Below are 115,343 nucleotides of genomic sequence, written 5' to 3'. Positions count from 1 at the left end.
ATCATGAAGAAGATTTATGGTATGTCTTGATGCAAGCTTGTACAGAAGAGGATTATAACTATATTGAAAAGATATGCTTAGAGTATTGTGATTTATGGGAAAAGTTCTGGGATGCTCAATTAGAGCATTTGGAACCTATGCGGAAACAAATCTTAGCCTAATTGATGGAATAGAAATATTCCGCACAAGAAGAAAATATATTTTAAAAAATTTAGAAATAAAAATATATTTTAAAATTTGATAATTAAATTTTGAATATTTTTTATAACGGTAAAACGAATTCTGTTTAGATAACTATTAAAAAACCCCATAAACTTTTTAGTTTATGGGGTTCGAATTTGGTGGGCCCACCGTGACTTGAACACGGGACCAACGGATTATGAGTCCGCTGCTCTAACCAACTGAGCTATAGGCCCTATAAGCAAGAAAAGCTTTTAATCTCAAGGCCTTTCAGTGCGTGCAATACTAATCAATTTTTTAATCAAACACAAGTCATTTTCTAAATTAGGCCCATGCTAGACTCAAAAAATATTGTGTTATTTTGGTTAAATATTACAAGCGATAGTGATTCTAGCGTATGAGTACTTCATGAGTAAAGTGAACTTAGTTATTTATCGATCAATTAGAACTTATTCCAGTCAGAAGTTTATAGTGATATAGATTTGATTGTCTATCTGGTTCAAATCATTAATTCTTTTAAAATAGGTATTGTTTGAAATTTAACCAATCTGTGGGAGGTTAATTGAATAATACTAAAAAATATAAGCTAGATAAGGTTACTCAGACAAGTAGAGTACAAGCATAATTATATATGTGTGTTTTATGTACAATTTATAAATTTTTGATCAAACATTATTTCAATAAGGACGGTGAGATTATTCTAAATAAACTTAATTTAAGAAATATTTTATCTGTATTAAATGTTTAGAAAAAATATTGCTTCATAAAATTATATTTATAGATTTGATGAATTATTATAATAGTTAATTTTATATCATCTTAATTTGGTTTTTTTAGGATTTATTAAAGCTGTAATAAATATATTTAATATAAATAAGCTTTTTCTAAATGATTAGAGATAGGGTGCCTAATTAATAATATAAAAGTAAGAATAAAAAATGATAATATTTACGAGATTAATTTTATTTTACGATCTACGAAAGAATTTTCTTCAATTCTTGCACGACTAGATATGATCGTAAAATTATACATAAAATATAAAGAGTCAAAGTATTTAAAAATAATGAATCTAATATATATGATGAATAAAGCTTTAAAGATGAAAATGAAAAGTAATGAATAAAAGTGAGCTCATCTTAAAATCAAACGCTTTAACTCATTTGATTAAAAAGTAGGGCTTTTTAGTGGAAAAGTTGGGAATTTTTATCATGGGAATTTCTTTCTTTTTCTACTGTATTTTCTATATAAAACTTAAAACGTGATTGTCTTCACACTAAGTACAATTGATTGTATTTTATTGATTTTATTCTTGACTAAAATGCTAGGTTTTAATAAAGTATAAATGTATTTTTCAAAAATAAAAAACTATTGCTTAGTCCTGAAATACAGTAAGAAGCCTGCTTTTTAAGTGGGCTTTTTGCTTTCTGTAATATTGAGAGAAAAAGGCAGAACAATAAGCTAAATTTTTAAGTATATATAACCAGAAATAAAACTATAAAAAGAGATCATGTGTGCTCAGAATTAAGGCATAAAAAGTTATAAATTTTCTTGAATAATTTGGATGAGCTCTCGAGCCGCTTTAGATAAGGGGCGGTCTTGAAGCCAAATTAAGTAAATGGATAGAGGTAAGTGATTTTTGGTATTTTTAAAATCTAAAAGAACTAAATGACCTTGATCGATTTTTTCTTGTACTAATGATAAAGGGAAATTTCCCCAACCGAGTCCCGCTTCAACCATATTAATTGCTGTTTGTAGACTATTCGTTTTCCAGTACATTGCACCAATAATTGAACGGGAATCTGTCATTTCATGGTCACTACTCGCTACTACAATTTGCCTAATATTGATTAACTCTTCAATAGAAAACGGTTTTGTTTTTTCTTGAAGAAGACTATGACTAGATGAGATCGTGGCAACTACTGTTTCAGTCATTACCAATTGCAGATTTTCACGCATTTTTATATTTAGGTCTGAACCTGCTAAGCAAAGACTAATTTCTTCCGTATAAAGTAAATTGACGATGTCATCTTGAGGGGCCGTAATAACCTCAATATTAAGTAATGGGAATTTATCGGCTAATTTTTTTATTGAATAGAATAATAATTTGGTATTTACATCTGAGACAACGCCAATACGTAATGTAGTTTCAAGTCCTAAAGAAAGCTCATGGGCATGAGTGCTAAATAACCTAAGTTGTTCAGAAATAATTCTCGCTTGAGGTTCCAAAGCCAATGCTATAGCGGTTGGAATGGCCTTGCGAGGAGTACGCTCAAATAAGGTATAGCCCAATTCTGCCTCTAGATTGGCAATGGCCATACTAACGGCTGAAGGTACTCTATTTAGTTTACGAGCGGCCGCAGAGAAAGATCCCGTATCTAATACGGTAATAAAGAGTTCAATATTTTCACTGTTAAAATTCATTTTGATATCAGTCAAACTGAAAGCTATTAACTTTATATATGATTTTAACTGAAATTAAAATATAAAGAATTAAGTAGAGTTTGTTGATTATGCAAGGTGTAAAGCGTCGGATCGTATATGTTTCTTTTTATGAAGTCATTGGAATGATCATTTCATCAGTAGGGTTAGCGATTTTGGCAGGTGATAGTGTTGAACATACGGGGCCACTCTCTGTCATGATTACGACCATCGCTGTAACTTGGAATTTTATCTACAATATTTTATATGAGAAGTGGGAGGCTAGACAAAGCAGTAATATTCGTACAGTTAAGCGTAGAGTGGGACATGCAATTGGTTTTCAGCTTACCTTAGTTTTATTTTTGATTCCTCTTATTGCATGGTGGATGGATATTTCTCTAATTGCTGCTTTGGGGTTAGACGTGGCCTTTATTATCATTATTCCTATTTATACTTTTATATTTAATTGGAGCTTTGATAAGTTATTTGGATTGCCTATTTCGACACAGACTCAGGCACTACAAGAATAGTCGCCAAATCAGATCAATAAGCTATCAAGGTATATGACTTTGATAGCTTATCTAGTTTCATTATTTGACTTGATCAATGACTAACTGTTTTGAAAACTTGAGTTGAGCTTTTTTGGCGAAAATATAATAAATCACTGCGGTAGAGATCAGTCCTACCAGCCATGATAGATCGATTCCTCCTAACATCGCAGCAATTTGTCCTGTATAGAATTTACTATCAATAAATGGGAGTTGTATCAAAATACCTAGAAAGTAGCAGGTAATACCAATACGATTCCAACGGCCATATTTGCCATTTGGATCATAGAGCGCGTCTACATCACATTCTTCTTTAGAGATAAAGTAGTAATCAACAAGATTAATGGCACTCCATGGAATAAAAAAGGTAAGTAAAAACAAAATAAATGCTTTAAAAGCACTTAAGAATGTATGCTCGCCTATAATTGCAATGAAAGTAGAAATTACAACCATAGCAAGGACAATGAGTAATCTTGTTATTTTTGAAATTTGATTTGTCGATTTAAAACTATTCCAAATCGTAGCAACGCACATAAAACTACCGTAAGCATTTAGGGTCGTCAGAGTAACTTTGCCAAAAGCAATACTAAAATATAAAAAGGTCACGACTAGGGCAACTGGATTCATACCAACAACATATTGAACTTCATTTCCAACAAAATTCCCGTTTGCAACCTGAGCAATCAAAACGCCTAAGGTCATGGAAATTTGTGAACCCAATAAAGAGCCTAAGCCAACGGCCCAAAAAACACGAGATGAAGATGTTTTGGTTGGAAGATAACGAGAGTAGTCTGCAACATAAGGTCCGAAAGAGATTTGCCAAGAAGCAGAAAGTGAAACTGCTAACAAAAATGAAGACCAACTGAAATGACGTACTGCTAAGAGTTCAGAGAAATCAGAAAGCGCTAAGATTTGAGTTAGAATAATCACAAAAGCAATCAAACCAATAATACTGGCTACTTTGCCTACCAAATGAATTAAACGATATCCAATGGTTGCGAATATAATAATTAAACATGCGTAAATTAAGATGCCAGTTGTATTGCTGACATGTGCGAGATGTGCAATTGCTTTACCTGCGAGCACCTCACCAGTTGCGGTAAACCCAAGATACATGAGGCAGACGAGTATGATTGGAATACACGCACCATATACTCCAAACTGAACACGACTTGAAATCATTTGGGGCAGGCCTAGTTTTGGACCTTGAGCAGCATGTAGAGCCATGACAGCAGCACCAAAACATTGCCCCACAAATAAACCAATAATCGACCAAAAAACATCACCACCTAGTACAACTGCTAGCGCACCCGTCACAATGGCCGTAATTTGTAAATTAGCACCAAACCAGAGAGTAAATTGAGCAAACACTCCGCCATGTCTTTCATTTTCTGGAATAAAATCAATGCTTCGGTTTTCAATAAAACTACTATTTGGTTTCTCAGCCGATGAGTCCATTACACTCTCCTTGTCCTTTAAGAGTCCACTCTATTTTTATTAAGTCAATATTTGTACAAACAAATATAAACATGTATATACAAGTTATTTAAAAAATAATCAAATATTTTTTGAGTGAATAGAACTTAAAAGCAGTTTAAGTGTTTAATAAATAGTATAAAATTAGTCTGGTTTTGTTTTTAATAGGATTAAATGATAAAAAATAATATATAAAAAAGCCCTCTATTAAGGGCCAGACTTTATACATTAGTGTCTAAGATCGCTTGAAAAAAAGTTGGAAGGTCAGAGAATTGCACAAGTTGGGTTTTATCTTCTTGTTTATAATAATACTGATAGTTTGGAGTTTCTGAATAATTATCTAAATATTGAGTTGCGTCGGTAAATTGTGCTTTTGCAACTGGTTTGTCTTTTTTTAATTTAATAATAACAGGATTTACCGAATTTAATTTTACAGGCACACCATTCTCAAATTTAGCAGTTTCAATCAATAAGGAAATTTTGAAATTTCCAAAATTCACACAAAAATGACCTCCATTTTCCGTTTTAATATCATGGTCAGAAAAAAGATCTTTAAATAAATTCTTTAAAGATTCTCTGTGTTTATCTAAAGCAACCTGAAAGTCATGATCTTGTTGCTCTATTTTTTCTTGCTCTTCTTGTAGCAATTTAGCTTGCTTTTCAATGGTTGTGAAATCCAGCTTCATTTTTAATATCTCCATTGGTTGTTTAAAAACTATATATCGCAATCTTTTATTAATTTTTAAAGAAACATACGTTATTTGTTACAACGGGATAATTAAGATGAGCTTTTGTGATAGATAATAAAAAATGTAAAAAGATATTTAAAAAATAAAAGTTATAAAATTAAAGAGTTTATTAAATAAATAATTTGTCTATTTTGTGTTGGATGGCGCTGCTACTTGATAAATATAAGTTTTTTAATGTAGCAGCATATTTCCTATTTTGTACAATGTTTGCCTATAAGCGGAGTAGCTTTAATTTTTAAAAAACCTCCGCTACTCATTACACCCAGCATGACTAAAGCTGTTCCTAGCAATTGCCACACATTAAGAGATTGCCCAGTAACTAGAGCGATCAGCATACTGAACACGGGGACAAAGTTAAAAAAGACGGAAGCACGGCCAGCTCCTAACTTTTGTATGCCATTGAACCAGAATAAATAAGCAATCATTGTTGAGCAAATAACGACATATCCCATGGCCAGATGTGCATTTACAGGCGCAGAAGTGATGGCTGTAAGAGGGTCTTCAAATATCATACTCAACACGCCAAGTGTTATTGCCCCGAACATCATAGAAAAAGTCGTTGTTTCTAAAGGCGTGGCATTTTTTACATAGCGGCGAGATAGAACGTTTGCTAAGCAAAATCCAAAAGCCCCTAATAATATAAATAGATCTCCAATGTCTATTTTTAGGTGAAGTAAAGTTGTTATATGCCCCTGACTAATGACGAGTAACACACCACTTAGACCGAATAAAACACCTAAAAATTTACTAGAGGTAAGTTTTTCACCATCTAAAACAATTGTCATTAATAGGGTCATCAATGGTGTAGTTGCCATAATTAAAGCACCATTTACGGCAGATGTAGTCTGTAAGCCATAAAAACAACCTATGTTGAATCCCGCAATGGCGATAACCCCAATAATAAGATAGATAAATAAATTCTGACTTAAAGCTGCCCACCTTAGTTTGCCTGTTATTGAAAAGATCAAAAGTAAGCTTAGGCTTGCAATTGAAAACCGTTCAGATGCAGCAGATAGCGGAGGCATATGTTGAATAATATAAGACATTGCATTAAATGCTGATCCCCAAAAAAACATTGTTAATACAACACCAGCATAGGCATAAGCCACCGTTCTGTTCATCGACAGGCTCTCACTAAGAAAGGTTTTATTCTGAGCAATTACATAAAGGTGTACAATTCCATATTAATACACTTCTAATGTGAAAATTTGCACAATGATTGATTGGGAAAATTTACATTACTTTTCAGTTTTTACAGAAGAAAAGTCACTGTCAGCTGCCGCAAGAAAGTTGGGGGTAGACCATGCAACTGTATCCAGAAGAATTGCTCAACTAGAACAAAATTTAAAACTCAAATTAGTTGATCGTAGACCACGCACATACATACTTACCCCAGATGGGGAACGCCTTGCACAAGTGGTTTCTCGTATGATGGAAGAAACTTTTTCTATTGAACGTTTAACTCAGGCTGGTCAGCAAGAAGTGATGGGTAGTGTTTCTATTAGTATGCCTCCCTTAACTGCTGCACATCTCATCATGCCTCATCTGGGGAGATTTTATCGTCATTATCCTCAGTTAAAACTACGTGTGCTTGGTGATGTCCACTATGTTTCTTTACACCATAATGAAGCTGATATTGCGGTAAGATTTGGACGTCCTAAGGATGAGAATTTAGTTGCTCGCAAAGTAGGTGAGATTCCTTTTGGAATATATGCTGCTCCAAATTATTTAGCTTCAACTGATCCTGAAAGTTATGAGTGGATTAGCGTAGAGGTAGGCGGGGTACATGGTCAAAAACAGCAGAAGTTAAAAGAACGATTAGGCAATAAAGAATCTGTAATGGTTACAAACCATCCTGAGTTACAGTGGAGAGCTGCATGTGGGGAATTAGGTTTAGCTGTGTTACCTGATTTTTTAGGAGCACTTAGCAATTTAGTAAGGCTGCAAGATGATTATCCGATGAGTGCTGAAATTTGGTTAGTTACACATGAAGATTTACGGCATAGTCCTGCTATACGAGTAGTAATGGATTTTCTTGTGAGCTGCTTCGAACCGTTCAAAATATAAATCTTAAGAAATAAGAGAACCAGACAATCTATTAGACTAGTAGAGTGGTTTATTGTAAACATCGGGTAGCTGAATTGGTAAGTTTTTGAACTATTTGGAGAAGCTTTATCCCTAATAGATTTATTTCTAACTTAAACTATTCTCTTGTTTATATGTTAATTATCAGGAAAGAAACCCGCGTCTTCACGCGCTTGCATTAAAGCTAAGATAAAGCAAATTAAGAAAAGTAAACCTATAAAAAAAAGAAAAAGATCGATTTTACTAATCGCTAAACCTATACTTGTAGCACCTAGACTTAGTAATAAGATACATAATATTTTCCAAAAAATGAGCATGTTACGTTCTGATAAGAAGTCTAAAATATATTATTTGCAATTGAAGGGTATTTCTAAATTTATTTATGTTTTTTTTATTATAATTTATGTAATTATGCATAATTTAATTTTTTATTATTTTGATATAACATTGTGAAATTTAAATAGATTTAAATATGGTGAACTTCATCAGTGACTTAATTTTTCTTAAAATTAAGTTTTTATTAATTAATAGAATGGTAATTCTTTAGAAACACTATAAAATAGCTTTTATAAATTAAATTTATTTTTTTAATTTATTTAAAACAGTACTTTATAGTGTGTTTTTAAATTTTTGTTAAAAAAAAGACTTGATCTTTAAGCCAAATTTTGAAATTATACCCATGCAAATTGTGATCTATTTCCCACAATTTGTATTTCAGGTTAAGTGGTTGTCACTAATGCTCATTTGCTATTTTTGCTTATGAGCATTTTTTTATGTGATTTATTAATATAACTACAAAGTTTAAAAATACTAATATTTTTGACTTTCCTCAGTAGCCCTAAGCTTTTTTATTTTTAGTCATTTTATAGATAATAGCTAATCATATTGAATGGTCACAGTCGCTGTGGCTTTAACCTCTCCTGCGGTTACATTGGTGGTGGTCTGATAGTAACGTGCAGTTAAAGGAATATCATATTCTATAGTTTGGTTGGAACTCACCATACCTATATTTAGCTTGGTTGCTTTTTGGATCGGCTTATTTGCTCCATTCATATTCCATAATAGTTCAACACCTACACCATTAGCTTTTATTGAATTCGCTGCACTATTGTTAATCACCTGATTATTTGAGGTATCAGAATTATAATCAAAACTTAAGCTAATCATGTTACTTGTGGCTGTACCCGAGTTGTTTTCTCCACCATTACATAAAATTGATAGATTAAAACTCTGTTCTCCTTGAGTTGAACCAATAGTTTTAAAACCAGATTTCATCACTGTTGGAAGTTGGACTGGTGTATCTACACCATTTTGAATTTCACAAGATGAGGACGCAATAAGAATAGGGGCATTACTTAATACGGTTGTTGTTAAAAATGGGCGATTTTGTTGTCCTGATACATAATAAGTGCTGTAACGGCCAGCCACTAATGCACCAGAACCAGTAGTCGCAGCAGTTTTAATAACCTCCATAACAAAATATCCTGGGGAAAGTGTATATGCTTTATTTGGTGTTAATGTGCGTCTATAGGGATAATATCCAGAAAAATCTGAAGCATCGGCAGCTTCACGGTAAAGACGAATACCAATCCCAGGAATATTGGTCGCATAAACATTATTGCCTATTGGACTAATTGGATAATTTAAGGGAAGGGCTGCAATAATTTGATCACTCGCACGATTACACGTTGCAGTTGAATTATTAGGCGAAATTGTAAAAGTATTCTTTTGTAAAATCGTTCCTATTGGATCATTTGGTTTTACTACGATTTTACCTATAGTCATTGGAATATCGACGGTAGTAAATCCTTTACTTAAATTACAATTTGCATTTGTATGGCTATAAGCAAATAGGCTCACTGCCAAAAAGCCAATTTTTTTTAAAATATTATTCATTTACAGACTGCCTTTGTCATAATAATTGGTTGGTTTTTATGTGTTATTTGATCCGCTATATCGTATTCAATTTCGCATTTTTCAGTACTCGTTTCGCCCCATTTCACATATAAACGGTCATGGGTTAAAGATGTTCGTAAATAGATGCGACTGCCTTGTGCAACAATGCCTACCGCTTCGTTATTCTGGTTGTATACCTGTGCGGCAAAAGGTAGATGTGAGCCATCTAACATTGTCGTACTAATAAAAAGTGCATAACCTTTTTTTGTTGAGAATTGAACTTTACTGATCGAGCCAGCATAAGGGGCAATCCGTAAGCTACTTTCAGCAAGTTCAACTTGGGTGGACATGTCTTGTGGGTCAAGACTGATGTCATTCATACGGTAAGGCGTAACATAGGGAATAACGGCATATCCCTTTTTGTTAATACTGAGCCCGGGTGCGTTACCGACTTGTGCTCCAGTAGCATCTGGTGCATAGACCAGAACTATGGTTTGAGCCTGATCTGGCCCAAATAGAATTCCTTGAGAATGTGCAATAACATTGCCACTGAAGTTAAGCATTTCTTGTTGGTATGAATTTGCGTGACTTAATGAAGCACCTAGTGTTGTATAGTTTGTTTTATAGGTACCATTAATATTCAGGTTAGTTTGACCATGAGCCTGAGAAGAAATTGATGCGCCGTAGTTTAAGCGATTTCCTGTAAAGCCACTGAAGCTTAAGGTCTGACTATTCTCATCAATAACACTATTTAAAGTCAGAGAATTTTTCTTAAAATCTAATGGAAAAGATAAAGAAGCAAGGTACTGCGTATCTCGACTTGTGCGAGTGGTTCCTTCATCAATCTCGTTGCTAATTGCAGATAAACTATAAGTTAAATCTTTAAATTGATTGCTATAACCTAATTGAAACTGCTTATTGGTCGTGGGTTGATTCCAATAGTTTATCCATGAACCTACTAAATAAAAATTTCCCCATTGCTTTGTAAGAACTTGATTTAAAGTAATCTGGAATTCACTTTTTTGTTTGCCTACAGAAAAACTATCAATATTTTGTTGTTGTAAATCTTGCATTAAAATTGCATCACGCAATTTAAGGTAGTTTTCTGTTGAATAACGATAAGTCGCTAATGTTAAATTAGTATTTGTTGGGGAAAATAGTCTACTGTAACTTAAACGATAACTTTGTCCTGCCATTTTGGGCTGATGATCAAACTCAGCTTTTGATTGAGAGGCATCAAAAGAGATAGCTCCAATTGGTGTTGAAAAAGCTGTACCTAGTAATAACGAGAGATACTGCTTGGTTGCTTGTACGGCACTGTAAGTTGTGAGGTAATTATTAATTCCTCGGTGATATTTGGCCTGTATTAGCCACGGATTTAGGCTCAGGTTTGAGTCTCGAAATTGCCCTAAAGTGAAAGAATATCGACTCATCTGGGGGCGTAGCATTTCGACGACAGAGGCATAGGGAATAGAGAATTTTTGAATGACTCCATTAGATTCAATTACTGAAACTTGTAGCTCGCCCCCAAATCCGGTTGGGTAAAGATCATTAATTTCAAAGTTTCCGGGGGGTACCGTTGTCTGATAAATTAAATTACCTTGTTGCCTAACCTCGACTTTCGCATTGGTTTTTGCATAACCTCTCACTCTAGGAGCGTAACCGAGCATACTGTTTGGAAGCATTCGGTCATCACTTGAAATATTCATCCCGCGATACGGTAAAGAATCGATAAAATCACTATTAGTAAAATAATCTCCTAAAGTCAGAACACCCTGAATTTTCGGAAATGCTTTTTGTATATATGTATTTGTTGAAGTGTAAGAAGAATTATTAGGCTGAAAATCAGTATTGTCTTGCCATTTCCATTGCCCATTATGGCGAAATTGCCAACTCGCTAAATTTGCTCCAAGATTAGCTCCCATAAATGCATAAGTGATTTCATTGTGTTCATTAACTATTCGATAAGCAGTCGTGTTATATGTCAAAAAAGCTGCATTAATCCCTCTATCCCAAAGATGTGGATCGATATAGCCCTGTGCATTTTTTTCTAATGTGGCTTGTGGTATAGAAATATCAATTCTTAAACGGGAGCTATCAAATAAATAAAAAGCATTATCTAGCCAAGTGCCTAGTGCATCGCAAGAAAGAGACGATGCATGAGAATGTTGGCTAAGCACATCAGCTTTTACGCCATATTCTAGTAACATGGCTTCTGTGAAACAGGTTTCGGCATTTACATTAGGAATGCGAGCATTAAAACGCATGCGTCGCTTACCTAGCCATTGGCCGTTAATATAGACATCTAAGCTATATTCACCAGGTAATATAGGATTTCCGTATTTGAAACGACCAATATCAATTTTTTGCGCATTACCTACTAAAAAATTGCTATCAAACTCTGCTTTTGAGAAACTTGAAACATCAGTATTATTTGTGGCATATGCAACCAAAGGCATGAATACCGCCATACTTGAGGTCAAATAATAAATAAAAGGGCTTTTTAAACATATATAAGGTATAAACCATTTAGACATAGTTTTAGAGCCTATTCATGATAGGTATTTAGGTTTTCTTAAGTAATACAGTAAGGTTAGAACTTTATTGGGTGCTCAACTCGACCACCATAATCATTGATATATACAAAGCTCATCTCTGCTACATTTTTATTTTTAAGTTTTATTTTATCTTCAGAAAAAGGGGCAACCATTAAACCTTGTTGTAACAAGTCTGCTTTATGGTTTTCAGTTCCTTGAAAAATGGAAGTGATAGTGAGGAAAAAGGGGGTTGGATTCTTCACTACTAGATATTGATCATTTATTTTCCATTGAACTTTTTCACTTAGCTGTTCAATATTTTCTTTTAGATCTATAGGGCGATAAAAGAATTTAATTCGTGAGCGAACAGCGAGCTGTAAAAAATTATTAGAAATTGGGGGGCTTTGGTCTTGTTGAGTTTTTCCTTCGGGCTTAGGAGGTATATCTAAAACATTAAGCCAAAAAATTGATTCTTGTTGCTGACTTAATTGAGAAGCATTAGGTAGAGCTGTAATTCTTAAAGTTTGCCCCTTAGTCGCTTCTACTCGTGAAATCGGTGGCGTAATAATGAAGGGCACATTTGCTTGATCAGGAGTCAACTTTGCATTTCCATCATCGATCCAAGCTTGAACGAGAGAGGGAGCTGTACCATTATTACTCAGTTGTAATGTGATCTCACGTGCATTTGAAGGATAAATGACACGAGTTCCATGTAAAACAATTTCAGTATGACCTGTGGTAGATAGTGCTACCTGTAGGCAAACTAATCCCCAAAAAAACTTACGACCACGAAAAAGCATGAGTCATATTCTCAATAATGCATAATAGATAGGAGATAGCTTCTATCTAGAAATAGAAGCTTCAATTTTAATTTTATTGATAAATAATGGTGTATTTTACTTGCGAGGTTACCGTACCAGCAGTAGAAGCACCTGTAGCATAATATTCAGCATAATAGTTAAGGTCAGCATTCCCACCAGCTGAAACGTTCACCCACTCTGAGTTAGTCTGAGCTCCATTCGTACCAGTAGCAAGTACAGGGATTACCGCATTATTACTACCGAGCAACTGGATATTCACATTTGTTGCCCCGCCTGAGGTTGCTTGGTTTAATAAACGACCCGTATTAAAATCAACGGTAGCACCAGGTTCAAAATAAGTTGCTACTTTGCCAGCAGAAGCGCAGTTCGTTAGATTAATCTGAAATGGGGTACGACCCGCTACGTCACCTGCATTTTTTAAAGTTTGAGATGAAACTGTAGGCAGATTGATTGTTAGGTTTTTATCTCCAGTATCAATAGTACAAGTATTATCTGTGACAAGACCATTAATAGTGATTGTGCCATCTGCAGCTTGTGCATTTGTTATATTTAAGAGAGAAACCGCTGCCATAAAAATAAATTTTTTCATAAAATCCCCAGAATAGCCTTTTAAAATAAAATCCATTACTTTTTAGCAAGTTTATTCTGCTTAAGTAAGGCGAAGAAAATATATCACTTTTCAACTAAAAAACAAGAAAAACATTATATTTATATATATTTTGATCAGTTATTTTTTATTAATAAAATATTTGAAGATGTATTTTATCGTTTGGTAAAATATATTGGAAATTCATTCTTTAAATAAAATAAAAAACATGTAATATTTAAGTAATTGTATTTTATTAAATTAATCCAACTTTAAAACATTTAAGCTGAAATTTTTCTATTTTTCAATATAACTAATTGTTTTTAAACATTAAAAATAATTGTGCGTATCTTATTAAATATATTTTTTTTTTAAGAATTTTTTAAGATTCAATTCCTACTGTTTTAGTTGTAATTCAATAAAAGATAATCTGGAGTTCCGTTCCATGAATAGTATCAAGTATAGCTATAAACCTAATTACTTTTTCTTTGCTCATAAACTCGTTCTGTTTTTGAAAGATTATCTCATTAAGCACCCAACGGAGCAGCAGACATCGTTTAACTTACAAACGATTTATGACATCTTTAGTCACGATCTTGCTTCGAGTACAACTAATCTCGAAGGTATCTTAAATATTGCAGATGAATACGTCTTTGAAACAGAAGAGGGTTTACTTCCACTGATCAGTAAGCATTCTGTTAACCTTAAGAATCATGTGCTTTCTTTGGAATTCTCACCACAAGCTTTGACAAGCTTGTTGTCGGGTCGTTCTTTAGTGAACCCTAAAGCAGCTTAGTTTGTCTTTTAAGGTAGAGTTAACTCATATAAAATTCATAAAATTTATTTTTAAGAGTGATTTATGAGTAAAGACTTTAAAGCCTTAACTTATATTGCAGATGAGAATTTAGCAGATACAGTGACTTGGCTTTTACATCATCAGGATGTTTTTGATTCCTTTAATTTTGATGTGTTGAGCCAAGAGTTGTCTGTAACGCATGCAGCAGGAAAAGACATTATTCGAGTAGGGACATTTCTTAATGCCACTTATGGAATTTTAGTTACTTCTGTTTAAATAAAAAGCCCTGAATAATCAGGGCTTTTTTATTTTACTGCCTTGAGTTATGCGCTCATAGCATTTACTGATAAATCAGCAACTGTTGGTTTTGGTTTTTCTGCAGTTAAGCCAAGTTTATTAAACAACGCTTGGTCTTTACCTTCCCCTGCATTTGGTGTGGTGAGTAATTTGTCACCAGAGAATAATGAGTTTGCACCTGCCATAAATGCTAATGCTTGATCTGAATCACTTAATGATTCACGACCAGCAGATAAACGAATATAGCTATGTGGCATAATAATGCGCGCAACTGCAATAGTGCGGATCCATTCAATTACATCAAGCTTTTCAACATCTGCTAACGGTGTTCCTTCAATTGGAACAAGCATGTTAATTGGTACAGATTCAGGATGAATTGGTAGCGTAGCTAATTCATGTAATAAACCAACACGGTCATCACGACTTTCGCCTAAACCTACAATGCCGCCACTACAAACTTTCATACCAGCTTGGCGAACATAATCTAGGGTATTTAAACGATCATCAAAAGTACGTGTGCTAATGATGTGAGAGTAGTACTCACGAGATGTATCTAGGTTGTGATTGTAATAATCTAAACCAGCAACTTGTAGGCGCTCTGCTTGAGATTGGTTAAGCATTCCTAAAGTCATGCAAGTTTCCAAACCTAAAGCTTTTACTTCACGTACCATTTCTAAAACATAAGGCATATCACGCTCATGTGGGTTACGCCAAGCAGCACCCATACAAAAACGTGAAGAACCTGAATCTTTTGCAGCTTTTGCTTCGCTAATCACTTTTTCTACAGCAATACGTTTTTCTGCTTCTAATTTTGATTCGTAATGTGCCGATTGTGAGCAGTATTTGCAATCTTCAGGGCATTTACCCGTTTTAATAGATAAAAGGGTGCTGACCTGAATCGCATTGGCAGTGAAGTGCTCGCGATGTACTTGCTGAGCCTTGAAAACTAAATCCAAAAAGGGTTGTTCATATAAAGCTTGGATTTCTTCACGATTCCAATCATTACGTAGAGTCATTGTCATATCCATGATGATGGCATTAATTCACTACACATAATCATACAGAATTCGTATTAAAGCTATAGGGCAAAAAACATCATTTTTTTAATTTGATAGCTGAAGTTGATTAAGTTGCTGTTCAATTGCCCAATCAATATGCACATTGACAATCTCATCATGCAAAACTTTGCCTTTGTGTAGCTGATCTACAATTTCTTTTGAATAAGGAGCATTTCCTAAACCGATAGCAATATTACGTTTAAATGATTGATAACCTGTCCGGCGGATAGGGCTACCTTCTGTATTGGCTAAAAAAGTGGCTTCATCCCACTGCCAGATATCCAGTAGACTAATATTGTCTAATCCATTTCTAGGATTGAAATCGCTAATGGACGCAGTTTTGGCAAAACTATTCCATGGACAAATTAATTGGCAATCATCACAACCAAAAATTCGATTACCAATACCCGCACGTAATTCTTCAGCAATAATTCCTTTGTATTCGATAGTTAAATAAGCAATGCAACGCCTTGCATCTAGCATATAAGGCTCGACAATCGCTTGCGTCGGACAAATATCAATACAAGCATTACAAGAACCACAATGTGCTGTTGCAGGTTCATCGAAAGGTAAATCGAGTGATGTAAAGAGCTCGCCTAATACAAAAAAAGAACCTGATTTTTTGTGAATGAGCAAAGTATGTTTACCTGTCCAACCCATTCCTGCACTTTCAGCCAACGATTTTTCAAAAATAGGCGCCGAATCGGCAAAAGGACGAGATTCAAAATCGCCGACTTTTTCACGAATTCGTGTTGCTAAAGTTTTCAATCTGCCACGCATGACTTTATGGTAATCACGGCCACGTGCATAACGAGCAATAATCGCAGAGTTTGGTTCGAAAGGTACATATCGAGGTTTTGGAGATTCGACCAGATAGTTCATACGCACACAAATAATACTTTTTGTGCCGGGAACTAATAATGTAGGGTCGGCTCGTTTTTCTAGATTTTCTTCTAAATAGGTCATGTCTGCATGATAACCACGTTCAAGATATTCTAAAAAACGTGGCATTTGCTCTTGAGCATCTGGTTTTGCAATGACACAATCAGCAAAACCTAAGTCTAATGCTTGAGCTTTGATCCATGCTTTTAATTCATGAGGATCAAGTTGTTGCACTGCAATGCGTGATGTATCGGAAGATGTCATAAACCAAAATGCAAGAGGATAATAATATGCAGGCGGTAGTTTACCATAGCGATGATATTAGAGCATGGGAGCAACGTTGGTTTGCTGCTCAAAACTCTTCATTAGGTTTAATGCAACAAGCAGCTTGGTCAATCGCTCAGCAGTTTATTGAGCTTTTTAAAGATCGTACTATTAATGAGATTGCTGTTTGGTGCGGACAAGGTAATAACGCAGGTGATGGCTACTTTATAGCAAGTTATCTAAAACAAGCTGGATTTCACGTTGAAATATTTGCGGCTCAATTGGGTGAGTCAAACGATTTACATTGTGCAGCGCAATTTGCTATAGAAAAGAAAGTTCCGATTCATCAAAATTTTAATGTTAAAAGAACTTTTGATTGTCATATTGATGCTCTATTTGGCATAGGCTTAAATCGCGAATTAAACTCTAATTGGCAACAGATTATTCAACAATTTAATGAGCAAACTGGCTTAAAAATTTCGATTGATATACCGAGTGGCTTACATGCAAATACAGGTTGTGCCTTACCTTGTGCAATACGAGCTGATCATACATTTACAGTTTTAGGACTTAAAGCCGGATTATTTACAGGTCAAGGTAAAGAATATACTGGCGAGCTTCATTTAATTGATTTAATTCCTATCGACCAAGAACTGAAACCATTAGCTTATTTAGCACCCACAAGTATTAAACTTCCTAAACGTATGGCATTTGGTCATAAAGGGAGTTATGGGCATGTTTTAGTGGTTGGTGGACATGAGCAAATGGGTGGCGCTGTCATTATGGCTGCTGAAGCTGCTTTTCATGCAGGTGCAGGTAAAGTCACAGTAGTTTGTCATCAAAAGCATCATCAAGCTATTTTGTCGCGGGCTCCTAATATTATGCTTCGTGATATTAACGGTTTAGATGAAAAGTCGATTCAAGATATTTTATCTCAGGTTGATGCTGTATGTTTTGGAATGGGGTTAGGACGTGATAATTGGGCAAAGCAAATTTATCAACAATGGTTTAATTTGTTAAATCAGAGTACACACCTAGAAACTGTTTTAGATGCAGATGCTTTATGGTTTCTAGCTAAACAGCCTCAGAAATTGAATGCGCATTTATATTTAACACCTCATCCAGGAGAGGCTGCTACCTTACTTGGTTGTTCTACAGCGCAAATTGAAAATGACCGAATTGCTGCAATTTATGCCTTGCAACATAAATATGCAGGTCAGTGGGTGCTGAAAGGAGCGGGTAGCTTAATTTTAGAGGATGACTTGTATGTTTGTACCGAAGGTAATGCTGGTATGGGAACTGGTGGAATGGGAGATGTATTAGCTGGAATGATTGCAAGCTTAAAAGCCCAGTTCCACAAAGGTATTGCATTACATGAAATTGTTACCCTGCATGCTCAGGCAGGAGATCAACTTGCAAAACAAGGTATGCGAGGTTTACAGGCTTATCAAATGAATGAAGCAATTACTCAAGTAGTGAACTCATAAAGCTTTAACGTCTACGACTACTAGAGCGGCTTCGTCCACGTGCCATTCCACCTAAGGCATTAAGGACAGACAGTTTGCTCATGCTTCCAGATGCATGAGCATGGCAAATTGCTGCTGCTAGTGCATCGGCTGCATCAGATTGAGGTTTAACGGTTAGGTTAAGTAATCGCATGACCATCATTTGTACTTGTTCTTTATCCGCAGCGCCATAACCCACTACGGACTGTTTAATTTGACGAGCGGTATATTCTGCAACTTGTAAATCTAAATTGACCAAAGCGGCTATTGCCGCGCCACGTGCTTGTCCAAGTTTTAAAGCAGAGTCTGGGTTCTGAGCCATAAAGACTTGCTCGACGGCAGCTTCAGTTGGACCATGAAATTTAACAATACGTTCAATTCCAGCAAAGATGCGTTTTAAGCGTTCAGGCATTTCTTTTGTTTCTGTTCGGATAGTGCCTGCATCGATAAAACGTAGTTTACTACCATCTTTTTCAATGATTCCATAACCTGTTAAGCGTGAACCAGGATCAATCCCAATAATCAAAGACATGCGAAGGCTTACATAAATAATTTAAAGGTATTGTTACATACCAAAATATGATCTGCATGAGTTATTTAAGCAAGTCACTTATGAGTGGTTATTTTTCGTTTTTTAATTAGCTTCTATTTTGGTTACTACAAAGAATAGTTTCCAATATTTCCCAAACAATGAAATTCTTTAATAATTGACAATATTCTAGTTTGGTGGAATATTTGTCTAGAATTTTAGAAATGGAATTTGTGAGTGTATGGAAGATATTAACATTCGCATTGCACAGCAAGTACGTGAACTGCGTTTGGCTCGTGGATATACGCTTGATGTTCTTGCTACACGATGTCAGGTAAGCCGTTCTGCAATTTCTTTAATCGAAAGAGGTGAAGCGAGCCCAACCGCGGTTGTCCTTGAAAAGCTAGCAAACGGTTTAGATGTACCTTTGACTCAACTGTTTGCTAGCCAACAAGGTAATCAATCACCGCAACCCATCGTTCTGCGTAGTCAACAATCAGAATGGAAAGACCCAGAAACAGGCTATATTCGCCGTCAGGTTTCACCGCCAAATTGGAAATCACCATTTCAGATTGTTGAAATTGAGTTTCCAGCTCAGTCACGAATTACTTATGAAATTAGTGAAACCACAAAGGTAGTACAACAGCAACTTTGGGTAGTTGAAGGGGAAATTGATATTCAATTAGGTGAATCTTCTTATGCTTTAAGCACAGGAGATTGTTTGGCAATGCAACTAAACCAGCCCGTTATATACAGTAATAATTCATCTCAAGTCGCACGCTATATTTTAGTCGTCTCTAGTCAACTCGTCTCTGCCCTTAAGGAATCTTTATGACCTTTTCCCTCAATTCCAATTTTCGTTTAATTGATTGTAATGAAGCAGAACATTCAGGGGCTATATTAGAGATTCTGAATGAAGCAATTATCAATTCTACCGCTCTATATGACTATTTGCCGCGCTCAGAAGAGTCGATGAAAAACTGGTTCTCAGTTAAAAGACAAAATGATTTTCCTGTGATTGGTATTGTTGATGAGACAGACAAGCTATTGGGTTTTGCGAGCTGGGGAACCTTTAGGGCTTTTCCTGCCTATAAATATACCGTTGAACATAGTATTTATATTCATTATGAACATCGTGGTTGTGGACTAAGCAAAATTTTAATGCAAGAGTTGATTCAACGTGCTCAAGATGCCGAGCTACATGTGTTGATTGGCTGTATTGATGCGACCAATCAGGCAAGCATTGGTTTACATGAAAAAATGGGCTTTATCCATGCAGGTACTTTTAAACAAGTCGGTTTTAAGTTTGGACAATGGCTAGATGCTGCTTTTTATCAATTAAATTTAAATACACCACAGCAGCCAGTTGATGGGTAAATAATAAAGCTTTCAAATTTCAAGTTTAAAAAAAATAGCTCAGTTTATAATGTGAGATATAAACTGGGCTATAGTGCTCAACTCATAAGATACCTAGTTGTTCTAAACCTTTATAAGTAATTTCTTTGCGAATAGAGCTAGGAGTTCCTTTTTTCATTTCTAGATTAAGTGAGAATGCCACAATTTCTCCTTGTGGTTGAACGACCCAGCCAGTTAACCAACCACTTGTGGTTTAACATCCCATCCCCAGCCGCTTTTGGCATAAATTTTACTTCCATTTTTTTCCTCTATGAACACCATTGATTGAACTTGTTCTTGTACATTTTTACTAAATGGAAGTGTTTTATGGGCCAATTGATAAGCAAACTGGGCTTCTTGTTGAGGCGTAATTTTTAGAGGGTCAACAAGCCAAAAATTATCTACTTTTGAACCAATATCCGCATTACCGAAACCAATTCGTTTTACCTCTTTGGACATAAGATCAAGGCCAATTCTTCGGGCTAATTCTTGATAAACTGGAATCGCAGAAGCTTTCATGGCATCGCCCAGTGTCATGTCTTTTTCCCAATCAGGAAATAAACGTTTTTGCCGATCCCATTTAAACACTTCAGTTGTCGTTACCTTGTGATTCTCAAGTCCAATCAATGCATTTAACATTTTAAAGGTAGAAGCGGGAACATATTCGGTTGATGCTCTTTTAAGATCATTACCATAAATTTCTTCTGAATTTTGATTAGCAGAAATAGAGTGTATTTGATGCTGTTTTACCGTATTAGAAGAACAGGCAGATAAAAATAGAGTAGTTGTTGCCACGATAAGGACTGTTTTATACATAATTTTGACTAAGTTTAATTTGAAGTGATATTAATTAATTTAACTTGAATAGAACTGTTTTTAGATAGATAAGATGTAAGTTATTTAGGAAGGTCTATATGTCAGTATAGCTTTTACAGCGTAAACAAAGGAATACTCCTAACTTTGCTAAGTAAATAAGACTTTATTTGACTAAATACGTTCTTTTTGAAGGGATTCTCGCTCAAATAGAAGAAAAAAATTCAAATCTGCTTGAAGTCGCACTTGATAAAGTTGATACAGCACTCATTATTAATGAAGCATGTTTGTTTTTATCGAGTTAAAATCAAATGTACTCCAGTATTGCAGACTCTTACCAATGCGATAGTTTTTGTTAATTTTTTAGAAATTAGACGGAACAATCAGTGTTAAGAGAAATACTTAATCCTTATTGGAAACTTAAGTAAGGTTAAGTCAAATAAAACTGCAATGAATTTTCTTTTTGAGATAGATAAAGTTTTACATGAATTTACTTCTTATTGTGGTTCTGGGCGCGATTGTTGAAATTGCCGTATGGATTGGCGTAGCACAGTTCATCAGTGGCTGGTATGTGTTCTTTTGGTTCATTATTGCTTTCTTTATTGGTTTGGGGCTTATTCGCAGAAGTACTGCCGGTATTATGCCTCAATTACAGCAAATGCAGATGACAGGCCAGCTAGGTAGTGATCCAACAGTAACTAAAAAACTTGCTTATGCTTTCGCAGGTTTCTTATTAATGTTGCCAGGCCTTGTATCTGATGTTTTGGCTATTTTAATTTTGATTCCTGGTGTTCAAACCGCATTTCGTAATATAGCGATGAGAACTCTTGCAAAACGCCAACAAGCTATGATGAATAAAATGATGGGTGGTATGGGCGGTAATGCTTCAGGACAACAAAACCCATTTGCTGATTTAATGCGTCAAATGCAAGATATGCAGAATCAGCAGGGAGGGGGTCAAGGCCAATACCATGATTCAAACATTATTGATGGTGAAGCGCGAGATGTTACTCCAGACCACAAAAAAATAGAACATAAAAATAAAGATTAATTAAGTGTGTTATGAAAAAGCTTAAACTTCATGGGTTTAAGCTTTTTTTATGTTTAAATTATTATTTATTCTGGCCAACCGAAGTAGATGAATCAATATCTTCCATTTCTAATTTAGTTTCTTCTTGAGGCTTTGACTGCGGTTGATATTTATTTGAAGGTAGAGCAGTTTGCTTGTTTTCAGATTGTTGATAACCTCGACTACGGTTGGCTCTTTCGCGAAAGCCACCCTTATTAATGAGCTTTGTATGTGACATGCATTTGCCTAAAATGTGAGATTATTCATTTATTTTAACAAATTCGGCAAAATATCAAAATAAGAAAAATAGTGCAAAAAAAATAATATTTAACTTATCTTCTTGTATTTTAAAAATATTTTTAAATTGACTCAATTGTTCATTCAGATTGAATTATCTTTTCATTTCACATAGGATAAATATAAAGGATGTATAAATTAAAAATGCAGCAAACCTATTAAAACAACAACGGTTGAAATGAGGGAAGGAGGGTTACCTATGCTATATCAATACCATTGTGCGTGTTGTGACAAAGTTGTGGCATCAACTGATAAATCATGTCCATATTGTGGTTCGCAACATATTCGAAGCCCGTATGGTCTGTGGATGTTCTGTGTGATGGCTTGTCTAGCGGTTGTTGTCGTATTTAAAGTTGTCCATATTTATGTCCAGAACCATCAAGATACTCCGAAGCAGCCAACATTACTTGATGTATTAAATCAAGATGATAAAACGACAAGACAGTAAATTTTGATCATAGATAAAAATGATATGGCATCAAGGATGGTTGCTAGAAGAGTAAACCCTACATATTATGAAATTTGAATTATAAAAAAGCCCGCTCATTGGCGGGCTTTTTTATGACTTTATATTAGAGGCCAGCAGCATCTTTAAGGGCTTCAACTTTATCAGTTTTTTCCCATGTAAATGCAGTGTCTGATCCTTCGCGACCAAAGTGGCCATAAGCCGCAGTTTGTTTATACATTGGCTGAATAAGATCCAGCATACGAGTAATACCAAACGGTCTTAAGTCGAAATGATCACGTACAAGTTGAATAATCAACTCATCAGAAACTTTTGCTGTACCAAATGTATTAATTGAAATTGAAGTAGGTTCTGCTACACCAATTGCGTAACTCACTTGAATTTCACATTTGTCAGCAAGGCCTGCTGCTACAATATTCTTTGCAACATAACGACCAGCATATGCAGCAGAACGGTCAACTTTAGATGGATCTTTACCAGAGAAAGCACCACCGCCGTGACGAGCCATACCACCGTATGTATCAACAATAATTTTACGACCTGTTAAACCACAGTCACCCACAGGTCCGCCAATAACGAACATGCCAGTTGGGTTAATATGGAACTTAGTCGCAGCATGGAACATTTCAGCAGGGATGATCGGCTTGATAATCTCTTCAATGATCGCTTCTTTAAGCTGGCTTTGAGTAATTTCAGGATCATGTTGAGTAGACAAAACGACTGCATCTAGACGTACAGGCTTGCCATTTTCATATGCAAAAGTAACTTGGCTTTTTGCATCTGGGCGTAACCATGGAAGTGCGCCTGAGCGACGAAGTTCAGCCTGACGTTCCATTAAACGGTGAGCATAAGAAATCGGAGCAGGCATTAACACATCTGTTTCACGGCTTGCGTAACCGAACATCAAACCTTGGTCACCGGCACCTTGATCTTCAGGTTTTTGACGGTCTACACCTTGTGCAATCTCAGGTGATTGTTTACCAATCATATTGATTACAGCACATGTTGATCCATCAAAGCCAAGATCAGAGTGATGATATCCAATACCGTTAACGGTATTACGAACAACAGCTTCAACATCAATATTAGCAGTCGTTGTTACTTCACCAGCAAGTACAACAGCGCCTGTTTTTACCAGTGTTTCACATGCAACACGTGCGTATGGGTCTTCTTTTAAGATTGCATCCAAAATAGCGTCGCTAATTTGGTCGGCCATTTTATCGGGATGACCTTCGCTTACAGATTCCGAGGTAAAAACAGCGTACTCGCGCATGAAAGTCCTATCTTGGTTATTTCAAAAGACATAATATGTTACATCGACTTGAGCTTGAGGACCAGTTCATACTGACCAAAAAGCATGAATTTGTTTCATTTATACTGTGTTTTAATTGATAAGTGTATTAGTAAAATTGATATAAAGAGTGTTTGTTTAAAATATTGGTATTTCAATAACGTGTTGTTAGTGCATTTTTTAGACATATGACTTAACAAAAAGATTATGTCCTACAAGTCGAATTTTAAAGAAAAGAAACATGATCGATGTAGATAGAATTTTTAAAATATTTTATCTATATATCAAAGTGTAATAGAAGTGTCTGCTCGCATATTTAGGCAGTATTTAAGAAAATGAGCACTGTTTTGTATAACTTAAAGGTCCAAATGTTTTTTGTGTAACCAAGAAACGGTTAAAAATAAAGAAATATACTATGTTGGGGTTTACCCTCAGCCTTTTTTTTAAGACAATATAGCGGCATTGAATTGTTATTCATCTTCTTCTTTTCATCAATCTATTAAAATTGGATTCTGATCTTATGACGACCCCTTTAAACGAACGTCGTATTGCAAATGCAATTCGTGTATTGGCAATGGATGCTGTGCAACAGGCAAACTCAGGGCATCCTGGTGCTCCAATGGGGATGGCAGATATTGCTGACGTCGTCTGGCGCGAGTTTTTAAATCACAACCCAACTAACCCACAATGGGCGAACCGCGACCGCTTCGTTTTATCAAACGGCCATGGTTCAATGTTGCAATACGCTTTGCTTCATTTAACAGGTTATGATCTTTCAATTGAAGATTTAAAACAGTTCCGTCAATTGCATTCTAGAACTCCAGGTCACCCTGAATATGGTTATGCACCAGGTATTGAAACAACGACTGGTCCTTTAGGTCAAGGTATTGCAAACGCTGTTGGTTTTGCTTTAGCAGAAAAGACTTTAGCCGCTCAGTTTAATAAAGATGATTTAAACGTTGTAGACCACTTCACTTACTGTTTCTTGGGTGATGGCTGTTTAATGGAAGGTATTTCTCACGAAGTATGTTCTTTAGCGGGTACATTACAACTTGGTAAATTGATTGCTTATTATGATGACAATGGCATTTCAATTGATGGTGAAGTAGAAGGCTGGTTCAGCGATGATACAGAAGAGCGCTTTAAAGCCTATGGTTGGCAAGTTCTTCGTGTAGATGGACATGATGCTGATGCGATTCGTCAAGCAACAATCGAAGCAAAAGCTGAAACTCAAAAACCAACAATCATTATGTGTAAAACGATTATTGGTTTAGGTTCACCAAATAAGCAAGGTAAAGAAGACTGTCATGGTGCGCCATTAGGTAAAGATGAGATTACTTTAACTCGTGAAGCATTAGGCTGGAAAGAAGAAGCATTTGTTATTCCTGCTGATGTATATGCTGCATGGGATGCGAAAGCAAAAGGTTCTGAATCTGAAGCAGCTTGGGATGCGGTATTTGCACAGTATCAAGCAAAATATCCAACTGAAGCGGCTGAGTTACTTCGTCGTATTAGCGGTGACTTACCAGCAGAATTTGCAGCACAAGCAGATGCATTCATTCGTGAAACAAATGCGAAAGGCGAAACAATCGCAACACGTAAAGCGAGCCAAAACACATTACAAGCTTTTGGTCCTTTATTGCCTGAATTACTAGGTGGTTCTGCTGACTTAGCTGGTTCTAACTTAACGCTTTGGAAAGGTTGTCAAGGCATTCAAGAAAACCCAGCTGGTAACTACGTGTATTATGGCGTACGTGAGTTCGGTATGACTGCAATTGCGAATGGCGTTGCATTGCATGGTGGTTTTGTTCCTTACGTTGCAACATTCCTAATGTTTATGGAATATGCGCGTAATGCAGTACGTATGTCTGCATTGATGAAACAACGTGTAATCCATGTTTATACACATGACTCAATTGGTTTAGGTGAAGATGGTCCAACTCACCAACCAATCGAACAAATTGCTTCTTTACGTGGTACACCGAACCTAAATACATGGCGTCCTGCTGATACTGTAGAAACTGCTACTGCGTGGAAATCTGCTCTAGAGCGTAAAGATGGCCCTACAGCACTTATTTTCTCTCGTCAAAACTTACCATTCCAAACACGTTCTGAAGAACAAATTCAAAATGTTGCAAAAGGTGGTTACGTTCTTGCTCAAGAAAAAGGCGAATTGAAAGCAATTATTATTGCAACTGGTTCTGAAATTTCTTTAGCAATGGAAGCTTATGCTCAACTTGACGGCGTGCGTGTAGTTTCTATGCCATGTGCAGAAGAGTTTATGAAACAAGACGCTGCATATCGTGAAGCTGTATTACCAGCTCATATTCGTGCACGTGTTGCAGTTGAAGCAGCTCATGTTGACTACTGGTGGAAGTTTGTTGGTCTTGATGGCAAAGTGATTGGTATGACAACTTATGGTGAGTCTGCACCAGCGAAAGACTTGTTCCAATTTTTTGGTATTACAACTGAAGCTGTTGTTGCAGCAGTAAAAGAATTAACTGCTTAAATATTGAAGTAGTGTAAAAAAGCGCTCCATAGGGAGCGCTTTTTTATATCTGAAAGGTTAAATGCTAAGTTCGGTTTGAATATTAATTTGAGAAGTGAGTAACTTATGAATGGGGCAGTTCTCGGCAACTTTTAGTAAGCGCTTGTGTTGGTCTTCCGTGAATTCACCTTTCAGCGTGATTTTGCGTTCAATATTATTTTGCCCTTTCTCTGGTTCACCATTTGGGTTTAATGCTAAATCAACTTGAACATGATCAATTTTAATACCTTTAAGATTCGCATACATCTCTAATGTGATGGTGGTACAAGCGCCTAAAGCAGACAGTAAGATTTGAACTGGATTTGGAGCAGTATCTAGACCACCTTTGTCTGTAGGTTCATCAGCAAACCATTGATGACCTGAAGGATCAGTAAGAGTTACTCGATATGGAGTGGAAGTACTTTGTGTTTGAGCAGTATTAGCCATGTTTTACCTTATTATTAATCAAAAATCGAAGTAAAAACGAATTAATTTAAGAGTCCAGACACGGTACGATAGTACCTATACTTTATAATATTGTTTTTAAATAATAACTGTAACGCTTTTATTGTTGCATGGATGAAACATATCGTTTTATAAAGAATAGTGAATTAAATTACTTGATGTATACACTAACGACTATATCAATAAAGGATACGAAAAATGCATCTTAAAACATTAAGCTTCGGTTTGGCAGTAGCATTAGCTAGTTCAGTTACTTTAGCTGCGCCAGTGGACTACAAAATTGATCCTACACATACCGCTACAGTTTTTTCATGGAATCACTTTGGCTTTTCAACGCCAAGTGCTAACTTCTCAGATATCCAAGGTGTAATTAAAGTTGATAATGCTAAACCAGCAAATTCTTCTGTAGATGTAACTATTCCTTTAAGCAGCGTAAATACAAACGTACCTGCTTTAGATAAAGAATTCCAACAAGAAGCTTGGTTTAATGCAGCTAAATACCCAAATATCACTTTCAAAAGTACGAAAGTAGAAACTAAAGATAAAAAGCACTTTAAAATTACTGGTGACTTAACCGTTAAAGGCGTAACTAAACCAGTAGTACTTGATGCCGTGTTAAATAAGCAAGGCGAACACCCAATGGCAAAAGTTCCAGCGATTGGTTTCAATGCTACAACTTCATTCAAGCGTTCTGAATTTGGCCTAGGCAGCTATGTGCCAAACGTGGGTGATAAGATTACTGTAAACATTACGACTGAAGCAAAAGTTGATAAAAAATAAGTTTTAAGTTGTCAAAAAGGCCCTCATATTTGAGGGCTTTTTTATTAAATTGGTTCTTTTTTATCTGGATCTATAAATACTAAAGGGACTGAAGGATCAATATTTCTTTTTTCAGATTTTTCTCTTAAAAATTGGTAAGTAGGAACTTTCATTTTTGCCTGATCACGCAATTTCTTTTTAATATAAAGAACAAGAGCAAAACATGTCGTTGCGACAGTGAGCATCATGCCATTCATATAGCTCATGATTGAGCTTACATACCCAATGGTCGTTAATCGATGCATCATACGTTCAACTTGAGTGCTACTTTCGACTCCGGTAATTGCCCAACTACATAAATGTTCACAGTTATTAATAATCAGATGGTAGTGGTTTTCATGCATACGTGAACGCATGCGGCGCACGATAGCTTTTCCTTTGTAGCGTGGCATTTCATAAGAGCGAACGTGAATTTTTTTGCCATGCGAGAATGCATCTATTGACGTGATTTCAATCGGGCGTTTTTTGATGAAATGCGCTAAGCCTGAATAATGGATAACTCGGCCTCTCCCTGCATATATACCATGATGGCTATAGCCGAGATGTTTTACGATGAGATGAGCCCCTAGAGGGTAGCGCTTATTCGGTTGTTCCATGCTTACGCTGATCCAATAAAGTGTAAATGGCTTTTATTGAAAAGTGCTAACCATTATAACCAATATCAGCAATTTGGAGTGTATTGATTACGTCGAATGAATGAGTTTGATGCATATCCAATCTATTCATATTTCTTGTATATAATTTAGTGACTTAATATGAAGGAAAAATGTCATGTCAGGTGATGTTAAATGAAATGGTTAATGTGGTGCTTAACTATATATGGGCTTTTGGTTCAGCCTGTTTATGCTATAGAACACCAGCAAGTGAAGACAGCAGAAGGCGATGATTATGATGTGGTTTCAATTAGCGATTTAAAACAGTTACGCTTGTTTCTGAAAAATTCTAATCAACAGTATTACAAAAGTTTTAACAATATTCAGGAACATTTAAAGCATTGTGAGCGACTTTCTTTCGCAATGAATGCAGGCATGTTCCATCCAGGATTTTCTCCAGTTGGTCTGTATGTTGAACAAGCTAAAGTGATTCAGCCCTTAAATGAAAATAAAGGATCAGGAAATTTCTTTTTACAGCCGAATGGTGTGCTAGGTTGGAATAAAAAACAGGCCATTATTTTAACAACGCAGCAATATAGTAGACAAAAATTTAACGTTGATTATGCGACACAATCTGGCCCGATGTTAGTTATTGACGGAAAGATTAATTCTCTTTTTTTACAGGACTCTCAATCAAATAAAATTCGTAATGGAGTCGGAATTCGAAATAATAAACTCTACTTTGTAATATCGAAGAACAGCGTGAGTTTTTATAAGTTTGCTCAGTTCTTTCAAAGAAATCTTAAGGTAGAGCAGGCTTTATATCTTGATGGTTCTATTTCTAGTTTATATGTTCAAAAGACAAAGCGTAATGATCAACTATTTGAAATGGGGCCAATTGTTGGGTGGGTCGATCAGACTGATTGTCGATTAAAGTGAAATATAAAAAAAGCCAGTACAAGACTGGCTTTTTTTATTAGTGAATAGATGGTTTTTGAGTGAGTTCATTTAACTCTTTTCGGCTATAACCACGGGAAATAAGAACTTTTTTAATTCCCTTAATGACATCTTCATCTGTTGCTAGTGCAAGCGCACTTAGAAGTTGTTCATTTGTTTTACATGAGCAGTCATTTTCAACACAAGCAGTTTGGTTTTTATGCTCGTTATGCTGTTGATCTGCCAAGAACAGCTTTTGCCAAAAACTCATAGAGCCTTCATATACAACTTAACATAGCTCGAAATATAGCCAATTTAAAATAAAATACAAGCCTCTATAAGTGATAAATTCACCAATTGAACTCAAGAATTTTCGATAGGAATACTCGAGTTAAACGAAATTATGACAGATAGATGACTTGATATTTTTTGAAAAATTAAATAGTTGAATAAAAAAACTTTAAAAAATAATGAGATATAAAACCTCCCTATTTAAAACTTTACAATGAAAGATTTTGTTTAAATTTTCTCGAGTAAGACACCTGATTCAACATGATGGGTATATGGGAACTGATCAAACAATGCAAACTTCGCAATACGGTGAGTTAAACCTAATATTTTTAAGTTTTCATATAGTGTATCTGGGTTGCATGAAATATAAATAATACGCTCAAAGCCCTGTAATAATTTCAAAGTTTCATCATCAATTCCTGCACGCGGAGGATCGACAAATACGGTATCAAAATCATAACTCTGGATATCAATATTTGCTTCTTGTAAGCGTCGGAATTCGCGTTCACCTTGATAAGCTTGAGTAAATTCTTCGGCTGAAAGACGGGCGACTTGAATATTATCAATCTGGTTTTGTTCGATGTTCCATTGAGCAGCGTAAACGGAAGATTTTGCAAGTTCTGTTGCTAGAACACGTTCAAACTTTAAAGAAAGAGGAAGAGTAAAATTACCATTACCACAATAAAGTTCTAATAAGTGTTTTTTCGATCCTTCAGCCGCATCACATGCCCATTGCAGCATTTTTTTGCAAACTTGTGCGTTAGGTTGAGTAAAGCTACTTTCGATTTGTTTGTATTTAAATGAACGATTTAAAAGTTCAAATTCTTCTACGACAAAGTCATCGCCAATAATAATTTTCTGGCCACGACTACGACCCATAATCTTAATGTCTAACTTCTCAGCAAGTGCTTTAGCTGCCTGTTCCCATTCTTCGTCTAGTTTACGGTGATAAATTAAGGTAACTAACATTTCGCCGCTAAGAGTTGCAAGAAAATCAGCTTCAAATATACGGCTAGAAAGCTTGGGTTCCGCTTTAAGTTCTTCTAAAAGTTTTGGCATTAAATCATTAATGCTTTGGTCCGCAATAGGAAACTCATCAATGCGTACAACTGTTTTCTGCTTGTCATCATCATTACGTTCAAACATGGCATAGAACATGTCATTTTCTGTATGCCAGATACGAAACTCAGCACGCATACGGAAGTGTTGTTCAGGTGACTCAAACACTTCTAATGTAGGTGGAGTGAATTCAGAAAATTGGGCAGTAATGCGGTCAATTTTAGTTTGAAGTTGTTGTTGATAAGAAGAGGTCATAGACAAAGAAAATTTAGACAGAATCAAATAGTGAATGGTATCAAAAAAAACGGGGTTACAGGAGCCAATTTTAGCTAGATATCGATAAGGAAGACTAACGTTAAAATTAAGGATGCTTCAAAACACGATTAATAAAATCTGCTTTTATTGCTCTATATTGATCGTGATCTAAATGATTACACTGTAATTTTAATTGATTATATTCATGGACCAGTGCTGAAGAGGTGATAAGCTTATTTTTAAATGTTAAGAAAAATGTGAATACTGAGTCCGTTACTACAATTTGAAATGCCACATCATCGTTATTAAGTGATTCGAGCATACAAAGCTCATGCGTTCTTAGCGTATTTTGCTTTTCAATAAAGTTAAGCGTTTTTAACCTTTCAATTGCAATTTCAAACTGCTCAGGCTTAACTTCAACGTAAATATCCAGATCACTTTTGAAATAGCATTCGGTATTGCAGATGAACCAATATGTTCAATTTTGGCAAATGGTAGAAGTGTGGAAATATCTTTTTGATATGAATTAAAAAGTTGAGCGCATCTTTGTTGATATTGTTCTGGTTCTAAAAAGACCATTATTAGAATCTCGATTTGATAAAATTTATATATTTAAGAATAGATTACTTTATTAAATAAAAAAGCCCAAATACTGAGATTTGGGCTTTTTTAGAAAATGATGGATTAATCAGTCATTGTCATTAAGCTTGCGTTACCACCAGCTGCAGCTGTATTCACACTAATCGCACGTTCAATCACTAAACGCTCAAGCGGAATAGTCTCATTTGGCTCAACATGGGTAATACCAACAATTGCGCCAGAACGAGTCGCAACTTCTTGCTGTAACGAGAAGATTTCTTCACGGTTACCATGGTGTAAAACTGCATCAAAATCATCAGAACTGATATTTTTAACCGTAGTAATTGCAGCAAGAACATCTTTCGGCAAGGTTTGTTTATATTTTGCCAATAATGGACTGTTATGCATTACCGCAGCTTGGCTACCAACTGCAAAAATTGCCAGCAATTGATGCAACTGATTTTGTTCTGTGTCAGCGATTGAAAGAACACGGTGACGCGGCAGAATAATATATTGGTTACTTTCGCCAGTAGGGCCTTGTAACTCATAAAACTTACCAACGCCAAATGGTTCAATTTCGCGATTTGCTTGCGGTAAATGCTGTTTCGCCCAATTTTGTAAGCTCTGATAAACCTCTCGGTTAAAGCCTTCAAAAGCAGTTTGCTCAGTCTTCATGGCAAATGGTGTTGCCAATACTTTATTTGAACAGTGCTGCATTAAGCGATACATGTAAAGTGGACCGCCAGCTTTTGGACCTGTACCAGATAAACCTTCACCACCAAATGGTTGCACACCAACAACAGCACCCACAATATTACGGTTGATATAGAGGTTACCAACTTCAGCATGTTGAATGACGGTTTGGATGGTTTCATCAATACGGGTATGTAGACCCATTGTTAAACCATAACCTTTGGCATTAATACGTGAGATGAGTTGTTCGAGTTCACCATACTTATAAGTAATGATGTGTAGAACTGGACCAAAGACTTCACGTTGTAAGTCATCAAGATTAGGGAGTTCAATTGCTGTTGGTACAACAAAAGTTCCTTTATCTAATTCATCCTGACTTGTGGCACCAAACATCAGCTGATGTACTGGATAGCCTTTAGACTTCATTCTTTGGATGTGTTGGTCAATCGTCTGTTTTGCTTCAACATCAATAACAGGACCAATATCAGTTTTTAAAATCGCAGGGTTACCTACGCTCAACTGTTGCATTGCACCTTTAAGCATTTTAATAACGGTTGCAGCACTGTCTTCTTGCACACATAAAATACGTAAAGCAGAGCAACGTTGACCCGCGCTATCAAAAGCTGAACTTACAACATCAAGTACAACTTGTTCAGTTAATGCTGATGAATCCACAATCATGGCGTTTTGACCGCCAGTCTCTGCAATGAGAGGAATAGATTGACCATTATCAGATAAACGTTTCGCAACAGTTTTCTGTAAAATTTTTGCAACTTCAGTTGAACCAGTAAACATGATGCCATCGATACGACTATCTTGGCTAAGCTGAGCCCCAACTGTTTCACCACGACCGGGAAGTAGCTGTACAGCACCATGTGGAATACCAGCTTCCCATAAAATTTGAACTGCTTGAGCTGCAATTAAAGGCGTTTGTTCAGCAGGTTTAGCAATAACACAGTTACCGCTGCCTAATGCAGCTGCAATTTGACCTGAGAAAATTGCAAGAGGAAAGTTCCATGGGCTAATACAAAGTACAGTACCTAAAGGCTGAATTGTTGTATTTGCAGGAAGGTTCTCAACTTGAGTCGCATAGTAACGTAAGAAATCTACAGCTTCGCGAACTTCTGCAATCGCATTTGCATAAGTTTTACCACTTTCACGGCTTAGAAGAACCATAAGTTCTTGCATACGACCTTCCATGAGGTCTGCTGCGCGTTTTAAGTATTGAGCACGCTGATCTTTAGGTGTATTTGACCATTCAGATTGAGTTTGCTCAGCTGCATTAAGTGCAATTTCAACATGCTTAAGATCAGCTTCTTGCACATGCCCAACAATTTCATCATTTTGTGCTGGGTTTGTAATTGCAACAGAATGACTTTGTTCTAATGAATCGTTATTTGCCAATAATGGATGGCTTTGCCAAATACGATTACTTAGCTGTTGAGCTGTATTATCTAAAGCTTCAAGTGGAGCATCGTTTGCTAAATCATATCCTTTAGAGTTTTTACGGAGTGATCCATACATGTCTAAAGGTAACGGAATTGATGGGTGTTTTAAACCAACCAAGCCTTCGAGTTTAGCTGCATTGCGAATATCGTAAATTGGAGACTGGATAAGATCTTCAACTTTAAGTGTTTTATCGGCAATACGGTTAACGAATGAAGTATTTGCGCCATTTTCAAGTAAACGACGAACTAAATAAGCCAACAAAGTTTCATGGTTACCAACGGGAGCATAAATACGGCATGGCACACCTAATTTATTTTGCTCGCGCGGACCAACAACTTGTTCATAAAGTGGTTCACCCATACCATGTAAACATTGGAACTCATATTGACCAGCATAATATTGGCTTGGATCAGCTAAATGATAGATCGTTGCCAATGTTTGAGCATTATGAGTTGCAAATTGCGGATAGATAAACTCTGGCGCAGCAAGTAATTTTTTAGCACAAGCGATATAAGATAAATCTGTATGTACTTTACGGGTAAAGACAGGGTAGTCGTCCATACCTTCGATTTGAGCTTTCTTAATTTCGCTATCCCAATACGCACCTTTCACAAGGCGGATCATGAGGCGTTTCTGACTACGTTTCGCAAGATCAATAATATAATCAACCACGAAGAAACAGCGTTTTTGGTACGCCTGAATAACGAAGCCAATACCTTTCCAATCCGCAAGTTCTGGTTCGAAGCAAAGACGCTCAAGTAACTCAAGGGAAATTTCTAAACGCTCTGACTCTTCAGCATCGATATTTAAACCAATGTTGTAGTGTTTAGCTAAACGAGCGAGTTCAAATACTTTGCCGTAGAGTTCTTGATGAACACGTTCAATTTGCGCACGTTGATAGCGAGGGTGTAAAGCAGAAAGCTTGATTGAAATACCCGGACCATCATAAACACCTTTACCGTTAGACGCTTTGCCAATTGCATGAATGGCTTGGTTATAATCGTTAAAGTAACGTTCAGCATCATGCTCGGTTAAAGCTGCTTCACCCAACATGTCGTAAGAATAGCGAAAACCTTTGTCTTCCAGCACTTTCGCATGGTCTACAGCTTCTTCAATGGTTTCACCAGTAACAAACTGTTCGCCCATCATACGCATTGCAACGTCAACTGCTTTACGAATAATGCCACGACCACTACGTGCCAACAAACCAGTAAGTACGCTTGAAAGACTAGTTTGCTTTGGGGTTTCCATCAGCTTACCAGTCAGCATAAGGCCCCATGCCGCAGCATTTACAAACATTAAGCTGCTGTGACCAACGTGTTCTTTCCAGTTACCTTGATTAATTTTGTCTCGAATTAACAAGTCACGTGTTGCTGTGTCAGGAATACGAAGCAAAGCTTCAGCAAGACACATGAGCGCCACGCCTTCTTGTGAAGACAGAGAGAATTCTTGTAATAAGCCTTGAACAATACCTGCTTTACCCGAAGAGGTTTTACGTTCACGTAAATTATGGGCAAGATTAAAAGCAAGGTCGTAAATTTTATGATCTAAATCATCAGATACCGCGGCAGCTTGTAATAGCTCTTCTACAGCTTCTGGCTCTGCACGTCGCCAAGCTGTGTTAATGCGTTGTTCAAACTCACTTTTATCGTTGAATTCGGTGATATAGCCTTGGTGAGATTTATCCATTTGATGAAAAGTATCCATTGTATTCATATCTGTTTCCGACAACCGACTCTCGTACAAAGATCTTGAGTAGAGAGGTTTAGATAATTTATCATTACAGAAGAAACACCGAATAACTCACTATATTTATCCCATTTTTTAGAGGAAAATTCAGATGAATGGCCCATTATTAAGCCTTGATCGTACTGATTTAAAAATTTTGGATATTCTTCAAACAGATGGGCGTATTTCGAACAGTAAATTAGCCGAACTCGTGAATTTATCTCCAACTGCTGTGATGGCTCGAGTTCAAAAGCTGACAAAAGATGAATTCATCTTGGGATACGAGGCTAAGCTAAACCCTGTTAATTTAAATGCCAATTTTCTGGTGTTTGTTGAGGTGTTACTGGATAAAACCACACCTAATGTTTTAGATGAGTTTATTGATGCTGTAGTGCACTATCCAGAGATTGTGGAATGCCACATGGTAAGTGGAGGCTTCGACTTTTTAATTAAATTACGAAGTGGCAGTATGGAAGAATTCAGACGAATTGCGGGGCAGGTGTTGTGGCAGTTACCTGGGGTAAAAGAAACTCGGAGTTATCCAGTGATGCAAGTAGTGAAAGATACTTCAAAAATTAAAATCAAAACCAAAAATAAATAAAGGGGCCGAAGCCCCTTTATTTATTTCAATGATTTATACGCTTTCTTTGTAGAGTTTATCTGCTTGTTCAAAGCGTCCAGTTACTGTCGTATTTGGCGCTTTAGTTAAAAGACTCACTACAATGATGCTGATAAATGCAAGGATAAAGCCCGGAATGATTTCGTAAACACCTGTGCTTGCGAAAAGATTTTTCCAGCCAATAACCACAACCGCCCCAACGATCATACCTGCTAAGGCACCTTGTAAATTCATACGTTTCCAGAACAATGACAAGATGATAAGCGGACCAAACGCTGCACCGAAGCCAGCCCATGCATAAGCAACAAGGCCAAGAACCTTACTATTTGGGTTCCCTGCAAGAGCAATAGCAAGAACAGCAATGACAAGAACCATTACACGGCCAACCCATACAAGTTCTTTTTGAGATGCATTTTTGCGAAGGAAACCTTTGTATAAATCTTCAGTTAAAGCACTTGAACATACCAAAAGTTGACAGCTTAACGTGCTCATCACAGCAGCTAAAATTGCCGCCAAAATGATGCCCACAATCCATGGGTTGAATAAAATTTTAGTCAATTCCATAAATACAGTTTCAGGGTTTTTGCTTACAACTGCTGCTAATTCAGGGTGTTGTTCAAAATAAGCAATACCGAAGAAACCAGCACCTACAGCACCTGCTAAACACAAGATCATCCAAGTCATACCAATACGACGAGCAGCAGGAATAGATTTTACTGAGTCGGCTGCCATGAAACGTACAAGGATGTGGGGTTGACCAAAGTAACCAAGACCCCATGCCATGGAGGATAGAACTGCTACCACACCAAAATCTGAGATGAGATTAAATGCGTGCGGGCGAGCAGTTTCAACAAGGGCAACAAAATGAGTTGTGTCCCCGATCGCAAGGTAAGTCACGATTGGTGTCAAAATCAGGGCAAAAATCATCAATCCAGCTTGGAATGTATCAGTCCAGCTAATTGCTAAGAATCCACCGATACAAACATAACTGATGGTTGCAATAGCACTGAGCCAAATTGCTGTGTTGTAAGACATGCCGAATAGATTTTCAAATAGACGGGCACCCGCTACCATGCCTGAAGCACAGTAAATAGCGAAGAAAACCAAGATGATAACAGCCGAGAAAATACGAAGTACTTTTTTCTGGTCATCAAAACGGCTTGTAAAATAATCTGGCAAAGTTAATGCATTGTTTTGAATTTCAGTATGAACGCGTAATCGACCAGCAACCAGTAGCCAGTTAAGCCAAGCACCGATTATAAGACCAACTGCAATCCACGCTTCAGATAGACCAGAAAGATAGATAGCTCCTGGTAAACCCATGAGTAGCCAACCACTCATGTCTGATGCGCCTGCGGATAACGCAGTAACGAAACTGCCTAAACTACGACCACCGAGAATATAATCTGAGAAGTCGCTTGTAGCACGGTAGGCAAATAAGCCAATAAGTACCATTGCTACGATGTACACCATAAACATGATGAGGGTGGGATCAAAATAACTCATGATGGATGTGTGTCCTTATATCCATAATCCGTGATTGTAACCTAATCCAGGTCGCTGTTTTCTTGTACGGCATTCAAGAGGTTGAGATTCAACCACAAAAGAATTTTTTTGCTCTGTTATTTTTGTATTGTAGTTTTTATAACTTTATGTAACTAAAGATAATTGAGATTACAAATTATAAAAATATATTAATAATCATAATCTTAGAATATTTTTAATATTTCTTTTTTTAAAATTATATGAAGAAAAATAAGTTTTTCAAAAAAATAACCCTATTTTTAGTTACAAAGCGGTTAGAGGGTAAAGTTTTATTGAGCGAAATTAGAACAATGTTAGAAAATTTTATCTAAAAAAAAGTAATTTTTATTCAAATTAAATTTATTTGGTCCTTAAAAATAGCACTTAAAGAGTTAAATTTTCAAAAAGTTCATGCATTCCTTGAGTCGCTGACATCTTTAACAATTCGTATTGTTGAGGAAGACGCACATGATCTGCTTTGGGGTCTATATAGTAAGCTTTACATTGAGCTGTAATCTCATGCACTAAACCTGCAACAGGATATACGCTTAATGTCGACCCGATTACAATAAAAATATCTGCACTTTGCACTAATCTAATTGCTTCTTCATAAGCTGGTACAGCTTCACCAAACCAAACAACATGTGGTCGAAGGGGATAACCATCTGGGCACAGGTCATGTTCTAAGTCTAATTTCCAACCGTTAATGTCATAAAACTGAGTTGTAAATTGTGCATTTGGGCCAGAACTTTTTGCTAAACGAATATTTCCATGCAAGTGTAAAACTTTGGAACTTCCTGCACGCTCATGTAAATCATCAATGTTTTGAGTAATAACCTGAACGTCAAAATAATCTTGTAACTTAGCAATATATTGATGAGCTTCGTTTGGTTTGGCTTCTAAAATATTTTTACGTCGTTCATTATAAAAGCGTTGAACTAAAGCAGGATTCTTTTGCCATGCTTCAGGTGTGGCAACTTGTTGGATATCGTAATTTTCCCATAGACCATTACTGTCACGAAAAGTGCTAATTCCACTTTCGGCACTCATACCCGCGCCAGAGAATACAACAAGTTTTGTCATATAGGTCACCGAATCAGATAACTGATTTTAAATTAACTGCATAAACAAAGAAAAAAACCAGTCTAAATCTAAACTGGTTTTTATTAAATCTTGAAAACTATACCTATCTTATAGGCCAGCTTCATATTCTGCATTTGTTAAAAGTTTTTCAACATCTGCAATATTGTCTGGTTTGATTTTATAAATCCAGCCTTTGCCGTATGGATCATCATTTACAAAATCAGGATCATCTTCAAGGTCAGTATTTACTTCTACTACAGTGCCTGAAACAGGAGCATGGATGTCTGAAGCAGTTTTCACTGATTCAACAACTCCAGCTTGTTCGCCAGCTGTAACTTGACTACCAACTTCAGGAGTTTCGACGTACACCAAATCGCCAAGTTCATCTTGTGCGTGGTCAGTAATCCCTGTAATAACAAGATCACCTTCAATTTTTACCCACTCATGTGTACGTGCATACTTCAGTTCCGAAGGATGATTCATGGTAACTCCTTAAGCTTGTGTCCAATAGTTTTAAACATTATAAGTATGGGTCTTTACGCCAGTTGCTTGGGCTACGGCCGCTCCAGCGTTTAAAAGCTCGGCTAAAATTTGCAACGTCCGAATAGCCAAGTTCATCTGCAATTTGTTCAAGACTATAATCTGTACGGGAAAGCAGAGATGTCGCATGTCGATAACGCACTTCATCAACCAAAGTTGAAAAGGAAGTTCCTTCTGCTGCTAATTGACGCTTGAGTGTGCGATCTGACATATGTAGATATTCTGCTACATTTTCTATGCTTAAGTAATGTTGTTCAGAATTACTTAAAATGTCACGAACTCGCATTGCTAAACGGCGGCGCTCACCTAAAGCAGAAAGTTCAGCTTCACATTGGTTAATGGCAACTTGACTTGCGATAGGGTCAGCATTAACCAATTTAAGCCCTAAATACTTTTTATCAAAACTGGAAATCAAATGTGGTTGGTTAAAGCGAATTGTACTGCTCAGTTTATTTCTATATTTTTCAAAACCTTCGGGCTCTGGAAAATCTAAATCTACATCACCAGCTAAATCTTCAATACCAGTCATCGCTTTCGCCATGCTCATGATACCAATGGTTAAACCTAAAACGATTTCTGTACGCAACGGTTCAAGTTCGATATCACACTGTAATTGTAAAGTCGCTTTGGGCCCAAAAGTTGAGAAATATAATTGTAAAAAAGGTAAGCGTAGCTGAATAAAGCGAGCTGCGAGAGCAATTGCTTCAGTAATGTCCTTGGCTGTCATAATTGCATAGCCAATGAAACCATGAATTGAAATACGCATTTGAGTACCAAGATGGTAACCCAAAGTAGTTTCACCAGTTAAATTAAGAGCGTGTTTCACCAGTTCATTTGCTACTGGTGTAGAAATACGATAGTCAGGATCAGCCAGTTGCTCGCTGGTAAGATGAAATGGAGCAAATAATGTTTCGTCGTTGTATCCCCAACGTGAAACGACATCTAATAGCAATAAGCCATAGACACCCGGAATACCTTGATCTTGACGAGCTGAGGTAATTTTCATATGCGTTCCATTGCTCTCATCAATTTTTCACATGCATTTCTTACACATCTTGTCATGAAATATAATCTGAGTTTATAAAAACTGTTAGACAATCATATCAACCATTTTTAAACATTTTTTTTAAAGACAACAATTTTTGTTGTTGAAATAAGTAAAACATCCCCATGTTGATTTAAGGCTTGCGTAACGTAACTTACCATACCACGATCTAATTTTGTTTTGGATGGGGTTATAGCTGAAATTTCAGCTTCAACATGAATTCTGTCACCTGGTCGGGTGGGGCGTGGCCACCGCAGGCTAGATTCTGAACCTATCAAACCACCATGAATAGGCATGCATTCTGTCCATAAACGCATAGTGATGGCAGAGGTGTGCCAACCACTGGCAGCAATCCCCTGAAAAATAGGATCATGCTTAGCTTGTTCTTCATCTGTATGAAACGGTTGAGGGTCATAGGAATTTGCAAATTTTTTGATTTCATCTAAGGTGATTTCATATTCACGACTAATGAAGCGATCACCAATTTTCAAATCTTCTAAATAAAGCATTAATCTTGACCCTGTAAAACTTTTTGTTCAAACAGGAAGCCGCCTGTTTGGCGTTTCCATAATTGTGCATATATTCCATTTTGAGCAATTAACTCTTCATGCGTTCCTTGTTCAGCAATTCGACCTTCATCAAGAACAATTAAACGGTCCATTTGTGCAATAGTAGATAATCGGTGTGCAATTGCAATAACCGTTTTATCAACCATAAGGTCATTTAAACTGGATTGAATCGCTGCTTCAACTTCTGAATCTAATGCACTTGTCGCTTCATCTAAAATGAGAATAGGGGCATCTTTTAAGAATACACGTGCGATAGCAATACGTTGTCTTTGACCGCCAGACAGTTTTACACCACGTTCACCGACTTGGGCGTGATATCCATTACGACCTTTTAAATCAACCAATTGAGGTATAAATTCGGCTGCTTTTGCTTTATTTACAGCATTTTCCATGTCTGCATCAGATGCATTTGGACGGCCATATTTAATATTTTCGGCAACTGAACGATGTAATAAAGACGTATCTTGAGTAACTAAAGCAATATTTGCTCTCAAACTATCTTGAGTTACATCTTCAATATTTTGCCCATCAATTAAAATTGCACCGTCTTTGAGATGATAAAAATGTAAAAGCAGTTGAATAAGCGTTGATTTACCTGCTCCAGAGCGCCCAACAATACCGATCTTTTCACCTGCTTTAATATGCAAGTTGAAGTGATCAATGACATTTTTATTGTTATAAGCAAAGCTTACATCTTTAAATACAATCTCGCCTTGAGGAACTTTAAGTGTTTTTGCCTCTGCCTTGTCTTGAATATTGATTTTTTTACCTAATGTTTGCATACCATCTTGAATGGTTCCAACATTTTCAAATAATGCAGACATATGCCACATCATAAATTCAGCCATACTATTAAGTTTTAAAATCATCGCAGTCGTCGCTGCAATTACACCTAATGCTGCTAAACCTTGAGTCCATAGCCAAACTGAAGTACCAATAACGCCAATAAACAAAACGGCTGATAACATGTTGATACTTATTTCAAAAAGAGTGCCTAAGCGCATCTGAGCATAGACTGTTGTCATAAACTCTTTCATTGATGCTTTTGCATATTGGCTTTCACGTCCCGCATGAGCAAACAATTTAACAGTTTGAATATTGGTATAAGCATCGGTAATGCGACCAGTCATAACTGCTCTGGCGTCGGCTTGTTGCTGTGAAACTTTACTTAAACGGGGAATAAAGAACCATGCACTTATTAGAAATAAAGTTAACCAAACTAAAAGTGGTATTAACAAAATAGGGGAAATAGCCCCAAGAACAATGCTAACGGTAATAAAGTAAATAGCAACATAAGCCAACATGTCGCCTAAAATAATCCAGAATTCACGGATAGCCAGGGCAGTTTGCATCACTTTTGCAGAAAGTCTTCCAGCAAAGTCATTATGGAAAAAATCTAAGCTTTGTTTTAATAAAAGATTATGAAAACGCCAACGCAAACGCATTGGAAAAGTACTATATAAAATCTGGTGTTTAACAATAGATTGAATATTTACGAAAAAGATATTAGCAAATAAAACACCAATTAAAAGCAGTAGATCAGTTGCATGTTGACTGAAAAAACTTTCAGGATGACTTTTACTTAACCAATCTACGAGTTGTCCAATCTTTGAAAAAAGTAAAGCTTCAAAGCTCGCAGCACCTGCTGTAAAAAGAATAAGTAAGAATAAGTAAGGGCGTAAGCCTTCCGTCGCTTGCCAGACAAATGGAAAAAAACGAGTTGGTAAAGGTTCATCCAGACCTTTTGTTGGGTAGGGGTCTACAAGTTTTTCAAACCACTTCAGCATGAATTACTACCTTTAAGACAAAAGCCACTTAATTAAGTCTTTGCAATTAAATTTACAAAAAAGTCAGTTAGATCAATATCACTTAGGTTTTCGATCTTTGGAGTATGTGCAAATACACATGAACTGATTACGTTGTACGTCATTTGTTAGTACATGACGTAAAATTTGGATACCTGAAGAAATCTTCAAGAATGTCGCGAGGACTTAAAAAATTATGATTTATTATATCGGGATTAATAGATAAAGTGGTGAAGGAATTTATTCTTTAAGTATTTTTTCTGAGTATTTTGAACATTTGTTAAATTAATACTTTTAAAGCAATTCGAAAAAGGCCTTTAGATTTACATCATAAAGGCCCTTGTGTGTATTACCACATTAAATCATCAGGAATAACATACGCTGCATAAGGATCTTCTTCATTTGTGGTCTGTTCATTGGACTCAGCATTACTCAATAGAATAAAACCTTTCATTTTTTGATCAATTTTTTCAGCTAATGGTTTAGGTAAGTATGCATATTGATTTTGATCTTTAGCAATGAGCAAACTGCCTGAAACAAGTGCATTATATATTTGCTGAGAAATATATACCTTCTTGATCTTACCCTCATCAATAAATTGATAAACACTATCACCATCAGTATTTGAAATTTTATGATGTTTAATCATTTGAATGATAGATGCTTTGAGGGCTTTCTCCTCAAGTTGTTGCTGTTTTTCTAAGTTTAAAGCCTGATCTTTAGCTAACTTTTCTTGTTGAGCTTTTTCAATATTCGCTTTAATTTCAGGCTCATCGCTTTGCCCAATACGTTGTTCGTGATGAGCTTGTTTTGTTAGTTTTTTTGCTTTTTTATTATCCACTAACCCAGCTTTTAGTAGCTGTGCTTGTAAGGCATTTTTAACCATGACTTAATCCTTATGTGAAGTTGAAGGGCTGTAGAAGTAAACTACCCAGTAAGAAATACTTAAGACTAAGCTTAAAGTTGCTGGCAATAAAAATGCTTGTAACTTTAGATACGGATGTACCAACGCTGCGAGAATTCCCCCAAGCAGAAAACCCGTAAAAATAAGTAAGTGTAAAACAATACGTCGGTTTTCTACTGGTAAGCCTCTGGCTTTATATCCAAGGGCTAAACCAATATCTGTTAAAACACCAGATAGATGGGTAGTTCGAATAATTGTGCCTTTATAATGGCTCACCATTGCATTTTGTAGGCCCATCGCTGTACAAGCCCATAATAATCCATAGCGTGGAAAATAAGGAAGTAATAGCCAACAAAGAAAAATGAATAAGGCAACAAGACTCAAAGGTAGGCCATAGCGACGACCTAATCGAAAGTGGCTGCTGCCTAAAATAAAACCACTATAAAATGAACCGCAAACATAACAGATAATTACCAGAAGCAAGAAGATAATATGTTCTGGTTGCCACTCTACCAAACTCATAGCTAGCATACTAACGTTGCCAGTCATATGTGAAATAGATTGATGTAAAAGAGTAATTAACCCTAATACATTAATCATTCCGGCATTGAATGCCAGTAAAAAGGCTCCGAGTTGGAACCAGTTTGGTAGACGTTGAAATGGCATTTTTTTAAGAAGCTTGTTTAGAGCGAATATCTACAGCTGCGGTAAATAAAACATCCGTAGAAGAGTTAAGCGCTGTTTCTGTAGAGTCTTGCAATACACTAATGATCATACCAATAGCTACCACTTGCATAGCAATTTCAGTTGAAATACCAAATAAACTACATGCTACTGGAATCAAAAGTAAAGAACCACCAGCTACACCAGAAGCACCACATGCTGAAACTGTAGCAACAACTGATAAAATAAGCATTGTTGCAAAATCAACATGAATTCCAAGCGTATGTACAGTTGCTAATGTGAGTACAGTAATTGTTACTGCTGCACCAGCCATATTGATGGTCGCTCCTAATGGGATAGACACACTTGCTGTAGATGGATTAACACCTAAGCGTTCTGCCAAATCTAGGTTAACTGGAATGTTGGCTGCTGAACTTCGCGTGAAGAAAGCCGTAATCCCACTTTCTTTAAGACATTTAAACACGAGAGGATATGGATTCCCACGTATAGTAAGTGCAACAAGGATTGGATTAATAACTAAAGCAACAAAGAACATCGTACCTAACAGTACTATTAATAATTGCGCATAACTTTCAAGGGTTGCGAGGCCAGCGTCAGCAAAAGTTACTGCAACCAAACCGAAAATACCGACAGGTGCAAAAGCAATTACTTTATGAATAATAGCGCTGACAGCATGTGCAACATCTTGCATTACTTCTTTTGTGGTGTCAGAGCTATGGCGCATCGCTAAACCTAAGCCAATTGCCCAAGCTAAAATACCGATAAAGTTTGCTTCACTAATTGCTTGAACAGGGTTAGCAATAAAGCTTAAAAGCAGATTTTTTAAAATATCCGCTAAACTTCCTGGTGCTTGCAAATCATTGTGCGAAACAGTGTTAAGGAACAATGTACTAGGAAAAGAAAGACTAACAATCACAGCTGTGAAAGCAGCAAGCAACATACCAATTACGTATAAAATTATGATTGGACGTAAATTTGCACTATGGCCTACTTGAAAGTTGGCGATAGAAGAAAGTACCAATACAAAAACTAAAATAGGCGCAACAGATTTTAATGCTTTAATAAAAAGCTCACCAAACAAACTTAAATATGGCGTAACGTCTGGAAATAATAATGCAACGCCAATACCTAAAATAATGGCGAAAATAATCTTGGCTACCAAGCTTAATCGAGAAAGGAATTCAAGCATATAAAGACCTTATTAACCTATTCATGGCTAAAGGTTGAACAAGCGGGGTATTTTATACTTAAGTGATGTGAATCTTAAGCTTTATTATGCTAATTAGAGTTTTTTATAATAGTTGGTAATATTAAGTTATTGTTTTAATTTTGTTTATTATTTAAGTTTGAGTTTTTTTATTAGTGGTTTTGCTTGTTAATTGTTCGTTAAGAAGATGAGTTATATCAAAAAGCTGTGAAGTACTGCATGAACTACAGAGAAATGAATTGATCACAGATGAAATGGTGTCGGTGTCACTTTGGAAAAGCTACGCGAATTTTCAAAACTTTGTGCTTGGACTAGACGCTAAGCTTTCAAGCTGAAAAATCGCATATTTCAGGAAGTTACTAATATTATTATAAATTATAATTTAAAGATATTATTTACTTGCACAGTACAGTTGATGAAGCGTATTTAAAATTGAATGCATATTATCGTCCTTAATAGAATAAAAAATTTGCTTACCATCACGACGAGTTGATACAACATCACTTTTACGTAACATCATAAGCTGTTGTGAAAGAGTGGGCTGTGTAATTTGGGTCTTCTCTTCAATTTGTGAGACATTTAGCTCCTCGTAAGCTAAGTGACATAAAATTAATAAACGATCTGTATTAGCCAAAGATTTTAGAATTCCAACGACTGAATCAGCCGCATTTTTCATTTCTTCAATTTGGAGTCCATCTTTCATACTTTATACCTATATCAATATAGCGGGCATAGTATAGATTGATCTTGAGGAAATGAATGTAGCAAAACTAATCAATCCAATTGTTTTTGTTGAAAAGCAATATAAGGGGAACTGATAAATAAGTAGTATTTTTAATTAAAAACAGTTGTTTGTATTTCTTTTGTGTCTAAAGTGTTGCATTGTGTTATAAGTGTAATTGTTAAGTATAAGTGAATTGAAGTTAATAGGAAATCAGCGTTATTTCACTTCGATAAATAGTTAAATCTAATTTATCTTTGAAAGAAGTATAAAAAAAGATTGAGTTTTTATTTTTTAAATATATAATCTGTTTTGTACAGACAGGTCTGTATATTTTGGTTTAGTAGGGTCGAAAAAAACGTCTAATTATGAACCAAAATGACTTTCAGACGCAGCGTGATAGAGAAGAAGAATATTAATATAAGAAGAAGAATCTCACGCTTTATTTTTAAGCAGCTCTTTCAAAATCGATTAATTTTTCAACTCGATTCCAATAATCATAAATTTTTATTGAACCATGTTCGACCTGAGCTTGAATTGTCATACCTTCCAATATATTAACGAGTAATAAAGATAAGGGGCGTGGTTCTTTTACATCATATTGGTTAAGAAGATTTTGCATGAGCTGAGTCAACCAAGCTTTATACAAAGTGGCAGGTTGATGTGTTGAAGGATACTGTTTTAAAACCTCTTCCAAAGCTTTTTGAAACATACAACCATTAAAATCTTCACTATTAAACCAGTCGGAATACCATAAAAATACTGCTTTAATTCTCGCAAGAGGGTCTAACTCATCATGTTTTGATAAGGCCGAGGTAAGAGAGTTCTGTAAAAGCGTATTTCGTAGAAGTAGGCATTCTTCAATTAATTTTTCTTTTGATGGAAAATGCTTGTAAAAAGTCATTTTTGCAACGCCAGATTCATTAATGATGCGATCCACACCTATAGAATTATAGCTATACGAGTTAAAAAGTCTTAATGCGGTGTTAATAATGTCATCTTTCTTCGACATATTTTTTTAGCCTCTCACAAATGAATTGCTATTCGCTTGAACTGTGATCTGTATTAATGAGAATCTGGATTTTTAATTTTACAAGGTATTGTTTGTTATTGATAGAAAAAAGATATTATTTTTTAAACTTTATCGTTTAAATTTTAAGGAAAAAGTAAGTAAGAGATATGTCATTTCTTAATAATTAGGCTTTTCTGTTTTTTAGTCTCATTTCAAGTTTGCTTTAGGTTTAAAACATTAGCCACACACTATTTGATAGTTTGTAGGCGAATTTAACGAATAATGATTCAGTGTATTTTGAGTTCGGTTGCTAATTTGAAAAGTAGACTTTTTCACTTTCATGAAAAAATCTACTTTTATTAATGCATTTACTCTGCAGGAGGCAAAAGCATAAGAATAGATTCATTTAATAAGTGAGCAACATTCTCTAGTATTTCATCATCATTAAATTGGCTATCGAATGGCAGGCTCTCTCCATTGGCAATCGATTTTAATTTTTGCCCAAAAGACTCAGCTATAAATAGGGCTTCGCCATTTCCCCAAAAGTTTAGGGTACCGTTTTGTTCTGTATAAAGTAGTCGAGAGGCTGGCTCTAAAAGAATTTCGTATCCTTCGGGTAAAATTTCTTTTAAGTCATCGGCTTCGATTTCATCAGCTTCTGGAATATTATCCGGATATTTAGGTTCACTCATATAAGACATGATAGCGGCATCAAGTGCTGCTGAATCTTGTAATTGAGCCAATACTAAGTCTTTTAGGTGACCCAGTTCAGTTGAGTTGATTTCACCAATTTGACTCATCTGTTTACGTGCGATGTCTACAACAGGATTTTGCAATAAAGTATTAGCTGAAAATTGATCACTAATACGTTCCATCATCCCTGCAACGTTTGGCATGCGAAAGCCAAATGAGAACGTTAAGCAATCATCTTCCGCAACGCCATAATGAGCCATTCCTGGTGGAACATAGAGTAAATCGCCAGGCGCTAAAACCTCATCAAATTGCACGTCTATTTCTGGTAAAAGCTTTAATGGTTGATTTAGTACAAATGCAGTATTTGCGTCGCACATTTGTCCTAACTGCCAGCGACGATGTCCATGCCCTTGAACTAAAAACACATCATAAAAATCAAAATGTTTTCCTACGGAACCGCCTTTAGGCGCGTAGGACACCATAATATCGTCGCGGCGCCATTGAGGAATAAAGGGAAATTTTTTCCAAAGTTCAGAAAGATCAAAAGAGTAGTGATCTACCGCTTGTACTAGAAGCGTCCATAATTTTGGTAGCTTTTGAAAATCACCCTTGGTTAAAGGGGAAGACTTGACATGCCATTCGTTTGGATTTTTATCTTTTTGACGAATGAGTCGGGCACTTGCATGTTCCTCTAAGGCAAGTTGTTGAACATCATTTGGCTCTAAAAGACCTACAATTTCGGGAAGTCCATTACGTACAAGTAAAGGTTTTTTCTGCCAATACTCTGCTAAAAATTGTTCGGCAGTAATACCGCCTAAAACTGTTAAAGGTTGTGTCATGAAAATAACCTATTAATAAAAATATCTAAAATTAAGGAATTTGTAGACCAAGCTGCCTTAAAGTATGGCAAAGCTGAATCATTGGTAAACCCATGAGTGTGGTCTGGTCTTGACCTGTCATTTTTTCGAACAGACTAATTCCTAAACTTTCACACTTAAAGCTACCAGCACAATGTAATGGTTGATCTAATGCAACGTATCGTTCAATTTCGGCTTGATTCAACGTTCGGAATTTAACTTGGTAGTGTTCAACAAGCGTTTGCTCAAAATTCCGTTCAAGCCATTGCACACTCAGTGCAGTACTAAAAAAGACAGTTCGGCCTGAGTTTTCTGCTAATTGTACTTTGGCATTTTCAGTGGTCATCGGTTTACCAATAAAGTCACTTGGGGCATGTTCTCGCCATGCGACTTGATCGGAACCAATAATAATTGCATGTGGGTTTTGTGTGGCAATTACTTGGGCTTTTGTGAAAGCTAACCTTTTCGCAAGTTCATCCGCATGGATCTCATCCCGAGGGCTTTCATCAATATCTGGACTTACACAGACATAATTAATACCTAAGCGATCCATTAAGGCTTTGCGTGTTTGACTACTTGATGCCAAAATAATTTGTGGCTGTACCATTACACTGCAAATTCCATTAAAACATCTAAAGGCACATAGCTTAATACAGCTTGATGACATGCATGTATTTTGATGGGAGGTGCTTGACCCGCTTGATAAGCTTCTACCCAACGAGTTACACAGATACACCAGAAATCACCAGGCTTTAGGCCGGGGAAATCTACTTCTGGTAAAGGGGTAATAAGATCATTACCAATTTTTTGTGAAAAATTTAAAAAATCAGAGGTCATTTGTGCACATACGGTATGCTGACCAAGGTCTGTTACTGCTGTGTGGCAGAAACCATTTCTAAAATAGCCTGTAATAGGGTCGAAACAACAACTTGCTAAAGGTTCCCCTAAAACATTTAAACGATTGATTTGTGGATCTGGATGAATAGACATAATGGATGAAATATCAAATGACTATCTCTATCATAATCAAAACTCAGGCTTTCTACAGCTTTTATGCAAAAAAACTAACCTTTTTTGATGTAATCATTTAAAATTGGGGCGTTTTTAAAATCATAAAGAGAGCTTTACATGAATTTTCAGCGTATGACTGACCTTAACTTAACAGGTAAACGTGTCCTTATTCGTGAAGATTTAAACGTTCCTGTCAAAAATGGTGTGATTACTAGCGATGCTCGCTTGCGCGCGGCATTACCGACTATTAAAGCTGCATTAGAAAAAGGCGCAGCTGTGATGGTATTTTCGCATCTAGGTCGTCCTGTTGAAGGTGAACCAAAGCCGGAACAATCACTTGCGCCAGTAGCTGCTTATTTAACAGAAGTATTGGGTCAAGAAGTTAAATTGTTAACAGATTACCTAGATGGCGTAGAAGTTAAAGCTGGTCAAGTTGTATTGCTTGAAAATGTGCGCTTTAACCATGGTGAAAAGAAAAATAATCCAGAACTTTCACAAAAGTATGCTGCATTATGTGATGTATTTGTGATGGATGCATTTGGTACTGCTCACCGTGCAGAGGCATCTACTGAAGGTGTGGCTCGTTTTGCACCAGTTGCGGCAGCTGGTCCTTTATTGGCAGCTGAATTAGATGCACTAGGCCGTGCAATGCAAACGCCTGAAAAACCTATGGTTGCAATTGTTGCAGGTTCTAAAGTTTCAACTAAACTTGATGTTCTAAACTCACTTTCTAGTATTTGTGATCAACTGATTGTTGGCGGTGGTATTGCAAATACATTCTTGGCAGCGGCTGGGTTTAATGTTGGTAAATCATTATATGAAGCTGACTTGGTTGAAACTGCAAAACAAATTGCAGCGAAAGTAAGTGTTCCACTTCCTACAGATGTTGTAGTTGCTGATGCTTCACAAATTAATTTTGAAGATTTCTTAGGTTCTTTGGCAGCAGCACAAGCAGTTGTGAAGAAAGTAGAAGATGTAACATCAAACGATATGATTTTGGATGTTGGTCCGGAAACAGCTAAAGCATTTTCAAATATTTTAACGACTTCAAAAACGATTCTTTGGAATGGTCCTGTAGGCGTATTTGAAGTTGATCAGTTTGGTGAAGGTACTAAAGCACTTTCTCTTGCTGTTGCCCAATCTGCTGGTTTCTCTATTGCGGGTGGCGGAGATACTTTAGCTGCGATTGATAAATATAACGTTGCTGATCAAATTGGTTATATTTCTACAGGTGGCGGCGCATTCCTTGAGTTTGTTGAAGGGAAGACTTTGCCAGCAGTCGCTGTTTTACTTGAGCGTGCTTAATATTGTTATCTAAAAATAAGAAGGGATTGGGTTACCAGTCCCTTTTTTCATGGATAGGTCATCAAACTGTCATATATCTGCAATAAAATAGCGGGCATTAAATCACCAACTGTGGACAATAGTGATGAATTTAAAGCTTACATTTGCTGCTCTGTTAATTGTACCGATGATGTTGACTGCTTGTGCTAAGAAAGATGAAGCACCTCAGGCTGGACAAGAATCGGCGGCAGCTTCTACTGCTATTTCTGAAAAAGTAACACCTGAGCAACAAGCAGCAATTGATGCGATTGATAAGCCAGTTTTAGATGAAAAGAATACTGATGTGGTTGAAGGTAGTGCACCAACTGAGGTTACTGCTTCAGAAACACATTAATTTGTTGTTTTTTGTTAAAAAATCCCTGCATATGCGGGGATTTTTTTTGAAATACTGTGATTTGTTGCTGAATTGAAATAAATGAAAGGGTAGAATAAGGCCCACTACCTGGGAGGATATTATGGCACTCATTTCAATGCGCCAGCTCTTGGATCACGCTGCTGAACATAACTACGGCGTACCAGCATTTAACGTAAATAATTTAGAACAAATGCGCGCAATCATGCTTGCCGCGGATGCAACCAATTCACCTGTAATTGTTCAAGCATCAGCTGGAGCTCGCAAATATGCAGGCGCTCCATTCTTACGCCATCTTATTTTGGCTGCAATTGAAGAATGGCCACATATTCCAGTGGTAATGCACCAAGACCATGGTACAAGCCCTGATATCTGTCAGCGTTCAATTCAGCTTGGCTTTAGCTCAGTAATGATGGACGGTTCATTAGGTGTAGATGGTAAAACACCTACATCTTACGAATACAATGTTGATGTAACGCGTAATGTTGTTGCTTTAGCACATGCATGTGGTGTTTCTGTCGAAGGTGAAATTGGCTGTTTAGGTAGCCTTGAAACTGGTATGGCTGGTGAAGAAGATGGTGTTGGTGCAGAAGGTGTGCTTGACCATTCACAACTTTTAACTTCTGTTGAAGAAGCGACTCAGTTCGTTGCTGATACAAATGTTGATGCACTAGCAATTGCAGTTGGTACTTCACATGGTGCGTATAAATTTACGCGCCCACCTACAGGCGATATCTTGGCAATTGACCGCATTAAAGAAATTCATGCAGCATTACCAAATACTCACCTTGTAATGCATGGTTCGAGTTCTGTTCCGCAAGAATGGTTAAAGGTAATCAATGAGTTCGGTGGCAATATTGGCGAAACTTATGGTGTACCTGTTGAGCAGCTTGTAGAAGCAATCAAACACGGTGTACGTAAAATCAATATTGATACTGATTTACGCTTAGCTTCAACCGGTGCGATTCGTCAGTTTATGGCTGAGAACCCATCTGAGTTTGATCCACGCAAATACTTTGCTAAAACAGTTGATACAATGAAGCAAATTTGTATCGATCGTTATGAAGCTTTTGGTACGGCAGGTAATGCTGACAAGATCCGTCCAATTTCTTTAGAGAAAATGGTTGATCGTTATAAATAATTCCCGTTAGGGTTTGATTTATAGAAACCGGTTATTCATATAACCGGTTTTTTTATTAGCTAATTTTTATTTATAAAAAAACCTGTAATAAACACAGGTTTTGATAAAGAGAAATTAACTTACTTCTGCAAGTTCTTTTTGTCGAGGCTTGGGTCTTTAATTTCTACATAAGCATTCGCACGTACTTCACGTAACCAGCTATCAATTTCGGTGTTAAATTGACGCTCTCCTAAAATTTGACGTGCCATACGTTCCTGATATTCATGGGTCATATCTTTTTCACGTTTTTCAGTTACTTGTAAGATATGCCAACCGAATTGGGTCTGGAAAGGTTGACTGATTTCACCTACAGGAATTTCCTGCATTTTTTTGTCAAATTCAGGCACCATCATGCCTGGTGTAACCCAGCCTAAGCTGCCGCCATCACGTGCCGAGCCTGTATCGTTTGAATAAGTTGCAGCAAGTGTGGCGAAATCTTCACCAGCCTTTAATCGTTTGTAAATGCTATCAATAATTTGTTTCGCATTTTCAGGGCTTACTACCTCAGAAGGTTGAATAAGAATATGGCGAGTTTGAAATTGAGGTACTAAAGCTTTTTGTTCATTTTGCTTACGTTCTAAGAGTTTTAGAACATGTACACCATCACGTACAGAGATTAAATCAGTTGTTTGACCATCTTGCAGTGGCGTGATACGAGCAGCAAGTTCGGCTGGGATGTCAGAAAGAGGACGGAATCCCATATCAGCACCTTCAACTTTTACAGTCGAAGTTGAAAGCTTTTTGAGGGCATTTAAATCATTGCTCTGAGCAAGTTTTGAGCGAACTTGTTGAGCCACTGATTGAACTTCCTGTGGATTATCACCAGCAATACGCACATGAAGTACGTGTGCTTGGTTTCCTAGAGCTGCTTGTCCCTGAGGTGATTTTAAGAAGTTCTCTACATCTTGATCACTAATTTTAATACGAGACATGACTTGTTGCTGGCGCAAACGATTAATCGCTAAATCTTCAGCGATTCGACCGCGTAAATTTTCATAAGTCCCGGGTGCCATAGCATCTAACTTCTGCTGGAAGGCTTCTAAATTTTTAGATCCAGATTGACTTGCTACTTTTAATACAGCTTCATTCAAGCTTTTTTCATCAGGTTTGATACCATATTTTTTAACTTGTTCAAGTTGTGCCTGACGCAAGATGAGTTGATCTAACACCTGAAATTGTAAATATTGCTGAGGCGGAACCTCTTTTTTTTGTGCTTGTAGTTCGTGAGCGGCTTCAGTCATCCCTTGTTGAAGATCGCTTTTTAAAATTACGCTATTGTCCACAATTGCCACAACTTCATCAGCTGGTTGGGCAAAACTATGCATTGATGAAGAGATTAGGGCAGCAAGGGTCGTTGCTTTAAAAAACTGTTTAAGATGCTTTGTCTTCATTAACGTTGTGTCCAAGATTGATTAATTTTGTTAAAACCTAAAACGCGATTTTCAAGTAAAGATGCGAGTTTATTGTTTAAACCACCTAAACCTTTTAGTGTAATTTCGGCCATAATCGCACGTTTTTCACTAACGTTTGGAGATTTTGGATCATCTAGATCGTTGTAGTACGAACGGCCATAGACCGAGATACCCCAACAACATGATTCATAATTAACACCGAGTAAAATTTCACGGGCGACATCATTGTCCATGTCATATTGTACGTGGCCCATAATACGCCAATTGTCTTTAATTGGTTGTATAAACGATGCAACAACTTGATCGTAAGTATCTTGACGGCCAGGAATATCTTTGCGGTAGAAGTAGCCTAAGTTATATAGATTTCCTTTATCTCCAGTATAATAAACTTGGAAATCACGCTGAGCGTTATCACCATTAGACATCCATGCTGAGTTGGCTGCGATAGTGAAATTTTGGTTTAACTGGCTTGTTAAACTGACAACTGGACCGGTGTTACGTTCGGTATCAATCTCATCTTGTTCGTTTAAAGTAACACGGCGATCTTCAAAGTAATAGCTTTGGCCTACACTTGCACGTAAACGTTCTAAGCCTACTGTGTCAAAAAGGCTATAACTTACACCAAGTGATAAGAAGTTGTTGTCTTCAAGGCGGTCATGACCATAGAAGCGGTATGGGTTAAATAATTGATCATAATTAACCGACGCTGACGTTGAGTCGAAGTTTGGATAACCGTTCTGATTTTTGTAAGGAGCATAAGCATAAAATGCGCGAGGGGTAATTGTCTGAAGATATTTACCTTCTCGTTCAAAAGTCAGCCCACTATCCAAAGTAAACTGAGGTACAACTACTGATTTAGATTCTGAGCTGGCATCTAGACCTTGTGAGGCGATACTATCTTTGTCATAGAATGTTTGAATAGAACGTACAGACACTTCAGGAATAACAAATGCTGCTGGTGTGCGGTAGTTATAGCGCGTTGCGAATTGGTTGTAAATACGAGTACCACTGCTTTCTTGAGCAGAGCCGTCATCAATTGACTTTTTGAAATATGCCGTATCGTTATTAAATTCGTATTGTAAACCTAGCGGGTTACCAGTGACATAATTTAATAAGAACTGTGGTAAACGGGCATAAGGTTTATTTGCATCAGAAATGAGAGGATCAAGTGTCTGGAAATCTTCAACTTTAAGCTGAGCTTTTAGGCCTGGAATACCATGCTGATAGTTTAATTCCCATGCTCTTCGTAGATTTACATCAGTTTTAGAGTTAGGGCTGTTATCTAAATCAGCAAAATAATCTTTATCCGATGCATAGCGATATTCAAGGTTAGTAGACCACTGATCGTTAATATCCCAGTTATGAAGGAAATTGAAATTTTTACGATCTTTGTCATCATATTTTTTATCAGATGGAAGTAAGCCACCCCATATTTGACCTGAACCGAAGCCATCAGTTAAATATCGGAACGAACCTTGTAACATTGCACCACGGTCGGCTAAATAACGTGGAGTGATCGTTGCATCATAATTAGGTGCAAGGTTTAAATATACAGGTACTGAAAGTTCAACACCGCCATCGTTTGAGAATCCAAACTGAGGAGTAAGAATACCTGTGGTTCGTCGGTCATCAATTGGGAAATTGAAATACGGAACGGCTATGACAGGAACATCTTTAACATAGATTTTTGTTCCGCGTGTAACACCACGACCAGTTTCCTGATTTAGCTCAATTTTGTTAGCTTGGATTTTCCATGCAGGTTTTTGGCCTGGTGGACAAGTGGTATATGTAGCATCGTTTAGAACCATCACATTTGGCGATGTTTTTTCGATTTTGCCTGCATGACCGTGGGCATGTTGCTGTTCAGAAATATAAAAACTATTGTCTAAATTGCCAGTTTGAGTTTTTAAATTGTAATCAATCTCATCACTTTGAGAGAGCAAGCCCCCTTGAGCAAGTTGTACTCGGCCTTGTGCATGGGCAAAGGTTTGGGTCTTATCAATCGTAACCTTGTCAGCGCGAACTGTGCGTCCTTCCTGATCAATAACGACGTCGCCTTCTAATACTGAGTCACCAGCAGGATTATAATGCCCATAATTAGCCGTAACGACAGAAGTCGTTTTATCGGCAGTTAGGGCTTTGGTCTCAGGGTTAATCGGTGTAACCCATGTACCCTGGCAAAATGCCGAGCTTAAATATTTATTGTTACGAAGCTGTGCCTCAGGTGCAGATTTATCAACATAATACTGTTGAAAGAATTCTTGACCTGGGTAGGCTTCTTTGATGCTCGCTTTAAGTTGATTATTGTCTATATTGGAGACAACATCAGCTGACTCAGCATAACTTGATTGTATGGAGCCACATAAGAGCGTAAAAATAGCTGTCGCTAAGGGATTAAATTTAAACTGATGCTTCATTGTCTCATTAACCAAGTATGCTAATTCACAATTAATTATTGTCGCATCATAGAGAAAAAGTTTATAAGTGGCTACACTTAACCCTTCAAAAATCTCAGCTTGTTTTAGATTTTATTGCAAATGAATACACAACGTGAACAATTGATATATACATGGCTTACATCTGTTCTTGAAAATGATCAATTTAAGATCGCTTTTTTGGCAGGTGATGCAAGCTTCCGCCGTTATGCGCGTATCCAGTTACAAAATAAAACGTATATGCTCATGGATGCCCCTCCAGAAAAAGAAGACTGTGTTCCGTTTGTGACCATTGACGAATTTTTTGCAGGCCATGATGTACGCGTACCGCAGATCGTCGCGAAAGATTTAGCTCAGGGTTTTCTGTTATTGGAAGATTTTGGTGATGTGCTGTTATCGACATTATTGAATGATGAAACAGTCGATAAATATTATGAGCAAAGCTTTAAACAGCTGATTCACTTGCAGTCTGTGAATGGTCAGGAGCAGTTTCCTGCATACTCTTATGAGAAATTGTTGACTGAAATGAGGCTATTAACTGACTGGATGCTGCCATCTTTGCAAATTACTCCAAACGCAAAGCAGCAACAGGTAATTGATGAGGCTTTTGATTTGTTGGCAAAAACTGCATTGGCTCAGCCGCAAGTGATTGTACATCGTGATTTTCACAGTCGTAATTTGATGAAAATTGCAGATGAATCAGAGCTTGGAGTAATTGATTTTCAGGATGCCGTGATTGGTGCTGATACTTATGACCTAATCTCGATTACTCGTGATGCTTATGTTCAGTGGAATGCAGAGCGTGTATATCAATGGTTTAGAGTCTTTTATGACTTACTACCTGAGTCTGCTATGCAGAACCGCAGTTTTGAACAGTTTAAGCGTGATGCAGATTTAATGGCCATTCAGCGCCATATTAAAATTTTGGGCATTTTTGTACGTCTGTTTGAACGTGATGGTAAGTCTGGATACTTAAAAGACTTGCCGCGAGTCATGTGGTATTTACTCGAAGAAAGTCGTGGTTATGCTGAACTAGATGAATTTATGTTATTCATAAATGACATAGTTATGCCTAAGTTTATCGCGAAATATGGTAACTACGAGGTAGTAGCATAATGAAGGCAATGATTCTTGCCGCTGGCTTGGGTAATCGGATGCGTCCACTCACGCTATATACACCAAAGCCTCTGCTTGAGGTAGGCGGTAAGCCGCTTATTGTATGGCATATTGAAAAACTTAAGAAAATTGGTGTGACCGAAATCATCATCAATTCTGCATGGTTGGCCGATAAACTCATCAGCAGCTTAGGCGATGGTTCTCAATTTGGTGTGGATATCCGTTGGACACGAGAGGATGAAGGGCTGGATACAGCTGGTGGAATTATTAACGCTTTGCCACTACTTGGAACAGATCCGTTTATTCTGGTGAATGGAGATGTGTGGACCACAATGGATTTTGAAGGTCTACGCCATATTCAGCTAAATGATGATTTAGCACATCTTGTGTTGGTTGATAATCCTAAACAGCACCCTGAAGGTGACTTTACATTATTGGATGGAAGCGTTTTTACATTCGATCAAGATGTGACGGGTGAGAACCTCACTTTTAGTGGTGTGTCTATTATCCATCCTAAGCTTTTTGATGGATTGGAACCTGGTAAACGTCCTTTAGCTCCACTGTTGAAACAAGCAATGCACAATCAAAAAATATCTGGTGAAAAGCTTAAAGGTGCATGGGTAGATGTGGGAACGCCTGAGCGTTTAATGGAGCTAGATTTGCAAATTCGTGAAGGCTTCTACGATTAAGTGTGTAATCCCTAATCGTTAACTAGTGTTCCACGATGCATAAATGGGTATACTTTGTTTTAAATTTTACTTAGATGTTATCTGTTTATGCATCCGTTTTTTCAAGAGTTACAACAGGGTAGTCAAAAATTAGGTTTATCGCTTAGCGATGAAGCTTTGGCATTATTGTTAAAGTATCAAGATGCTTTGGTACTTTGGAATAAAGCATATAATCTGACAGCAATTCGTGATCCGAAAGAAATGTTAGTGAAGCATTTGTTGGATAGTCTAAGTATTTTAAATGACTTACCTGAAGGTAGACTGCTTGATGTGGGTACAGGCGGTGGTATGCCTGGCATGATTGTTGCTCTTTGTCAGCCACAACGCCAATGTGTTCTTTTAGATTCTAATGGTAAAAAAATTCGTTTTTTGAAGCAATTTATTGCTGATCTTAAATTAAGTAACGTTGTGGCAGTACAAACACGTGTTGAGAATCAAGATACAATTGATGAGCTTGGCCAGTTTGACGTCATAACAAGTCGAGCTTTTGCTTCTTTAACGGACTTTGTAGATGCGGCTCAGCCATACCTTCATCAGAGCAGTATAATTGCAGCGATGAAAGGTATAGTGCCAGTTGACGAAATTGAGCAGCTCAAGCAGGACTTTTCATGTAAAGTGATTGAACTGCGCGTACCAAGACTTGATGAACAACGTCATTTACTTTTACTTCAACGTATCTAAATAAAAAAGTATTAAGGTTACCATGGCTCAAATTATTGCGATTGCAAACCAAAAGGGTGGTGTTGGTAAAACAACGACTGCAGTAAATCTTGCAGCGTCTCTAGCTGTATTAAAAAAACGTGTATTACTTGTAGATATGGACTCACAAGGTAATGCTACGATGGGGTCTGGTATTCAAAAGAATGAGCTTTTGTATTCAATTACAGATGTTCTTCTTGGCGAAGTTCCAATTGAAACTGCCATTCAAAAAGCAGAAGTTGGATATAAAGTTCTAGGCTCTAATCGTGAGCTTTCAGGTGTAGAGCTCGCTATTGCAGAGCAGGAAGGTCGTGAATTCATTCTAAAGAATGCTTTGAATGAAATCAGAAACTCATTTGACTATATCATTGTGGATTGTGCTCCAAGTTTGAGTTTGATTACTGTAAATGCTTTGGCTGCTGTGGATAGTGTAATTATTCCAATGCAATGCGAATATTATGCATTAGAGGGTTTAGCTGATTTAACCCAGACCATTGATCGTATTCAAAAAGCACTCAATCCTGATTTAGAAATTATTGGTGTATTACGTACGATGTACGATGCACGAAATGCTTTAACACGTGATGTTTCTGCAGAGCTAGAGCAGTATTTCGGCAAAAAACTTTATGATACTGTTGTTCCACGTAATGTTCGCTTAGCAGAAGCGCCAGCACACGGGTTGCCTGTTATCTATTTCGAAAAAAGTTCTAAAGGTGCGGTTGCATACTTAAATCTTGCAGCTGAGATGTTAAAGAGAAGTAAAGTGAAGAAAGGAAGTAAAGTATGAGCATCAAAAAACGCGGGTTGGCTAAAGGACGTGGTTTAGATGCATTACTTGGTTCAATTCAAAAAGAAAAATTACAACTTGAAGCGCAGGCGTTAGACCACGGACAGTTAAAGCAAGTTGATGTGAATTTACTGAAACGTGGTGAATATCAACCACGTCGTTTTATTCATGAGCATGATTTACAAGAGTTGGCATCTTCTATTGAAAAACATGGGGTGATGCAGCCTATTGTCATCCGTCCAGTTGATGATGAAGCTCATCCATTTGAAATCATTGCGGGTGAACGTCGTTGGCGCGCAGCACAAATTGCGGGCTTAACTGAAATTCCAGCAATTGTTCGTGATTTAAATGATCAGGTTGCAATTGCATTAGCGTTAATTGAAAACATTCAGCGCCAAGATTTAAATCCAATTGATCAAGCAATAGCTTTACAGCGTTTTCATGATGAATTTGGTCTAAGTCATCAGGAAATTGCCGACACGGTAGGTAAAGCACGTACTACTGTCAGCAATCTATTGCGGTTATTGAGTTTGGCTGATGATATTAAAGATTTCATGCAGCAAGGCCAGCTTGATATGGGGCATGCTCGAGCAATTTTGACCTTGAAAGGTAAAGATCAATTAGAAGTTGCTAAAATTGTAATCGAGAAAGGATTGTCCGTTCGTCAAACAGAGCAATTGGTGCGTGACAGAAGTGAGCCTAAGCAGGAAAAGGAAAAAGCGCCTGTAGCACCAGATATTGAGCAATTGACACAAAAATTATCAGAGCGTTTTGGCGCTAATGTAAAAATTGATCATAACCAAAAAGGTAAGGGTAAGCTTGTTATTCATTATCATACCTTAGATGAGTTAGATGGCATTTTAAATATTTGTTTGCCAGAATAATTTGTAGTTGGGTCATGTATTTCTAATTTTATATTCTTGGGGAAGAAAATATGTGGGAACTTGTGAGAGCGGGTGGCTGGTTGATGCTGCCTTTAATTCTATGCTCGATTTTAACTGTTGCGATCAGTATTGAGCGTTTTGTTCGGTTAAGACGTTCACAAGTTCTACCCGAAGCATTAAGCGGTAAGGGGGCTTTATGCGCTGAAGATATCGTTGAAAGTTTAGAGCAAAATGTAGAAGTGCAAAGTAGCGCATTGGGACATATTCTAAAAGCAGGTTTTGAGCATCGCGAGCATGGTGAGCAATTTGCTCGTGCACAAATGGAAGTGGCAGCTTCTCAAGAAATTTCTTATTTGGAAAAAAATATTAATTTTCTGGGCACTCTAAGTGCTGTAGCGCCGCTGCTTGGGTTGCTTGGTACTGTAGTGGGAATTATTGAGTCATTTCTCGTTATTGACTTTGGATCGGCTGGTAGTCCAAGTTTAATGATCCCTGGTATCTCTAAAGCATTAATTACCACAGCTGTTGGAATGTTAATTGCAATTCCAGCTTTAATTGCCTATCGCTATTTTCAAAGAGTAGTGCAAGATTATATTGCTGAATTAGAACAGCAATCGACCCTATTTCATGCCTCATTGTTCTATAAACGTTCTTCTTCTGCAGCTGAACACCGCCGTGTTGGTTAAGGTGAAAGCCAGATGAAATTTAAACGTTCTCAGGTTGAAGACATTCATATCAATTTAACGCCTATGATTGACTGTTTGCTGTTTATTTTGGTTTTTTTATTGCTATCGACCACTTTTAATCAGCCAAGTCGCATCAATTTAACATTACCAGATGCACAAGGTGTTCCACCAAAACAGTACGATCATAAAATTGAAGTCGTGGTAGACTCTGCTGGTCATTATGCTGTGAATGGTCAAGCACTTTCGTCTAAAGAAGTCGCTGATCTGAGTACTGCGATTAAGCAAGTTGCTCAAGAGCACCGTGATTTTATGTTCATCATTGCTGCGGATGCCAAAGCATCTCATCAGGATGTAATTCGCGTTATGGATGTAGCAGGACAACTCGGTTTTGTTAACATCAATATTAGTACCAAAGTTCCTTCTAGAGGTTTTTCTGAGTGAATCAAGATTTTAAGGTTTATACGCGTCTCATTGCCTATTTAAAACCTTATTGGGGCGTGGCCTTATTAGTACTTATCGGGTTCGGTATTAACTCAGCAACAGAAGTTTCCGTTGCTAAATTGATTAAATTTATTATTGATGCAATTCAAAACAGCAGTAGAGCAGATTTGGATTGGTTCCCGTTATTAATTATTTTATTAGTATTCTTCCGTGGTTTAGGCCTATTTATGGGTGGCTACTATACTGCGGTAATTTCACGCAGTTTGGTTTTTAGTATTCGTCAGGAAGTTTATGCGAAACTTTTAAGACTACCAGCTCAATATTATTTAGATAATTCATCTGGTCATATTACTGCCAAAATTATGTATAACGTTGAACAGCTCACAGCGGCTTCTTCTGAATCGCTGAAGACTATTGTTCGAGATGGTATGGTGACTTTAGGCTTACTTGGATATCTGTTTTATACCAATTGGCGCCTTACCTTATGCATTATTGTATTTTTACCACTGATTGGCATATTAGTACGTAAAGCTTCAAAACGTATGCGCAAGCTTTCATTACAAGTTCAAGATACGATGGGAGATGTGAATCATGTTGTCCAAGAAAGTATTAATGGTAATGCAGTAGTTAAAACTTTTGCCGGAGAGGAATCTGAACAGAAACGCTTCTATACGTCATCAGAAGAGAACTTAAAGCGTGGGCTAAAAATGGTGATTGTACAAAACCTGAATAGTCCAGTTGTTCAGGTGGTAATGGCTTGTGCGATGGCGCTTATTGTGTGGTTAGCTTTACGGCCTCAGATTTTAGGTAATACGAGTGCGGGTGAGTTTGTTGCTTATATTACAGCAGCGGGGCTTCTTTCAAAACCAGTTAAAAGCTTGACTGATGTTAATGAAAAACTACAACGTGGTTTAGCAGCAGCTCATTCTGTTTTTGAACTGCTAGATTTACCTGAAGAGCAAAACAATGGCCAATTGAAACCTAAATTAAATGGGGCAATCCGTTTTGATCATGTGACATTAAATTATGCTGATAGTGTAGCAGCCATTAAAGATTTTTCTTTAGATATTCGTCCAGGTCAAACTGTGGCATTGGTTGGTCGTTCAGGTGCGGGTAAAAGTTCATTAGTCAACATGTTGGTACGTTTTCAAGAAGTATCGAGTGGGCAAATTTATTTAGATGATTTGCCAATTAATGACATTGAACTTTCTTGTCTACGCACGCAAATTGCAATGGTAAATCAACAAGTTATATTATTTAACCGTACTGTTCGGGAAAATATCGCATATGGTCAGCTGGAAGGTGCATCAGATGAAAAAATCTATGCAGCGGCAAAAGCAGCATATGCACATGACTTCATTATGAATTTACCAAACGGTTATGACACTGTTTTAGGTGCACAAGGTCTAAACCTATCAGGTGGTCAGCGTCAGCGAATTGCAATTGCTCGAGCAATTTTAAAGAATGCTCCAATTCTAATTTTAGATGAGGCTACAAGTGCTCTCGATAATGAATCGGAACATTTTATTCAGCAAGCATTTGATGGAGCGATGCAAGATCGCACAACGATCGTTATTGCACACCGTTTGTCAACGATTGAAAATGCTGATCTTATTGTAGTGATGGATCAAGGGCAAATTGTTGAGCAAGGTACACATCAAGAACTTCTTGAAAAACACGGTGCTTATTATCAATTACATCAGCGTAATTTTGAGGATAACTAAGCATGTCATTGGCCCAGCTGATCCAGAATGCATGGAATAAGCAATCGCGTTGGTTGATTGCTTTACGTCCATTATCTTGTTTGTATCGTGCTGGGTTTCTATTAAATCGTAATATTTATACTACTGGTTTAAAGAAAGTCTATAAAGCACCTGTACCTGTCATGGTGATTGGTAATATTACCGTGGGCGGGAGTGGGAAAACTCCATTATTAATACAACTGGTGGATTATCTACAACAGCATAATGTCAAAGTTGGGGTAATTAGCCGGGGCTATGGTGGAGCTGGTCCTTTTCCTATGTTGGTTACTTCGGGTGCTCAAGCGGCTCAGGTTGGAGATGAGCCAGCCTTAATTGTTCAATCGACAAGTGTTCCAATGGCAGTGGGTCCTAATAGACAAGCGGCAATCGAGTTATTATTAGCATCGACAAAACTAGATTTAATTATTAGTGATGATGGATTGCAACATTGGGCATTGAGACGACAAATCGAATGGATTGTACTCGACCAAAATCGTGGTTTAGGAAATAAAAAACTATTACCTGAAGGATATTTGAGAGAGCCAGTTGAACGTTTAGAAACTGGAACAGTAATTGAACATGCATATAAACCAACTACAGAATTAAATATGCATCTTGAGACTGGACAGCCATATTTACTCAATCCTTCGTCAATAGCTGAACATGGTTTTAATCCTCAACGTAATTATCATGCTGTAGTGGGTATTGGCTTTCCACAGCGTTTTTATCAAACGCTTAAAGATTTAGGCCTAAAACAATTTCAAGAACATGCGTTTCGTGATCATCATGATTACTCAATCAATGATTTAATTTTTAATGATGAACTGCCACTGATTACAACTGAAAAAGATGCAGTTAAATTATTGCCATTGCTTGAAAAACATCCGGAATTTAAACAGCCTATTTGGGTTGTTCCTGTTAAAGCTATCCTGTCTGTAGAGTGTTATCAGGTTTTAAAGCAGCAACTGCAACAACTTGATATCCAATTATCTTAGGAAGAAAAAATGAAACACATCGTCATTCCAGCACGCTTCGCAAGTTCGCGTTTGCCAGGTAAACCATTGTTGCTTATTCATGACCGTCCTATGATTTTACGTGTAGTGGATCAAGCCAAAAAAGTCGAAGGCTTTGATGATTTATGCGTGGCGACAGATGATGAGCGTATTGCTGAGATTTGCCGTGCAGATGGTGTAGATGTTGTTCTCACGAGTCCTGATCATCCATCAGGAACAGACCGATTAAGCGAAGTTGCGCGTATTAAAGGTTGGGATGCTAATGACATTATTGTAAATGTTCAGGGAGATGAACCTTTATTACCAGCCCAACTTGTTCAACAAGTTGCAAAACTTTTGGTTGATAAACCAAATTGTTCAATGTCGACATTGTGCGAGTCTATTCATACCGTAGATGAATTTCAGCGCGATAGCATTGTAAAAGTAGTCATGTCTAAACAAAATGAAGCTTTATATTTTAGCCGAGCAACTATTCCTTATGATCGGGATGGGGCTAAGCATGATGAACCGACTTTACATACACAAGCATTTCGTCATTTGGGTTTATATGCGTATCGAGTGAGCTTATTGCAAGAATATGTGACCTGGGATATGGGTAAGCTTGAAAAATTAGAAAGTCTTGAACAATTACGTGTTTTAGAAAATGGACATCGTATTGCGATTGCTGTCGCCGAAGCAAATTTACCACCTGGTGTGGACACTCAAGCTGATCTTGATCGCTTAAATAATATGCCTGTCGAATCTTTTGAATAAGCGTTAATTTTTAATGAATCCGAATGTAACTTCAAAGGTTTATCCTTGGCAGAAAATAACATGGGATACCTTAACAACAAGGTTTCCCAATATTGGACATGGCCTATTATTCTATGGCAAGGAAGGCTGTGGGAAACATGCTTTTGCTAAGCATTTTTTGGCGTGGGTGCTTTGTCTCAATAAACAGCCTCATGGGGCTTGTGGTGAGTGTAGTAGCTGCCAATGGTTAAAATCGGATACTCATCCAAATTATGTCCATATCACAACAGACGAAGAAAATAAAAAGCAGAATGCAAAAATAAAAATCGAAAAGATTCGAGATTTACTGCCTTTCGTGCAACAAACAGGAGAAGGTTGGCGAGTTATTCTTATTGAGCCTGCTGAAGCTCTTAACTTGGCATCCTCAAATGCGTTATTAAAAACTTTAGAAGAACCCGGCGAACGTGTTGTTTTAATTTTATTGGCTGATCACTACCTTAAATTACCAGCCACTATTCGTAGTCGATTGCAGCATTTTGCTTTAGATCGCATTTCATATGAACAGGCTACTTCATATTTGAATGAGCATTTATCTGAAATTGCAGAAGTACAACCTGATTTATTACTTGGTCTATCTAATGATATGCCTTTACAAGCAATAGAAATTGCAAAAAGTGATTGGTTTGCTAAACGACAGACTTTCTTAAATGATTGGCTAAAAATTGTAGCTCAAAAAAATATGCCTTTATTTTTCTCAGGAAAATGGCAAAAAGAATTAAGTTTTAGCGATTTTATCGTACTTTTTGAGTACTTGTTGGGGGATTTGATTTGTGTCAAGCTAAATCAACCACAGAAAAATACAGATTTAGATTTTGATCAATTAAGTCCATATTATGACTTAGAAAGCTTATTTAATATTTATAGTGAACTACAACAAGCAAAAAAACTTGTTGAGCAAAATGTACAAAGTCAACTTATTATAGATCAATTGTTTATAACGTTAATGAATATTTAAGGGGGAAGATTATGCAGCCACAAATGGGGGGGATTATTCAGGTAAATATTCCTGATAGAGCTACTTTGCAAGCAAGCTATATGGGATATGTGCAAGATGGAGGCCTATTTGTACCATCAAAACAAAAGGTAAAGATGGGACAAGAAATTTTCATTTTAGCTACTTTGCCTGAGCAGTCTCAAAAAATTCCTCTCACTGGTAAGGTGATTTGGATATCGCACAAGCAAAGTGGATTTAAACCTCAAGGTTTTGCTATTCAATTAAGTGGAGATAAGGGAATTTACTATAAAGCTGAGGCAGAAAGAGTTTTGGCTGGTAGTATGTCTCTAGATCGTCCAAGTTATACCATGTAATCAAATAGGATAGAAAAGTGTTTGTTGATACGCATTGCCATTTAACGATGTTAGATTTAACGCCTTATAACGGTGATCTGGATCTTGCGCTCGCAGCAGCGCGAGCAGAAGGTGTGTCTAAATTTATGGCAATATCCGTTGATCTTGATGACCACATTGCACTAGCAGAAATTGCAAAGAGACATGAAGACGTTGGTTATACGGTAGGGGTCCATCCTTGTGAGGATGTCGATACAATGGCACGTGCAACGACCGAGCACTTGATTGAATTGGCTCAGTCGGAAAAAGTATGGGCTTTAGGTGAAACTGGACTGGACTATTATCACAGTACAGATTTTATTGAAGAGCAAAAAGCATGTTTTGCAAGACATATCCAAGCTTCGAAAATTGTAAAAAAACCAGTTGTCGTTCATACGCGTTCAGCAAAGCATGATACGGTAGATATTATCCGTGCTGAACACTCCACCCATGGAATTTTGCATTGTTTTACCGAAGATTGGGAAACAGCAAAGGCTGTGCTGGATTGTGGTTATTACATTTCTTTTTCAGGTATTGTGTCATTTAAAAATGCACAAGACTTGCGTGATGTAGCTAAACAAGTTCCATTAGATCGACTTTTAATTGAAACAGATAGCCCTTATTTAGCACCTGTGCCATATCGCGGTAAAACAAATGAGCCAAAATATGTGCCTTATGTAGCCAAAGCGCTCAGCGATGTATATGATAAATCGGTTGAGGAAATTGCCATGATCACCTCACAAAATTTTGAGAACTTGCTAAAAGCGATTTAAGTTATAGAAACTATATAAGAGAGTAATTGCGTGAAGATGGATCGTCAGGCTCAGTTCCGAGCAAGAGAAGTATTAATATTTCAGGTTGCTGAGCAATTATTGCTAGAAAATGGCGAAGCTGGAATGACACTTGATGTCTTGGCTGCTGAGCTTGATTTAGCAAAAGGTACTTTGTACAAACACTTTCAAAGTAAAGATGAGTTGTACATGCTATTGATTATCCGTAATGAACGTATGTTACTCGAAATGGTTCAAGATACTGAAAAGGCCTTTCCAGAACATTTGGCCTTTTTTATGCTGCATCATTTACATCATCCTGAACGGACAGTTTTATTTCATCAAATTGAGGAAAAACTTTCGATTACAGCTCAAGGGGTACACCACCTTTTTAATGAGCTTTATCAAGTGCGTAAACAGCGGTTACGAATTATCATTCGCATGACAGATCACTATTTAGAATCAATTCAAAGCAATATGACAACTCGAGATTATCTGGCATCTATTTGGTCGTTAACTCATGGTGCAGCAGCTATTCTCAACTCAAGTTTTTACCAACGGTATTTAGGTTCAAGGGACACGTTAAGAGTGGCTTATATTGATCAGGCATTAGCCTTACCTAAACACGCTGTCGAACAATATGCTTAAATAGGTCGATATGAAATCTCAATCACCGCCTAAATCACAAAAAGGTTTTACCCTCATTGAAGTGATGGTGGTGATTGTTATTATGACGATTATGACCTCTCTTGTTGTACTCAATATAGGTGGGGTTGACCAAAAGAAAGCGATGCAAGCAAGAGAGTTATTTTTGCTTGATGCACATAAAATTGGTAAAGAGTCACTTGATCAATCTCGTGTTTTAGCTTTATCTACGCTCAGTGAGACTGACGTTTCTCCATTTTCCTATGAGCTCTATGAATACCACGATCAGAGTAAATTACAGGTACAAGATTTAAAAAATCGTTGGCAAAAATATCCAGAATTTACTACGCGCCAATTACCTAAACATGTATCGTTTACAGTACAACCTCTAGATGGTCAAACCTATTCAAAAGCTACGAATACAGATTTAGTTGGAGGGCAGGCTCCCCAATTAATCTGGTTTGGAAATGGTGAAGCTAAAACAGTTAAAATACAGTTTTACTTTGAACAAAAACCAATTGGTTCAGAAATACAAATTGATCATTTGGGTAAAATAAATGAAATCTAAAGGCTTTACTCTATTAGAAGTAATGGTAGCTTTAGCCATTTTTGCAGTAGCTGCTGTCGCGTTAACTAAAGTGGCCATGCAATATACCCAATCTACCTCAAATGCAATTCTTAGAACAAAAGCTCAGTTTGTGGCAATGAATGAAGTCGCCTTAATGGAGATAAATCAAGAGTGGCTTCAAGGCACTCAAAGTAAGCAGGTTACTTCTCAAGGTGAAACTTGGCAGATTGATAAATCTGCTGAGTCCACAGTTAGTCCCAATGTTCAGAAAGTAGACTTGCAAATTAGCTTATATGATTCTGATAAAGGGAAAGTTCAAAATGGTATTACCCATTTGGTATTTTTTAATTATCCAATGAAAGCAAAATAATGATAAGAAATAAATGTTTTCGCTCGATAAGTCCAGCTTCACGTCTTGCGGCACAATCGGAGCAAATGATGAAGGGTTACTCCGAGCAAAGCTCTTCGTCTTGCGCTCAGACAAAGCTTCGCTTTAAAGACTCTCACACTCGAAACACAGTTTCTCGTCTTACGGCACGATCGAGCAGTGCTCGATTAACTCGTGCCTCAGGATTTACTTTAGTTGAGCTATTAGTCGCAATTGCAATTTTTGCTGTTCTTTCTTTGTTAGGTTGGAAGATTTTTGATTATTTATTAAAAGTCCGTGATCGTAATGCTCAACATGAAGTGCAGCTATTTGAATTACAAGATGCGTATCAACAAATTTTGCGAGATACTTTGCAAATTATACCTTTATCGGCAAATCAAGGTGGACAGCTCCATCCAGCATTAGAGCTTGATAACCAAGTTCTTCGCTTTAGTAAGGCTGGGGTTACGGATCCCTTAAAGCAAGGCTTATCACCTTTTGAGCGTATTGAATATAAATATGATCCTGATCAAAAAAAGCTTTATCGTCTTAAATATAGCAATTTAAATACTTCAAATAGAGAGCAGCCCTTATCTAGTACCTTGTTGAATCAGGTCGAACAATTTCAAATTATCGTGTTGACGCCCCAAGAAGTGACAAAGTGGCCAGAAATTAATATTGATCCCACAAAACCTGAAGAATTTAGAAAGTTGCCAAAAGGAATAAAAATACAACTCACAATTGCCAGTGTCAGTTATGAGTGGATTTATAGCTTAAATCAAGGGAATTTATCGCTCTTAAAGCAAGGGGGGCAATAAATGTTACTCTATAAAAAAAATCAGCAAGGTATCGCGTTACTCACAATTTTAATTATGGTTGCATTGGCTACAATTTTAGCTGCTTCTATTGCAAAGCATCAAAGCAATACGATGGAAAATACTGGCTATTTAATGCGTCAAAATCAGTCGCTACTTTATGCTAAAAGTGCAGAAGCTTTTTTTTCTGAGTTATTAATTCAAGATTCAAACAATGCTGGCGGCGTTGATCATTTAAAAGAAACGTGGGCACAGCCGATGCCACCTTTTCCGATAGAAGATGGATTGGTGTCAGGACGTTTACTAGATGAGTCAGGCAAATTTAACCTAAACAATTTGACGACGAATGACGGTAAGGTAAATGAAGGTGCTAAAAAATGGTTTGAGCGATTACTTATACGTGTTGGCTTACCAGCTGAACTAAGTCAAGCTGTTATCGATTGGCAAGATCCAGATGACGAGCCATCGGGCCCTATGGGAGCAGAAAGCAGTTATTACGAAGGCCTTGATCCTAGCTATTTAGCGTCAAATGCTAAATTTCATCGTATTGAAGAGTTAAAATTAGTAAGAGGTTTTGATGGTAAGAAATATGACTTAATTGCTCCCTATATTTCTGCCTTGCCCGAAAATACAAAAGTGAATATTAATACGGCCCCAGCATTAGTCTTAGCGAGTATGGATCAAAAATTAGATTTAGGGGCGATAGAAAAAGAACTTCAGACGCGCCAACAAAATTTAAAATTCTTTCAAAATGTTGATGAATTATGGCAACTGAATGCTTTTTCAACAGTTGATACTCAAAATAGAACTGAGGTGAATAGTCTGTTAGGTGTAAAGTCGAGTTTTTTTCAAGCACAAATTGAGGTTGTGCTAAATAATCGGAAAAGACAATTTACAAGCGCACTAATGCGTAATGATAAGCAGGTTTATGTTTATTCTAGAAATATGTCACCATTTAACTAGTTGAAAAGTTTTGATTTATTTGTTTTGAGTATATTATTGGAAAGTCATGGTTAGAAACTTCTCTCATGGCTATATAGAATAAAGATAAATTTTCTATATATTTATCTTCAATATTTCTTCACAAGTCTTATCATACTTTTCGCTAATTGTTTCTAATTGAAAAGTGGTGCGAAGTTTTCGTCTTTTGCTTTATAATAATGTTCCTAGAAGGAATGATCGATTTGGCACATGTTAATTCGTAAGTTATTTAAGTTTGAAAATGCACATGTTGTACGTAACTGTACATCGGATCGTTGTAAGCGATCAATTCATGGACATAGCTATAAAGTCGAATTATTGCTTAAAGCTTCGAAATTAGATCATGGACAAATGGTTTATGATTTTGGGCTTTTAAAAGGGGTAATAAAAGACCTTATCGATAGCTTTGATCATGCAATCTGTTTTTGGGAAAAAGATGATTCTCAATATATTGATGCTTGTCAGACTTTTAGTGCTCGTTGGATTTCTTTACCTGTTTCGCCATCGGCTGAACAATTCTCTCGTATTTTCTTTTATCTAGCTCAGCAAGTTTTGCAATCAACAATTACTCAAAATGGGGAAGGTGATGTTGAGGTTTATTCAGTTATTGTCCATGAGACCGATACTGGATATGCTCAAAGCTTTATTGAAGATATTCAAAATGAACAAATGGGGATTTTAAGTCTTGATGGAATTGTTTTTTCAGAACAAATTCAGATAGAGTGGGCAAATCCACAAATGTATGAAGACTTGAAAAAAGGGATGAAATTTAATAATCCTCAAGTTGATTTGCAAGTCGAAGTGTAAATCGAATTACTGTATTTGTAGAATTGAAAATTGATCTAGGATGACATTAATGCAATTAACTGAGCAACAGCAAGATAAACTCAGTAAAGTTCAATTAGAAGAAAGCTGGAAAATATCTTTAGCGCCTTTTTTGTTAAGCCCTCAAATGGATAATTTGCGCGATTTCTTATTTCAAGAGAAACAAGCACAAAAAATAATATATCCGCCGAGTAAACAAATCTTTAGTGCTCTAAATACGACACCATTGGCTGATGTGAAGGTCGTTATTCTTGGACAAGATCCATATCATGGACCAAACCAAGCAAATGGATTAAGTTTCTCTGTTCAAAAAGGTATTGCATTACCACCATCTTTACGTAATATTTTTCATGAATTGCATACAGATTTGGGTATTCCAGCCCCTCGCCATGGTGACTTAACGAAATGGGCTAATCAAGGGGTGCTTTTACTGAACAGCGTGCTTACCGTTGAGGCTGGACAGCCGACTTCACATCAAAAGCAAGGTTGGGAAGCATTTACGGATGAAGTCATTGATGTCCTGAATGAGCAAAGAGAACATGTAGTATTTATTTTGTGGGGTGCTTACGCACAGCGCAAAGGACAACGTATAAATAGAGATAAACACTTGGTTTTAACCGCTGCACATCCATCGCCTCTTGCTGCAAACAGAGGTGGTTTTTTTGGATGCAAAGTGTTCTCAAAAACAAATCAATATTTGAAACAACATGGCATTGAGCCCATAGACTGGCAATTGGACGCATGATGAACTCTCCCAATCTAAATAACTATCACCCGGACTTGGTGGTTGAAGAAGCAAAAAACGGCTGGCGTATAGTACGATTGAATCGTCCTAAATCATTGCATGCTTTAGATGAATCAATCGTAACGGCATTATTACGTGTATTTGAAGATTTTCGTGATGATGAGAGCGTTAAAGCAATTTGGTTAGATTCAACTACACCAAAAGCTTTTTGTGCAGGTGGCGACGTTAGAAAATTGCGTCAACTTGTTATAAATCAAGAAGTGGATACTGCGAATAAGTTTTTTCAGCAAGAATATGCTTTAGACTTACTCTTACATAATTATGCTAAACCTGTGGTTGTTTGGGGCGAAGGCTACGTTATGGGCGGTGGTTTGGGCCTGTTTATGGCAGCACCATTCCGTCTAGTAACCCCATATTCTCGTTTAGCAATGCCTGAGATTAATATTGGTTTATATCCAGATGTCGGGGCGAGCCGTTTCCTGGCAGATCGTGGTCCAGTAGGTTTGTTTACAGGTTTAACTGGTTCAATCATGACGGCTGCTGGAGCATATAGCATCGGCTGGGCAACACATATTTGTGAAGCGCAGCGTGATAATGTTTTGCAGAAAGTTTTAAATATTAATTGGGCTCATTATCCTGCTGGGGATTTCCGCGCAATTGATGATACTTTAAATAGTTTGCATCGTCCGGTTGCGGCAGGTCCATTACAAAACTCGTTAGACGTGATTCATAGTGTTTGCCGCGGCTTTAATTTTGAGCAAGATTATCAAGCTATTGTGAGTTTGCGTGATGCGAGCAGTGATTGGTTGCGTCAAGCGAGTGAGAACTTACAGAAAGGATCTCCTAGTACTGCTGCTATTACTTGGTTGTTGTGGCAATGGGGTAAACAAATACATTCTTGGGACGAAGTGTTTGATCTTGAAGCTCAGATTTCTGAGTGGAAAATTCGTCATCCAGACTTTGTAGAAGGTGTCCGTGCACGCTTGGTTGATAAAGATCTATCACCAGAATGGAAACCATGTGAAGACTTAAGCCTAAGAGGTATATTGGCTGACTGTCCACCAATCACGTCAATAGATAGTTGGAATGCGTTACTTAGACAACACGGTGTGATCACCTAAAATACATGACTGAATATAGTGATGAATATTGGATGCAGCTTGCTTACGAGCAAGCTGAATTAGCCGCACAGCAGGGTGAAATCCCGGTTGGTGCGGTTGTAGTGAGCCAAAATCGAGTGATTGGATCTGGTTGTAATGCTCCAATTAGTTTGTTAGATCCAACTGCACATGCAGAAATTCAAGCTATTCGTGCAGCATGCTTATCATTAGAAAATTATCGATTACCCGAAGATGCCACTTTATATGTCACTCTTGAGCCATGCACCATGTGTGTAGGCGCATTAGTACATGCAAGAATCAAACATGTGGTTTTTGGTACGACAGAACCTAAATCTGGTTCATTGGTAAGTGCTCGTCAATTACTACAACATGGTTATTACAATCACAGATTTACCTTTGAACAAGGTTGTTTACAAGAAAAATGTGCCCAACAACTCAGTCATTTTTTTAAACAAAGACGCGAGCAAAAGAAACAAGAAAAACAACAGAAAACGTCCCTAAATGATTAAAAAGTAACACAAGCTTATGGCAAACTAACGCGATTTTACTGCCATGATTCTATTTAATAAGGAATATCAATGCGTAATGTAATTACCGTAAAAAAAGAATTTAATGCTCCTATTAGTGATGTATTTAACTTGCTCTCTAAACATGCAACTTACAATACTGCTTTTGCACCTTTACAAGTTGTACGGGTGAAAGACTCGGCAGATTTTAAAAGACCTGATGGTTTGGGCTCGGTTCGTCGTATGGGATTTGGCCCAATCAAGCCGCTTAAAGAAGAAATTACATTGCTTGAAGAAAATAAAAGCATTGAATATAAATTAATAGACAATCCTTTGATTAAACATCATTTAGGTCGAATCGAGTTTTCTGAAATTACCCCATATATAACTTTAGTTACATACCGCATCGAGCTAACGGCAAAAGCTCCTGTGGTAAGTAAATTAATCCTTGCACAGCTAAAACTAGCCATTACACTAGGCTTTTCGAGATTAGCTAAAGCAATTGCTTCTTAGTGAGAGTTCAATGACAGTTCAAATTATTACTATTGATGGTCCGAGTGGTTCGGGTAAAGGAACATTGGCTGCAAAACTTGCAGCACATTATCAATATCATTTACTCGATTCTGGTGCCTTATATCGTTTATTAGGGTTGTCATTACATAAACACGATTTATTAGAGAAATTAGACAGTCAGCTCGATGAATGCATTCAATACGCACGTCAACTGGATATTAAATTTGAAACTTCCGCAGCAGGCATTCTAGTTTTTCTAGATGGCGAAGATGTATCCCAAACAATTCGTACAGAACGCGTTGGTGAATATGCATCGAAAGTTGCAGCAATTCCAGAGCTTAGACAGGCATTATTTGAGCGACAAAGAGCTTTCGCACAAAATCCTGGCTTAGTTGCAGATGGGCGTGATATGGCAACAGCTATTTTCCCAGAAGCAAATGCAAAAATTTATCTAACGGCTTCAGCTGAGTCGCGTGCCGAGCGAAGAGTAAAACAGTTGCAGGGCATGGGCCTAGATGCTAAAATAAACGACATTTTAGCTAATATACAGGCGCGCGACAAAAGAGATATGGAGCGGGAAGTTGCTCCACTCAAGCCAGCCAAAGACGCTTATATCATTGATAGTTCGGAATTAACGATCGATCAGGTATTTAAGTTAATGGTTGAGTATGTCAATAGCCGTACCATTTAGCAAATAGAATTATCAGTTGACGCATAGCTTGATCAGTCTATAAAGACTATGTTGATACTTAACTAAACCGGCCTTGTCTGATCCAAGACCGCGGAATTTATCAGGTATATCATGACCGAATCTTTTGCAGCCCTCTTTGAAGAAAGTGAATTAAACCTCAACGTTGAAAAGGGTGCAGTCATCCAAGGTGTTGTTGTAAACATCGATAGCGACTGGGTAACTGTTGACACTGGCCTAAAGTCTGAAGGCATTGTTGACCGTGCTGAATTTTTAAATGAACAACGTGAACTTGAAGTTCAGGTTGGTGATACTGTTGACGTAGTTGTTGAAGCTCTTGACAACGGTATGGGTCAAACAGTTTTATCACGTGAAAAAGCTAAGCGTGCTGAAACTTGGACTAAACTTGAAAAAATCTTTGAAGATGGCGAAATCGTTACTGGTGTTATCTCTGGTAAAGTTAAAGGCGGTTTCACTGTTGACATCGGTCCTGTTCGTGCATTCTTACCAGGTTCATTAGTTGACACTCGTCCTATCCGTGACACTACTCACCTTGAAGGTAAAGAGTTAGAGTTTAAAGTAATCAAACTTGATGCTAAACGTAATAACGTTGTTGTATCTCGTCGTGCTGTTATGGAAGCAGAATCTTCTGCTGACCGTGAAGCATTACTTGCTCAACTTGAAGAAGGTCAAACAGTTACAGGTACAATCAAGAACCTTACTGATTACGGTGCATTCGTTGATCTTGGCGGTATTGATGGTCTTCTCCATATCACAGATATGGCTTGGAAACGTATCAAGCACCCTTCAGAAGTTGTTGAAGTTGGTCAAGAAGTTACTGTTAAAGTACTTAAATTTGACCGTGAGCGTAACCGCGTATCTTTAGGCCTTAAGCAATTAGGCGAAGATCCATGGTTAGCGATCATGAGCCGTTACCCTAAAGGTTCTATCGTTAAAGCTCGTGTAACTAACTTAACTGACTACGGTTGTTTCGCTGAAATCGCTGAAGGCGTTGAAGGTTTAGTTCACGTTTCTGAAATGGACCACACTAACAAAAACATCCACCCATCTAAAGTTGTTCAGATTGGTGATGAAGTTGATGTTATGGTTCTTGAAGTTGACGAAGAACGTCGTCGTATCAGCCTTGGTATCAAACAAACTCGTGCTAACCCATGGGAAGAGTTTGCTAAAGCTCATGAGAAAGGCGAAAAAGTATCTGGTACTATCAAGTCTATCACTGACTTTGGTATCTTCATTGGCTTGAACGGCGGTATCGACGGTTTAGTACACTTGTCTGATATTTCTTGGAATGAGCAAGGCGAAGAAGCTATTCGTCGTTACAAGAAAGGTGACACTGTTGAAGCTGTTATCTTGTCTGTAGACGCTGAAGGTAACCGTATCAGCCTTGGTATCAAGCAATTGAACAGCGATCCGTTCAATGATTTCTTAGCTGCTAACGAACGCGGTGCTTTAGTTAAAGGTACTGTAACTGCAGTTGATGCTCGTGGCGCAACTGTTAAGTTAGCTGACGAAGTAGAAGCTACTCTTAAAGCTTCTGAAATCAACCGTGACCGCGTTGAAGATGCAACTAAGTTCTTAGAAGTTGGTCAAGAAGTTGAAGCGAAAATCATCAACGTTGATCGTAAATCTCGCTCTATCAACTTGTCTGTTAAAGCAAAAGACGAAGCTGAAGAGAAAGAAGCAGTTGCTACTTTACGTACAGCAACAACAAGTCAAGAAAATGGTCCTAAGACTATTGGTGACTTGATTAAAGCACAAATGAAGTAATAGGTTAACAAAGTACAGTTTCATGTAACGGAATTGTACTTTTTATACAAATTACTGTAAACGGTAGCCTAGTATTCAACATACTGCGCTACCGTTTTGTATTTAAACAGGTTATTATCAGACGACATAGAGTAGCAATAAATAACGAGGTCGTAGATGACTACTGAAGCTCTTAATAAGTCTGATTTGATTGAACGCATTGCGCTAAAAAACCCACACTTAGCTGAACCTTTGGTGGAAGAAGCGGTTAAAATTATGATTGATCAAATGATAGAAGCACTATCAACTGATAATCGAATTGAAATCCGTGGTTTTGGTAGCTTTGCTTTACACCACCGTGACCCAAGAGTTGGTCGCAATCCTAAAACAGGAAGATCAGTAGAAGTAGCAGCTAAAGCTGTTCCACATTTCAAACCCGGTAAAGCACTGCGTGATGCAGTCAATGAGTCCGGGAAATAAATAAAAAATTTATAAGCGGGGTGCCTATGCGTTATATTTTAATTGCATTGCTCATTGTTGTATTTGGTTATTCTTTAGCACTAGTATTGCAAAATCCAACAGAGCTTTCTGTTGATTTGTTATTTACCCAAGTTCCAGCTATGCGATTAGGCTTATTATTGCTACTCACATTAGTACTTGGAACGGTAGTTGGTCTTTTGTTAGGTGTGCAAGTTTTCAGAGTGTTTCAAAAAAGCTGGGAAATTAAACGTCTTCGTAAAGATATCGACTATTTGAGAAAAGAACAGATTCAAACTGCTCAATTTGCAGCAGCAGAAGCTGCTGCAAATGTAAGACATGAAAAAACCGTTTTAGATGCTTATCCCCAAGATAAAAATTCTACTCCGTTATAATTCGAACACTACTCTTTATTCACGAGTAAAGAGTAGTATATTTCTTAATTTATTCGCATTTTCTTCTTTTTATTTTTCTAAAAAATAGTCCCCTTGGCATTATTGTCTCTAAATTTAAAAGCCTTCCTTATACATTCCTTTATTACTTGATGACTTGTCTATTATAATGATGCTGATTTTATGTGATGGAAGAAAGTCTCTTGAGTATCATTGTTGCGTTAGATGCAAAAAGCCAATATGACGCTTTAAAAATTGTTGAACAACTTGATCCTACTTTATGCCGTGTAAAAGTGGGTAAAGAGCTTTTTACTCATGAAGGTCCATCTGTTGTAAAAAAACTTCAAGAACAAAACTTTGAAGTTTTTCTTGATCTTAAATTTCATGATATTCCAAATACTACCGCTCAAGCTGTTTGCGCAGCAGCTGATTTAGGAGTGTGGATGGTCAACGTTCATGCTTCAGGTGGCCGTAAAATGATGGAAACTTGTGTAGAGCGTTTAAAAGCAGGCAATTATCAAACTCAGTTAATTGCAGTTACTGTGTTGACGTCAATGGGGCGTGAGGATTTAAAAGATATTGGTCTAGATGTTGAACCGGTAGAGCACGTAAAGCGCTTAGCTAAACTCACTAAAGAAAGTGGCTTGGATGGCGTGGTTTGTTCTGCACAAGAAGCTAAAATTCTTCGTGAATTGATTGGACAAGACTTTTCTTTAGTAACACCGGGTATTCGTCCAGAAGGGACAAATGCTGACGACCAAAAACGTATTGTGACCCCGAATCAAGCTATGCTTGATGGTTCTACACATTTGGTCATTGGTCGACCGATTACTAAAGCAGAAAATCCAACAGAAATGTTGAAGTCTATTTTTGCTTCAATTGCTTAAAAATTTAGAAATAAGCTAATTAATAGCGGAGCGAGTAGGCTTAATAATAAGCCGCTCATCATGGCATGTGGTACATAATGTGTGCCACATGACTGCTTTACCATAGCTAATGTAACATCCATTGATGTTGCGCCAGCACTCGAGATAGCAGGGCGTGGAAAGCGCCATCCCATTGTATACATTAAAAATATAGCAACAATTTCTCTAAATAAATCAGTTAATAATGCGATACCACCTAGTTCTGCCGAGCGCAATTGCGTAAATAAGATACCTGACATTGAATACCAACCATAACCTTGTGCTAATGCTAACGTCTCATTCAGTGCAAAATGTTTGTTAAGCAAAAAGTAGTTGATGAAGCCTGCGATACATGACCCTATAAAAGCGGCTAAAGGTACGATCAAGATCTTCCAGCTTAACCATGTACGGTTGAAGTGAGTGAAGGCAAGTTCAATACCAATTAAGAAAATAAATAGTAATAATAAATACCAACTATTAAATGAAATATGTGAATTGAATTGAGTGGCGATAGCTCCTAATAGAATACCGACGCCCAAGGCAAGAAAGGCTTTTGCAATATTCTTTAAAGCATTTACAAAAAGTTGAAGTGAGATTTTTCCTTTCACACTTTGTTTATCAAAAATTGTATAAACCAATAAACATGTAAAAAAAGAACCAAAAGATGTGGTTAGCGCAATAATTATAGCTGGTGGAACTATGGCAGAAGGATTCTCAATTTGATCAAGTGCTAGCGTTAATTCTAAAGCTACACTTGCTAAGAGAATATAAGAAAAATAGGGTAGTATTTTAAAAATAAACTTTTGGATATTTAAAGATAGTTTGGGTGCTAGAAAATAGCCGGAAGCGAGTGCTAAAAAAATTTGAATGATGAGATAAAAAGATTGCATATAATAATAGGTGGATTGTTTTTAACCCACCTATTATGTCTTGAACACTTTAAGCTGCATAGCTCTGTGCGCTTTTATTTAAGAGTAAGTAATCTTTAGGATTAACTTTGCGCGTTTCTAACCAATACTTCCATGTATAGGTTGGCCATAGAGAAAAGTTTTTTCCATCGGCAGATTGATACCAGCTACTACAGCCTCCAGCTTGCCACACAGTCCCTTGAAGCTGAGTTTGAACCCGTTCGTTAAAAGCATCTTGAACTTCTGGTTTGATCTCAATTGCTTTTTGCCCAGACTTTTCTACGAGTTGAATGAGTTGTAAAATGTAATTTACTTGAGATTCAATCATAAAAATAACTGAATTATGACCTAATACTGTATTAGGGCCGACTAATTGGAATAGGTTAGGAAAGTTTTTAGTCATAATGCCATAATAACTTTCTGCACCATCTTTCCATGCTTGTTTTAACTCGATTTGATTGCGTCCAATACAAGTGAAATGTTTCAAGTAAATACGTGGGTCAGTAATAAAACCTGTACCGTAAATTAAGCAATCAATAGACCGTTCTTTACCATCTTTAGTAATGATACTGTTTTCTTTAATTTCTTGAATACCATCCGTTAGTAGCTCAACATTTTTACGGTTAAATGTAGGGAAGTATTTATTTGAAATAAGAATACGTTTACATCCCATCACAAAGTCTGGTGTGAGTTTTTTGGCCACCTCTTTATCTTTCACTTGGAAGCGAATGAAAGCTTCTGCCAACTTTTGACCATATTTCATAATTTGGGGTTGAACAATGGGTACAACGCGCGACTCATTACTCCAATAAAGACGACTACGATGAATTTGACGATAAAGATTAGAAGATTTGAATAATGCTTTACTTAAACCTGAGTATTTGCGCTCATCTCGGGGTATCACCCAAGCAGCAGTCCGTTGAAATACATAGAGCTGCTTAACATCTCTAGCTATTTCCGGAATATATTGAATTGCACTACCACCTGTACCAATCGAAGCGACTGATTTACCGTTTAGGTTATAGTCATGCTCCCACTGTGAAGAGTGAAAAACTTTTCCTTTGAATTTTTCGATGCCTTGAATATGAGGGATTTGTGGGATGTGTAGGGGGCCTGATGCAAAAACTACAAATTGAGCTTCAATCGAAGGCTGATTTTTAAAATCTAAAGTCCACACGTGACGCATCTCATCATATTGGATATGAGTTACATCGTGGTTGAACTTACAGTAATTTTTAATCTTATATTTTTCTGTAATATCTTGAATATATTGAAAAATCTCTGGTGCTTCAGCATAGCGTTTTGACCAGTCAGTTTTGGGAGCAAAAGAGAGGGAGTACATATGAGATTGAACATCACATGCTGCGCCTGGATAGCGATTTTCTCGCCATGTTCCGCCCACATCATTTGATTTTTCTAAAATAACAAAGTCTTGTTGTTGATTTTGCAGTAAACGGATTGCCATTGCTAGGCCACCAAATCCAGCACCAATAATAGCGATTTTAGTTTTTTGAATAGCATCTTGCTTTGCGTTTAACATTGGAAACCCTGCATAAGCTGAAAAGAGGATTGCATGCAAGACTAACGTTTTTTGAGCAGTTTAAACATGATTGGATCGACGTGAAAATTGATAGATTCGGCAATTAATTTTCTTTCTTCTTTATAGTAAAACATTTGAGTCTAGGGAAATTGATAGAAGAATGAAACGGTCGATACTTGGTTTAATGTATTTAATTCAAGGAATGCGCAATGCAGGCATTGATGTCGACTCACGTTTGGCTGGTATAGGAATTAAGGTTGATGCTTTAGATCCGAGCTCCACAATTCATGATCGCCTAGAATGGGATATTCAACAAATTATTAGTGAAAATGTTGAGCCTGAGAAGGGTCTATTTATTGGCCAGCATTACGCTTTAGCTGGTTATGGACCCTTGCTGATGTTGCTTGTAACAAGTAATGATGTGCAAACTGCGTTAAACAAAGGGATCCAATATCAAAAACTTACTCATTTGTTTGGTGCTTTAGGCCTCTACGAAACCGATGAACGTACCATTTTAAATTATTTGCCTGTTGATTTGAAAACCCAAGTGGGACAGTTGCGCGCCCAATGTGAAGTTTCAGGAACTTATAAATTTATTCAAGATATTTATACGATGATGGGATTACAAATGCCCGCTATGCGTATAGAACTTCCATTTGAAAAACCAACTGATTCAGATACTTTATCTCGCTATTTTGCATATTATGGCGATGATGTACATTTTAATGGTAAATATGCGGCATTTAGCCTAAGCAAGGATGTGCTTGAAATCAAAATCCCTTCTGCGGATATCATTACACATCGTATTTATGAATCAAAATGTATTACAGAAATAACAAGATTAAATCAACAAGATCACCAAACTCCACATATCATACAATGTGTGCAAGATTATCTTGAGTTGCAACAAGGAATTATCCCGAGCATGGCGGAAACAGCTTTTGCATTGAAAATGCCTGAAAGGACATTAAGGCATCAACTGCAACAGTTAAATACGAGTTATAAGCAAATTCGTGAACAAATTATCAAGAATAAGGCATTAAAGCTTATGGAATATAGAGAATACTCAATAGAGGTTATTGCCGAATTGCTCGGTTATTCTGAACCAGCGGCATTTAATCATGCATTTAAACGATGGTTTGGACAGAGTCCTCGACAATATGGCAAAGAATCATCGTCGTAATTCTTGATGCTAAAAGCTAATGTGGTTGAACAAAATGTTCGCTATACTCCTATCAGTTAAAATTGAAATAAAACGATATGTTAAATTTAAAATCTTCTCATAGTACTGCATTCTCACCTTCTTCCCCAGCAGAACGCTATGCTGAGGCTTTAGCTTCAGGCCAGTTTATGGCAGATGAAGCGCAAGCACAGGCAGTGCAAGAATTAGACCGTGTATGGAAAGAACTTTTAAACCGTTATAAAGCCTCTAAAAAAGCTTTCCGTCGTTTTCGCCGCCAAACCTCACCTAACGGTGTTTATATGTGGGGTGGAGTAGGGCGTGGAAAAACTTGGCTTATGGATCAATTTTATGAGTCAGTGCCGTTTCGCCGTAAAACACGTATGCATTTTCATCATTTCATGCAACATGTTCATAAAGAGTTAAATAAGCTTTCAGGCCAACGTAATCCACTTGAAATCGTGGCTGACCAAATTTATAAAGATGCAGTCGTTATTTGTTTTGATGAATTTTTTGTATCAAATGTAACTGATGCAATGATTCTAAGTGATTTATTTCAAAAATTATTTGTTCGTGGTGTGACATTAATTGCAACATCAAATATTGCACCAGACGGTTTATATAAAAACGGTATTCATCGTGATCGCTTTTTACCAACAATTGAAATGGTTAAAAAGAATTGCACTGTTTTAAATGTAGATGCAGGTGTAGATTATCGTTTACGTGTATTAAAACAAGCTCAATTATTTAAGTCGCCATTAAGTAATGAAGTCCAAAGTTGGATGTCGGAACGTTTTAGCGCTTTAACGCATACACAAGCTCATTCTCAAGAACCAATTGTAATTAATAATCGTATTGTCGAGACTCTAGGGCATACCGAAGATGTGTTGTGGTGTGAGTTTTCTGAACTTTGCTTTAAACCGCGTAGCCCAGCAGATTTTATTGAAATTGCAAATATCTATAATACGGTTCTGGTAAGTAATGTTCCACATTTAACAGATTTCTTGTCTGAAGGGACACGTCGTTTTATTTATTTAGTCGATGAATTTTATGACCGTGGAGTAAAATTACTTTTAACGTCTCAAGATAGTATTATTGATATTTATCAAGGTGAAAAGTTAGCATTTGAAATTGAGCGTACTCGCTCGCGTTTGTTAGAAATGCAATCAGATGAATATTTGCATTCAGAACACCGTCATATTGATGAAGCTAAAAACACATAAAAAATAGATATGAAAAGCGCTCTATATAGGGCGCTTTTTTTTCAACAAAAATAGATAAATTTAGTGAAATAATGCTTTTTCATGCTGCAAAGTTTGATATAACTAAATACGCTTTAGAAAAATAAGATAGTGAAATTTTTTGTCTGTTAACAAAAAGTCTAGTTTCAGTATCTTTAAATATTGAATAAATTGTTGGGAATCCTAGTTAGAATTTTAATATTTCCTATATAGAAAAATTTATCTTTGTCAATATTTTTGCAAGGGAAAATGCTCACTATTTAGGAATGTGATATTAGTATTCAGCTTAATTTAAATCGGTATACTAGGATTCTCTTGGTATAAAAAGTAGCAACTTCAGGAAAGACAATGACTGCACGTATTCAAAAAGGCAAGTTAGCGATTGCTAAAGAACTTTACGATTTTATCGAAAATGAAGCTTTACCAGGTTCTGGTTTAGATAGTGAAACTTACTGGAAGAACTTTGAGCAAGTTGTTGTCGATCTTAGCCCAAAAAATAAAGCATTATTGGCTAAGCGTGATGAATTACAAGCAAAAATTGATGAATGGCACCGTAACAATAAATTTGAATTAGGTGCTTATAAGGCGTTCTTAACTGAAATTGGTTATTTATTGCCAGAAGTTGAAGACTTTCAAATTACAACTGAAAATGTTGATGAAGAAATCGCATTATTGGCAGGGCCGCAGTTAGTTGTACCTGTACGTAATGCACGTTATAGCTTAAATGCAGCGAATGCTCGTTGGGGCTCTTTATATGATGCACTTTACGGCTTCGATGTAATTTCTGAAGAAGGCGGAGCTGAAAAAGGGAAAGGATATAATCCTGTACGTGGTGCAAAAGTAATTGAGTTTGCTAAAAATTTCTTAAATGAAGTTTTCCCACTCGCAGAAGGCTCACATGCAGATGCGACAAAATATGCAATTGAGCAAAATAAACTTGTTGTGACTTTGAAAGATGGTTCAAAAACAGGTTTAGCTCATGAAGCTCAGTTCGTTGGTTTCAACGGTGAAGAAGCGAATCCTAAAGAAGTTGTTCTTCTAAGTAATGGTCTTCATGTCATTATCGAAATTGATGCATCTAGCCCAATTGGTCAAACTGATTTAGCGGGTGTTAAAGACTTAACATTCGAAGCAGCTGTAACGACCATCCAGGATTTAGAAGATTCTGTTGCGGCAGTAGATGCTGAAGAAAAAGTTGAAGGTTACCGTAACTGGTTAGGTTTAATGAAAGGTACGCTTCAAGAATCTATCGAGAAAAATGGTAAAACGATTGTTCGTGATTTAAATAAAGATCGTGAAATTAAAAACTTAATTGGTGGCACGACAAAACTTCATGGTCGTTCACTTATGTTACTTCGTAACGTAGGTCACTTGATGACTAACCCAGCTATTTTGGTAGATGGTGAAGAGATTTTCGAAGGTATTATGGATGCATTGGTAACACCATTGTTATCAGTTGCAGACATCCGTAGTGAAAACGAAAATAAGAACTCTCGTAAAGGTTCTATGTATATTGTTAAACCAAAAATGCATGGTCCAGAAGAAGTTGCGTTTGCTGTAGAGTTATTTGAACGTGCTGAACAGGCGATTGGATTACCACCTAAATCGTTAAAAATCGGTATTATGGATGAAGAGCGCCGTACATCTGTAAACTTGAAAAACTGTATTGCTGCTGCAAAAGACCGCACGATCTTTATTAATACTGGTTTCATGGACCGTACTGGTGATGAAATTCATACGTCAATGGAAGCTGCGCCAGTTGTGCGTAAAGAGGCTGTAAAAACACAAAAATGGATTGCTGCTTACGAAAACCGTAACGTTGCAATTGGTTTGAAGACTGGTTTACAAGGTAAAGCACAAATTGGTAAAGGCATGTGGCCAAAACCAGATAGCATGAAAGATATGTTGGCAACTAAAGCCGCACATCCAAATGCGGGTGCTTCATGTGCTTGGGTTCCATCTCCAGCAGGTGCAGTGCTTCATGCGATGCATTACCATCAAGTGAATGTTAAAGCACGTCAAGATCAGTTGAAAACTGAAGAAATGTTGTCATTAGATGACTTGTTGACTCCTCCGTTTGCTCCAGAAACAAACTGGTCAGCAGAAGAAATCAACAATGAGCTTGAAAATAACTGCCAAGGTATTTTGGGTTACGTTGTACGTTGGGTTGACTTAGGTGTAGGTTGTTCGAAAGTTCCTGACATTAATAACGTAGGTTTAATGGAAGACCGTGCAACATTACGTATTTCTTCTCAACACGTTGCAAACTGGTTACGTCACGGTATTGTGACTCGTGAACAAGTTGAAGAAGTGCTTAAACGCATGGCAAAAATTGTTGATGAGCAAAACGCGAATGACCCATTGTACAAACCAATAGCTGCTAATTTTGAAACCAACATTGCTTTCCAAGCAGCTTCTGACCTTATCTTCAAAGGTTGTGAACAGCCTTCAGGTTATACTGAGCCGTTACTTCATGCTGCTCGTTTAAAGTTAAAAGGTTATACAGGTGACTAATCTCAGCCTGTCATAAAAAAAGCCTCTTCGGAGGCTTTTTTATTTGGAAGAATAAATCAAATGTATGACTTAATTGTTACTCACAATACCAATTTTGGTGACACCTAAACGCTGCGCTGTAGCCATGACCATAGCTACATTTTTATATTCAGCCATTTGGTCAGGTTTAAGTTTGATCTGGTCTTGATCTTTTTTAGCAACAACACCTTGAAATAAAATCTCTAGTGCTTTGCGGTCAGAAACCTGTTGGTTATTCCAAAACACTTTACCTGCTGCATCAATACGAACATCAATCACTTCAGGTGGCTTTTCATTTGTTGGAGGTGGTGTGCCGTTTGGCAAATTAATATTAATCGCGTTGTTTGGTGCAGGGATGGTAATAATGAACATAATAATAAGTACCAACATGACATCAATAAGAGGTGTCATGTTGACTTCCAACATAACGTCATCATCATTATTTGAACCGACATTCATACCCATAAAATTCTCCTTAAAATATTACTGGGAGGCTGGTGGGGTAGTAACAAAGGCAATTTTGCCAATACCGGCTTGTTTGGTTGTGCTAATCACCTGATCTATTGCCTCAAAATGGGTAAGCTGATCTCCATGAATATGAACTTCTGGCTGAGGCCTCTTTTGTGCAACTGCTTGAAGTTTTGATAGCAATATTTCTTTATTAGGCACATAGCTTTCATTCCAGAAAATATCTCCTTTCTTGTTCACAGAAAGTTGAATATTTTCAGGTGTGGTTGCATATGGAGTATTTTTTTCTTCTGGTAGTTTCACCGGAACCGTATGTGTAACTACTGGAATCGTAATAAGAAAAATAATAAGTAAAACCAACATGACATCAACCAGAGGTGTCGTATTAATTGCACCAATCATTTCGTCGTCATCTTCAGACCCAACACTCATACCCATAATGTTTACTCCTCATTATTTAATGCTGCGGTTAACTGAATTATTGGTATTAATTTCTCCACTTAATAAAACCGCATGTAAATCTGAACCAAACGAACGAACATTTTCCATAACTGCTTTATTCCGGCGAGTCAGCCAGTTGTAACCTAGTACAGCAGGTACTGCGACTGCCAGACCAATAGCTGTCATAATTAAAGCTTCACCGACAGGACCAGCGACTTTATCAATAGATGCCTGACCAGAGATGCCGATGGCTGTTAATGCATGATAAATTCCCCAAACCGTACCAAAAAGACCAACAAATGGTGCCGTAGATCCAACTGTTGCCAAGAAAGCTAAACCACCACCTAAGTGATTTTGTATTTTTTCAATTGCGCGTTGAATTGATATGCTCACCCATGTATTAAAATCTATTCGCTCAAGTAAAGAGCCGCCGTGCGATTTAGTTGAGTTAATGCCTTTTTCTGCGATAAAGCGATATGCGCTACTTTGTTCTAAATTATCAGCTGCATTATCTAGTGAAGTTGCTTCCCAAAAACTTTTCTCTGCTTCTTTACCTTGGCGTTTTACTCTAGCTTGTTGTAAGAATTTAGAGACAATGATGTACCACGTACCAATAGACATCAGTACTAATATAAATAAGGTAGATTTAGCGACTAAATCTCCTTCACGCCAAAGAGCTTCTAGACCATAAGGGTTTTTTACAGTTTCGCTTGTTGCTGGCTTCGGTGGTGGAGTCGGCGTGTTTGTATTTGAAGTTGCTTCAGTGGTTGCTGTTGCAACTGGTGCATTAGTCGTTTCTTCTGCAAAAACTGAGTTTAATGGGAGTAAAGAGCATGCTGCGATTAAACTTGCAGAAGCGAAACGTACTAGTGGTTGAGTTGATTTTTTCATCATATTATCTCCAATATTTTTAATTTCTTACTAATTCAGTTGTTTATTCAATTACGAATGGATATTCAATTTCATACCAGTCTTGCTGAGGCACGCCGTCTTTCATTGCTGGTTTGAACGTACATAAGCTGTAAGCTTTAGTTGCCGCTTTATCTAAGGTTTTGCTGCCACTTGATTTTTTCACTTTGGCATCAATGACTTTGCCAGATGTATCAACCAGAACACGTATACGCACTGTACCTTGTTCTTCATTCATCAGCGCTTCACGTGGATACTCCGGTTTTTCACAGCCTGCCGAACCTTCTGAAACACCACGAGTTGCACCCGCTGGTTTAGGCGCTGGTGCAGCCGCCGCTGGAGCAGGTGCTGCAACTGGACTTGGCGATGGTGCACTAGGTGCAGCCGGCGCGGCTGGAGCAGGAGTCGCAACTTTAGTTGGTTGAGCTACTGGTGTCGTTTTTTGTACCGATGTTGCTACTTTCTCAACTTGCTTAGGCGGCTCAGGGACCTTGGCAACTTTTTCTACCATTTTGGGTGGCTCAGGTGGCTTTTCCTTAGGTTTAGGCTCCTCTGGTTTTGGTGGAGGAGGTGGTTTAATATCCTGAATAATTTGTAATTCCACAGGTTTTTCTGCTGGTTTTTGAATATTGTTTGCTAAACCTGACATCAGAATATAGGCAACAATAAGATGCAGAAAAAGTACTGCGGCAATGCCAATAAGGCGTTTGGCAGATTTATTTTCTATGTCTGTAAAAGTCATGCCCATAGTTACTCCTGAAACTGTAGACAAACAATTTTTTTAAAATGACTGTTTGCTAAGAATGAGTATTTGTTCTGCAAATTAACGGTTGAGCGTTATATTTGCAGAACAACCATTTAGAACTTATATGTACCTCGTACAAAGTAAGTACGTCCTAAAGGATCTGCGTAACGTGGGTCATATCCCATTTGGAAGTTATCAATTACGTTAGAAGCAGGTGGATCTTCATCAAACATATTTTTAATACCTGCTGTTAATTCCAGATTTTTAAAGCCTTTGTAAGTACCTGAAATATTGTAGGTTGTATAATCACTGACTCGATGGTTTTGATCATTTGAGTTTTGATCTTGATAACCGCGTGAGAAGTTTTGTTGTAGGTTTAAAGCCCAGTTTTCATAGTTCCAGTTTAGATTGGCTGTATGTTTCCAGCGTAAAATAATCGATTGATAATCTAAGCCACTATATGATCCTGCAACACCTTTCCAGTCACCACCTGGTTCAGATTGATATTTGTAATCTGTTACATAGGTTCCATCGATATTGAAACCAAATCGACCTGTAGCAGTCATTGGAGAAACCCAACTTAAGCCCACATCAAAACCAGACGTTTTAATGCCACCTAAATTTTGTTGTGTAGTAATAATATAATTGAGTGAACCATCAGCATTACGTACAAACTTATCTGCATATTTCACTGGATCTGCAAAAATAGCAGCTTCCGATAGTGTGGCAATTTGCTTATCTACTTCTATATTGAAGTAATCAAGAGTGAAGGCTAAATTTTTAACAGGTTCAAATACTAAGCCTGCTGTAAAAGATGTTGATTCTTCTGGTTTGAGACTTTTGTTCCCACCATTTTGTCGTTTGAACTGCATATTACAGTCGCGTTCTTGTTTACCACCGGGTTGTACAACTCCACCAGGGCAAAGTGCCGGATCGTCATATGTTCCACCTGTATTTGTTACTGAGTTTGGCCCATCAACTTCCCAAAGTGTAGGTGCTCTGAAACCTGTACTATAGGTTGTACGGAACATTAGTTGTTTAATGGGTTCCCAACGAAGTGCAAACTTCGGATTAAATGTATTACCAAAATCACTGTAGTCGTCATAACGAGCAGCAATTTGAGCTTCTAAAGTTTTATGTAGTGGAATATGAAACTCGGTAAATGCCGACTTAATATTACGATCACCTTTGTTTTCTGGTTCGTTCGGATCATTGCCAGTACTTGGAGCTAGTCGAGCAACATCTGCAATTACTTTTGAAGTCCAATCTTCATAACGATAGCTTGCCCCAACGGCGAATCCGACATCACCTGCTGGCAGTTTAAATATAGGTCGACTTGCAGTGAAATCGACAGTGGTTGTATCTAGGTTGGCTTTTAAATATTTGCCTTTAACGCCTAGTTGATTCCATACACCAGCATCTTCAGAGTTCTGAGGTCCGAATGGATTTAAAGTACCATTGTTTAAAGCTTCTTGAGTTTTGTCATAGTTTAAATAGCCACTTAAGATTGCATCGGAAGCACTACTATGCGCATATGTAACCCCTGAATTAATATCCCAACCATGCGTTTCACCTTCAATACCAGCAAATAATCTATGTGATTGATTAATACTGTTACTTATACGATTGCCAGCTTGTGAACGTAAGTAAAGATCAAGAGGACCTGATGCACCAGCAAGCGCAGGGGTTATGCCATTTCCTGGGTAATATTTACTATTAGGGTCTAGGGTTAAATCAAAAAATACATCTGGTGCGACCGAAGTAGTGACCTCATTTCTTGCATATAAGTATTCGGCAATCGCATTAAAATTATCGCTGAGTTTAAAAGTTGCACGGCCCATTACAGAAATATCTTCTGTCTTTGGAACAATTCCAATGACCGCTTGGCTGTTATATCTACATGTTTTGCCATCAGGACTGCTTACTAAAGGATCAGTACCACAACCTGTGGATGCATAAGGGTTACCTAAACCAGGAACATTGGCAGGGAATGAACCACTACTGGTTTTATTGACCCCTAATTCAGGTAATATCCCTCCGCGTTGACTGACCTTACGATCTTTGGCCAGAACATCATCGCCTTTTCGGTAATCGACAACCCCAAAAACGTTAAAGCCATTTTCCTCTAAGTCACCAAAACCACCAAAGACACTGTAGTCTTGTTGATCTCCACCTTTTTCTTCTGGCTTTTGATATCCAGCAGTTAAGTTAAGACCCGTAAACTGCTTTTTAGTAATGAAGTTAATAACCCCACCGATTGCATCTGTTCCATAAATGGATGAGGCACCATCACGTAAAACTTCAATACGATCTAACATGGCGAGTGGAATAATATTTAAATTTGTCACTCCACTATCGTATGCATTTGCCGCTAATCTACGACCATTCAGTAAAATAAGTGTCTTATTTGCTCCTAAAGCCCTAAGGTTTGCTGCCGACCCCACAGTTTTACTAGTGCCCACATTGTTTGCAGTGACAAAGTTTGATTGGTTTGCACTAATCTTGGCTAAGGCTTCTTCAGTTGTAGTTACCCCTTGTTTTAAAATTTCATCAACTTTTACAACAGTAATGGGTGAAGCACTTTGTGCGGCAACCCCTTTGATTGAAGAACCTGTAACGGCAACTTTTACGACTTTTGCTGGTTTATCATCATTACTTGTTTGTTCCGTTTCTGCTGCTTGTGCCATGGTAAGACACATCATGCTTAAACTAAGGGTGCTTAATTTAAGTATTGTCTTGCCGATCATGGGGGTTACCTGAGATCGAACATTGTATTTTTTTTTCATCGTGGACGTGATCCCTTTTTGTTGTAGTTAGCGATATTGCTGGAATGGTTTTAAGCAAAGCAAGTGCCAACTATATATTTTTCTTTTTTTAGTTTATGCAAAATATTGATAAATATTGATTTTATTATGTTTGAGTACCATGCCTTGGTTTCTTTTGAGATAAAATAAATTTTCCGTTTGGCAAATATTTTCATATTGGCTAAAAGTTTCAAATTTATTTGTATAAAAAATATACATTAATGGACACTTCACATACTTAATAAATAAAAATGTATCGTTTTAGAACTTTCTTATATGTAATGTTATACTATTTGTTATAAAGGGTTTTTATACAATTTTACTTATATATCAAATTATTATGATTGTATTTTTCCTTAAAATAAATGAATCAATATGATTCATAATGAATCATCAATGTATTTTTTTTGTGCATTTAAGATGTTAAATGATTAACATATACAAATATAATATTTGGCAAAAACTTACTTTTATTTATATAGTTCAAACGGATTTAAGTGCCTAATAAAAATGTAAATTTTAAATATCTCTATGTGAATTATTTTTAAATAGAAAATATGGCATGAAATTCGCTTTATATTCAGTAGTTACAAAACTCTGGGTACTTGAATTTATTTTTCCATTTGATCAAATAAAAAGATGATAAAGGAAAGTGAATTCCAATTCCCAAATAGGCCTATCTGCTAAAAAAAGAACTTTTCTTATGCAGATTTAGATGTTACTCAAAAGGTTAATATCTTTTAAAAAAATTAGTTATGTGGATATGAACTTGAAATTAAAATTTTTTAAGCTCGCCATTTTAAGTCTGGCTATTACATCAGTTTCTTGTGCTTTCGGCCAAACGCCTGCACAACCAAACAAAATATTACATGTTGCTTATGAAGCGCCAGATGATGGTTTTGATATGGTCAAAACTACCAATTTTTATAGTGCAAGTATTGCTGAAACAATCTTTGAGCCTTTACTTAAATATGACTATTTAGCCCGTCCTGTACAACTGGTTCCTTATACGACTGAAAGCATGCCTAAGGTTGAACAAGACGGTAAAGTTTATATCTTTAAAATTAAGCCAGGTATTTATTTTACCGATGATCCTGCTTTTAAAGGTAAACGTCGTGAACTTGTAGCTGAAGATTATATTTATTCGATTAAACGTATTTTAGACCCTAAAAATAGAGCACCTTCCGTTTCTTTTCTTGATGGTAAATTAGTAGGAGCTGATGTAGTTGTAGCTCAAGCAAAGAAAACTGGAAAATTTGATTATGCTGCATCAATTGCAGGGCTTAAAGCGATTGACCGATATACTCTACAATTTACGTTGACTCGCCAAGATTTTAATTTTCCTTATATTCTTGCCTATATTACATTTGGGGCAGTCGCTAAAGAGGCTGTTGACTATTACGGTGACCGTATTGGTATGCATCCAGTGGGGACCGGACCCTACATGTTGAGTAAATATGTTCCAAGAAGTAAGGTCGAATTGGTTGCCAATCCTGATTATCGGGGTTTTGTCTGGAACTTTAAGTCAACAGGAACACCGTGGGATAACCAGCTTGTTAAGGAAATGTCTGGAAAGAAAATGCCGCAAGTTGGCAAGGTGGTGGTTAGTATTATTGAAGAGCAACAGTCACGCTGGCTAGCTTTTCAATCGGGTCAATTAGATTTTGACAGACTTACAGCAGATGCCGTTCCTCAAGCTTTAGATGGAAATCAGCTTAAAGCTTCTTTTCAAAAAAAAGGAGTTAAGCACTTCCCATATAAGGAACCCGAAATGACCTACACCATGATGAATATGCGAGATCCGGTGATTGGCGGTTTTAGCCCTGAAAAGATAGCGCTTCGTCGGGCAATTACTTTGGCCTATGACCAAAAAGAAAGCATAAAACAGGCATATAAAGGTCAGGCTGTTAGAGCAGAAATGTTTATACCTGAAGGTGTAAACGGATATAACCCGAAGTATAAAAGTAGCGTAGGATATAATCCGCTGTTAGCAAATAAACTACTTGATTATTATGGTTATAAAAAAGGGGGTGATGGCTATCGGACCTTACCAAATGGCAAACCTTTAGTTTTAAAAATTAATAATGAGAATAGCTCAGCATCAGTTATTCACTCAGAGCTTTGGAAAAAAAATTTAGATGCGATAGGCATTCGTGCTGATTTTAAAGTGAGTAATTTTGCAGATAACTTAAAAGCTGCAACTCAATGTAAATATATGATGTGGAGTGGAGCATGGATTGCTGACTATCCTGAAGGAGATAATTTTGCACAATTACTATATGGTCCAAATGCAGGTCAAGGAAACCATGCGTGTTACCAGTCTAAAACATACGATGCTCTTTATACTCAGGCCATTCATTTACCACCGCAACAACGTCTACCATATTATGAAAAGCTCAATCGCCAGATTGAAGCTGATAATCCGTGGATTATTCATGTAACTCGAATTCGTAATTGGTTGATACGGCCACAAGTTCAGGGTTTTAAACCTCACCCGATGATGAATACAAACTGGCAATATCTTGATATTACTCCTATTAAAAAATAAGTTTAGATAAAGAACATCATGACTGAAAATTTAAAACAAAAGCTCAAGCATTGTAGTATCGGTCTATTATTTGCCAGTATGGCATTAACTAGCTCTAATGCTATTTTTGCCAAAAGCCCAGCCGATCCAAATAAAGTTTTACATTATACGTTCCCAACAGCTGAAACAGGTTTCGACCCAGCTTATATCCATGACTTATATTCGGCACATGTAACCACTTCGATATTTGAAACTTTATATACTTATGATTATTTAGCAAGGCCAGCAAAGCTTATTCCCCAAATCGCAACCGCTATGCCAGAAGTGAGTGCAGATGGTCTGACTTATACTATTCACATTAAAAAAGGCATTTATTTTACACCAGACCCTGTTTTTAAAGGTAAACCTAGAGAGTTAACGGCTTATGATTATGCGTACTCTTTTAAGCGGTTATTGGACCCAAATTTACGTTCGCCAAATAGCTGGTTGTTGGAGAACAAAATTGAAGGTATGGATGCATTAGTACAATCAGCCAGTAAAACAGGAAAGTTTAACTACGATCAAAGTGTGAGCGGTTTACAAACACCTGATAAGTACACCTTGGTTATTCGGTTAGTGAAGCCTGATTATAACTTTCCTTTATTACTAGCACATGACCCTACAGGGGCTGTAGCACGTGAAGTTATCGAAAAATATAAAGATAAATCTGGCTTTGTTATGGGGCATCCAGTAGGGACAGGACCTTATATACTCAGTAAGTGGGTGCCTGCTTCGCGTATTGTTTTAAAAGCGAATCCAGATTATCGCGGTTTTACTTGGAACTTTGTAGCCAGTAGTGCTGAGGATCAAGCAATTGTGAAACGCCTCAAAGGTAAACAAATGCCTCAAATCGGCACAATTGATATTCAGGTAATGGAAGAAAACCAGTCACGATGGTTAGCATTCCAACGTGGTGAAGTTGATATCATTCAACTTGAAGGGCAATTAGTCTCGAAAGCCATTAAAGACGGGAAGTTAAGACCTGAGCTTGCAAAAGAAGGCGTGCACTTATCTCGTATTGTTGATCCGGAAATTAGTTACAACTATTGGAACCTTAAAAATCCAGTCGTAGGTGGAATGAGTAAAGAAAAGATTGCTTTACGCCGTGCAATTGCAATGTCTCGTTCAATAGATCAAGAAATTAAATTAGTACGTAATAGCGATGCAGAGCGTCTACATTTTCCAGTACCACCAGGTGTGGTGGGGGCTGATCCTCAATATAGAAGCAGTACCCCATATTCGGTAAAAGCAGCAAATCTATTATTAGATAAATATAACTACAAAAAAGATGCATCAGGTTGGCGTACGCAACCAAACGGGAAGCCTCTGGTCATTGAATATATGGCGCGTAATGACAGTATTGGACAGCAAAGCGCTGAGCTTTGGAAAAAGAACTTGGACAGTTTGAATATCCGTATGGTGTACAAGCCAATGCTTTTTTCAGATCTCATTCGGGCACAAAAACAGTGTGACGGAATGTTTGGTTCTTCTGCATGGATTGCCGATTATCCGGATGGGGATAATTTTATGCAGAATTTTTATGGTCCCAATACCCATATGACCAACTGGTCTTGCGGTTCAATACCTGAGTTTGATCAATTATACCGTCAGTCTCAACAAATTAAACCTGGCCCAGAACGAGACGTGATTTACCGAAAAATGACACGTTTATTGGAAGTGTATATGCCAGTGCAAGTGTTGTATGCACGTTATCGAAATATGTTGGCTCAACCAAGAATCATTGGATATAAGAAGCATCCGATTTTACATGCTGAATGGATGTACTTCGATATTGATACAAATACGAAATCTAATCATTAAATGAAAAAAAATTGGAGATATGATGAAAAAAAATGCACTGAAAATGACTACTTTATGTATGGTGGCAATAGGCATAAGTCAGTTTGCAGCGGCAGAGACAACACGTCCTACTTTGCCATTACTTAAAGCCCAACAACTTCCAGCATGGTGCGATGCTAATTTAAAAAAGATTCAGCAACAGATTAAAATTTTTGAAAAAACGCCTGTTAAAAATAATACAGCAGCGGCGCCTATATTGGCAAAATGGGATAAAATTTTTGCGCATTTTGAAGATTTCTCAGGTCCGATAAGTCTATATAGTAATGTAGACCCAGATGCAAAGTTACGTAAGGCAGCAGAAGACTGTGAAATCAAAATTAATCAGTTTCACACTGATATATTTCAGAACCCGAAGCTATATAACCTAATCAAAAATACACAAGCAACAGACCCAATTGACCAAAAATACCGCCAAGATATTCTAGATCAGTTTGAAGACACAGGTGTTCAACTTGAACCTGTAAAACGTGCAAGAATGAAGGCTATTCTGGATGAGTTGACTAAACTTGAACAAGAATATGCCCGCAAAATCCGCGATAATCCGGAGAAACTTGAATTTACTCCAGAAGAGATGAAGGGTTTACCCGAAAGTTATATTTCAGCATTAAAGAAAAATGCTAAAGGCAATTATTTATTAGGGTTTGAATATCCTGAATATCGTCCTTTTATGGAATTGGCAGATAATGATGATGCCCGGAAAAGATATCAAATTGCCTTTACTCGACGCGGTACTGAGCAAAATTTAAAACTACTCAAACAAGCAATTGATTTGCGTTATGAGCTTGCTCAGTTATTTGGAAAAGCAAGTTATGCAGATTGGGTTTTAAAAGACCGTATGGCTAAAACGCCTGAGGCTGTAAATCAATTTTTAGCAGAAGTCCAAAAAACAGTAGCACCACTTGAACGCAAAGAAGTAGAAGAACTACGTGCATTTAAAGCGCAAACATTAAAAACGCCGTTAGAAAAAACCGAGATAACCCGTTGGAGTGAAGCTTACTGGAGCGAAAAACTTCGTAAGAATAAATATCAGATTGATCAAGAAAAGCTTCGTGATTACTTCCCAACTTTAGCTGCTCAAAAATGGTTGTTTGCTATTTCATCTGACCTTTATGGTATTGATTTTAAACCTGTCAAAGTTAAAGCATGGCAGAGCGAAGTTGAATATTACGATGTAGTTGATAAAAAGACAGGCAAACTTTTGGGCGGTCTATATATGGATAAATTCCCTCGTGAAGGGAAGTATGGCCATGCCGCGGTTTGGGGAGTATACGGTGGCAGCACTTTAACTAACCGATTGCCAGTTTCAGCATTAGTCACCAACTTTAACCGCAAAGGGTTAAACAGTGATGAGCTAGAAACTTTTGTTCATGAGTTTGGTCATGCTTTACATGGCATTTTATCAAATACACGTTATGCCAGTCAGTCTGGAACATCTGTAGAGCGGGATTTTGTAGAAGCACCGTCTCAAATGTATGAAGAGTGGGCACGCCGTAAAGAAACCTTATCTAAAGTGGCTGATTATTGTGATCCAGCATGTCCACGTGTTGATGACGAATTAATTGCCCGTTTAAAAGCAGTACATAACTATGGACGTGGCTTGCGTTATGCGCGTCAAACTCTTTATGCACAGTACGATATGTCACTTCATACTGCTGATGCTTTAAAAGTAAACCCTTTAGAAAATTGGCAAAAAATGGAAGCTGCTACAGCTTTAGGTTATGTACCAACAACAGAGTTTCCTGGGCAGTTTGGACATTTGATGGGGGGATATCAAGCAGGTTATTACGGCTATATGTGGTCTGAGGTTTTAGCTTTAGACATGCTTTCTGCCTATGGGGACAACCTTAATAACCCACAAGTTGGGCAGCGTTACCGTCAAACGATTTTATCGCAGGGTAGTCAAAAACCAGCAGCTGAATTGGTTAAAGATTTCCTTGGCCGTGAACCTGATAACAAAGCGTTCTTTAATGAAATTACCGGACAACGGGTTAAATAAGGAATTATTACTATGCTGGCATATGTTATTCGGCGTTTATGGCAGATGATTCCAACCATGTTGGGGGTAGTCTTACTTATTTTTATTCTTTTTAACTGGGTCGGTGGAGATCCTGCCTATATTTTAGCAGGTAAGATGTCTAATCCTGAACAGATTGAAAACATTCGTAAACAGCTGGGTGTCGATCAGCCTTATTACGTTCAGCTCTGGATTTTTATTAAGCAGATTCTCACTTTTGACTATGGCGCGAGTTGGAGTACGGGTGAACCTGTTTCCCAAATTATTTTAACTCGATTAGGGCCATCGTTAACGCTTTTAATCCCACTCACTATTTTACAGACGGTTATTTCAATTATTTTGGCATTGGCTGTTGCAGCGGTACGTGGCTCTCTAACCGACCGTATGGTGATGATGCTATGTACCATTGCTATGTCAATTAGTATTTTAGTTTACATCATTGTTTTTCAATATGTTCTGGCTTATCAGCTGAGCTGGTTTCCTGTGCAAGGCTGGAGTGACACCTTTACCGAGAATTTATTTAAATTTGCCTTACTTCCAATTTTAATCATGTTGGTTGTGAGTATTGCACCTACCTTACGTTTGTATCGTAGTTTTGTACTTGATGAAATTAATCAGGATTATGTTCGAACAGCACATGCCAAAGGTGTAGGTGAAAGTCGAATTTTAGGTGTACATGTACTTCGTAATGCTTCAATTCCGATTATTACTGATGTGATGTCAACTTTACCTGCATTACTCATAGGCGCATTTTTAATTGAACGTTTTTTTGGTATTCCGGGTATTGGTCGAGAGGTCATTATTGCAGTTGAGCGAAGTGATTTTCCTGTCATAAAGGCAATTACAGTTTATATCGCAGCTGCAACCATGATTTTTAACCTGATTGCCGATTTGGTCTACAAAGTGGTTGATCCACGTGTACAGTTGAAGTAGGTGGGCTATGCTGAGCGTTTTATCAAAAAGAAAAAAACAAACAAAAGCCGAAGCTCATTCATCTGGCCTGTGGAAACTTGCCATGCGACGTCTTCGGGCCGACAAAATCGCAATGTCATCGCTAGTGATTGTATTGCTTTATTTTATTATCTTGGTTCTATCAATGACGGGTGTGATTGCATCTGATTGGAATAAAGAAGTTGCAGTGAGCTACGCACCTCCCACATTTATAGGTGCAGATAAGACAACAGATGCTGGACAAAATGCAGCGGCGGTTGACGAGGAATTACCCGAAAACCCAGTAGACCCTCTAAAAGATGTAATCCATCAACTCAAGGCTGAAATTAAGCAAGAGAATAGCTCCGGAGGCGCGATTGACTACTATGGCGTAGTTGACCCTTTAGCCGATGATATGAAAGCCATTGATCACCAACTTGGCGGGCATCTTTTAGATCAGCAAACCCAACTGAAAAGCACTCTTGTATTTGGAGCTGATAAGTGGGGGCAAGACGTTTTAAAGAAAACAATTAAAGGTGCTGAAACTTCAATTATTGTTGGGGTGATATCTGCTTTACTTGCGGTAGGTATTGGTACGCTTTTAGGCGCAATTTCAGGATATTTTGGGGGTTGGGTGGATGATATTCTCAACTGGTTTTACAACATTTTTACCTCGATTCCGTATTTGTTATTAGTACTTGCCATTGCTGCCGTACTTCAACAAAAAGGCATTTTATCTATTGTTCTGATCTTAGGTTTAACGGGCTGGACGGGTGTTTATCGGCTAATTCGTGCCGAATATATGAAACATACCGCACGTGAGTATGTGCTGGCTGCTAAAGCAATTGGTGTTGGACACTTCCGCCGTATGTTTATTCATATTTTTCCAAATGTCAGCCATATTGCTTTGGTTCAAATGTCGATTTTGGTAGTGTCTTTTATTAAATCTGAAGTCATTTTGAGTTTCTTGGGTTTTGGTGTACCAGTAGGTGTGGTGTCTTGGGGCAGCATGTTAAATGAAGCACAAAGTGAACTTCTTTTAGGTAAATGGTGGCAGCTAGTCGCAGCCTCTGTCGCAATGGCTGTTTTGGTTACGGCATTCTCAATGTTTACTGATGCACTTCGTGATGCGTTAGACCCAAAGCTAAAATAAGAGGAAGCTCCAAATGATCGAACAAGAAAATAAGAATGCGCCGTTACTGCATGTTAAAAATTTACGAGTAAGTTTTAAAGGTGAAGATAAGCAATATATTGAAACCGTAAAAGGAATTTCTTTTGATATTCCAGCTAATACGACTGTTGCTTTAGTCGGTGAATCGGGTAGTGGTAAATCGGTAACTTCTTTGGCAACTATGGGATTACTGCCTGTAGGTCAGAGTAAAATTGATGATCAAAGTAAAATTATATTTGAAGGCAAAGACTTACTCAGTTTATCTCGTAAAGACATGCGGAAAATCTGTGGTAAAGATATTGCCATGATTTTTCAGGAACCGATGTCATCATTAAACCCTGTTTTTACGGTTGGTAATCAAATTGCAGAAGTGTTGTGTTTGCATATGGGGTTGAGCCGTAAACAGGCTCGACAACGTGTTTTAGAATTACTTAAAGAAGTAGGTATTCCTTCACCTGAAACTAAAATTGATGCTTATCCAAATCAACTTTCGGGTGGTCAACAGCAACGTGTCATGATTGCAATGGCGATTGCGTGTGAGCCTAAACTGCTGATTGCCGATGAGCCGACCACCGCGCTTGATGTCACGATCCAAAAGCAGATTATTGATTTACTCGAATCGTTGCGTAAACGCGGTCAAATGTCGATGCTTTTTATTACTCACGATTTAGCGTTGGTTGGTGAAATTGCAGATCAAGTCATTGTGATGCGTCATGGTGAGATTAGAGAGCAAGGCGCTGCTGAAGAAGTTCTTGAACAACCTAAAGATGTATATACAAGAGCTTTGCTCTATTGCCGCCCGCAAATGTCACAACGACCTTATCGTTTACCAGTGACCAGCGATTTTATGCGTCAAGAAGACAACATATTGGTCGAACAAAGTTTTGATGCTTCACAAATTCCCGAGCGCAAACGTGGCTTAAATGGCGATGAGCAAATTATTTTAGAAGTAAAAGATCTGAAAAAAAGCTTTTATAGTCGTAAAGGGTTATTTGGCAAAGAAGAGTTTCAGGCAGTTAAAGGAGTTTCTTTTAAACTTGCTAAAGGAAAAACTTTAGGTTTAGTCGGTGAATCCGGTTCAGGTAAAACAACCGTTGGGCTACTACTCATGCGGTTACATCAAGCATCTGGCGGACAGGCTTTCATCGAAGGTAAAGATATTCTTTCATTAACTGAAAAAGAGTTTGCTAAATATCAACGGAAAATCCAGATTATTTTTCAAAACCCGTATGCCTCTCTTAATCCACGCTTTACGGTTGGGCAGATTTTATTAGAGCCGATGCAAATCCATAACATTGGTAAAGATGATGCTGAGCGTAAACAAATTGCGCTTGGACTGCTTGAGCGAGTGAATTTACCTGAGCAAGCTTACTATCGTTATCCCCATGAGTTTTCGGGTGGACAACGGCAACGTATTGCGATTGCACGATGTTTAACGCTAAAGCCTGAAATTTTGATTTGTGATGAATCTGTTTCGGCGCTCGATGTTTCAGTTCAAGCGCAGGTACTTAACTTATTACAAGATTTACAAGATGAGTTTGGGCTGAGTTATATCTTTATTTCACATGACTTATCTGTTGTGAAGTATATCTCTGATCAGGTGATGGTCATGAATCATGGGGAGGTTGTTGAAATTGCTAATTCGGATGAACTCTATGCGCATCCTCAACATGATTATACCAAACGACTTTTACAAGCTATTCCTCAAGGGATTCACCACGTTTCATAAGCGTAAAGTTATGTCGTTAAAGGCACTTTCAAGTGCCTTTTTATTTGGTTTATCGCGTAAATGCTTATAAAATAAGAGAGTAAAAATACGGTAGTCCATTCTTGTTATGTGCGCTAACTTTAAACCTTTAACTCTTGCCCAGTTGCAGCAACTTCAGTTGCCTGTGGTCGGCTTTAGCTATGCCGAAGAGGTTTATCCCGCGGGAACAATGCCGCTATTATTCAAATCACCACAAGGTCTTGAATGGCGTGAAGTCATGTTTGGTTTGGTTCCTAAATGGGCCGAAGATACGAACATAGCAAAACATACCTACAATGCCCGTCATGAAACGATTTTCCAAAAACCGAGTTTTCAGGAAGCTGCACTTAAATGCAAGTTTGGTGTGATTCCAGTGACAGAGTTTTATGAAAGTAAATACATAAATGATAAGCCTGAGCGGTGGGGTGTACGCCGTAAAGATGGACAGGCTTTTTTTATTGCAGCAATCTATGAAATTTGCAAAATAAATGAAACGATTGTTCGTTCTGCAAGTATGTTGACCATGGATGCCATAGACCATCCTATGATGAAAGACTTTCATGAACCAGGCGATATCAAAAGATCGGTTATTGTGATTCCACATGACCGATTAGAAGAATGGTTAAGTTTAGAATCGCCCGATATTTCAAGCTTTATCGAAGGTTTTCCAGTTGAAGAGTTTGAATGCTCTCATGTGCCAAAAGAAAAAATTATAAAACCTACGCCACAGTTAAGCATGTTTGATTGAAATTAAAACGAGGTTATTGATATCAAATTTGAATCAATAACCTCTATTGTTTATTCAATATTTTTACTTAATTTCTGCACTTCAGAATCTTGATCCAGATAGCTCAATTCAATAGGTGAAATAACAAAAGTTGTATTGTCTGATGTCTGTTTAAATACAAAGCCATACTCAAAAGACTGGCTACTTTTGCTTGGTAACCAGAATAAATACGGACATCCTGTATAACTACCATCCCAACCCATTTCTCTTGCTAAAGCTAAAGCTGTATCTGATTTTGCAATAATTTCTTTAAGAGATTCTTTATCTCTTGTTGAAACATCACCATCATCATCTGCAAATGTTTGTAAGAACTCATTTAAGGGAGTAAGTTCTTCCCAGTTGCGTTCTATTGTCGAGAAATGATATCCATATAGCATCATGTGCGCTTTCTTCCATCTTGTTATTGTGTGATTGAACATAACAAGAAATACATGAAAATGAAATGGATGAATCTGATTTAAGTTGTTTATTTTTCATAACTTATAGAGTATTTTTTGTACGAAATAAAGGCTTTTTTGACATCATCATTATTCATATTAACTACATAGCATGTATGGAAAATAGCGATTATCTAATCATTAAGATAAATGACTATTCTAGTAAATCAAACTGTTGGCGAATACTGAATTGTTCATAATTCACCTATAATAGAAATGAAACTATGTAGAGCATATTTATGTTTATAACAACTACGCGTCCACAAGATACTTTGATTAATCAGCTTCTTCCGGTTTTGGAACAAGCGAGCCAGATTTTATTACAAGAATATCAAAATTATTCTGCGGGTTATGAGTTTACTATTCACGAAAAACAAGATGATTCACCTGTAACTCAAGCAGATTTAAAAGTGAACCTTTTTTTATTAAAGCACTTGGCAGAGATTACTCCAGACTTGCCAGTTTTGTCTGAAGAAAGCGATTATAGTGCTCGTCATGACTGGTCTACATGTTGGATGTTAGATCCTCTTGACGGGACTAAAGAATTTATACATGAGCGTGATGAATTTACGATAAACCTAAGTTTGATTAAGGGTAAAGAGACAATCTTTTCAGCTATTGCTGTGCCATGTGAACAGGTCGTGTACTTAGGATATCTGCAAGATTTACCTTTTAAATATAGCTTCACTCAAAAACAGTGGTACCAATATCAAATTTCCTCAACTTTGCCAGATACGCCTATACAAATAGGGCTTAGTCATGGCAGTAAAAATCCGAAGTATCAGAAATTTATTCAACCTCTTGAAGAAAAAAATAACATTATTCGACGAGAAGCAGGAAGTGCCTATAAATTTTGTATGATGTTAGAAGGTGAAATAGATATTTACCCGCGATTCCATCCAACTTCTGAATGGGACACCAGTTCTGGTCAAGGTTTGTTAGAAAGTATAGGCGGTGGTTTACTTACTCTTGATGGAAAACCTTTTGAATATAACCAAAGACACACGGTTTTAAATAAGGGCTTTATCGCATTTCGTGATCAGGAAAGCAAAAAAATAGCATTTGAAGCACTAGCCCAATCAGGTGTTATAGATTGAGAGTTATGCCAGACATGTTATAGTGGCAAAGTATTGAAAAAAGATGACAAGATAAAAATGGCACTCGATTTATTGCCTAAAAGTATGTTTGAAGCAATTGATTTATTGCCCGATGCTTCAACTCCTGTGACCTTATTTACGCGCCATTCTCTAAGAGAACTTGTGGATGGGCAGGGCTTAGCTGGATATGATCTCCAACTTACTCCTCAAGGACGTGATCTTGCGCAGGCATGGGGCAACTATTTAATTAAAAATACAGATCGTGTTATTCAGCATTGTATTTCAAGCCCAATACAACGTTGTGTCGATACGGCTGCGCTCATGATTGAAGGGGCTGATGATGTAAGTCCTGAGTTTAATACGCATACGATTGAAATTATTGAGCAAGGACTACTGGTTGAGCCCGGTAGCTTTGTACTAGATATACAACAAGCTGCTCCTTATTTTAAAAAGCAAGGCGCTTTGGGGTTTATTAATAGTTTTGTAAATAATGCCTTACCTGGCATGAAGCATCCAATTACAGGTGTTTTTGATGTACTAGAGCTTATTTACCATACGAATCCTAAAACTCAAGGCGGACTTAGTTTGGCTGTCAGTCATGACACTATTATTGCTGCAATTGTTGCTGTAATTTCTGGTGAAAATAAAATTAAGAAAGAAGATTGGCCTGAAATGATGGAAGGCATATTTGTATGGTTTGAGGGCGAAGAATTTCCAAATTGCAAATTAAAATGGATTTGGAGAGGCAAAACCTATGAGCTGAATGTGGCCAAATTTCGAAAAACGCTATAAGCTCAAAAATGATAGATAATAAAAAAAGCCCAATAGGGCTTTTTTTACATGCTTTAATTAGTTAGCTAACGCTTTAACTTGAGCATTTAAACGGCTCTTATGACGAGCAGCTTTATTTTTGTGGATGATGCCTTTATCAGCCATACGGTCGATTACAGGAACAGCTTTTTGGTAAGCTTCTGTAGCAACAGCATGATCACCACCAGCAATTGCACTTAAAGTGCGTTTGATGTATGTACGAACCATAGAACGCAAGCTTGCGTTGTGTTTACGTGCAGTAACGTTTTGACGCGCACGTTTTTTAGCTTGAGCAGAGTTTGCCACTCTTGCACTCCTTGAAAATAAGTTGGTCTGGGCGGGCTGTGGTCAATCCAGTAAACTGGTGTAACCATCACCAGCCCGTAAACAAGTGCCATATTGTGATGAATAGACACCGTGAAGTCAAGCCTTGAGAACGTTTTAAGCTGTTTTAGGGGCTGTTAAAACGGTAAGAAAAGGTTAAATTTAAAACAAAGCTAGATAGGGATGGATAAAAAATGACAGCAAGTAAGAAAAAAGCGATTGTGCTCGGTGCAACAGGGCTGGTCGGATTAGCACTCGTAGAAAAGCTTCAGCAGGCTCCAGAATTTGAAGCCATTACCGTAGTCGTTAGAAAAGAATCTCAAGTATTTAATACATATGACAAAGTTAATCAGCTCATCATAGAAGATTTCTTAATGTTGAATGATGAAGATGTGAATGGTCATACCCATGCATTTAGCTGTCTGGGAACAACGTTAAAAAATGCGGGCTCAAAACAAGGTTTCTATGCTGTAGATTATGAAATCAATGCTCATTTGGCAGATTTGGTACAAGATAAACATATTCATTTATTGTTAGTGAGTGCACTTGGTGCAAATGCCAGTTCACCAATTTTCTACAATAAAGTGAAGGGACAACTAGAAGATTATATTGAGAGTCTAGAGCTCGAAAAATTATCTATTTTTAGACCATCTTTACTGATTGGTAAACGCAGTGATGTACGGTTTATTGAGGACTTAGGGCAAAGTCTATTTAAATTTATTGAGAATAAATTACAAAAGCCATTCAAATATAAGCCTGTAACTGCGGAGCAATTGGCTCATACGATGGTCGTAGCGGCGCTAACGCAAATTGAAGCCTTTAAACGATATGATAATCTGAGCATACAGAAAACTCGATAAGGGAGAATAAAAGTGTCGACAGTACCATTCGTAACATGTGATTTATTAGATGATAACCCTGAAAAAGACTTACAAGTTGTAATTCCCTCAATGGATGGAAAGTTCTTTCAAAGTTATGGGGCGCGTAAAACTTTTGAGGGGCAGATCGTAACAGTAAAGTGCTTTGAAGATAACTCGCGTGTAAAAGAGTTACTGGCAACAGATGGTACAGATAAAGTATTAGTCGTAGATGGCGGAGCATCTATGCGCTGTGCGCTCATAGGTGACATGATTGCTGAATCGGCCGTTAAAAATAACTGGAATGGTGTCTTAATTTACGGCTGTGTACGAGATGTTGATGCACTTGCAACTTTAGATTTGGGGGTGCATGCATTGGCTGCAATTCCGCAAAAAAGTAATCGTAAAGGCATTGGCGAAGTAGGCACCACTTTGTATTTTGGTGGTGTCACAATTCAATCGGGCGATTTTATCTATGCTGATAATAATGGAATTGTGATTTCAAAAGAAAAATTAGTTTAATCACAATTTATAGAGGATTGCAGGATGGTGAATCATCAAATTAAGGTATTACAGGCAGTTGTATCTGCAATTGCTGAAGGTGGTAGGGGCGTAACAGGCACTGCTTTTCCTCAGCAACCTGTAAAAGCTTTGAAGCTATATGAGTTTGAAGGTTCGCCATTTTGTCGTCGTGTTCGTGAAGTGATTACACTTTTGAATCTGGATGTCGAAATTTATCCATGTCCTAAAGGTGGGTTGAAATATCGTTCTATTGTTAAAGAGACTGGCGGGAAATTACAGTTTCCTTTTTTAATTGATGAAAATACTGGTGATAAGTTATATGAATCACAACAAATTATTCATCATTTATTTAAACACTACGGTAAAACTGGAAAGACGCCTCAGAAATTTTCGAATTATCCGAACATGCCATATGTGGCATTTGCTGGAACCATATTAAATGGTGCTCGGGGTGTTTGGATAAACAAAAAAATTGTTGATAGAGCTGCGCCTGAACAAAAACTTGAGTTATGGAGTTTTGAGGCAAGTCCTTATTCAAGAGTCGTAAGAGGTTTACTCTGTGAGCTTGAGCTTCCATATATTTTGCATAATGTTGCAAAAGAAAGATGGCAAGACCAGGGCCCAGCTATTCTTCGTTTAAAACCGGGTAAATATGTACCTTTAAAAGGTGGAAAAAGAGAAAAAATATTGCTTGTTATGCAAGGTAAAATGCAGGTCCCTTATTTGGTAGATCCGAATACTGGAGTGAAGATGTTTGAGTCTGCTCAAATCGTAAAATATTTAAAGAAGCAATATGGGCGTTAATTAAGATCATTTTTAGTAAGAGTTTAAGGCGCTTAACTTAAACTCTTAACAACATCAGATTTCATTACAAAATGTATGAAAAGAAAATGAATATGCTAAATTAACAGGGTTAAATACCTAAAAAGGCATATTTTATGGAATGTATGAGAATTCAGCCTGTAACAAGCGCTCCTGGTGAAAATGCATTATTTATTGTATTGGGGCTAGCTCAAGGTGATTCTGTAATAGAAAAAGTAAAAGATTTTGCTGCTAATTTTTCAGCATTAACTAGAAGCCTCTCTAATCGTTATCCAGAAAGTAAATTTAATGCGACGTTGGGTTTTAGTTCAAATGCATGGGATATTTTATTTCCAGAGCAAGCGAAGCCTCAAGAATTAGAAACATTTCAAGAAATTAGAGGGCCGAAATACACAGCTGTTTCAACCGCAGGTGATCTATTTTTTCATATTCGTGCCGATCGTCAGGCTTTATGTTACGAGCTAGGTAATATAATTAATCAACAGCTTGGTAAAGTAACGCATCCAATTGATGAAGTTCATGGTTTTCGTTATTTTGACGGACGTGCAATTATTGGCTTTGTAGATGGAACAGAGAATCCGGAACCAGTTATTGCAGCGCAGTGGGCATTAGTGGGTAATGAAGATCCTGATTTTATCGGGGGTAGTTATGCTTTTATTCAAAAATATACACATGACATGGAAAAATGGCGTGGGTTGAGTGATGAAGAGCAAGAAAAAGTGATTGGACGCAAAAAGTTCAATGATGTTGAACTCGGTGATGATGAAAAGCCTTTAACTGCCCATAATGTTGTAAGTAAAGCGCATGATGCAGAAGGCAATGAACTTAAAATTATGCGAGCTAATATGCCTTTTTCAAATCCTTCTAGAAATGAATATGGCACTTTTTTTATTGGCTATTCTCGTAAATTTAGTACAACCCGACAAATGCTTGAAAACATGTTTTTAGGAAATGAGCAGGGTAATCTTGATCGGTTGCTTGATTTTAGTACTGCCCAGACTGGTACCTTATTTTTTGTACCAACTGTCGATTTTCTTGATGATTTAGGCGATGAATAGTCTATAAATTCGAAGGCTTATATGATGGAAGTAACGAGATTGCTTCCATTGCTTAAATTTAAAATTAATATGATGTGATGAAATGTTTAAGAAGATAACTCAGCTTTTTCAAGGCTCAAAAGAAACGCCAGAACAACTTTACTTGCAAGAAAGTCAATTAAAATTTGATTCTGAACGAGGACCTATCATTAACGATGTAGTAATCAATGAGAAATGGTTAGAACATCTGGAATATTTCTCAAATCGTAAATTACAAAATTTTGATAATCTTCAGAAATTATTCCTCATTACTCCACAAATTAATGAAAAGATTGATCTGGAAATCGCAACCCAGCGTTATGTAGAAAGATTGGAAAATACACAAGAAAAGCTACTTGAGCTTAAAGCGATTATACAAATATTAAATCAATATTACGTTTTGTTTTTGCGTGATAAATAATCATAGTTGATTGATTAAAAAATATAAAAAGTAGACCTAACTAGTAGTTTGATTTTCAAAAAAATAACTCAATTCACTAAAAACATCATGCTACTATTAGGCTTATATCTTCTTAGCTGATAAAAGCCATATACATGTTTCAACAAGAAATCTCTCAATTGAATTTACAACAGCTCAAAGCCGGTGAAAAGCGTTGGGTGGGGTCGTTATTAGGTTCATCTGCTGCATTATTATTTAAAGAAATTGCTGTTCAGCATTCTTCTTTACTTGTTGTGGTCGCTAGAAATAACCAACATGTTGCTCAATTAGAAAGTGAACTTGAGTTTTATGGCATAAAACCGACAATTTTCCCTGATTGGGAAATCTTGCCTTATGATCGTTTGTCACCTCATCAAGATATTGTGTCAGAGCGCCTCGCAATTTTATCTAATATGCCTCAGAAGGGGGTGTTGCTCCTTTCAGCAAGCACTTTAGCCCAAAGAGTTGCACCATATTCATGGGTTTTAGGTGAGCATTTTGATATTCGTGTAGGTCAAAAATTTGATTTAGAGCAACAGAAATTACGTTTGGTACAAGCTGGTTATCATTTGGTAGATACTGTTTATGATCACGGTGAGTTTGCTGTGCGTGGCAGTATTATGGATATTTTTGCGTCAGGGCAAGAAGCACCTATCCGTATCGATCTATTTGACGATGAAATTGATACATTAAAATTCTTTGATCCAGAAACGCAAAGAACGACTACAGCTTTAAAAAGTTTTACAGTTTTACCTGCAAAAGAATTTCCGTTAAAAGAAGCACGTTCAATTTTTAGAGATCGGTATTCCGAACTTTTCCCTACAGCAAACCCTAAGAAAAACCCGATTTATCAAGATGTTTTAGAGGGAATTGCTTCACCAGGAATTGAATTTTATTTACCATTGTTTTTTGATAAAGCACAAATGGAATCGCAAAGTACACTTACAACGTACTTTCCAAAGAATTGCATTGTAATTACAACTAATGATGTAGATACTGATTTAACTAACTTTTGGAAAGAAGTTTTTCGTCGTTATGAAGATAGACGTCATAACGTAGATCAGCCAATTCTTCCACCTGAAGAGTTATTTATTGCTCCAAATCATTTGCTCAGTGCTTTAAATCAGTTCCCGCGTATGCTTGTAAGTGCCGAGACTGTTGAAGAAAAAGCTGGTGCATTAAACCTTAAGGTCGAGCAGCCACCAAAGTTAGCGGTCGATCCGAAAAAAGAAAAACCGTTTTCTATCGTTAAAAAATATATTGATGAAGCAAATCATCCCGTTTTATTGGTTGCAGAAAGTGCAGGTCGACGTGAAAGTTTAAGAGATGGTTTGCGTGCCAGTTTAGGAGATATTCCTGGCGTAGACAGTTTTGAACAATTTCAGACGAGCCAGTTTGCAATTGCTATTACAAATGCTCCGCTAGATCGTGGCTTACTTTTAACAGACCAATTGTCGGTTATTTCAGAAAATCAGTTATATGAACATCGGGTAGTTCAGCGACGACGTAAACGTCAGCAAGAAGTTTCAGAAGAGTTCTTAATTCGAAGTTTGACTGAACTCAGTATTGATGCCCCTGTTGTCCATATTGATCATGGTGTGGGACGTTATGCAGGATTAGTGACTTTAGCAATTGAGGGGCAAGATTATGAATTCTTGCAGCTAAATTATGCTGAAGGGTCAAAAGTTTATGTCCCTGTAACTAATTTGCATCTTATTAGCCGCTATAGTGGTGGAGATCCAGATTTAGCTCCACTTCATAAAATTGGAAGTGATGCGTGGAGTAAAGCTAAACGTAAAGCTCTAGAACAAATTCATGATGTTGCAGCCGAATTGTTACATATACAAGCACGTCGTCAATCAAAACCCGGTTTTGGTTTTGAACTCGACCAATCGCTTTATATGCAATTTGCCAGTGGATTTGCTTATGAAGAAACGCTCGATCAGGCAAATGCTATTGAAGCCACCCTTCACGATATGCAACAAGCGAGACCGATGGATCGACTTGTTTGTGGAGATGTAGGTTTCGGTAAAACTGAAGTAGCCATGCGAGCTGCGTTTGTTGCGGTGCAAAATGGCAAACAAGTTGCTGTTTTAGTGCCTACAACTTTACTTGCACAACAACATTATGAATCTTTTAAAGATCGTTTTGCTGATTGGCCGGTGCGTATAGAAGTGTTGTCACGCTTTGGCTCAAATACAACCCATACAAAAAATATTGAAGATTTAATTGCGGGTAAAGTCGATATTGTTGTGGGAACACACAAGCTTTTACAAGAAAGTGTGCAATTTAAAGATTTGGGCCTAATGGTGGTCGATGAAGAACATCGATTTGGTGTGCGTGATAAAGAGCGTATCAAAGCATTGCGTGCAGATGTAGATATGTTGACGCTTACTGCAACACCAATCCCCCGGACTTTAAATATGGCTTTTTCGGGAATGCGTGATTTATCTATCATTGCTACACCTCCAGCCCGTCGTTTAGCGGTTAAAACCTTTGTACAAGAACATACGGAAGCCTCTATTAAAGAAGCTATTTTGCGTGAATTACTACGTGGCGGCCAAGTATACTTCTTACACAACGAAGTCGATACGATTGAAAGGGCTGCTGAAAATATTCGTGTTCTTGTACCTGAAGCTCGTGTGGCAGTCGCTCATGGACAAATGAGAGAACGAGAGCTCGAGCAGGTTATGCAGCAGTTCTATCACAAAGAATTTAATGTATTAGTATGCTCAACCATTATTGAAACTGGTATTGATGTTCCAAGTGCTAATACAATTTTGATAGAAAGGGCCGACAAACTTGGTTTAGCTCAATTACACCAATTACGTGGGCGTGTAGGACGATCACATCACCAAGCCTATGCTTATCTATTAGTTCCTTCTATAAAACACTTGAAAGGTGATGCAGAAAAACGTTTGGACGCAATCCAACGTGCTTCTACTCTGGGTGCTGGCTTTATGTTAGCTACAGAAGATTTAGAAATTCGTGGTGCGGGTGAGCTTTTAGGTGAGCAGCAAAGCGGTTCAATGCAGGCAATTGGATATAGCTTGTATATGGAAATGCTTGAAAAAGCCACTAAGGCAATTCAGCAAGGGAAAACACCGAATTTTGATGCACCATTATCGCTGACTGCGGAAATTAATTTGCATATTCCTGCGCTTATTCCTGATGAGTATCTAGGAGATGTACATCAGCGTTTATTGTTCTATAAACGTATTAGTAATACAGATACCCAAGAAAAGCTCGATAACATCCGTATGGAACTCATTGATCGTTTTGGGGTTCCTCCGCAATCGGTTAAACATTTGTTTAGTGTCCATCAGATTCGCTTGAAAGCTGAACACCTAGGCATCACCAAAATCGATATTAATACTCAAGGTGGCAATATTGAGTTCTCACCAGATACACCTGTTCAAGCGATCAGTATTATTCAGCTCATGCAAAAGCATCCAACCTATTATCGTATGGAAGGTGGACAGCGTTTAAAAGTGATGGTTCAGCTCGAGGAACAGGAAAAGCGCATTCAATTTATTAACGATTTGTTAGCTAAATTATTAAATGAATTACATGCTTAAATAGTGTTTCGAAGTGATTTTTATCCCATACAAATTTTTTGAAAGCTGATCTCAGAATTTTATGCACGATTTCTCCAGTCACAGGAGGAATAAGTGCATAAAATCATTGTTATTTGTAATCAAACCAGCCACTAGCAATACTCACATCAAAACTGATGTGATAGTATTAGCCATTATTGTTTATTGTCATTTATAAAAGATATGTTTAGTTTGCATCCACAACTTGCTCAAGATACTTTTTTTGTAGGCGATTTTCCGCTTTCAACATGTCGTTTAATGAATGATATGCAATTCCCGTGGCTGATTTTAATCCCTCGTGTGCCGGGAATCACAGAATTATATGAATTGAGTCAAGCTGATCAAGAACAGTTTTTACGTGAATCAAGTTGGTTGTCTAGCCAGCTAGCTCGAGTATTCCGTGCTGATAAAATGAACGTTGCAGCTCTAGGTAACATGGTACCTCAGTTGCATTTCCATCATGTCGTGCGTTATCAAAATGATGTTGCATGGCCTAAGCCAGTTTGGGGCACACCTGCAGTTCCATACACAAATGATGTGCTGGCTCATATGCGTCAAACCCTTATGCTTGCTTTACGTGGTCAAGGTGATATGCCTTTTGATTGGCGCATGGATTAATCGATGCAACGCCACATTTATATGAATGTGGCTACATTGAGGTGTGGAGGATAGGGTGCAATTAGAGAGGTTTATCGATAGAGAGCCTAAGCAGTTTGCATATTTTCATCGCTTGATGGGATATTCAATTCTGTCCTTAATTTTAGTGATCTATGCTTTTACCTCACCTAATACAAATTATCAGATCTACATTCCTCCTTTTTTTCTGTTTTTACTTTTTATTAGTTCGAAGTTAGAACATTGGCTTCAATACCAATTTGATAAGAAAACTCAAAAAAGTGTCTTTTTTGCAATTGATGCAATTGTCGTAGCAGTTACCTTGGCGGGTCTGCATCTTAATTTGGTGCCTACATTTATTGCAGTATTTGCATTATTTTATTCTGCAATTAATAGCCGTATTTCTTTCGCAGTCATTTGTTTGACGAGCCTACTAGGCGCGATTATTTTTTATTTAAGTACGTTTTTCTTATTTGGTTTTTATACATATTTTGAACCTACTAGCCAAGAGTTAACTGTAATTACGCTCTTAGGTTTGGTTATGTTTATTACCATTGGGAATTACTACCAACATCGTTGGGTTAAAAAGATCAGTCAGCAGCGTCAACATTATTATGATCAAATGACGCGGTATATTGCTTTTGCTAATCAGTTAAGTCGTTATGCACCACTACAGCTGTGGCAATCTATCATGCGCGGTGAAGCGGAAGCAAAAATTGAATATAAACGAAAAAAAATGACTGTATTTTTTTCTGATATTCAAGGCTTTACAGAGTTATCTGAAACTTTAATTCCAGATGATTTGGCTTTTTTACTTAATGATTATTTAAGCCATATGACTGAAATTGCCAAGCAGTATGAAGCTACCGTCGACAAATTTATGGGGGATGCCATCCTCATATTTTTTGGTGATCCCAATTCTCAGGGTGTAGAGCAAGATGCAAAAGCCTGTGTAGAAATGGCAATCGCTATGCGTCAGCAAATGAAATTACTGCGTGAGCGTTGGAAAAAAATGGGCTACTCAGCCTTACATATTCGCATGGGAATTAGTACTGGTTACTGCCACGTAGGGAATTATGGGGCAACACATCGTATGGCTTATACTATTGTGGGTCGTGATGTGAATTTAGCTGCTCGTTTACAATATGCTGCTGAAATTGATGAAATTTTAATTTCAGATGATACTTATCAATTAATTAAAAGTGATTTTCTTTGTGCTCCAAAAACCCCAATTTACTTAAAAGGTATTCAAGGGGCTGTGAAGACATGGCAAGTAATGGAGAAATACACAGGGAATAAGTCAGATCATCAGCAATGGTTCGACTATGAGTATAAAGGCTTCCATTTAGTACTTAATTTAGAAGAAGTACAAAACTATGAATATCCTGAATTAGTAGAAGTGCTTGAAAAAATGATTCAACGGCTTAAAGTTCAACAAACTTTAATTAATACTCAAGGCATTGCACGGTTAAGACTAGAAGATGAAGTTAAACCTGTTGAAATTGATCAACAAGATCAAGTTTAAAGCTTAAAATGGGAAGCAAAAAAAAAGCTGCTTTTAAAAGCAGCTTTTCTATTTTAATGACTTTCGGAAGCGTGATTGATTGTGTATTTAGGAATCTCAATTTCCAAATCTTCATCAACAATCTTCACTTGGCAAGAGAGACGAGAATCTGGTTCAAGACCCCAAGCTCGATCTAGAAGATCTGCTTCAACATCATCCATTTCTTCTAGGCTGTCAAAACCCTTGCGAACGACTACGTGACAAGTTGTACAAGCACACGACATGTCACAAGCGTGTTCAATTTTAATTCCTCGATCGAGCAAACTTTGACAAAGATTTGCATTTTGTTCGACTTCAAATTCTGCGCCTTCAGGGCAAAATTGAGCATGAGGAAGTACTTTAATACGGGGCATATTGATCACCTATACCTTTAGTTTGAATTTGACCAATCTTCAAGTTTTGTACCTTTTAGGGCGTGGTCAATATGTCGATTCATACGTAGTGCGGCAAAAGCATCACTATGTACTTTAAGTTGTTCTACAGCTTTTTCAATTGCTTGAATATCATTGCCTTCAAGCTGAACTTTTAGCAAATTCTCAGCAGTTTTAAGTGCTTCAAGTTGCTCATTATTAAGTAAATCAGCATCGACTTTGAGAGCTTGTTCTAAAGCTTCGAGTTCACGTTGTGCTTCAACTTTGGTTTCTTTTAAATGACGCAGGTTTTTATCTTCTTCCGCGTGTTGGAATCCTTCAA

At 37.3% G+C, this 115,343-nt stretch carries 112 protein-coding genes, 1 tRNA gene and 2 pseudogenes (2 of these 115 cut by a window edge); 66 read left to right on the top strand and 49 right to left on the bottom strand.

From position 1 onward, the window contains the following. On the top strand, window positions 1–161 hold the end of the coding sequence (locus WA249_RS02550) for a hypothetical protein (protein ID WP_336166337.1). 703 nt of this gene lie to the left of the window's left edge; 161 of the gene's 864 nt are visible here — the last part of the coding sequence; the start codon falls outside the window, past its left edge; its stop codon occupies window positions 159–161. Between the two features lie 178 nt (window positions 162–339). On the opposite strand, the gene WA249_RS02545 is transcribed toward WA249_RS02550, so the two are convergent. Beyond that, window positions 340–416, bottom strand: a tRNA-Ile gene (locus WA249_RS02545). A 1,300-nt stretch (window positions 417–1,716) separates the two neighbouring features. Beyond that, window positions 1,717–2,601, bottom strand: a complete 885-nt coding sequence (locus tag WA249_RS02540) for a LysR family transcriptional regulator (protein ID WP_336166336.1) — start codon at window positions 2,599–2,601, stop codon at window positions 1,717–1,719. 89 nt (window positions 2,602–2,690) lie between these two features. Between WA249_RS02540 and WA249_RS02535 the strand changes: the two genes are divergently transcribed. After that, on the top strand, window positions 2,691–3,128 hold the full coding sequence (locus WA249_RS02535; RefSeq protein ID WP_336166334.1) for a PACE efflux transporter: 438 nt from the start codon (window positions 2,691–2,693) through the stop codon (window positions 3,126–3,128). 60 nt (window positions 3,129–3,188) lie between these two features. Here WA249_RS02535 and WA249_RS02530 read toward each other — a convergent pair whose 3' ends face one another. From WA249_RS02530 to WA249_RS02520, 3 genes are all read right to left on the bottom strand, one after another. Then, window positions 3,189–4,604 (bottom strand): purine-cytosine permease family protein, encoded by a 1,416-nt coding sequence (locus tag WA249_RS02530; protein WP_336166332.1) that lies wholly within the window; start codon window positions 4,602–4,604, stop codon window positions 3,189–3,191. A 239-nt stretch (window positions 4,605–4,843) separates the two neighbouring features. Then, entirely contained in the window at window positions 4,844–5,308 is a 465-nt protein-coding gene (locus tag WA249_RS02525) for a hypothetical protein (protein ID WP_336166330.1), read from the bottom strand. 254 nt (window positions 5,309–5,562) lie between these two features. Continuing rightward, on the bottom strand, window positions 5,563–6,492 hold the full coding sequence (locus WA249_RS02520; protein ID WP_336166329.1) for a DMT family transporter: 930 nt from the start codon (window positions 6,490–6,492) through the stop codon (window positions 5,563–5,565). 94 nt (window positions 6,493–6,586) lie between these two features. On the opposite strand from WA249_RS02520, the gene WA249_RS02515 reads away from it, so the two are divergent. Continuing rightward, window positions 6,587–7,438 (top strand): LysR family transcriptional regulator, encoded by an 852-nt coding sequence (locus tag WA249_RS02515; RefSeq protein ID WP_336166327.1) that lies wholly within the window; start codon window positions 6,587–6,589, stop codon window positions 7,436–7,438. Window positions 7,439–7,593: 155 nt separating this feature from the next. On the opposite strand, the gene WA249_RS02510 is transcribed toward WA249_RS02515, so the two are convergent. From WA249_RS02510 to WA249_RS02490, 5 genes are all read right to left on the bottom strand, one after another. Next, complete coding sequence (locus WA249_RS02510; protein WP_336166326.1) at window positions 7,594–7,773, bottom strand: hypothetical protein; 180 nt, start codon at window positions 7,771–7,773, stop codon at window positions 7,594–7,596. Window positions 7,774–8,332: 559 nt separating this feature from the next. Continuing rightward, window positions 8,333–9,352 carry a fimbrial protein gene (locus WA249_RS02505; protein ID WP_336166324.1) on the bottom strand — a complete coding sequence of 340 codons (1,020 nt, stop codon included), beginning with the start codon at window positions 9,350–9,352 and terminating at the stop codon, window positions 8,333–8,335. Further along, the gene (locus WA249_RS02500) at window positions 9,349–11,805 is read right to left on the bottom strand and encodes a fimbria/pilus outer membrane usher protein (RefSeq protein ID WP_336166454.1); all 2,457 of its coding nucleotides are present in this window, start codon (window positions 11,803–11,805) and stop codon (window positions 9,349–9,351) included. Before WA249_RS02500 ends, WA249_RS02505 begins: the two co-directional genes overlap by 4 nt. A 140-nt stretch (window positions 11,806–11,945) precedes the next feature. Then, window positions 11,946–12,689 (bottom strand): fimbrial biogenesis chaperone, encoded by a 744-nt coding sequence (locus WA249_RS02495; RefSeq protein WP_336166323.1) that lies wholly within the window; start codon window positions 12,687–12,689, stop codon window positions 11,946–11,948. A 73-nt stretch (window positions 12,690–12,762) separates the two neighbouring features. Continuing rightward, entirely contained in the window at window positions 12,763–13,299 is a 537-nt protein-coding gene (locus WA249_RS02490) for a fimbrial protein (RefSeq protein ID WP_442891948.1), read from the bottom strand. A gap of 442 nt (window positions 13,300–13,741) precedes the next feature. Here WA249_RS02490 and WA249_RS02485 point away from each other — a divergent pair, with 442 nt between their 5' ends. Both WA249_RS02485 and WA249_RS02480 read left to right on the top strand, forming a co-directional pair. Further along, the gene (locus WA249_RS02485; protein ID WP_336166320.1) at window positions 13,742–14,092 is read left to right on the top strand and encodes a hypothetical protein; all 351 of its coding nucleotides are present in this window, start codon (window positions 13,742–13,744) and stop codon (window positions 14,090–14,092) included. 63 nt (window positions 14,093–14,155) lie between these two features. Then, window positions 14,156–14,368: a hypothetical protein gene (locus WA249_RS02480; protein WP_336166319.1), complete on the top strand. Its 213-nt coding sequence runs from the start codon at window positions 14,156–14,158 to the stop codon at window positions 14,366–14,368. Window positions 14,369–14,415: 47 nt separating this feature from the next. Here WA249_RS02480 and bioB read toward each other — a convergent pair whose 3' ends face one another. After that, window positions 14,416–15,405: a biotin synthase BioB gene (bioB, locus tag WA249_RS02475; RefSeq protein WP_004642579.1), complete on the bottom strand. Its 990-nt coding sequence runs from the start codon at window positions 15,403–15,405 to the stop codon at window positions 14,416–14,418. Window positions 15,406–15,492: 87 nt separating this feature from the next. Beyond that, window positions 15,493–16,593, bottom strand: coding sequence for a tRNA epoxyqueuosine(34) reductase QueG (gene queG / locus WA249_RS02470; RefSeq protein ID WP_336166317.1), 1,101 nt, complete (start codon window positions 16,591–16,593; stop codon window positions 15,493–15,495). Window positions 16,594–16,619: 26 nt separating this feature from the next. Here queG and WA249_RS02465 point away from each other — a divergent pair, with 26 nt between their 5' ends. Further along, a complete protein-coding gene (locus WA249_RS02465) occupies window positions 16,620–18,080 on the top strand; it encodes an NAD(P)H-hydrate dehydratase (protein ID WP_336166315.1) in 1,461 nt (486 codons plus the stop codon). 4 nt (window positions 18,081–18,084) lie between these two features. Here the strand turns inward: WA249_RS02465 and ruvC are convergent, their stop codons facing one another. Next, a complete protein-coding gene (gene ruvC, locus WA249_RS02460) occupies window positions 18,085–18,630 on the bottom strand; it encodes a crossover junction endodeoxyribonuclease RuvC (protein ID WP_016138349.1) in 546 nt (181 codons plus the stop codon). A gap of 238 nt (window positions 18,631–18,868) precedes the next feature. Between ruvC and WA249_RS02455 the strand changes: the two genes are divergently transcribed. Both WA249_RS02455 and WA249_RS02450 read left to right on the top strand, forming a co-directional pair. Further along, a complete protein-coding gene (locus WA249_RS02455) occupies window positions 18,869–19,462 on the top strand; it encodes a helix-turn-helix domain-containing protein (RefSeq protein ID WP_336166313.1) in 594 nt (197 codons plus the stop codon). Beyond that, entirely contained in the window at window positions 19,459–20,004 is a 546-nt protein-coding gene (locus WA249_RS02450) for a GNAT family N-acetyltransferase (protein ID WP_336166311.1), read from the top strand. Before WA249_RS02455 ends, WA249_RS02450 begins: the two co-directional genes overlap by 4 nt. 82 nt (window positions 20,005–20,086) lie before the next feature. Here WA249_RS02450 and blaOXA read toward each other — a convergent pair. Next, window positions 20,087–20,838: pseudogene (blaOXA, locus tag WA249_RS02445) on the bottom strand (class D beta-lactamase). A gap of 167 nt (window positions 20,839–21,005) precedes the next feature. Between blaOXA and WA249_RS02440 the strand changes: the two are divergent. Next, window positions 21,006–21,140 carry a hypothetical protein gene (locus WA249_RS02440; RefSeq protein WP_336166310.1) on the top strand — a complete coding sequence of 45 codons (135 nt, stop codon included), beginning with the start codon at window positions 21,006–21,008 and terminating at the stop codon, window positions 21,138–21,140. 179 nt (window positions 21,141–21,319) lie between these two features. Next, window positions 21,320–21,886, top strand: coding sequence for an FxsA family protein (locus tag WA249_RS02435; RefSeq protein WP_336166308.1), 567 nt, complete (start codon window positions 21,320–21,322; stop codon window positions 21,884–21,886). A gap of 61 nt (window positions 21,887–21,947) precedes the next feature. Here the strand turns inward: WA249_RS02435 and WA249_RS02430 are convergent, their stop codons facing one another. Continuing rightward, window positions 21,948–22,142 carry a hypothetical protein gene (locus WA249_RS02430; RefSeq protein ID WP_336166306.1) on the bottom strand — a complete coding sequence of 65 codons (195 nt, stop codon included), beginning with the start codon at window positions 22,140–22,142 and terminating at the stop codon, window positions 21,948–21,950. A 258-nt stretch (window positions 22,143–22,400) separates the two neighbouring features. On the opposite strand from WA249_RS02430, the gene WA249_RS02425 reads away from it, so the two are divergent. Then, window positions 22,401–22,649, top strand: a complete 249-nt coding sequence (locus WA249_RS02425) for a hypothetical protein (RefSeq protein WP_336166305.1) — start codon at window positions 22,401–22,403, stop codon at window positions 22,647–22,649. Window positions 22,650–22,773: 124 nt separating this feature from the next. Here the strand turns inward: WA249_RS02425 and metK are convergent, their stop codons facing one another. Next, window positions 22,774–23,940, bottom strand: coding sequence for a methionine adenosyltransferase (gene metK / locus WA249_RS02420; protein WP_016138342.1), 1,167 nt, complete (start codon window positions 23,938–23,940; stop codon window positions 22,774–22,776). A gap of 538 nt (window positions 23,941–24,478) precedes the next feature. Between metK and tkt the strand changes: the two genes are divergently transcribed. Next, on the top strand, window positions 24,479–26,467 hold the full coding sequence (gene tkt / locus WA249_RS02415; protein ID WP_336166303.1) for a transketolase: 1,989 nt from the start codon (window positions 24,479–24,481) through the stop codon (window positions 26,465–26,467). 57 nt (window positions 26,468–26,524) lie between these two features. Here tkt and WA249_RS02410 read toward each other — a convergent pair whose 3' ends face one another. Continuing rightward, window positions 26,525–26,932: an OsmC family protein gene (locus tag WA249_RS02410; RefSeq protein ID WP_336166302.1), complete on the bottom strand. Its 408-nt coding sequence runs from the start codon at window positions 26,930–26,932 to the stop codon at window positions 26,525–26,527. A 216-nt stretch (window positions 26,933–27,148) separates the two neighbouring features. Between WA249_RS02410 and WA249_RS02405 the strand changes: the two genes are divergently transcribed. Next, window positions 27,149–27,730 carry a YceI family protein gene (locus tag WA249_RS02405; protein WP_336166301.1) on the top strand — a complete coding sequence of 194 codons (582 nt, stop codon included), beginning with the start codon at window positions 27,149–27,151 and terminating at the stop codon, window positions 27,728–27,730. A gap of 44 nt (window positions 27,731–27,774) precedes the next feature. On the opposite strand, the gene WA249_RS02400 is transcribed toward WA249_RS02405, so the two are convergent. After that, complete coding sequence (locus WA249_RS02400) at window positions 27,775–28,365, bottom strand: lecithin retinol acyltransferase family protein (protein ID WP_336166300.1); 591 nt, start codon at window positions 28,363–28,365, stop codon at window positions 27,775–27,777. Window positions 28,366–28,557: 192 nt separating this feature from the next. On the opposite strand from WA249_RS02400, the gene WA249_RS02395 reads away from it, so the two are divergent. Then, entirely contained in the window at window positions 28,558–29,301 is a 744-nt protein-coding gene (locus WA249_RS02395; protein ID WP_336166299.1) for a phosphodiester glycosidase family protein, read from the top strand. 37 nt (window positions 29,302–29,338) lie between these two features. Here WA249_RS02395 and WA249_RS02390 read toward each other — a convergent pair whose 3' ends face one another. From WA249_RS02390 to putA, 4 genes and pseudogenes are all read right to left on the bottom strand, one after another. Further along, complete coding sequence (locus WA249_RS02390; protein WP_003651412.1) at window positions 29,339–29,569, bottom strand: hypothetical protein; 231 nt, start codon at window positions 29,567–29,569, stop codon at window positions 29,339–29,341. Window positions 29,570–29,817: 248 nt separating this feature from the next. Continuing rightward, window positions 29,818–30,903: a tRNA (uridine(54)-C5)-methyltransferase TrmA gene (gene trmA / locus WA249_RS02385; protein WP_336166298.1), complete on the bottom strand. Its 1,086-nt coding sequence runs from the start codon at window positions 30,901–30,903 to the stop codon at window positions 29,818–29,820. A gap of 106 nt (window positions 30,904–31,009) precedes the next feature. Beyond that, window positions 31,010–31,482, bottom strand: a pseudogene (locus WA249_RS02380) (GrpB family protein). 105 nt (window positions 31,483–31,587) lie between these two features. Beyond that, entirely contained in the window at window positions 31,588–35,340 is a 3,753-nt protein-coding gene (putA, locus tag WA249_RS02375; RefSeq protein WP_336166297.1) for a trifunctional transcriptional regulator/proline dehydrogenase/L-glutamate gamma-semialdehyde dehydrogenase, read from the bottom strand. Between the two features lie 124 nt (window positions 35,341–35,464). Between putA and WA249_RS02370 the strand changes: the two genes are divergently transcribed. After that, a complete protein-coding gene (locus WA249_RS02370) occupies window positions 35,465–35,953 on the top strand; it encodes an Lrp/AsnC ligand binding domain-containing protein (RefSeq protein ID WP_016138334.1) in 489 nt (162 codons plus the stop codon). A 33-nt stretch (window positions 35,954–35,986) separates the two neighbouring features. On the opposite strand, the gene putP is transcribed toward WA249_RS02370, so the two are convergent. The 14 genes from putP to WA249_RS02300 form a co-directional block, all read right to left on the bottom strand. Beyond that, the gene (gene putP, locus WA249_RS02365; protein WP_336166295.1) at window positions 35,987–37,477 is read right to left on the bottom strand and encodes a sodium/proline symporter PutP; all 1,491 of its coding nucleotides are present in this window, start codon (window positions 37,475–37,477) and stop codon (window positions 35,987–35,989) included. 402 nt (window positions 37,478–37,879) lie between these two features. Next, window positions 37,880–38,587 (bottom strand): SIR2 family NAD-dependent protein deacylase, encoded by a 708-nt coding sequence (locus WA249_RS02360; protein ID WP_336166293.1) that lies wholly within the window; start codon window positions 38,585–38,587, stop codon window positions 37,880–37,882. 99 nt (window positions 38,588–38,686) lie between these two features. Then, window positions 38,687–39,061 carry a glycine cleavage system protein GcvH gene (gcvH, locus tag WA249_RS02355; protein ID WP_003651425.1) on the bottom strand — a complete coding sequence of 125 codons (375 nt, stop codon included), beginning with the start codon at window positions 39,059–39,061 and terminating at the stop codon, window positions 38,687–38,689. Window positions 39,062–39,098: 37 nt separating this feature from the next. Next, window positions 39,099–40,124 carry an AraC family transcriptional regulator gene (locus WA249_RS02350; RefSeq protein WP_336166292.1) on the bottom strand — a complete coding sequence of 342 codons (1,026 nt, stop codon included), beginning with the start codon at window positions 40,122–40,124 and terminating at the stop codon, window positions 39,099–39,101. A gap of 107 nt (window positions 40,125–40,231) precedes the next feature. Further along, window positions 40,232–40,672, bottom strand: coding sequence for a MaoC family dehydratase (locus WA249_RS02345; protein WP_336166289.1), 441 nt, complete (start codon window positions 40,670–40,672; stop codon window positions 40,232–40,234). After that, the gene (locus WA249_RS02340) at window positions 40,672–42,519 is read right to left on the bottom strand and encodes an ABC transporter ATP-binding protein (protein ID WP_336166288.1); all 1,848 of its coding nucleotides are present in this window, start codon (window positions 42,517–42,519) and stop codon (window positions 40,672–40,674) included. The genes WA249_RS02345 and WA249_RS02340 overlap by 1 nt, the downstream gene beginning before the upstream one ends. Window positions 42,520–42,886: 367 nt before the next feature. Further along, entirely contained in the window at window positions 42,887–43,423 is a 537-nt protein-coding gene (locus WA249_RS02335) for a DUF2058 domain-containing protein (protein ID WP_336166287.1), read from the bottom strand. Between the two features lie 3 nt (window positions 43,424–43,426). Beyond that, the gene (locus WA249_RS02330) at window positions 43,427–44,107 is read right to left on the bottom strand and encodes a YoaK family protein (protein WP_016138327.1); all 681 of its coding nucleotides are present in this window, start codon (window positions 44,105–44,107) and stop codon (window positions 43,427–43,429) included. Window positions 44,108–44,111: 4 nt separating this feature from the next. Next, the gene (gene sstT, locus WA249_RS02325) at window positions 44,112–45,314 is read right to left on the bottom strand and encodes a serine/threonine transporter SstT (protein WP_336166285.1); all 1,203 of its coding nucleotides are present in this window, start codon (window positions 45,312–45,314) and stop codon (window positions 44,112–44,114) included. A gap of 409 nt (window positions 45,315–45,723) precedes the next feature. After that, window positions 45,724–46,035, bottom strand: coding sequence for an ArsR/SmtB family transcription factor (locus tag WA249_RS02320; protein WP_002121379.1), 312 nt, complete (start codon window positions 46,033–46,035; stop codon window positions 45,724–45,726). 466 nt (window positions 46,036–46,501) lie between these two features. Continuing rightward, window positions 46,502–47,065 carry a TetR/AcrR family transcriptional regulator gene (locus WA249_RS02315; RefSeq protein ID WP_336166284.1) on the bottom strand — a complete coding sequence of 188 codons (564 nt, stop codon included), beginning with the start codon at window positions 47,063–47,065 and terminating at the stop codon, window positions 46,502–46,504. Window positions 47,066–47,433: 368 nt separating this feature from the next. Then, window positions 47,434–48,597, bottom strand: a complete 1,164-nt coding sequence (locus WA249_RS02310; RefSeq protein ID WP_336166283.1) for a ribosomal protein uL16 3-hydroxylase — start codon at window positions 48,595–48,597, stop codon at window positions 47,434–47,436. A gap of 31 nt (window positions 48,598–48,628) precedes the next feature. Next, window positions 48,629–49,222: a Maf family protein gene (locus WA249_RS02305; protein ID WP_336166282.1), complete on the bottom strand. Its 594-nt coding sequence runs from the start codon at window positions 49,220–49,222 to the stop codon at window positions 48,629–48,631. Further along, complete coding sequence (locus WA249_RS02300) at window positions 49,222–49,605, bottom strand: DUF2237 family protein (RefSeq protein WP_003651438.1); 384 nt, start codon at window positions 49,603–49,605, stop codon at window positions 49,222–49,224. Before WA249_RS02300 ends, WA249_RS02305 begins: the two co-directional genes overlap by 1 nt. 138 nt (window positions 49,606–49,743) lie before the next feature. Between WA249_RS02300 and WA249_RS02295 the strand changes: the two genes are divergently transcribed. The 3 genes from WA249_RS02295 to fba all read left to right on the top strand — a co-directional run bounded on the left by WA249_RS02295 (window position 49,744) and on the right by fba (window position 52,463). After that, window positions 49,744–50,931, top strand: coding sequence for a phosphoglycerate kinase (locus WA249_RS02295; RefSeq protein ID WP_336166281.1), 1,188 nt, complete (start codon window positions 49,744–49,746; stop codon window positions 50,929–50,931). A gap of 124 nt (window positions 50,932–51,055) precedes the next feature. Then, on the top strand, window positions 51,056–51,304 hold the full coding sequence (locus WA249_RS02290; RefSeq protein WP_336166280.1) for a hypothetical protein: 249 nt from the start codon (window positions 51,056–51,058) through the stop codon (window positions 51,302–51,304). 121 nt (window positions 51,305–51,425) lie between these two features. Continuing rightward, window positions 51,426–52,463 carry a class II fructose-bisphosphate aldolase gene (gene fba, locus WA249_RS02285; protein WP_003651441.1) on the top strand — a complete coding sequence of 346 codons (1,038 nt, stop codon included), beginning with the start codon at window positions 51,426–51,428 and terminating at the stop codon, window positions 52,461–52,463. 119 nt (window positions 52,464–52,582) lie between these two features. On the opposite strand, the gene WA249_RS02280 is transcribed toward fba, so the two are convergent. Together WA249_RS02280 and WA249_RS02275 are read right to left on the bottom strand one after the other, a co-directional pair. Continuing rightward, on the bottom strand, window positions 52,583–53,893 hold the full coding sequence (locus WA249_RS02280; protein ID WP_336166278.1) for a peptidylprolyl isomerase: 1,311 nt from the start codon (window positions 53,891–53,893) through the stop codon (window positions 52,583–52,585). Then, on the bottom strand, window positions 53,893–56,331 hold the full coding sequence (locus WA249_RS02275; RefSeq protein ID WP_336166277.1) for an LPS-assembly protein LptD: 2,439 nt from the start codon (window positions 56,329–56,331) through the stop codon (window positions 53,893–53,895). Before WA249_RS02275 ends, WA249_RS02280 begins: the two co-directional genes overlap by 1 nt. A gap of 120 nt (window positions 56,332–56,451) precedes the next feature. Between WA249_RS02275 and WA249_RS02270 the strand changes: the two genes are divergently transcribed. From WA249_RS02270 to pyrF, 28 genes are all read left to right on the top strand, one after another. Continuing rightward, window positions 56,452–57,465 carry an aminoglycoside phosphotransferase family protein gene (locus WA249_RS02270; RefSeq protein ID WP_336166275.1) on the top strand — a complete coding sequence of 338 codons (1,014 nt, stop codon included), beginning with the start codon at window positions 56,452–56,454 and terminating at the stop codon, window positions 57,463–57,465. Next, on the top strand, window positions 57,465–58,154 hold the full coding sequence (gene murU / locus WA249_RS02265; protein WP_336166273.1) for an N-acetylmuramate alpha-1-phosphate uridylyltransferase MurU: 690 nt from the start codon (window positions 57,465–57,467) through the stop codon (window positions 58,152–58,154). The genes WA249_RS02270 and murU overlap by 1 nt, the downstream gene beginning before the upstream one ends. An 87-nt stretch (window positions 58,155–58,241) precedes the next feature. Next, on the top strand, window positions 58,242–58,874 hold the full coding sequence (rsmG, locus tag WA249_RS02260) for a 16S rRNA (guanine(527)-N(7))-methyltransferase RsmG (protein ID WP_336166271.1): 633 nt from the start codon (window positions 58,242–58,244) through the stop codon (window positions 58,872–58,874). 22 nt (window positions 58,875–58,896) lie between these two features. Beyond that, window positions 58,897–59,679 (top strand): ParA family protein, encoded by a 783-nt coding sequence (locus tag WA249_RS02255; RefSeq protein WP_336166270.1) that lies wholly within the window; start codon window positions 58,897–58,899, stop codon window positions 59,677–59,679. Next, on the top strand, window positions 59,676–60,563 hold the full coding sequence (locus WA249_RS02250) for a ParB/RepB/Spo0J family partition protein (RefSeq protein WP_016138313.1): 888 nt from the start codon (window positions 59,676–59,678) through the stop codon (window positions 60,561–60,563). Before WA249_RS02255 ends, WA249_RS02250 begins: the two co-directional genes overlap by 4 nt. A 50-nt stretch (window positions 60,564–60,613) precedes the next feature. Beyond that, a complete protein-coding gene (locus WA249_RS02245; protein WP_336166267.1) occupies window positions 60,614–61,249 on the top strand; it encodes a MotA/TolQ/ExbB proton channel family protein in 636 nt (211 codons plus the stop codon). 12 nt (window positions 61,250–61,261) lie between these two features. Beyond that, the gene (locus tag WA249_RS02240; RefSeq protein ID WP_004642621.1) at window positions 61,262–61,690 is read left to right on the top strand and encodes an ExbD/TolR family protein; all 429 of its coding nucleotides are present in this window, start codon (window positions 61,262–61,264) and stop codon (window positions 61,688–61,690) included. After that, entirely contained in the window at window positions 61,687–63,414 is a 1,728-nt protein-coding gene (msbA, locus tag WA249_RS02235; protein WP_336166265.1) for a lipid A export permease/ATP-binding protein MsbA, read from the top strand. The genes WA249_RS02240 and msbA overlap by 4 nt, the downstream gene beginning before the upstream one ends. A gap of 2 nt (window positions 63,415–63,416) precedes the next feature. Continuing rightward, window positions 63,417–64,427 carry a tetraacyldisaccharide 4'-kinase gene (lpxK, locus tag WA249_RS02230; protein ID WP_336166263.1) on the top strand — a complete coding sequence of 337 codons (1,011 nt, stop codon included), beginning with the start codon at window positions 63,417–63,419 and terminating at the stop codon, window positions 64,425–64,427. 9 nt (window positions 64,428–64,436) lie between these two features. Then, window positions 64,437–65,198: a 3-deoxy-manno-octulosonate cytidylyltransferase gene (kdsB, locus tag WA249_RS02225; protein ID WP_336166261.1), complete on the top strand. Its 762-nt coding sequence runs from the start codon at window positions 64,437–64,439 to the stop codon at window positions 65,196–65,198. A 13-nt stretch (window positions 65,199–65,211) separates the two neighbouring features. Next, window positions 65,212–66,192 carry a DNA polymerase III subunit delta' gene (locus tag WA249_RS02220; protein ID WP_336166259.1) on the top strand — a complete coding sequence of 327 codons (981 nt, stop codon included), beginning with the start codon at window positions 65,212–65,214 and terminating at the stop codon, window positions 66,190–66,192. A gap of 11 nt (window positions 66,193–66,203) precedes the next feature. Next, window positions 66,204–66,545, top strand: coding sequence for a PilZ domain-containing protein (locus tag WA249_RS02215; protein WP_336166257.1), 342 nt, complete (start codon window positions 66,204–66,206; stop codon window positions 66,543–66,545). A 17-nt stretch (window positions 66,546–66,562) separates the two neighbouring features. Continuing rightward, complete coding sequence (locus WA249_RS02210; RefSeq protein WP_309950559.1) at window positions 66,563–67,336, top strand: TatD family hydrolase; 774 nt, start codon at window positions 66,563–66,565, stop codon at window positions 67,334–67,336. A 36-nt stretch (window positions 67,337–67,372) separates the two neighbouring features. Further along, on the top strand, window positions 67,373–67,981 hold the full coding sequence (locus WA249_RS02205) for a TetR/AcrR family transcriptional regulator (RefSeq protein ID WP_336166453.1): 609 nt from the start codon (window positions 67,373–67,375) through the stop codon (window positions 67,979–67,981). 10 nt (window positions 67,982–67,991) lie between these two features. Further along, entirely contained in the window at window positions 67,992–68,546 is a 555-nt protein-coding gene (locus tag WA249_RS02200) for a type II secretion system protein (protein WP_016138304.1), read from the top strand. Beyond that, entirely contained in the window at window positions 68,536–68,916 is a 381-nt protein-coding gene (gene gspI, locus WA249_RS02195; protein WP_004792732.1) for a type II secretion system minor pseudopilin GspI, read from the top strand. Before WA249_RS02200 ends, gspI begins: the two co-directional genes overlap by 11 nt. Further along, entirely contained in the window at window positions 68,916–69,731 is an 816-nt protein-coding gene (gspJ, locus tag WA249_RS02190) for a type II secretion system minor pseudopilin GspJ (RefSeq protein ID WP_336166251.1), read from the top strand. Before gspI ends, gspJ begins: the two co-directional genes overlap by 1 nt. Next, window positions 69,732–70,691, top strand: coding sequence for a type II secretion system minor pseudopilin GspK (gspK, locus tag WA249_RS02185; protein ID WP_336166249.1), 960 nt, complete (start codon window positions 69,732–69,734; stop codon window positions 70,689–70,691). Window positions 70,692–70,919: 228 nt separating this feature from the next. After that, window positions 70,920–71,516, top strand: a complete 597-nt coding sequence (locus tag WA249_RS02180) for a 6-pyruvoyl trahydropterin synthase family protein (protein WP_003651480.1) — start codon at window positions 70,920–70,922, stop codon at window positions 71,514–71,516. 49 nt (window positions 71,517–71,565) lie between these two features. Further along, on the top strand, window positions 71,566–72,279 hold the full coding sequence (gene ung / locus WA249_RS02175) for a uracil-DNA glycosylase (RefSeq protein ID WP_336166248.1): 714 nt from the start codon (window positions 71,566–71,568) through the stop codon (window positions 72,277–72,279). Next, window positions 72,276–73,400 (top strand): enoyl-CoA hydratase/isomerase family protein, encoded by a 1,125-nt coding sequence (locus WA249_RS02170; RefSeq protein WP_336166247.1) that lies wholly within the window; start codon window positions 72,276–72,278, stop codon window positions 73,398–73,400. The genes ung and WA249_RS02170 overlap by 4 nt, the downstream gene beginning before the upstream one ends. A gap of 5 nt (window positions 73,401–73,405) precedes the next feature. Further along, window positions 73,406–73,909 (top strand): tRNA adenosine(34) deaminase TadA, encoded by a 504-nt coding sequence (tadA, locus tag WA249_RS02165; RefSeq protein WP_336166246.1) that lies wholly within the window; start codon window positions 73,406–73,408, stop codon window positions 73,907–73,909. 69 nt (window positions 73,910–73,978) lie between these two features. Next, window positions 73,979–74,419, top strand: a complete 441-nt coding sequence (locus WA249_RS02160) for an SRPBCC family protein (protein WP_336166245.1) — start codon at window positions 73,979–73,981, stop codon at window positions 74,417–74,419. 10 nt (window positions 74,420–74,429) lie between these two features. Continuing rightward, window positions 74,430–75,110, top strand: a complete 681-nt coding sequence (gene cmk, locus WA249_RS02155; RefSeq protein WP_252608350.1) for a (d)CMP kinase — start codon at window positions 74,430–74,432, stop codon at window positions 75,108–75,110. A gap of 111 nt (window positions 75,111–75,221) precedes the next feature. After that, on the top strand, window positions 75,222–76,895 hold the full coding sequence (gene rpsA, locus WA249_RS02150; RefSeq protein ID WP_005041073.1) for a 30S ribosomal protein S1: 1,674 nt from the start codon (window positions 75,222–75,224) through the stop codon (window positions 76,893–76,895). 156 nt (window positions 76,896–77,051) lie between these two features. Then, window positions 77,052–77,354, top strand: coding sequence for an integration host factor subunit beta (locus WA249_RS02145; RefSeq protein ID WP_003651488.1), 303 nt, complete (start codon window positions 77,052–77,054; stop codon window positions 77,352–77,354). Between the two features lie 26 nt (window positions 77,355–77,380). Further along, window positions 77,381–77,746 (top strand): lipopolysaccharide assembly protein LapA domain-containing protein, encoded by a 366-nt coding sequence (locus WA249_RS02140; RefSeq protein WP_336166243.1) that lies wholly within the window; start codon window positions 77,381–77,383, stop codon window positions 77,744–77,746. 185 nt (window positions 77,747–77,931) lie between these two features. Then, window positions 77,932–78,630: an orotidine-5'-phosphate decarboxylase gene (gene pyrF / locus WA249_RS02135; protein WP_336166242.1), complete on the top strand. Its 699-nt coding sequence runs from the start codon at window positions 77,932–77,934 to the stop codon at window positions 78,628–78,630. Here the strand turns inward: pyrF and WA249_RS02130 are convergent. Next, complete coding sequence (locus WA249_RS02130; RefSeq protein ID WP_336166240.1) at window positions 78,627–79,538, bottom strand: lysine exporter LysO family protein; 912 nt, start codon at window positions 79,536–79,538, stop codon at window positions 78,627–78,629. The two genes, pyrF and WA249_RS02130, sit on opposite strands and share 4 nt — an antisense overlap. A gap of 49 nt (window positions 79,539–79,587) precedes the next feature. Continuing rightward, on the bottom strand, window positions 79,588–81,135 hold the full coding sequence (locus tag WA249_RS02125; protein ID WP_336166238.1) for a flavin-containing monooxygenase: 1,548 nt from the start codon (window positions 81,133–81,135) through the stop codon (window positions 79,588–79,590). A gap of 121 nt (window positions 81,136–81,256) precedes the next feature. On the opposite strand from WA249_RS02125, the gene WA249_RS02120 reads away from it, so the two are divergent. The 3 genes from WA249_RS02120 (at window position 81,257) to WA249_RS02110 (ending at window position 86,031) form a co-directional block, all read left to right on the top strand. Then, complete coding sequence (locus WA249_RS02120) at window positions 81,257–82,279, top strand: helix-turn-helix domain-containing protein (protein ID WP_336166236.1); 1,023 nt, start codon at window positions 81,257–81,259, stop codon at window positions 82,277–82,279. A 77-nt stretch (window positions 82,280–82,356) separates the two neighbouring features. Further along, window positions 82,357–83,499: a cell division protein ZapE gene (gene zapE / locus WA249_RS02115; protein ID WP_336166235.1), complete on the top strand. Its 1,143-nt coding sequence runs from the start codon at window positions 82,357–82,359 to the stop codon at window positions 83,497–83,499. Window positions 83,500–83,865: 366 nt separating this feature from the next. Next, window positions 83,866–86,031 (top strand): malate synthase G, encoded by a 2,166-nt coding sequence (locus WA249_RS02110; RefSeq protein WP_336166232.1) that lies wholly within the window; start codon window positions 83,866–83,868, stop codon window positions 86,029–86,031. A 69-nt stretch (window positions 86,032–86,100) separates the two neighbouring features. On the opposite strand, the gene WA249_RS02105 is transcribed toward WA249_RS02110, so the two are convergent. The 5 genes from WA249_RS02105 to WA249_RS02085 all read right to left on the bottom strand — a co-directional run bounded on the left by WA249_RS02105 (window position 86,101) and on the right by WA249_RS02085 (window position 91,398). Beyond that, complete coding sequence (locus WA249_RS02105; RefSeq protein WP_336166231.1) at window positions 86,101–86,514, bottom strand: ExbD/TolR family protein; 414 nt, start codon at window positions 86,512–86,514, stop codon at window positions 86,101–86,103. An 18-nt stretch (window positions 86,515–86,532) separates the two neighbouring features. Continuing rightward, the gene (locus tag WA249_RS02100; protein WP_336166230.1) at window positions 86,533–86,955 is read right to left on the bottom strand and encodes an ExbD/TolR family protein; all 423 of its coding nucleotides are present in this window, start codon (window positions 86,953–86,955) and stop codon (window positions 86,533–86,535) included. Window positions 86,956–86,970: 15 nt separating this feature from the next. After that, window positions 86,971–87,852, bottom strand: a complete 882-nt coding sequence (locus tag WA249_RS02095) for a MotA/TolQ/ExbB proton channel family protein (protein ID WP_336166228.1) — start codon at window positions 87,850–87,852, stop codon at window positions 86,971–86,973. A gap of 40 nt (window positions 87,853–87,892) precedes the next feature. Then, complete coding sequence (locus WA249_RS02090; protein WP_336166226.1) at window positions 87,893–88,615, bottom strand: energy transducer TonB; 723 nt, start codon at window positions 88,613–88,615, stop codon at window positions 87,893–87,895. Between the two features lie 110 nt (window positions 88,616–88,725). After that, on the bottom strand, window positions 88,726–91,398 hold the full coding sequence (locus WA249_RS02085) for a TonB-dependent receptor (RefSeq protein WP_336166224.1): 2,673 nt from the start codon (window positions 91,396–91,398) through the stop codon (window positions 88,726–88,728). Between the two features lie 775 nt (window positions 91,399–92,173). Here WA249_RS02085 and WA249_RS02080 point away from each other — a divergent pair. From WA249_RS02080 to WA249_RS02050, 7 genes are all read left to right on the top strand, one after another. Next, window positions 92,174–93,964 carry an ABC transporter substrate-binding protein gene (locus WA249_RS02080; RefSeq protein ID WP_336166222.1) on the top strand — a complete coding sequence of 597 codons (1,791 nt, stop codon included), beginning with the start codon at window positions 92,174–92,176 and terminating at the stop codon, window positions 93,962–93,964. A 15-nt stretch (window positions 93,965–93,979) separates the two neighbouring features. Next, complete coding sequence (locus tag WA249_RS02075; RefSeq protein WP_336166452.1) at window positions 93,980–95,803, top strand: ABC transporter substrate-binding protein; 1,824 nt, start codon at window positions 93,980–93,982, stop codon at window positions 95,801–95,803. 22 nt (window positions 95,804–95,825) lie between these two features. After that, complete coding sequence (locus WA249_RS02070; RefSeq protein ID WP_336166221.1) at window positions 95,826–97,838, top strand: M3 family metallopeptidase; 2,013 nt, start codon at window positions 95,826–95,828, stop codon at window positions 97,836–97,838. A gap of 12 nt (window positions 97,839–97,850) precedes the next feature. Then, a complete protein-coding gene (locus WA249_RS02065; protein WP_336166219.1) occupies window positions 97,851–98,789 on the top strand; it encodes an ABC transporter permease in 939 nt (312 codons plus the stop codon). Between the two features lie 7 nt (window positions 98,790–98,796). Next, on the top strand, window positions 98,797–99,939 hold the full coding sequence (locus WA249_RS02060; RefSeq protein ID WP_336166217.1) for an ABC transporter permease: 1,143 nt from the start codon (window positions 98,797–98,799) through the stop codon (window positions 99,937–99,939). 13 nt (window positions 99,940–99,952) lie between these two features. Next, a complete protein-coding gene (locus WA249_RS02055; protein WP_336166215.1) occupies window positions 99,953–101,686 on the top strand; it encodes an ABC transporter ATP-binding protein in 1,734 nt (577 codons plus the stop codon). Between the two features lie 106 nt (window positions 101,687–101,792). Then, the gene (locus tag WA249_RS02050; protein ID WP_336166214.1) at window positions 101,793–102,452 is read left to right on the top strand and encodes an SOS response-associated peptidase family protein; all 660 of its coding nucleotides are present in this window, start codon (window positions 101,793–101,795) and stop codon (window positions 102,450–102,452) included. A 50-nt stretch (window positions 102,453–102,502) separates the two neighbouring features. Here WA249_RS02050 and WA249_RS02045 read toward each other — a convergent pair whose 3' ends face one another. Further along, entirely contained in the window at window positions 102,503–102,871 is a 369-nt protein-coding gene (locus WA249_RS02045; RefSeq protein ID WP_016138275.1) for a hypothetical protein, read from the bottom strand. A gap of 296 nt (window positions 102,872–103,167) precedes the next feature. On the opposite strand from WA249_RS02045, the gene WA249_RS02040 reads away from it, so the two are divergent. After that, window positions 103,168–104,025, top strand: coding sequence for a 3'(2'),5'-bisphosphate nucleotidase CysQ family protein (locus tag WA249_RS02040; RefSeq protein WP_336166211.1), 858 nt, complete (start codon window positions 103,168–103,170; stop codon window positions 104,023–104,025). Window positions 104,026–104,082: 57 nt separating this feature from the next. Beyond that, complete coding sequence (locus WA249_RS02035; protein ID WP_336166210.1) at window positions 104,083–104,817, top strand: histidine phosphatase family protein; 735 nt, start codon at window positions 104,083–104,085, stop codon at window positions 104,815–104,817. 57 nt (window positions 104,818–104,874) lie between these two features. Here the strand turns inward: WA249_RS02035 and rpsT are convergent, their stop codons facing one another. Further along, window positions 104,875–105,141, bottom strand: coding sequence for a 30S ribosomal protein S20 (gene rpsT / locus WA249_RS02030; RefSeq protein ID WP_003651535.1), 267 nt, complete (start codon window positions 105,139–105,141; stop codon window positions 104,875–104,877). Between the two features lie 212 nt (window positions 105,142–105,353). On the opposite strand from rpsT, the gene WA249_RS02025 reads away from it, so the two are divergent. The 8 genes from WA249_RS02025 to WA249_RS01990 all read left to right on the top strand — a co-directional run bounded on the left by WA249_RS02025 (window position 105,354) and on the right by WA249_RS01990 (window position 114,611). After that, window positions 105,354–106,019, top strand: coding sequence for an NAD(P)H-binding protein (locus tag WA249_RS02025; protein ID WP_336166208.1), 666 nt, complete (start codon window positions 105,354–105,356; stop codon window positions 106,017–106,019). A 12-nt stretch (window positions 106,020–106,031) separates the two neighbouring features. After that, the gene (gene rraA / locus WA249_RS02020) at window positions 106,032–106,538 is read left to right on the top strand and encodes a ribonuclease E activity regulator RraA (RefSeq protein ID WP_336166206.1); all 507 of its coding nucleotides are present in this window, start codon (window positions 106,032–106,034) and stop codon (window positions 106,536–106,538) included. A gap of 24 nt (window positions 106,539–106,562) precedes the next feature. Beyond that, window positions 106,563–107,342 (top strand): glutathione S-transferase N-terminal domain-containing protein, encoded by a 780-nt coding sequence (locus WA249_RS02015; RefSeq protein ID WP_336166204.1) that lies wholly within the window; start codon window positions 106,563–106,565, stop codon window positions 107,340–107,342. Window positions 107,343–107,485: 143 nt separating this feature from the next. Then, window positions 107,486–108,418 (top strand): Dyp-type peroxidase, encoded by a 933-nt coding sequence (locus tag WA249_RS02010; protein ID WP_080645713.1) that lies wholly within the window; start codon window positions 107,486–107,488, stop codon window positions 108,416–108,418. A gap of 82 nt (window positions 108,419–108,500) precedes the next feature. Then, window positions 108,501–108,857 (top strand): hypothetical protein, encoded by a 357-nt coding sequence (locus WA249_RS02005; protein ID WP_336166202.1) that lies wholly within the window; start codon window positions 108,501–108,503, stop codon window positions 108,855–108,857. 134 nt (window positions 108,858–108,991) lie between these two features. Next, window positions 108,992–112,453, top strand: coding sequence for a transcription-repair coupling factor (mfd, locus tag WA249_RS02000; RefSeq protein ID WP_336166200.1), 3,462 nt, complete (start codon window positions 108,992–108,994; stop codon window positions 112,451–112,453). Window positions 112,454–112,654: 201 nt separating this feature from the next. After that, entirely contained in the window at window positions 112,655–113,089 is a 435-nt protein-coding gene (locus tag WA249_RS01995; protein WP_004792657.1) for an HIT domain-containing protein, read from the top strand. A 55-nt stretch (window positions 113,090–113,144) separates the two neighbouring features. Next, window positions 113,145–114,611, top strand: coding sequence for an adenylate/guanylate cyclase domain-containing protein (locus tag WA249_RS01990; RefSeq protein ID WP_016138265.1), 1,467 nt, complete (start codon window positions 113,145–113,147; stop codon window positions 114,609–114,611). Between the two features lie 53 nt (window positions 114,612–114,664). Here the strand turns inward: WA249_RS01990 and fdx are convergent, their stop codons facing one another. Both fdx and hscA read right to left on the bottom strand, forming a co-directional pair. Then, entirely contained in the window at window positions 114,665–115,003 is a 339-nt protein-coding gene (gene fdx, locus WA249_RS01985; protein WP_004792653.1) for an ISC system 2Fe-2S type ferredoxin, read from the bottom strand. A 17-nt stretch (window positions 115,004–115,020) separates the two neighbouring features. Continuing rightward, window positions 115,021–115,343, bottom strand: partial view of a Fe-S protein assembly chaperone HscA gene (hscA, locus tag WA249_RS01980; RefSeq protein WP_336166197.1) — the end only. Its footprint extends 1,537 nt past the window's final position; only the last 323 of its 1,860 coding nucleotides appear in the window; its start codon lies off the right edge, out of view — the gene reads right to left on this strand; it ends in the stop codon at window positions 115,021–115,023.

The organism is Acinetobacter sp. 161(2023), assembly GCF_037027805.1.
GTDB lineage: Bacteria > Pseudomonadota > Gammaproteobacteria > Pseudomonadales > Moraxellaceae > Acinetobacter.
This window is presented reverse-complemented; position numbering and strand designations above follow the sequence as displayed.

Bases quoted from the DNA above. Each gene is read 5' to 3' on its own strand.
- WA249_RS02540 (WP_336166336.1), bottom strand. From the start codon at position 2,601: ATGAATTTTAACAGTGAAAATATTGAACTCTTTATTACCGTATTAGAT.
- WA249_RS02535 (WP_336166334.1), top strand. From the start codon at position 2,691: ATGCAAGGTGTAAAGCGTCGGATCGTATATGTTTCTTTTTATGAAGTC.
- WA249_RS02530 (WP_336166332.1), bottom strand. From the start codon at position 4,604: ATGGACTCATCGGCTGAGAAACCAAATAGTAGTTTTATTGAAAACCGA.
- WA249_RS02525 (WP_336166330.1), bottom strand. From the start codon at position 5,308: ATGAAGCTGGATTTCACAACCATTGAAAAGCAAGCTAAATTGCTACAA.
- WA249_RS02520 (WP_336166329.1), bottom strand. From the start codon at position 6,492: ATGAACAGAACGGTGGCTTATGCCTATGCTGGTGTTGTATTAACAATG.
- WA249_RS02515 (WP_336166327.1), top strand. From the start codon at position 6,587: ATGATTGATTGGGAAAATTTACATTACTTTTCAGTTTTTACAGAAGAA.
- WA249_RS02510 (WP_336166326.1), bottom strand. From the start codon at position 7,773: ATGCTCATTTTTTGGAAAATATTATGTATCTTATTACTAAGTCTAGGT.
- WA249_RS02505 (WP_336166324.1), bottom strand. From the start codon at position 9,352: ATGAATAATATTTTAAAAAAAATTGGCTTTTTGGCAGTGAGCCTATTT.
- WA249_RS02495 (WP_336166323.1), bottom strand. From the start codon at position 12,689: ATGCTTTTTCGTGGTCGTAAGTTTTTTTGGGGATTAGTTTGCCTACAG.
- WA249_RS02490 (WP_442891948.1), bottom strand. From the start codon at position 13,299: ATGAAAAAATTTATTTTTATGGCAGCGGTTTCTCTCTTAAATATAACA.
- WA249_RS02485 (WP_336166320.1), top strand. From the start codon at position 13,742: ATGAATAGTATCAAGTATAGCTATAAACCTAATTACTTTTTCTTTGCT.
- WA249_RS02480 (WP_336166319.1), top strand. From the start codon at position 14,156: ATGAGTAAAGACTTTAAAGCCTTAACTTATATTGCAGATGAGAATTTA.
- bioB (WP_004642579.1), bottom strand. From the start codon at position 15,405: ATGACTCTACGTAATGATTGGAATCGTGAAGAAATCCAAGCTTTATAT.
- queG (WP_336166317.1), bottom strand. From the start codon at position 16,593: ATGACATCTTCCGATACATCACGCATTGCAGTGCAACAACTTGATCCT.
- WA249_RS02465 (WP_336166315.1), top strand. From the start codon at position 16,620: ATGCAGGCGGTAGTTTACCATAGCGATGATATTAGAGCATGGGAGCAA.
- ruvC (WP_016138349.1), bottom strand. From the start codon at position 18,630: ATGTCTTTGATTATTGGGATTGATCCTGGTTCACGCTTAACAGGTTAT.
- WA249_RS02455 (WP_336166313.1), top strand. From the start codon at position 18,869: ATGGAAGATATTAACATTCGCATTGCACAGCAAGTACGTGAACTGCGT.
- WA249_RS02450 (WP_336166311.1), top strand. From the start codon at position 19,459: ATGACCTTTTCCCTCAATTCCAATTTTCGTTTAATTGATTGTAATGAA.
- WA249_RS02435 (WP_336166308.1), top strand. From the start codon at position 21,320: ATGAATTTACTTCTTATTGTGGTTCTGGGCGCGATTGTTGAAATTGCC.
- WA249_RS02430 (WP_336166306.1), bottom strand. From the start codon at position 22,142: ATGTCACATACAAAGCTCATTAATAAGGGTGGCTTTCGCGAAAGAGCC.
- WA249_RS02425 (WP_336166305.1), top strand. From the start codon at position 22,401: ATGCTATATCAATACCATTGTGCGTGTTGTGACAAAGTTGTGGCATCA.
- metK (WP_016138342.1), bottom strand. From the start codon at position 23,940: ATGCGCGAGTACGCTGTTTTTACCTCGGAATCTGTAAGCGAAGGTCAT.
- tkt (WP_336166303.1), top strand. From the start codon at position 24,479: ATGACGACCCCTTTAAACGAACGTCGTATTGCAAATGCAATTCGTGTA.
- WA249_RS02410 (WP_336166302.1), bottom strand. From the start codon at position 26,932: ATGGCTAATACTGCTCAAACACAAAGTACTTCCACTCCATATCGAGTA.
- WA249_RS02405 (WP_336166301.1), top strand. From the start codon at position 27,149: ATGCATCTTAAAACATTAAGCTTCGGTTTGGCAGTAGCATTAGCTAGT.
- WA249_RS02400 (WP_336166300.1), bottom strand. From the start codon at position 28,365: ATGGAACAACCGAATAAGCGCTACCCTCTAGGGGCTCATCTCATCGTA.
- WA249_RS02395 (WP_336166299.1), top strand. From the start codon at position 28,558: ATGAAATGGTTAATGTGGTGCTTAACTATATATGGGCTTTTGGTTCAG.
- WA249_RS02390 (WP_003651412.1), bottom strand. From the start codon at position 29,569: ATGAGTTTTTGGCAAAAGCTGTTCTTGGCAGATCAACAGCATAACGAG.
- trmA (WP_336166298.1), bottom strand. From the start codon at position 30,903: ATGACCTCTTCTTATCAACAACAACTTCAAACTAAAATTGACCGCATT.
- putA (WP_336166297.1), bottom strand. From the start codon at position 35,340: ATGAATACAATGGATACTTTTCATCAAATGGATAAATCTCACCAAGGC.
- WA249_RS02370 (WP_016138334.1), top strand. From the start codon at position 35,465: ATGAATGGCCCATTATTAAGCCTTGATCGTACTGATTTAAAAATTTTG.
- putP (WP_336166295.1), bottom strand. From the start codon at position 37,477: ATGAGTTATTTTGATCCCACCCTCATCATGTTTATGGTGTACATCGTA.
- gcvH (WP_003651425.1), bottom strand. From the start codon at position 39,061: ATGAATCATCCTTCGGAACTGAAGTATGCACGTACACATGAGTGGGTA.
- WA249_RS02350 (WP_336166292.1), bottom strand. From the start codon at position 40,124: ATGAAAATTACCTCAGCTCGTCAAGATCAAGGTATTCCGGGTGTCTAT.
- WA249_RS02345 (WP_336166289.1), bottom strand. From the start codon at position 40,672: ATGCTTTATTTAGAAGATTTGAAAATTGGTGATCGCTTCATTAGTCGT.
- WA249_RS02340 (WP_336166288.1), bottom strand. From the start codon at position 42,519: ATGCTGAAGTGGTTTGAAAAACTTGTAGACCCCTACCCAACAAAAGGT.
- WA249_RS02335 (WP_336166287.1), bottom strand. From the start codon at position 43,423: ATGGTTAAAAATGCCTTACAAGCACAGCTACTAAAAGCTGGGTTAGTG.
- WA249_RS02330 (WP_016138327.1), bottom strand. From the start codon at position 44,107: ATGCCATTTCAACGTCTACCAAACTGGTTCCAACTCGGAGCCTTTTTA.
- sstT (WP_336166285.1), bottom strand. From the start codon at position 45,314: ATGCTTGAATTCCTTTCTCGATTAAGCTTGGTAGCCAAGATTATTTTC.
- WA249_RS02320 (WP_002121379.1), bottom strand. From the start codon at position 46,035: ATGAAAGATGGACTCCAAATTGAAGAAATGAAAAATGCGGCTGATTCA.
- WA249_RS02315 (WP_336166284.1), bottom strand. From the start codon at position 47,065: ATGTCGAAGAAAGATGACATTATTAACACCGCATTAAGACTTTTTAAC.
- WA249_RS02310 (WP_336166283.1), bottom strand. From the start codon at position 48,597: ATGACACAACCTTTAACAGTTTTAGGCGGTATTACTGCCGAACAATTT.
- WA249_RS02305 (WP_336166282.1), bottom strand. From the start codon at position 49,222: ATGGTACAGCCACAAATTATTTTGGCATCAAGTAGTCAAACACGCAAA.
- WA249_RS02300 (WP_003651438.1), bottom strand. From the start codon at position 49,605: ATGTCTATTCATCCAGATCCACAAATCAATCGTTTAAATGTTTTAGGG.
- WA249_RS02295 (WP_336166281.1), top strand. From the start codon at position 49,744: ATGAATTTTCAGCGTATGACTGACCTTAACTTAACAGGTAAACGTGTC.
- WA249_RS02290 (WP_336166280.1), top strand. From the start codon at position 51,056: ATGAATTTAAAGCTTACATTTGCTGCTCTGTTAATTGTACCGATGATG.
- fba (WP_003651441.1), top strand. From the start codon at position 51,426: ATGGCACTCATTTCAATGCGCCAGCTCTTGGATCACGCTGCTGAACAT.
- WA249_RS02280 (WP_336166278.1), bottom strand. From the start codon at position 53,893: ATGAAGACAAAGCATCTTAAACAGTTTTTTAAAGCAACGACCCTTGCT.
- WA249_RS02275 (WP_336166277.1), bottom strand. From the start codon at position 56,331: ATGAAGCATCAGTTTAAATTTAATCCCTTAGCGACAGCTATTTTTACG.
- WA249_RS02270 (WP_336166275.1), top strand. From the start codon at position 56,452: ATGAATACACAACGTGAACAATTGATATATACATGGCTTACATCTGTT.
- murU (WP_336166273.1), top strand. From the start codon at position 57,465: ATGAAGGCAATGATTCTTGCCGCTGGCTTGGGTAATCGGATGCGTCCA.
- rsmG (WP_336166271.1), top strand. From the start codon at position 58,242: ATGCATCCGTTTTTTCAAGAGTTACAACAGGGTAGTCAAAAATTAGGT.
- WA249_RS02255 (WP_336166270.1), top strand. From the start codon at position 58,897: ATGGCTCAAATTATTGCGATTGCAAACCAAAAGGGTGGTGTTGGTAAA.
- WA249_RS02250 (WP_016138313.1), top strand. From the start codon at position 59,676: ATGAGCATCAAAAAACGCGGGTTGGCTAAAGGACGTGGTTTAGATGCA.
- WA249_RS02245 (WP_336166267.1), top strand. From the start codon at position 60,614: ATGTGGGAACTTGTGAGAGCGGGTGGCTGGTTGATGCTGCCTTTAATT.
- WA249_RS02240 (WP_004642621.1), top strand. From the start codon at position 61,262: ATGAAATTTAAACGTTCTCAGGTTGAAGACATTCATATCAATTTAACG.
- lpxK (WP_336166263.1), top strand. From the start codon at position 63,417: ATGTCATTGGCCCAGCTGATCCAGAATGCATGGAATAAGCAATCGCGT.
- kdsB (WP_336166261.1), top strand. From the start codon at position 64,437: ATGAAACACATCGTCATTCCAGCACGCTTCGCAAGTTCGCGTTTGCCA.
- WA249_RS02220 (WP_336166259.1), top strand. From the start codon at position 65,212: ATGAATCCGAATGTAACTTCAAAGGTTTATCCTTGGCAGAAAATAACA.
- WA249_RS02215 (WP_336166257.1), top strand. From the start codon at position 66,204: ATGCAGCCACAAATGGGGGGGATTATTCAGGTAAATATTCCTGATAGA.
- WA249_RS02205 (WP_336166453.1), top strand. From the start codon at position 67,373: ATGGATCGTCAGGCTCAGTTCCGAGCAAGAGAAGTATTAATATTTCAG.
- WA249_RS02200 (WP_016138304.1), top strand. From the start codon at position 67,992: ATGAAATCTCAATCACCGCCTAAATCACAAAAAGGTTTTACCCTCATT.
- gspI (WP_004792732.1), top strand. From the start codon at position 68,536: ATGAAATCTAAAGGCTTTACTCTATTAGAAGTAATGGTAGCTTTAGCC.
- gspJ (WP_336166251.1), top strand. From the start codon at position 68,916: ATGATAAGAAATAAATGTTTTCGCTCGATAAGTCCAGCTTCACGTCTT.
- gspK (WP_336166249.1), top strand. From the start codon at position 69,732: ATGTTACTCTATAAAAAAAATCAGCAAGGTATCGCGTTACTCACAATT.
- WA249_RS02180 (WP_003651480.1), top strand. From the start codon at position 70,920: ATGTTAATTCGTAAGTTATTTAAGTTTGAAAATGCACATGTTGTACGT.
- ung (WP_336166248.1), top strand. From the start codon at position 71,566: ATGCAATTAACTGAGCAACAGCAAGATAAACTCAGTAAAGTTCAATTA.
- WA249_RS02170 (WP_336166247.1), top strand. From the start codon at position 72,276: ATGATGAACTCTCCCAATCTAAATAACTATCACCCGGACTTGGTGGTT.
- tadA (WP_336166246.1), top strand. From the start codon at position 73,406: ATGACTGAATATAGTGATGAATATTGGATGCAGCTTGCTTACGAGCAA.
- WA249_RS02160 (WP_336166245.1), top strand. From the start codon at position 73,979: ATGCGTAATGTAATTACCGTAAAAAAAGAATTTAATGCTCCTATTAGT.
- cmk (WP_252608350.1), top strand. From the start codon at position 74,430: ATGACAGTTCAAATTATTACTATTGATGGTCCGAGTGGTTCGGGTAAA.
- rpsA (WP_005041073.1), top strand. From the start codon at position 75,222: ATGACCGAATCTTTTGCAGCCCTCTTTGAAGAAAGTGAATTAAACCTC.
- WA249_RS02145 (WP_003651488.1), top strand. From the start codon at position 77,052: ATGACTACTGAAGCTCTTAATAAGTCTGATTTGATTGAACGCATTGCG.
- WA249_RS02140 (WP_336166243.1), top strand. From the start codon at position 77,381: ATGCGTTATATTTTAATTGCATTGCTCATTGTTGTATTTGGTTATTCT.
- pyrF (WP_336166242.1), top strand. From the start codon at position 77,932: ATGGAAGAAAGTCTCTTGAGTATCATTGTTGCGTTAGATGCAAAAAGC.
- WA249_RS02130 (WP_336166240.1), bottom strand. From the start codon at position 79,538: ATGCAATCTTTTTATCTCATCATTCAAATTTTTTTAGCACTCGCTTCC.
- WA249_RS02120 (WP_336166236.1), top strand. From the start codon at position 81,257: ATGAAACGGTCGATACTTGGTTTAATGTATTTAATTCAAGGAATGCGC.
- zapE (WP_336166235.1), top strand. From the start codon at position 82,357: ATGTTAAATTTAAAATCTTCTCATAGTACTGCATTCTCACCTTCTTCC.
- WA249_RS02110 (WP_336166232.1), top strand. From the start codon at position 83,866: ATGACTGCACGTATTCAAAAAGGCAAGTTAGCGATTGCTAAAGAACTT.
- WA249_RS02105 (WP_336166231.1), bottom strand. From the start codon at position 86,514: ATGGGTATGAATGTCGGTTCAAATAATGATGATGACGTTATGTTGGAA.
- WA249_RS02100 (WP_336166230.1), bottom strand. From the start codon at position 86,955: ATGGGTATGAGTGTTGGGTCTGAAGATGACGACGAAATGATTGGTGCA.
- WA249_RS02095 (WP_336166228.1), bottom strand. From the start codon at position 87,852: ATGATGAAAAAATCAACTCAACCACTAGTACGTTTCGCTTCTGCAAGT.
- WA249_RS02090 (WP_336166226.1), bottom strand. From the start codon at position 88,615: ATGGGCATGACTTTTACAGACATAGAAAATAAATCTGCCAAACGCCTT.
- WA249_RS02085 (WP_336166224.1), bottom strand. From the start codon at position 91,398: ATGAAAAAAAAATACAATGTTCGATCTCAGGTAACCCCCATGATCGGC.
- WA249_RS02070 (WP_336166221.1), top strand. From the start codon at position 95,826: ATGAAAAAAAATGCACTGAAAATGACTACTTTATGTATGGTGGCAATA.
- WA249_RS02065 (WP_336166219.1), top strand. From the start codon at position 97,851: ATGCTGGCATATGTTATTCGGCGTTTATGGCAGATGATTCCAACCATG.
- WA249_RS02060 (WP_336166217.1), top strand. From the start codon at position 98,797: ATGCTGAGCGTTTTATCAAAAAGAAAAAAACAAACAAAAGCCGAAGCT.
- WA249_RS02055 (WP_336166215.1), top strand. From the start codon at position 99,953: ATGATCGAACAAGAAAATAAGAATGCGCCGTTACTGCATGTTAAAAAT.
- WA249_RS02050 (WP_336166214.1), top strand. From the start codon at position 101,793: ATGTGCGCTAACTTTAAACCTTTAACTCTTGCCCAGTTGCAGCAACTT.
- WA249_RS02045 (WP_016138275.1), bottom strand. From the start codon at position 102,871: ATGATGCTATATGGATATCATTTCTCGACAATAGAACGCAACTGGGAA.
- WA249_RS02040 (WP_336166211.1), top strand. From the start codon at position 103,168: ATGTTTATAACAACTACGCGTCCACAAGATACTTTGATTAATCAGCTT.
- WA249_RS02035 (WP_336166210.1), top strand. From the start codon at position 104,083: ATGGCACTCGATTTATTGCCTAAAAGTATGTTTGAAGCAATTGATTTA.
- WA249_RS02025 (WP_336166208.1), top strand. From the start codon at position 105,354: ATGACAGCAAGTAAGAAAAAAGCGATTGTGCTCGGTGCAACAGGGCTG.
- WA249_RS02015 (WP_336166204.1), top strand. From the start codon at position 106,563: ATGGTGAATCATCAAATTAAGGTATTACAGGCAGTTGTATCTGCAATT.
- WA249_RS02010 (WP_080645713.1), top strand. From the start codon at position 107,486: ATGAGAATTCAGCCTGTAACAAGCGCTCCTGGTGAAAATGCATTATTT.
- WA249_RS02005 (WP_336166202.1), top strand. From the start codon at position 108,501: ATGTTTAAGAAGATAACTCAGCTTTTTCAAGGCTCAAAAGAAACGCCA.
- mfd (WP_336166200.1), top strand. From the start codon at position 108,992: ATGTTTCAACAAGAAATCTCTCAATTGAATTTACAACAGCTCAAAGCC.
- WA249_RS01995 (WP_004792657.1), top strand. From the start codon at position 112,655: ATGTTTAGTTTGCATCCACAACTTGCTCAAGATACTTTTTTTGTAGGC.
- fdx (WP_004792653.1), bottom strand. From the start codon at position 115,003: ATGCCCCGTATTAAAGTACTTCCTCATGCTCAATTTTGCCCTGAAGGC.